Source organism: Pectobacterium polonicum (assembly GCF_005497185.1).
Lineage (GTDB): Bacteria > Pseudomonadota > Gammaproteobacteria > Enterobacterales > Enterobacteriaceae > Pectobacterium > Pectobacterium polonicum.
Window position 1 is genome coordinate 173,015 of record NZ_RJTN01000003.1, and the last position, 115,343, is coordinate 288,357.

99 protein-coding genes, 1 riboswitch and 1 other annotated feature (2 of these 101 running past the window's edge) are annotated in these 115,343 nt (G+C 52.3%); of the genes, 46 read left to right on the top strand and 53 right to left on the bottom strand.

The window, feature by feature from the left end; genetic code table 11:
• Positions 1-1,228, bottom strand: partial view of an AMP-dependent synthetase/ligase gene (locus tag EDI29_RS05425; protein ID WP_137740061.1) — the 5' portion only. 578 nt of this gene lie to the left of the window's left edge; only the first 1,228 of its 1,806 coding nucleotides appear in the window; it begins with the start codon at positions 1,226-1,228; its stop codon lies off the left edge, out of view.
• A 409-nt stretch (positions 1,229-1,637) separates the two neighbouring features.
• Between EDI29_RS05425 and leuA the strand changes: the two genes are divergently transcribed.
• The 4 genes from leuA to leuD are packed head-to-tail and all read left to right on the top strand — an operon-like array spanning position 1,638 to position 6,346.
• The gene (leuA, locus tag EDI29_RS05430; protein ID WP_137740062.1) at positions 1,638-3,236 is read left to right on the top strand and encodes a 2-isopropylmalate synthase; all 1,599 of its coding nucleotides are present in this window, start codon (positions 1,638-1,640) and stop codon (positions 3,234-3,236) included.
• Positions 3,236-4,327: a 3-isopropylmalate dehydrogenase gene (gene leuB / locus EDI29_RS05435; protein ID WP_011095330.1), complete on the top strand. Its 1,092-nt coding sequence runs from the start codon at positions 3,236-3,238 to the stop codon at positions 4,325-4,327. The genes leuA and leuB overlap by 1 nt, the downstream gene beginning before the upstream one ends.
• A gap of 2 nt (positions 4,328-4,329) precedes the next feature.
• Positions 4,330-5,730, top strand: coding sequence for a 3-isopropylmalate dehydratase large subunit (gene leuC / locus EDI29_RS05440; protein WP_137740063.1), 1,401 nt, complete (start codon positions 4,330-4,332; stop codon positions 5,728-5,730).
• A 13-nt stretch (positions 5,731-5,743) separates the two neighbouring features.
• A complete protein-coding gene (leuD, locus tag EDI29_RS05445) occupies positions 5,744-6,346 on the top strand; it encodes a 3-isopropylmalate dehydratase small subunit (protein ID WP_137740064.1) in 603 nt (200 codons plus the stop codon).
• 70 nt (positions 6,347-6,416) lie between these two features.
• Here the strand turns inward: leuD and EDI29_RS05450 are convergent, their stop codons facing one another.
• From EDI29_RS05450 to EDI29_RS05465, 4 genes are all read right to left on the bottom strand, one after another.
• Entirely contained in the window at positions 6,417-6,728 is a 312-nt protein-coding gene (locus EDI29_RS05450) for an AzlD domain-containing protein (RefSeq protein ID WP_137740065.1), read from the bottom strand.
• Entirely contained in the window at positions 6,725-7,459 is a 735-nt protein-coding gene (locus tag EDI29_RS05455; protein ID WP_137740066.1) for an AzlC family ABC transporter permease, read from the bottom strand. The genes EDI29_RS05450 and EDI29_RS05455 overlap by 4 nt, the downstream gene beginning before the upstream one ends.
• A 106-nt stretch (positions 7,460-7,565) precedes the next feature.
• Entirely contained in the window at positions 7,566-8,402 is an 837-nt protein-coding gene (locus EDI29_RS05460; protein WP_137740067.1) for an AraC family transcriptional regulator, read from the bottom strand.
• A 202-nt stretch (positions 8,403-8,604) separates the two neighbouring features.
• Positions 8,605-10,224 carry a methyl-accepting chemotaxis protein gene (locus tag EDI29_RS05465; RefSeq protein ID WP_137740068.1) on the bottom strand — a complete coding sequence of 540 codons (1,620 nt, stop codon included), beginning with the start codon at positions 10,222-10,224 and terminating at the stop codon, positions 8,605-8,607.
• A 787-nt stretch (positions 10,225-11,011) separates the two neighbouring features.
• On the opposite strand from EDI29_RS05465, the gene EDI29_RS05470 reads away from it, so the two are divergent.
• Complete coding sequence (locus EDI29_RS05470) at positions 11,012-11,572, top strand: helix-turn-helix transcriptional regulator (RefSeq protein WP_137740069.1); 561 nt, start codon at positions 11,012-11,014, stop codon at positions 11,570-11,572.
• Positions 11,573-11,717: 145 nt separating this feature from the next.
• Here the strand turns inward: EDI29_RS05470 and sgrT are convergent, their stop codons facing one another.
• Positions 11,718-11,882 carry a glucose uptake inhibitor SgrT gene (gene sgrT / locus EDI29_RS05475; protein WP_137740070.1) on the bottom strand — a complete coding sequence of 55 codons (165 nt, stop codon included), beginning with the start codon at positions 11,880-11,882 and terminating at the stop codon, positions 11,718-11,720.
• A gap of 90 nt (positions 11,883-11,972) precedes the next feature.
• Here sgrT and sgrR point away from each other — a divergent pair, with 90 nt between their 5' ends.
• The 4 genes from sgrR to thiQ all read left to right on the top strand — a co-directional run bounded on the left by sgrR (position 11,973) and on the right by thiQ (position 17,103).
• Positions 11,973-13,631, top strand: a complete 1,659-nt coding sequence (sgrR, locus tag EDI29_RS05480; protein ID WP_137740071.1) for an HTH-type transcriptional regulator SgrR — start codon at positions 11,973-11,975, stop codon at positions 13,629-13,631.
• Positions 13,632-13,668: 37 nt separating this feature from the next.
• Positions 13,669-13,765: riboswitch (TPP riboswitch) on the top strand.
• 80 nt (positions 13,766-13,845) lie between these two features.
• Positions 13,846-14,829, top strand: coding sequence for a thiamine ABC transporter substrate binding subunit (gene thiB / locus EDI29_RS05485; protein WP_137740179.1), 984 nt, complete (start codon positions 13,846-13,848; stop codon positions 14,827-14,829).
• Positions 14,805-16,412 carry a thiamine/thiamine pyrophosphate ABC transporter permease ThiP gene (thiP, locus tag EDI29_RS05490; protein ID WP_137740072.1) on the top strand — a complete coding sequence of 536 codons (1,608 nt, stop codon included), beginning with the start codon at positions 14,805-14,807 and terminating at the stop codon, positions 16,410-16,412. Before thiB ends, thiP begins: the two co-directional genes overlap by 25 nt.
• Entirely contained in the window at positions 16,399-17,103 is a 705-nt protein-coding gene (gene thiQ, locus EDI29_RS05495; RefSeq protein ID WP_137740073.1) for a thiamine ABC transporter ATP-binding protein ThiQ, read from the top strand. Before thiP ends, thiQ begins: the two co-directional genes overlap by 14 nt.
• 10 nt (positions 17,104-17,113) lie before the next feature.
• Here the strand turns inward: thiQ and EDI29_RS05500 are convergent, their stop codons facing one another.
• Positions 17,114-18,736, bottom strand: coding sequence for a family 43 glycosylhydrolase (locus EDI29_RS05500; RefSeq protein WP_137740074.1), 1,623 nt, complete (start codon positions 18,734-18,736; stop codon positions 17,114-17,116).
• Between the two features lie 268 nt (positions 18,737-19,004).
• Between EDI29_RS05500 and EDI29_RS23190 the strand changes: the two genes are divergently transcribed.
• The 3 genes from EDI29_RS23190 (at position 19,005) to ilvN (ending at position 21,186) form a co-directional block, all read left to right on the top strand.
• A complete protein-coding gene (locus EDI29_RS23190; protein WP_015731251.1) occupies positions 19,005-19,112 on the top strand; it encodes an ilvB operon leader peptide IvbL in 108 nt (35 codons plus the stop codon).
• Between the two features lie 110 nt (positions 19,113-19,222).
• The gene (gene ilvB, locus EDI29_RS05510) at positions 19,223-20,887 is read left to right on the top strand and encodes an acetolactate synthase large subunit (protein ID WP_167494482.1); all 1,665 of its coding nucleotides are present in this window, start codon (positions 19,223-19,225) and stop codon (positions 20,885-20,887) included.
• Between the two features lie 5 nt (positions 20,888-20,892).
• A complete protein-coding gene (gene ilvN / locus EDI29_RS05515) occupies positions 20,893-21,186 on the top strand; it encodes an acetolactate synthase small subunit (protein WP_137740076.1) in 294 nt (97 codons plus the stop codon).
• A 35-nt stretch (positions 21,187-21,221) separates the two neighbouring features.
• Here the strand turns inward: ilvN and EDI29_RS05520 are convergent, their stop codons facing one another.
• Positions 21,222-21,992: a DedA family protein gene (locus EDI29_RS05520; RefSeq protein ID WP_137740077.1), complete on the bottom strand. Its 771-nt coding sequence runs from the start codon at positions 21,990-21,992 to the stop codon at positions 21,222-21,224.
• A 147-nt stretch (positions 21,993-22,139) separates the two neighbouring features.
• Here EDI29_RS05520 and EDI29_RS05525 point away from each other — a divergent pair, with 147 nt between their 5' ends.
• From EDI29_RS05525 to rluA, 4 genes are all read left to right on the top strand, one after another.
• Positions 22,140-23,720, top strand: coding sequence for a sensor domain-containing diguanylate cyclase (locus EDI29_RS05525; RefSeq protein WP_137740078.1), 1,581 nt, complete (start codon positions 22,140-22,142; stop codon positions 23,718-23,720).
• 119 nt (positions 23,721-23,839) lie between these two features.
• Complete coding sequence (locus tag EDI29_RS05530) at positions 23,840-26,206, top strand: DNA polymerase II (RefSeq protein WP_137740079.1); 2,367 nt, start codon at positions 23,840-23,842, stop codon at positions 26,204-26,206.
• Between the two features lie 161 nt (positions 26,207-26,367).
• Positions 26,368-29,271: an RNA polymerase-associated protein RapA gene (rapA, locus tag EDI29_RS05535; protein ID WP_137740080.1), complete on the top strand. Its 2,904-nt coding sequence runs from the start codon at positions 26,368-26,370 to the stop codon at positions 29,269-29,271.
• Positions 29,272-29,440: 169 nt separating this feature from the next.
• Complete coding sequence (gene rluA, locus EDI29_RS05540; RefSeq protein ID WP_137740081.1) at positions 29,441-30,094, top strand: bifunctional tRNA pseudouridine(32) synthase/23S rRNA pseudouridine(746) synthase RluA; 654 nt, start codon at positions 29,441-29,443, stop codon at positions 30,092-30,094.
• A 114-nt stretch (positions 30,095-30,208) separates the two neighbouring features.
• Here the strand turns inward: rluA and djlA are convergent, their stop codons facing one another.
• Positions 30,209-31,090 carry a co-chaperone DjlA gene (djlA, locus tag EDI29_RS05545; protein WP_137740082.1) on the bottom strand — a complete coding sequence of 294 codons (882 nt, stop codon included), beginning with the start codon at positions 31,088-31,090 and terminating at the stop codon, positions 30,209-30,211.
• 186 nt (positions 31,091-31,276) lie between these two features.
• Between djlA and lptD the strand changes: the two genes are divergently transcribed.
• From lptD to apaH, 6 genes are all read left to right on the top strand, one after another.
• Positions 31,277-33,646 (top strand): LPS assembly protein LptD, encoded by a 2,370-nt coding sequence (gene lptD / locus EDI29_RS05550; RefSeq protein WP_137740083.1) that lies wholly within the window; start codon positions 31,277-31,279, stop codon positions 33,644-33,646.
• A gap of 89 nt (positions 33,647-33,735) precedes the next feature.
• Positions 33,736-35,031 carry a peptidylprolyl isomerase SurA gene (surA, locus tag EDI29_RS05555; RefSeq protein WP_137740084.1) on the top strand — a complete coding sequence of 432 codons (1,296 nt, stop codon included), beginning with the start codon at positions 33,736-33,738 and terminating at the stop codon, positions 35,029-35,031.
• Positions 35,031-36,032, top strand: a complete 1,002-nt coding sequence (gene pdxA, locus EDI29_RS05560) for a 4-hydroxythreonine-4-phosphate dehydrogenase PdxA (RefSeq protein ID WP_137740085.1) — start codon at positions 35,031-35,033, stop codon at positions 36,030-36,032. Before surA ends, pdxA begins: the two co-directional genes overlap by 1 nt.
• Positions 36,025-36,843 (top strand): 16S rRNA (adenine(1518)-N(6)/adenine(1519)-N(6))-dimethyltransferase RsmA, encoded by an 819-nt coding sequence (gene rsmA, locus EDI29_RS05565; protein ID WP_137740086.1) that lies wholly within the window; start codon positions 36,025-36,027, stop codon positions 36,841-36,843. Before pdxA ends, rsmA begins: the two co-directional genes overlap by 8 nt.
• Before the next feature lie 12 nt (positions 36,844-36,855).
• A complete protein-coding gene (apaG, locus tag EDI29_RS05570; protein ID WP_107169186.1) occupies positions 36,856-37,233 on the top strand; it encodes a Co2+/Mg2+ efflux protein ApaG in 378 nt (125 codons plus the stop codon).
• 2 nt (positions 37,234-37,235) lie between these two features.
• Positions 37,236-38,081, top strand: coding sequence for a bis(5'-nucleosyl)-tetraphosphatase (symmetrical) ApaH (apaH, locus tag EDI29_RS05575; protein ID WP_137740087.1), 846 nt, complete (start codon positions 37,236-37,238; stop codon positions 38,079-38,081).
• A 52-nt stretch (positions 38,082-38,133) separates the two neighbouring features.
• On the opposite strand, the gene EDI29_RS05580 is transcribed toward apaH, so the two are convergent.
• From EDI29_RS05580 to EDI29_RS05595, 4 genes are all read right to left on the bottom strand, one after another.
• A complete protein-coding gene (locus tag EDI29_RS05580) occupies positions 38,134-38,328 on the bottom strand; it encodes a hypothetical protein (RefSeq protein ID WP_137740088.1) in 195 nt (64 codons plus the stop codon).
• Positions 38,329-39,002: 674 nt separating this feature from the next.
• Positions 39,003-39,485: a type 3 dihydrofolate reductase gene (gene folA, locus EDI29_RS05585; protein ID WP_107169191.1), complete on the bottom strand. Its 483-nt coding sequence runs from the start codon at positions 39,483-39,485 to the stop codon at positions 39,003-39,005.
• Between the two features lie 110 nt (positions 39,486-39,595).
• Positions 39,596-40,066, bottom strand: a complete 471-nt coding sequence (locus EDI29_RS05590) for a threonine/serine exporter (RefSeq protein ID WP_048262415.1) — start codon at positions 40,064-40,066, stop codon at positions 39,596-39,598.
• On the bottom strand, positions 40,057-40,830 hold the full coding sequence (locus EDI29_RS05595; protein ID WP_137740180.1) for a threonine/serine exporter family protein: 774 nt from the start codon (positions 40,828-40,830) through the stop codon (positions 40,057-40,059). Before EDI29_RS05595 ends, EDI29_RS05590 begins: the two co-directional genes overlap by 10 nt.
• Positions 40,831-41,051: 221 nt before the next feature.
• On the opposite strand from EDI29_RS05595, the gene EDI29_RS05600 reads away from it, so the two are divergent.
• Positions 41,052-41,666, top strand: a complete 615-nt coding sequence (locus tag EDI29_RS05600; protein WP_137740089.1) for a LysE family translocator — start codon at positions 41,052-41,054, stop codon at positions 41,664-41,666.
• Positions 41,667-41,748: 82 nt separating this feature from the next.
• Here the strand turns inward: EDI29_RS05600 and EDI29_RS05605 are convergent, their stop codons facing one another.
• The 10 genes from EDI29_RS05605 to ribF form a co-directional block, all read right to left on the bottom strand.
• Positions 41,749-42,117 carry a VOC family protein gene (locus EDI29_RS05605; RefSeq protein ID WP_137740090.1) on the bottom strand — a complete coding sequence of 123 codons (369 nt, stop codon included), beginning with the start codon at positions 42,115-42,117 and terminating at the stop codon, positions 41,749-41,751.
• A gap of 97 nt (positions 42,118-42,214) precedes the next feature.
• Entirely contained in the window at positions 42,215-42,904 is a 690-nt protein-coding gene (locus EDI29_RS05610) for a helix-turn-helix transcriptional regulator (protein WP_137740091.1), read from the bottom strand.
• A gap of 161 nt (positions 42,905-43,065) precedes the next feature.
• On the bottom strand, positions 43,066-46,290 hold the full coding sequence (carB, locus tag EDI29_RS05615; protein ID WP_137740092.1) for a carbamoyl-phosphate synthase large subunit: 3,225 nt from the start codon (positions 46,288-46,290) through the stop codon (positions 43,066-43,068).
• Between the two features lie 14 nt (positions 46,291-46,304).
• Positions 46,305-47,453, bottom strand: a complete 1,149-nt coding sequence (carA, locus tag EDI29_RS05620) for a glutamine-hydrolyzing carbamoyl-phosphate synthase small subunit (protein WP_039324200.1) — start codon at positions 47,451-47,453, stop codon at positions 46,305-46,307.
• Between the two features lie 445 nt (positions 47,454-47,898).
• Positions 47,899-48,720: a 4-hydroxy-tetrahydrodipicolinate reductase gene (dapB, locus tag EDI29_RS05625; protein WP_137740093.1), complete on the bottom strand. Its 822-nt coding sequence runs from the start codon at positions 48,718-48,720 to the stop codon at positions 47,899-47,901.
• Between the two features lie 335 nt (positions 48,721-49,055).
• Positions 49,056-50,006: a 4-hydroxy-3-methylbut-2-enyl diphosphate reductase gene (gene ispH / locus EDI29_RS05630; protein WP_137740094.1), complete on the bottom strand. Its 951-nt coding sequence runs from the start codon at positions 50,004-50,006 to the stop codon at positions 49,056-49,058.
• A complete protein-coding gene (gene fkpB, locus EDI29_RS05635) occupies positions 49,987-50,460 on the bottom strand; it encodes an FKBP-type peptidyl-prolyl cis-trans isomerase (RefSeq protein ID WP_107169199.1) in 474 nt (157 codons plus the stop codon). The genes ispH and fkpB overlap by 20 nt, the downstream gene beginning before the upstream one ends.
• Complete coding sequence (lspA, locus tag EDI29_RS05640; RefSeq protein ID WP_107169200.1) at positions 50,460-50,975, bottom strand: signal peptidase II; 516 nt, start codon at positions 50,973-50,975, stop codon at positions 50,460-50,462. The genes fkpB and lspA overlap by 1 nt, the downstream gene beginning before the upstream one ends.
• Complete coding sequence (gene ileS / locus EDI29_RS05645) at positions 50,972-53,785, bottom strand: isoleucine--tRNA ligase (protein WP_137740095.1); 2,814 nt, start codon at positions 53,783-53,785, stop codon at positions 50,972-50,974. The genes lspA and ileS overlap by 4 nt, the downstream gene beginning before the upstream one ends.
• Before the next feature lie 31 nt (positions 53,786-53,816).
• Complete coding sequence (ribF, locus tag EDI29_RS05650) at positions 53,817-54,758, bottom strand: bifunctional riboflavin kinase/FAD synthetase (protein ID WP_137740096.1); 942 nt, start codon at positions 54,756-54,758, stop codon at positions 53,817-53,819.
• Between the two features lie 425 nt (positions 54,759-55,183).
• On the opposite strand from ribF, the gene rpsT reads away from it, so the two are divergent.
• Positions 55,184-55,447, top strand: coding sequence for a 30S ribosomal protein S20 (rpsT, locus tag EDI29_RS05655; RefSeq protein WP_005973217.1), 264 nt, complete (start codon positions 55,184-55,186; stop codon positions 55,445-55,447).
• A gap of 92 nt (positions 55,448-55,539) precedes the next feature.
• Here the strand turns inward: rpsT and nhaR are convergent, their stop codons facing one another.
• From nhaR to dnaK, 4 genes are all read right to left on the bottom strand, one after another.
• The gene (gene nhaR / locus EDI29_RS05660) at positions 55,540-56,445 is read right to left on the bottom strand and encodes a transcriptional activator NhaR (protein WP_107169203.1); all 906 of its coding nucleotides are present in this window, start codon (positions 56,443-56,445) and stop codon (positions 55,540-55,542) included.
• A gap of 32 nt (positions 56,446-56,477) precedes the next feature.
• Positions 56,478-57,674, bottom strand: a complete 1,197-nt coding sequence (gene nhaA / locus EDI29_RS05665) for a Na+/H+ antiporter NhaA (RefSeq protein WP_137740097.1) — start codon at positions 57,672-57,674, stop codon at positions 56,478-56,480.
• A gap of 290 nt (positions 57,675-57,964) precedes the next feature.
• Positions 57,965-59,101 carry a molecular chaperone DnaJ gene (gene dnaJ, locus EDI29_RS05670; RefSeq protein WP_014701502.1) on the bottom strand — a complete coding sequence of 379 codons (1,137 nt, stop codon included), beginning with the start codon at positions 59,099-59,101 and terminating at the stop codon, positions 57,965-57,967.
• Between the two features lie 108 nt (positions 59,102-59,209).
• The gene (dnaK, locus tag EDI29_RS05675) at positions 59,210-61,117 is read right to left on the bottom strand and encodes a molecular chaperone DnaK (protein WP_137740098.1); all 1,908 of its coding nucleotides are present in this window, start codon (positions 61,115-61,117) and stop codon (positions 59,210-59,212) included.
• A gap of 490 nt (positions 61,118-61,607) precedes the next feature.
• On the opposite strand from dnaK, the gene satP reads away from it, so the two are divergent.
• Positions 61,608-62,183, top strand: coding sequence for an acetate uptake transporter (gene satP / locus EDI29_RS05680; protein WP_005973207.1), 576 nt, complete (start codon positions 61,608-61,610; stop codon positions 62,181-62,183).
• A 114-nt stretch (positions 62,184-62,297) separates the two neighbouring features.
• Here satP and EDI29_RS05685 read toward each other — a convergent pair whose 3' ends face one another.
• Positions 62,298-63,635 (bottom strand): MFS transporter, encoded by a 1,338-nt coding sequence (locus EDI29_RS05685; RefSeq protein WP_137740099.1) that lies wholly within the window; start codon positions 63,633-63,635, stop codon positions 62,298-62,300.
• Between the two features lie 122 nt (positions 63,636-63,757).
• Complete coding sequence (gene mog / locus EDI29_RS05690) at positions 63,758-64,345, bottom strand: molybdopterin adenylyltransferase (protein ID WP_137740100.1); 588 nt, start codon at positions 64,343-64,345, stop codon at positions 63,758-63,760.
• A gap of 391 nt (positions 64,346-64,736) precedes the next feature.
• Between mog and EDI29_RS05695 the strand changes: the two genes are divergently transcribed.
• A complete protein-coding gene (locus EDI29_RS05695; protein WP_137740101.1) occupies positions 64,737-65,825 on the top strand; it encodes a GGDEF domain-containing protein in 1,089 nt (362 codons plus the stop codon).
• A gap of 77 nt (positions 65,826-65,902) precedes the next feature.
• Here the strand turns inward: EDI29_RS05695 and tal are convergent, their stop codons facing one another.
• Positions 65,903-66,856, bottom strand: coding sequence for a transaldolase (gene tal, locus EDI29_RS05700; protein ID WP_107169209.1), 954 nt, complete (start codon positions 66,854-66,856; stop codon positions 65,903-65,905).
• Between the two features lie 302 nt (positions 66,857-67,158).
• Here tal and yaaA point away from each other — a divergent pair, with 302 nt between their 5' ends.
• On the top strand, positions 67,159-67,932 hold the full coding sequence (gene yaaA / locus EDI29_RS05705) for a peroxide stress protein YaaA (protein ID WP_137740102.1): 774 nt from the start codon (positions 67,159-67,161) through the stop codon (positions 67,930-67,932).
• Between the two features lie 46 nt (positions 67,933-67,978).
• Here the strand turns inward: yaaA and thrC are convergent, their stop codons facing one another.
• From thrC to EDI29_RS05730, 5 genes are all read right to left on the bottom strand, one after another.
• On the bottom strand, positions 67,979-69,268 hold the full coding sequence (gene thrC / locus EDI29_RS05710; protein WP_010300498.1) for a threonine synthase: 1,290 nt from the start codon (positions 69,266-69,268) through the stop codon (positions 67,979-67,981).
• Positions 69,269-69,271: 3 nt separating this feature from the next.
• Positions 69,272-70,201 carry a homoserine kinase gene (gene thrB / locus EDI29_RS05715; RefSeq protein WP_137740103.1) on the bottom strand — a complete coding sequence of 310 codons (930 nt, stop codon included), beginning with the start codon at positions 70,199-70,201 and terminating at the stop codon, positions 69,272-69,274.
• Positions 70,202-70,203: 2 nt separating this feature from the next.
• Positions 70,204-72,663 (bottom strand): bifunctional aspartate kinase/homoserine dehydrogenase I, encoded by a 2,460-nt coding sequence (gene thrA, locus EDI29_RS05720; RefSeq protein ID WP_137740104.1) that lies wholly within the window; start codon positions 72,661-72,663, stop codon positions 70,204-70,206.
• Between the two features lie 91 nt (positions 72,664-72,754).
• Positions 72,755-72,870: a sequence feature (Thr leader region), on the bottom strand.
• Complete coding sequence (thrL, locus tag EDI29_RS23195) at positions 72,809-72,895, bottom strand: thr operon leader peptide (protein WP_071531141.1); 87 nt, start codon at positions 72,893-72,895, stop codon at positions 72,809-72,811. Its footprint overlaps the feature before it by 62 nt.
• 193 nt (positions 72,896-73,088) lie before the next feature.
• Positions 73,089-73,775, bottom strand: coding sequence for a tRNA/rRNA methyltransferase (locus EDI29_RS05730; RefSeq protein WP_137740105.1), 687 nt, complete (start codon positions 73,773-73,775; stop codon positions 73,089-73,091).
• A 755-nt stretch (positions 73,776-74,530) separates the two neighbouring features.
• Between EDI29_RS05730 and arcA the strand changes: the two genes are divergently transcribed.
• Entirely contained in the window at positions 74,531-75,247 is a 717-nt protein-coding gene (arcA, locus tag EDI29_RS05735; protein WP_137740106.1) for a two-component system response regulator ArcA, read from the top strand.
• Between the two features lie 55 nt (positions 75,248-75,302).
• Here the strand turns inward: arcA and creA are convergent, their stop codons facing one another.
• On the bottom strand, positions 75,303-75,785 hold the full coding sequence (creA, locus tag EDI29_RS05740; protein WP_137740107.1) for a protein CreA: 483 nt from the start codon (positions 75,783-75,785) through the stop codon (positions 75,303-75,305).
• A 205-nt stretch (positions 75,786-75,990) separates the two neighbouring features.
• On the opposite strand from creA, the gene robA reads away from it, so the two are divergent.
• Entirely contained in the window at positions 75,991-76,878 is an 888-nt protein-coding gene (gene robA / locus EDI29_RS05745; RefSeq protein ID WP_137740108.1) for an MDR efflux pump AcrAB transcriptional activator RobA, read from the top strand.
• Here robA and gpmB read toward each other — a convergent pair.
• The gene (gpmB, locus tag EDI29_RS05750) at positions 76,867-77,517 is read right to left on the bottom strand and encodes a 2,3-diphosphoglycerate-dependent phosphoglycerate mutase GpmB (protein ID WP_137740109.1); all 651 of its coding nucleotides are present in this window, start codon (positions 77,515-77,517) and stop codon (positions 76,867-76,869) included. The genes robA and gpmB overlap by 12 nt on opposite strands.
• A gap of 50 nt (positions 77,518-77,567) precedes the next feature.
• Here gpmB and yjjX point away from each other — a divergent pair, with 50 nt between their 5' ends.
• Positions 77,568-78,107 (top strand): inosine/xanthosine triphosphatase, encoded by a 540-nt coding sequence (gene yjjX, locus EDI29_RS05755; protein ID WP_137740110.1) that lies wholly within the window; start codon positions 77,568-77,570, stop codon positions 78,105-78,107.
• 3 nt (positions 78,108-78,110) lie between these two features.
• On the opposite strand, the gene trpR is transcribed toward yjjX, so the two are convergent.
• Both trpR and sltY read right to left on the bottom strand, forming a co-directional pair.
• Positions 78,111-78,458 (bottom strand): trp operon repressor, encoded by a 348-nt coding sequence (trpR, locus tag EDI29_RS05760; protein WP_137740111.1) that lies wholly within the window; start codon positions 78,456-78,458, stop codon positions 78,111-78,113.
• A 72-nt stretch (positions 78,459-78,530) separates the two neighbouring features.
• A complete protein-coding gene (gene sltY / locus EDI29_RS05765; RefSeq protein ID WP_137740112.1) occupies positions 78,531-80,465 on the bottom strand; it encodes a murein transglycosylase in 1,935 nt (644 codons plus the stop codon).
• A 540-nt stretch (positions 80,466-81,005) separates the two neighbouring features.
• Between sltY and ettA the strand changes: the two genes are divergently transcribed.
• Positions 81,006-82,673: an energy-dependent translational throttle protein EttA gene (gene ettA, locus EDI29_RS05770; protein ID WP_107169220.1), complete on the top strand. Its 1,668-nt coding sequence runs from the start codon at positions 81,006-81,008 to the stop codon at positions 82,671-82,673.
• 81 nt (positions 82,674-82,754) lie between these two features.
• Here ettA and EDI29_RS05775 read toward each other — a convergent pair whose 3' ends face one another.
• Together EDI29_RS05775 and EDI29_RS05780 are read right to left on the bottom strand one after the other, a co-directional pair.
• On the bottom strand, positions 82,755-84,458 hold the full coding sequence (locus tag EDI29_RS05775) for a methyl-accepting chemotaxis protein (protein ID WP_137740113.1): 1,704 nt from the start codon (positions 84,456-84,458) through the stop codon (positions 82,755-82,757).
• 255 nt (positions 84,459-84,713) lie between these two features.
• Positions 84,714-85,625: a LysR family transcriptional regulator gene (locus tag EDI29_RS05780; protein WP_137740181.1), complete on the bottom strand. Its 912-nt coding sequence runs from the start codon at positions 85,623-85,625 to the stop codon at positions 84,714-84,716.
• Between the two features lie 119 nt (positions 85,626-85,744).
• Between EDI29_RS05780 and EDI29_RS05785 the strand changes: the two genes are divergently transcribed.
• The gene (locus EDI29_RS05785) at positions 85,745-86,746 is read left to right on the top strand and encodes a zinc-binding alcohol dehydrogenase family protein (RefSeq protein WP_137740114.1); all 1,002 of its coding nucleotides are present in this window, start codon (positions 85,745-85,747) and stop codon (positions 86,744-86,746) included.
• 54 nt (positions 86,747-86,800) lie between these two features.
• On the opposite strand, the gene serA is transcribed toward EDI29_RS05785, so the two are convergent.
• Positions 86,801-88,033: a phosphoglycerate dehydrogenase gene (gene serA, locus EDI29_RS05790; protein ID WP_137740115.1), complete on the bottom strand. Its 1,233-nt coding sequence runs from the start codon at positions 88,031-88,033 to the stop codon at positions 86,801-86,803.
• 301 nt (positions 88,034-88,334) lie between these two features.
• Positions 88,335-88,994, bottom strand: coding sequence for a ribose-5-phosphate isomerase RpiA (gene rpiA, locus EDI29_RS05795; protein ID WP_039478976.1), 660 nt, complete (start codon positions 88,992-88,994; stop codon positions 88,335-88,337).
• A 239-nt stretch (positions 88,995-89,233) separates the two neighbouring features.
• Here rpiA and EDI29_RS05800 point away from each other — a divergent pair, with 239 nt between their 5' ends.
• Entirely contained in the window at positions 89,234-90,127 is an 894-nt protein-coding gene (locus EDI29_RS05800; RefSeq protein ID WP_010300546.1) for a LysR family transcriptional regulator ArgP, read from the top strand.
• A gap of 67 nt (positions 90,128-90,194) precedes the next feature.
• Here EDI29_RS05800 and EDI29_RS05805 read toward each other — a convergent pair whose 3' ends face one another.
• The 4 genes from EDI29_RS05805 to EDI29_RS05820 all read right to left on the bottom strand — a co-directional run bounded on the left by EDI29_RS05805 (position 90,195) and on the right by EDI29_RS05820 (position 93,047).
• Positions 90,195-90,920: an oxidative stress defense protein gene (locus tag EDI29_RS05805; protein ID WP_137740182.1), complete on the bottom strand. Its 726-nt coding sequence runs from the start codon at positions 90,918-90,920 to the stop codon at positions 90,195-90,197.
• Between the two features lie 205 nt (positions 90,921-91,125).
• The gene (gene argO, locus EDI29_RS05810; RefSeq protein ID WP_137740116.1) at positions 91,126-91,740 is read right to left on the bottom strand and encodes an arginine exporter ArgO; all 615 of its coding nucleotides are present in this window, start codon (positions 91,738-91,740) and stop codon (positions 91,126-91,128) included.
• A 121-nt stretch (positions 91,741-91,861) separates the two neighbouring features.
• The gene (locus tag EDI29_RS05815) at positions 91,862-92,680 is read right to left on the bottom strand and encodes an IclR family transcriptional regulator (protein ID WP_137740117.1); all 819 of its coding nucleotides are present in this window, start codon (positions 92,678-92,680) and stop codon (positions 91,862-91,864) included.
• The gene (locus tag EDI29_RS05820) at positions 92,661-93,047 is read right to left on the bottom strand and encodes a hypothetical protein (RefSeq protein ID WP_137740118.1); all 387 of its coding nucleotides are present in this window, start codon (positions 93,045-93,047) and stop codon (positions 92,661-92,663) included. The genes EDI29_RS05815 and EDI29_RS05820 overlap by 20 nt, the downstream gene beginning before the upstream one ends.
• Before the next feature lie 101 nt (positions 93,048-93,148).
• On the opposite strand from EDI29_RS05820, the gene EDI29_RS05825 reads away from it, so the two are divergent.
• The 11 genes from EDI29_RS05825 to araD all read left to right on the top strand — a co-directional run bounded on the left by EDI29_RS05825 (position 93,149) and on the right by araD (position 104,756).
• A complete protein-coding gene (locus tag EDI29_RS05825; protein ID WP_137740119.1) occupies positions 93,149-94,678 on the top strand; it encodes a sugar ABC transporter ATP-binding protein in 1,530 nt (509 codons plus the stop codon).
• 90 nt (positions 94,679-94,768) lie between these two features.
• Positions 94,769-95,899: an ABC transporter permease gene (locus EDI29_RS05830; RefSeq protein ID WP_107169227.1), complete on the top strand. Its 1,131-nt coding sequence runs from the start codon at positions 94,769-94,771 to the stop codon at positions 95,897-95,899.
• Positions 95,900-95,913: 14 nt separating this feature from the next.
• Positions 95,914-97,014: an ABC transporter substrate-binding protein gene (locus EDI29_RS05835; RefSeq protein ID WP_137740120.1), complete on the top strand. Its 1,101-nt coding sequence runs from the start codon at positions 95,914-95,916 to the stop codon at positions 97,012-97,014.
• A gap of 14 nt (positions 97,015-97,028) precedes the next feature.
• Positions 97,029-97,874, top strand: coding sequence for an SMP-30/gluconolactonase/LRE family protein (locus EDI29_RS05840; RefSeq protein WP_137740121.1), 846 nt, complete (start codon positions 97,029-97,031; stop codon positions 97,872-97,874).
• 257 nt (positions 97,875-98,131) lie between these two features.
• On the top strand, positions 98,132-99,130 hold the full coding sequence (gene yiaK / locus EDI29_RS05845; protein WP_137740122.1) for a 3-dehydro-L-gulonate 2-dehydrogenase: 999 nt from the start codon (positions 98,132-98,134) through the stop codon (positions 99,128-99,130).
• 14 nt (positions 99,131-99,144) lie between these two features.
• Positions 99,145-99,618, top strand: coding sequence for a NanQ anomerase/TabA/YiaL family protein (locus tag EDI29_RS05850; RefSeq protein ID WP_137740123.1), 474 nt, complete (start codon positions 99,145-99,147; stop codon positions 99,616-99,618).
• 121 nt (positions 99,619-99,739) lie between these two features.
• Positions 99,740-101,041, top strand: coding sequence for an MFS transporter (locus EDI29_RS05855; RefSeq protein WP_137740124.1), 1,302 nt, complete (start codon positions 99,740-99,742; stop codon positions 101,039-101,041).
• Positions 101,038-102,546 (top strand): FGGY-family carbohydrate kinase, encoded by a 1,509-nt coding sequence (locus EDI29_RS05860; protein ID WP_137740125.1) that lies wholly within the window; start codon positions 101,038-101,040, stop codon positions 102,544-102,546. Before EDI29_RS05855 ends, EDI29_RS05860 begins: the two co-directional genes overlap by 4 nt.
• Positions 102,543-103,199: a 3-keto-L-gulonate-6-phosphate decarboxylase UlaD gene (ulaD, locus tag EDI29_RS05865; protein ID WP_137740126.1), complete on the top strand. Its 657-nt coding sequence runs from the start codon at positions 102,543-102,545 to the stop codon at positions 103,197-103,199. Before EDI29_RS05860 ends, ulaD begins: the two co-directional genes overlap by 4 nt.
• A gap of 1 nt (position 103,200) precedes the next feature.
• Positions 103,201-104,061, top strand: coding sequence for an L-ribulose-5-phosphate 3-epimerase (locus EDI29_RS05870; RefSeq protein WP_137740127.1), 861 nt, complete (start codon positions 103,201-103,203; stop codon positions 104,059-104,061).
• On the top strand, positions 104,055-104,756 hold the full coding sequence (gene araD, locus EDI29_RS05875; RefSeq protein WP_137740128.1) for an L-ribulose-5-phosphate 4-epimerase: 702 nt from the start codon (positions 104,055-104,057) through the stop codon (positions 104,754-104,756). The genes EDI29_RS05870 and araD overlap by 7 nt, the downstream gene beginning before the upstream one ends.
• 46 nt (positions 104,757-104,802) lie before the next feature.
• Here araD and mscS read toward each other — a convergent pair whose 3' ends face one another.
• The 5 genes from mscS to tkt form a co-directional block, all read right to left on the bottom strand.
• Positions 104,803-105,654 carry a small-conductance mechanosensitive channel MscS gene (gene mscS / locus EDI29_RS05880; protein ID WP_137740129.1) on the bottom strand — a complete coding sequence of 284 codons (852 nt, stop codon included), beginning with the start codon at positions 105,652-105,654 and terminating at the stop codon, positions 104,803-104,805.
• A gap of 126 nt (positions 105,655-105,780) precedes the next feature.
• On the bottom strand, positions 105,781-106,857 hold the full coding sequence (gene fbaA / locus EDI29_RS05885; protein ID WP_137740130.1) for a class II fructose-bisphosphate aldolase: 1,077 nt from the start codon (positions 106,855-106,857) through the stop codon (positions 105,781-105,783).
• Positions 106,858-106,994: 137 nt separating this feature from the next.
• Entirely contained in the window at positions 106,995-108,158 is a 1,164-nt protein-coding gene (gene pgk, locus EDI29_RS05890) for a phosphoglycerate kinase (RefSeq protein ID WP_107169239.1), read from the bottom strand.
• A gap of 72 nt (positions 108,159-108,230) precedes the next feature.
• Positions 108,231-109,247 carry an erythrose-4-phosphate dehydrogenase gene (epd, locus tag EDI29_RS05895; protein WP_137740183.1) on the bottom strand — a complete coding sequence of 339 codons (1,017 nt, stop codon included), beginning with the start codon at positions 109,245-109,247 and terminating at the stop codon, positions 108,231-108,233.
• A 314-nt stretch (positions 109,248-109,561) separates the two neighbouring features.
• The gene (gene tkt, locus EDI29_RS05900; protein ID WP_137740131.1) at positions 109,562-111,556 is read right to left on the bottom strand and encodes a transketolase; all 1,995 of its coding nucleotides are present in this window, start codon (positions 111,554-111,556) and stop codon (positions 109,562-109,564) included.
• A 410-nt stretch (positions 111,557-111,966) separates the two neighbouring features.
• Between tkt and loiP the strand changes: the two genes are divergently transcribed.
• Together loiP and EDI29_RS05910 are read left to right on the top strand one after the other, a co-directional pair.
• A complete protein-coding gene (loiP, locus tag EDI29_RS05905) occupies positions 111,967-112,719 on the top strand; it encodes a metalloprotease LoiP (protein WP_137740132.1) in 753 nt (250 codons plus the stop codon).
• A 674-nt stretch (positions 112,720-113,393) separates the two neighbouring features.
• Positions 113,394-113,939 carry a helix-turn-helix transcriptional regulator gene (locus EDI29_RS05910; RefSeq protein ID WP_107169243.1) on the top strand — a complete coding sequence of 182 codons (546 nt, stop codon included), beginning with the start codon at positions 113,394-113,396 and terminating at the stop codon, positions 113,937-113,939.
• 57 nt (positions 113,940-113,996) lie between these two features.
• Here EDI29_RS05910 and speA read toward each other — a convergent pair whose 3' ends face one another.
• Positions 113,997-115,343, bottom strand: the 3' portion of a protein-coding gene (gene speA, locus EDI29_RS05915; RefSeq protein WP_137740133.1) for a biosynthetic arginine decarboxylase. Its footprint extends 633 nt past the window's final position; 1,347 of the gene's 1,980 nt are visible here — the last part of the coding sequence; the start codon falls outside the window, past its right edge; its stop codon occupies positions 113,997-113,999.

Genomic DNA, 115,343 nt, shown 5'->3' on the forward strand with positions numbered 1-115,343 from the left:
CAATGCGGACCTCAATGCCCGGTAGCGGCGTGCCAATAGAGCCTAAGCGGAAGCGGTTCTCTTCCCAGCAGGAAACCGTCGCGCAGGTTTCAGTCATGCCGTAGCCATAGATGATGCGAATCCCGATCGACCTGAAAAACAGAATGATGTTGTCATCCAGTCGCGCGCCCGCAGCTGGCATAAAGCGAATCTCGCCCCCCAGCAGTTGGCGCAGTTTCCCTAACACCAGTCGGTCTGCATAGCGATGCATCACGTGGCGGAAAAGACCGCCCTTCTTCGCAGCCTGGCTCGCCAGAAAAGCGTGTTGCCCCTGCGCAATAGCCCAGTTAAATAGACGCTGGCGATACCACGGTGCCTGCGCCACTTTTTCATGGATCGCGCTGTAAACTTTCTCATAAAAACGCGGTACGGCGCACATCACGGTCGGCTTCACTGCCTGCATCGCGGCACGCACCAGATTGGTATCGCTGAGATACACGTTCTGCGCGCCACGGTGCATGATGACAAAACTCCATGCGCGCTCAAATACGTGAGAAAGCGGCAAGAAACAGAGCGATACGTCATTTTCTGACATATCCAGACGATCGTCGTGCAGCTTTAGCTGCATCGCCATGCTGGTGTAATCCAGCATGACGCCTTTCGGTTCACCCGTGGTGCCAGAGGTATAAATCAGCGTAAACAGATCGTTGAGATCGCGACTGTCGATGCGCTGTTGCCATTCCCCACGCCAGAAATCGTCTACCGCCTGCGCTTCAAACTCGCGCAGGGATTGCACAATGTCACTACCGCGCAGGTTAACCCCCTCATCCATCACGATAATATTGCGCAGCTGTGGACAGGTATCGCGCAGCGCCAGCAGCGCATCCAACTGTTCCTGACCGCCGACGAATATCGTGCGGATATCCGCATCATTGATAATGAACGCCGCTTGTGCCGCCGTATTCGTGGCATAAATTGGCACGCTGATCGCACGCAGATGCAACAGTGCCAGATCGGCCAGCGACCAGTTCATTGAATTATGAGAGAAAATCGCAACCCGTTCCTGAACATCCACGCCCTGCGCTAAAAGCGCGCTGGCAATGCGCTGAATGCGCTGTCCTGCCTGTGTCCAGGTAAGTTGCTGCTCGCCCGCAGGCGTCCACTCGCGCAACGCAATACGACCTGCGCAGTGATTGATCCGATCTTGAACCCGGTGCACCACATGGTATGGCTGTAAATGATTAGTCATCTGTAAAAGAATTTATAAGGGAAATGAATTCGACAGCATTTCAGCGTACAGCTGTACATTATTTGGCGTGCAGTCTACCGCCATTGTTCAAAACCGCAACGATCTTTCGTTCATTCGCCGCTGGCTATCGCTGGTTTACTTGACGCACGTCACATCAATCAAACGTTGACATAACCCTGATAATCGCGTACCAATATTGCAATACCGAATTTTGGATGACGAGACCCCATGTTCAATTTTACTTTCCTACTAGGCCTACTACTAAACGCATCCTTCTTGCGCGGTAGGTTTGTGGGCAGAGTTAAGAACTAAGTTTCTCGCCACACGATACAAAAACCCGCGCTGATGCGCGGGTTTTTTTTTACTCGCCGAGCGCCAAGTACAAGTAGACACGACAAGGAACTAAACGATGAGCGAGCAAGTCATTATTTTTGATACCACATTACGCGATGGTGAACAGGCTTTACAGGCGAGTTTGAGCGTAAAAGAAAAGCTGCAAATTGCCTTTGCCCTGGAGCGTATGGGCGTTGATGTTATGGAAGTCGGCTTTCCGGTGTCCTCTCCCGGCGACTTCGAATCCGTTCAGACCATTGCCCGCAACATCAAAAATAGTCGTGTGTGCGGCCTGACCCGCTGTGTTGAGAAAGACATCGATGTCGCCGCAGAAGCGCTGCGTGTCGCAGAAGCTTTCCGTATTCACACCTTTATCGCGACCTCACCGATGCACATCGCCACCAAGCTGCGCAGCACGCTGGATGAAGTGATCGAACGTGCGATTTACATGATCAAACGCGCACGTAACTACACAGATGACGTCGAATTCTCCTGCGAAGATGCCGGTCGCACGCCAATCCCAGACCTGTGTCGCGTGGTTGAAGCCGCCATCAACGCCGGTGCTCGCACCATCAATATCCCAGACACCGTCGGCTACACCATGCCGCATGAGTTCGGCAATATCATCGCCTCTCTGTACCAACATGTTCCCAATATCGATAAAGCCATCATTTCTGTTCACACTCACGACGATCTGGGTTTGGCTGTCGGCAATGCGATGGCAGCGGTTCACGCAGGCGCACGTCAGGTAGAAGGTACATTGAACGGTATCGGTGAGCGTGCGGGTAACTGTTCGCTGGAAGAAGTGATCATGGCGATCAAAACCCGCCATAATCTCCTGAATGTCCACACCAACATCAATCATCAGGAAATCTACCGCACCAGCCAACTGGTCAGCCAGATTTGCAACATGCCTATCCCTGCCAACAAAGCGGTCGTCGGTGCCAACGCCTTCGCCCACTCTTCAGGCATTCATCAGGATGGCGTGCTGAAAAATCGTGAAAACTACGAAATCATGACGCCGGAATCCATCGGCCTGAAAGAAGTGCAGTTGAACCTGACTTCCCGTTCTGGCCGCGCAGCGGTGAAACACCGCATGGAAGAGATGGGCTATCAGGACAGCGATTACAATCTGGACGATTTGTACTCCGCTTTCCTGAAACTGGCGGATAAAAAAGGTCAGGTGTTTGATTACGATCTGGAAGCGCTGGCCTTTATCAGCCGTCAGCAGGAAGAACCTGAATTCTACAGTTTGGACTATTTCAGCGTTCAGTCTGGCTCCAGCGTGATGGCAACCGCTTCAGTCAAGCTGACCTGTGGTGAAGAAACCCAGTCAGAAGCCGCAACGGGTAATGGTCCGGTAGATGCCGTGTATCAGGCGATCAACCGCATTACGGGTTATCAGGTTTCGCTGGTTAAATACCAACTGACGGCCAAAGGTCAGGGGCGTGATGCGCTGGGTCAGGTTGATATCGTCGCGGATTATCAGGGTCGTCGTTTCCACGGCGTCGGTCTGGCAACGGATATCGTTGAATCTTCCGCGCAGGCAATGGTAAATGTATTAAACAACATCAAACGTGCTCAACAGGTAGAAAAAGAAATTCAACGTCTGCAACAGCACAATAACCAACAACAAAACGATAGCAAACAACAAAACAGTCAGGAAACAGTGTGATGACAAAGAGCTACCATATCGCCGTTTTACCCGGAGACGGCATTGGCCCAGAAGTAATGGCACAGGCCCACAAAGTACTGGATGCGGTACGTCAGCGTTTTGGTATCCGTATTACCACCAGTGAATACGACGTTGGCGGTATCGCCATTGACCGTCAGGGCACACCGTTGCCGCAGGCGACCGTTGCGGGTTGTGAGCAGGCCGATGCGATTCTGTTTGGTTCCGTTGGTGGCCCGAAATGGGAACACCTGCCACCGGCAGAACAACCGGAGCGCGGTGCGTTATTGCCTCTGCGTAAGCACTTCAAACTGTTCAGTAACCTGCGTCCTGCACGCCTGTATCAAGGACTGGAAGCGTTTTGCCCGCTGCGTAGCGACATCGCCGCGAAAGGCTTTGATATCCTGTGCGTCCGCGAACTGACGGGGGGGATCTACTTTGGTCAGCCGAAAGGGCGTGAAGGTAGCGGTCAGTATGAGCGCGCTTTCGATACTGAGGTGTATCACCGTTTCGAGATTGAGCGCATCGCACATATCGCGTTTGAATCCGCACGTAAACGTCGCAGCATCGTCACTTCCATCGATAAAGCCAACGTACTGCAAAGCTCTATTCTGTGGCGCGAGATCGTCACGGAAGTCGCCAAAGCCTACCCGGATGTGAAGCTGTCGCATCTGTATATCGATAACGCGACAATGCAGTTAATTAAAGATCCGTCGCAGTTTGACGTGATGCTGTGCTCTAACCTGTTCGGTGACATTCTGTCCGACGAGTGCGCCATGATTACCGGTTCAATGGGCATGCTGCCTTCCGCAAGCCTGAACGAGCAAGGCTTCGGTCTGTACGAGCCTGCTGGCGGTTCAGCACCGGATATCGCAGGTAAAGACATTGCCAATCCGATCGCGCAGATTCTGTCGCTGGCGCTGCTGCTGCGTTACAGCCTGGGTGCGGATGATGCCGCAGAGGCGATCGAAAAAGCCGTCAATACTGCGCTGGCTGAGGGCTACCGCACCGCCGATCTGGCAAGTGCCAGCAACGCGATCGGTACCAGTGAAATGGGCGACGTTATTGCGCGTTTCGTGGCGCAAGGGGCATAACCATGGGTAAGACGTTATATCAAAAATTGTACGACGCTCACATCGTTCATGAAGCGCCGAACGAAACACCGCTGCTGTATATCGACAGACATCTGGTACACGAAGTGACGTCCCCACAGGCCTTCGACGGCCTGCGTGCGATGGGCCGTAAGGTTCGTCAGCCGGGGAAAACTTTCGCGACGATGGATCACAACGTGTCCACGCAGACCAAAGACATCAACGCCAGCGGTGAGATGGCTCGCATTCAGATGCAAGAGTTAATCAAAAACTGTGCGGAATTCGGCGTGCAGCTGTATGACCTGAACCACCCATATCAGGGTATCGTTCACGTTATCGGCCCAGAGCAAGGGATGACGCTGCCGGGTATGACCATCGTTTGTGGTGACTCACACACCGCAACGCACGGTGCCTTTGGTTCATTGGCCTTCGGTATCGGTACATCGGAAGTAGAACATGTGCTGGCGACGCAAACCCTGAAACAGGGTCGTGCCAAAACCATGAAGATTGAAGTCACCGGTGATGCTGCACACGGCATTACCGCGAAAGATATCGTGCTGGCGATTATCGGTAAAACCGGTAGCGCGGGCGGCACAGGTCATGTGGTTGAATTCTGCGGCAAAGCCATTCGGGCGCTGAGCATGGAAGGCCGTATGACACTGTGTAACATGGCCATTGAGATGGGGGCGAAGGCGGGTCTGGTTGCACCGGATGAAACCACCTTCAACTATCTGAAAGGTCGCCAATTTGCACCGAAAGACGCCAACTGGGACGCCGCCGTTGCCTACTGGAGCACATTGAAATCCGATGATGACGCGCAGTTCGATACGATCGTCACGCTGGACGCCGCGCAGATTGCACCGCAGGTCACCTGGGGCACCAACCCCGGTCAGGTTATCGCCGTCAATCAGGAAATCCCTAACCCTGATTCTTTCAGCGATCCAGTAGAGCGCGCCTCTGCCGCTAAAGCGCTGGCGTATATGGATCTGCAACCCGGTATTAAATTGACCGACGTGAAGATCGATAAAGTTTTCATTGGTTCCTGCACCAACTCGCGTATCGAAGATTTGCGCGCAGCGGCAGAAATCGCCAAAGGGCGTAAAGTCGCGGCTGGCGTTCAGGCTATCGTCGTACCCGGTTCCGGCCCGGTAAAAACCATGGCGGAACTGGAAGGGCTGGATAAAGTGTTCATCGAAGCCGGTTTTGAGTGGCGCTTACCGGGCTGTTCCATGTGTCTGGCGATGAACAATGACCGCCTGAACCCTGGCGAACGTTGTGCATCAACCAGCAACCGTAACTTTGAAGGCCGTCAGGGCCGCGCGGGTCGTACCCATTTGGTCAGCCCGGCAATGGCTGCGGCTGCGGCGGTAACGGGTCGCTTTGCCGACGTCCGCGAGTTGAATTAAGAGAGAAACCGACATGGCTAAATTTACTCAACACACAGGTCTGGTGGTTCCTCTGGATGCCGCTAACGTCGATACCGACGCCATCATCCCCAAACAGTTTCTGCAAAAGGTGACGCGTACCGGTTTTGGCCAACATCTGTTCCACGACTGGCGCTTTCTGGACGACGCAGGCCAACAACCCAACCCTGAGTTTGTGCTGAACAAGCCACAATACAAAGGGGCAAGCATCCTGCTGGCACGCGAAAACTTCGGCTGCGGCTCTTCCCGCGAGCACGCGCCGTGGGCGCTGACCGATTACGGCTTCAAAGTCGTTATCGCCCCAAGCTTTGCCGATATTTTCTACGGCAACTCGTTTAACAACCAACTGCTGCCGGTGAAGTTGAGCGATGAAGAAGTGGATGAGCTGTTCAAGCTGGTTGACGGGCAGGAAGGCATTACCTTCACGGTCGATCTGGAAAATCAGGTCGTTCAGGCGGGCAGCAAACGCTATCCGTTCGAAATCGACAGCTTCCGCCGTCACTGCATGATCAACGGATTAGACAGTATCGGCCTGACGCTGCAACACGAAGCGTCTATCACCGAGTATGAAAAGAATCAGCCAGCCTTTTTGAACTGATTAAAGATTACGGATAGTCCAAAGCCCGCGCTGTTATTCGCGGGCTTTTTCTTTTTAAGTATGACGGGTATTACAATAAGGCAGCAATGATATAGAACGCCAGCATACTCAAAAGCACCGCGGCCACAATATTTCTGATAAAGAATGAAATCACGATACTCACTATCGCGCCGAGAAAATACGGATTATCAGGAAATGTACGAATAACGCCGTGTTCCATTAAAATAATCGGCCCACAAATTGCCGTGAGTAAGCACGGTGCTGAATACTTTAACGCCCGATGCAGTAAAACCGGGATTTTTACCGGTACAGCGGGTTCGAGGAAAATATAGCGATTAAAAAACACGATCCCTGCCAGCACAAATATCAATAACCAACTCATTTTTCTTCCTTAAGCACGGACGCAATAAACACAGAGAAAAACATGCCGCCGACACCGGCAATCGCGATCGCACCTTCTATATTGAAATAGCTTAATAGCATCGACAACAGCAGGGAGAATAGGACACCAGAGAAGGTACTGATCTTTTTTATCATCGGCACAACGATGGTAATAAACGTGGCAACGATAGAATAATCAAGGTGATATTTATCCAAATCCGGCACAGATGACGCCATGACCACGCCAAGAATACTGAAGATATTCCAGAAAACATAAAAGGTGAATCCCGCACCGATTAAATAGCTGGTGCTAACGTTGTTCTTTCTATCTTTCTTTTCACTGAGTGCAAAAAGCTCGTCTGATAATAAAAATCCGATAGGAAGCCGTTGTCTTAACTTCAACGTTGAAACATATTCTCGTAGCGTCAGGCCATATATCAGGTGCTGTGCGGTGATAAAAAAAACGGAAATTAATAGTGTCGCGACATTCGCCCCAGACATAAGTAGCCCTAGCGAGACTAATTGTGCCGCCCCCGCAAAAATAATCGCGGACATCCCAATACTTTGCCCAACAGATAATCCCGATTGAATAGCCATCGAGCCAGCCAGAATCCCCCAGGGCACAACGGATAAACAGAGTGGAAGCATTTCAACCACGCCGGTCATAAAGTGCTTCCACGGGCTAATCGCATCTTTTGATGCAGATGATGAAGAGGCTACGGTGTTTTCCATATAACATTGCACTACCATAAATAAATCGATAGCGGAAAACTAACAAAACGTTTTTTAAGAGTATTGGATAAAGTTGCTTACCCTCAGAATAGAGGGACAAGTATATTTATGCGTTGCCTTTAGCAAACTCGCCCGGCGTCAATCCCAACGAGTTTTTGAAATGACGGTGGAAGTGACTCTGATCGGTAAAACCACACTGTACCGAAACATCAAGAATAGTATTGCCTTTACGCAATAGATCTTTCGCCTTACGCAAACGCGCTTGAATCAAATAAGCGTGGGGGGTGATACCGACAACGGCTTTGAACTGCCGTAAGAAGTGCCATACGCTAAGTTCAGCAAGCTCTGCCAATTCAACAAGAGCAAGTTCTCTCTCGGGATAGCTGTCCATAAAGGCTTTAACATTCAGTATATTTTGGGTCGCAACAGGTAGCGTCTGTGGCGTCAGGCGAGTCTTGCTATAGCGCATTGTCAGCCAGGTTAATGACGACAACAGCAGCGTTTCTTTCAATAGCAGATTGCCCGGCTGAGCAAGCATATTGAAGGTCATGAGCAGTTGTTCAGCCAATCCAGGATCGTGCACCACAGCATCAGGAAACCACGGAATGGAATCCTTGGTGCGTTGAAGATCCTGATTAATCGAGCGAAAAAGGTCAGGATGAGGATAAATAGCTCGATAGGCCCAGCCAGTCTCTACCTCAGAACTTCCTGTATGCACATCGTCTGCATTCACTAAAATGATGTCACCTTTGGGCGCAACGTGCTCAGCACCAGAACGATAAAAGCGTTGAGCCCCCTGCTCAATCACGCTGATGCAATAAGTATCATGCACATGACGAGGAAAGCGCTGCTGGTAGTACTGCGCCTGCAACATATCCAGACCACCGAGCGCCTCCAGGTGTCTGAAATGCGTCTGCTCCTGCGCAACCCGCTTTTTATGCACGCGTTAACCCTCTTGTCATTTGTACAAAATTGCTCAGGCAGAGAAGAAAAATAGGCGATCTTCATCATCCAGAAACGGTGTACCTGTTTCACCGATTCTATCAGAAACGGATTAACATCCCCATGCTGGAAAAAACAGCGAAAAAAAGCCAGCGACAACATCGCTGGCCCTCAATGAGACTTTCCTTTTTTACCGTCAGGGGCTACATCAGGTGAAAACGAGACACGCCAAGATTTAACCGCTCAGCCTGCTGCTCCAGAGATGCGGCTGATGAGGAAGCCTCCAACACCAGCGTCGCATTTTGTTGCGTGACCCGATCCATTTCTGATATCGCTAACGACACCTGATTGATACCGCTGCTCTGTTCATCGGAAGCCAGCGCGATCTCATTCATGATGCGGGTGACGTTATTAATTTCAGCGACAATCTCAGCCATCGCTTTACCCGCTTCAGATGCCAGCGTCGTCCCCTCTGTTACTCTGGTTTCGGATTCTTTAATCAACGCAGCAATTTCCGTTGCGGCGTTAGCCGAACGCTGTGCCAGACTACGCACTTCTCCTGCCACCACCGCGAATCCTTTGCCCTGCTCGCCTGCTCTGGCTGCTTCAACTGCCGCATTCAGCGCTAGAATATTAGTCTGGAATGCAATCCCATTAATGAGCGCGATAATCTCAGAAATTTTGTCTGAACTCTTGGCAATACCAGCCATAGAATCCACAACCTGTTCAACAATATTGCCACCATTTACGGCCTTGGAAGACGTCTCCGTCGCCACCTCACTGGCATGATGCGCATTATCGGTATTCTGCTTCACCGCTGCCGTGAGTTGCTCCATGCTGGCTGCCGTTTCCGCCAGTGCCGCAGCCTGCTGTTCGGTTCGAGCGGATAAGTCTGTGTTACCAACGGCGATTTTCGTCGAACTGCTGTGGATCGACTCCGCACTATCACGCACCGATCCAACCGTTTCGGAGAGCGAATCCTGCATTTGCTGGATATTGTCCCCCAAAATGCCGATTTCATTTCTTCCTACATCCACGCTCGTGCGCGTTAAATCCCCCTGCGCAATCGCCTGTATGCGCGACACCCAATACTGCACCGGGTTAATAATGACCCGACGAATTAATAAGAACGTCATGCCCGTTAATACGATGGCCAGAACAAATGCGCCCACCATGAGCGTATAGCCCTGCGTAGAATGTCTCTCGGCCGTCACATTAATATTTTTTGCCATCTCAACCCGATAAAGGTAAGACGCTTTCAGCGGGACGTCATACTCATCGTCCAACTTAGACAGGGTTGTCGACTCAAACGCATTGAGTTCGTCAACATTGCCCCGTTTCGCGATATCAAACATGGGCTTGATACCCCGCTCAACATAATCGCTATAACGCGCTTTCAATTCATTATCACGTGCTTGTTCAACGTCAGCGCGAACCGCTCTATTTTGATATCCGTTAAACATTTGCTGCGACATCATCAGCCGTTCTTCGGCCGCTTTCATACTAGCGTTGTAATTGTCCGTAAGGCCATTATGTAAGTGGTTCACGGCATGCAACAGATTCATACGTGCCGCCCGCATATGATTCGCGCTATCAACTAACTCCATCCGAACGTTCAATTCCAGCGTTGATTCATTTAATGACAATTCCGCTTGCTTCAAAAAATAGGATGACGTCGCCACAGCCAGGGCAAAGAGCAATAAAACACCAGAAAAAACAACAATGAAGAGAGGCGTTAGCTTAATGTTATGTACCCCAGGAGTGGACTGCCAGGATTCTGGCTTTTCGTAAAGCGCTATTGACTGATACGGTACATCGCTCATTTTTACATCCGTCGAGTTATTCAAAAAGTTGCTGTGAAGTAAATTTCAGATAAGCAAGAAAAAATAAAACGCCACTACATGTTACATATTAATTAAAGATTGTGACAATCTGCGTTAAATGCAAGAAAAAAAATAGTAACCTATGAAAAATAATTTTATCAATAAGATCACCATCACGAAAAAACGTCATTTTAACGATAATATCTTCAATTAAAAATCATTCATAACATGAATTATTACATAGAGTTAGTGAATAATCCGAATTAAGGTTTTTGCGTTACAACGTCTTATTCGTGTAGAAACACATTCACAGAATTGTTTAATTTTAATGACAATAGATTTCATCCTAACATTCAATATTGGGTATTAAATTATCGCCACGCGAATAACAACATGGTTTACCTGAATACCACTCTCGACAGGCATATTTTCCCTCTTCTCTTCTTTTAACCCACTTTTGCGAAGCCGCGCGCAGGCCGATCACGCCGTTTAAATGTTAGCTAAATAAGCAGGTATATTTCATTCTCGACTAGCGCTCATGTTGACATCCGTCAACGCATGAACATACCATGACCCTATATCGCGATGAAAAAACATCCAAATAAGCCTATTCAGGCAGCCATTGAAACAATAGAAGATATATACCCCAAATAATTCGAGTTGCAGGAAGGCGACAAGAGAAGGAATCCCGATGATCTTACTCAGGTAAGTGATTCGGGTGAGTGAACGCAGCCAACGCACCTGCTGCTTGAAGTATTACGGGTATATATGGCTTACCGAGGAATTTATGACAACACATCACTTTTCTCTCACGCTAGCGGGCGTTTCCGCAGATACGGCTGGGCTGGAAGATGCACTTTTTGCCAGCGGCTGCGACGACGCGCTAATTTGCTTCTATGGAAGCGCCGTCTATCTCGAATTTGATCGAGAAAGCCCGCGTTTTTCTACCGCAGTCATCAGCGCTATTCATGATATCGAGTCCGCAGGCATCCAGGCCAGAGTCCACTCCGTCGATGCCGCCTGGGTTGGGATCAGTGACATCGCGGCCTTGTCCGCGCTGTCTCGTCAGGCGATTGCGCTTCTCAAAGACGGAAAACGGGGTGCAGGTGATTTCCCCTCTCCGGTCCAGCGCTTACGCGGTACATCACCGCTGTGGGAATGGAGCGATGTTGCCGATTGGCTAGCCAAACAAAAAAAAATACCACAAGAATTAGCCGACAATGCTCAGGAACTTGCCACGATTAATCTAGCCTTGCAGATACGCAATGCCCGTCAGCAGGACGAATTAGCACGTTATTGCGCATTGCTCAGCGAAGGCGTGCCATTACGTGAACAAAGCATCACGTAAACAACGCCGCTGATACCTCCCTACCATGCAAACTACCCGCAGCAGCCAAAGCTAGCAGCAGGTAAACACCATAAAAAAAACCAGCGAGAGAACTCGCTGGTTGGTGAAACATCACCATTACTCAGAATACGTTTCCTCATACCACCTAGAGCCAATGACGGTATTCGTCGTCGGACATGTCTTTCAGGTGCCACTGCGTCGCCTGCTGTAATAACGCAACGCGCTGTTGGGTAGACATCCATCGCAACCACTTCGCTTTACACGTCGATAAGTAGGTTCGATAGAACTGGGACAAACGGGAACTTGTCATGATCCACCTCCTCTCTTTCCTTGTTGGAAAGTATCGACGTAATATAGGGAAAGATAAATTGATGACTTTAGTGCCGGGAGTTCCTCTTTTATGTCTTCCCCTCGATTGCAACAACAGTTCATCCGCCTGTGGCAACACTTTCAGGGGCAAACCACCGACACCACGCTGCAAGAGCTAACCGGGGTGTTGAACTGCTCACGCCGCCACATCCGTTCATTATTGAACGCCATGCAACAAGAAGGCTGGCTCATCTGGCAGGCAGAGGCCGGGCGAGGAAAGCGTTCGCAGCTCTCCTTTGTGTATACCGGATTAGCGCTACAGCAGCAGCGTGCCGAAGATTTACTGGAACAGGATCGTATTGAGCAGCTAGTGCAGTTGGTGGGTGACAAAGAAGCGGTGCGCCAGATGCTACTCGCCCACCTTGGGCGAAGTTTCCGGCAAGGGAAGCATATTCTGCGCATCCTCTATTACCGCCCGTTACGCAATTTATTGCCCAGCTCGGCACTACGACGCTCGGAAATGCACATTGCACGGCAAATATTCAGCGGACTGACCAATATAAATGAGGAAAATGGGGAACTAAAACCCGATCTGGCTCATCACTGGCAGAGCCTATCACCTCTGCACTGGCGCTTTTATCTGCGTCCGGCCATCCGCTTCCATCATGGTCGTGAACTCACGATGGATGACATCACCCTATCGCTATCGCGCCTCGCTCCGCTTCCGCTCTTCTCCCACATTGAAGCCGTGACCTCACCGATGCCGTTTGTGATTGATATCCGCTTGCGCACCCCAGATAAGTGGTTACCGTGGCTTTTGGCCAGCGTGCATGCCATGATCCTGCCGCAAGAGTGGCAAACGCTGCCGAATTTCGCCCAACACCCGATTGGCACTGGCCCTTACGCCGTGGTGCGCAATAACAGCAGCCAATTGAAGATCCGCGCTTTCGATGACTATTTTGGCTATCGGGCGCTGATTGATGAGGTCAACATCTGGGTCCTGCCGGACGAACCGGAAGAAATGCCCGTCTTCGTTCAGTTCCAGTCAGACAATTCTCGTCACGAACAGTTGGAAAGTAGAATGGAGGAAGGCGGTTATTTCCTGTTGTTCGACAAACGCTCGCCGCTGAACAAGCGCCCAGAGACTCAGCAATGGCTCAGGCAGGTATTTAATCCGATTTCGCTGCTCAACCACGCCAATATCAGCAACCAGCGCGACTGGTCGCCCGCCTATAGCCTGCTGCCGCGCTGGCATCATCATCATCCCGATACGCCACAGTCGATGCCAAAAGGGCTAACCGACGTCACGCTCACGTTCTATCAGGAGCACCCAGAGTACCGGATATTAAGCGAGATTATGCGCACGCTGCTGGCGCAACACGGCGTCACTCTACATGTTCAGACCATCAGCTACGAAGATTGGTATCAGGGCAATGCCGAAAGCGATATCTGGTTTGGTAGCCTGAATTGTTATCTGCCGCTCGAATTCTCTCTGTTTGCCATGCTCTATGAGCTGCCGCTGGTGCAACATTGCCTGAACGACGACCTGGATACCGACGCACAACAGTGGCGTAATCACACGCTCCCAATGGCAGAATGGAGTGAAAAACTCATCAAAAGCGGGCAACTGCATCCGTTATTGCATCACTGGCTGCAACTTCAAGGGCAACGCAGCATGCGCGGCGTCAGAATGAATATGCTGGGCTGGTTTGATTTTAAATCCGCCTGGTTTGCGCCGCCGGAACGCTGAGAGCCTTTCACTGCCCGACTTAACCCTTTACAATGAACCGTTCTCAACGGGGTGCGGAAAATTTTTCGCTGAGAAGATACCCGTCGAACCTGATCCGGTTAATACCGGCGAAGGGATTTGAGAGTGCGGCTTATTGCTGCCTCGAAGTCCTTTGCCACCCTATGATTCTCAGGAGTGCAAAGTGTTAAATCAATTATTACACCGTTCAGCCACCGTGCTGAAAACCAGTCTGCCTTGTCTGTTACTGCTCTCAGCATCCGCTTTCGCCAAGCCCGCACTTACCGTTTATACCTATGACTCATTCGCTTCCGAGTGGGGTCCAGGCCCCGTCATCAAGACCGCGTTTGAAAAAGAGTGCGAGTGCGAGCTGAATTTCGTCGCGTTGGAAGATGGCGCATCGCTGCTAAACCGCCTGCGAATGGAAGGAAAAAACAGTAAAGCGGACATCATTCTGGGGCTGGACAACAACCTGTTGCAGGCCGCGGAGCAAACTGGTCTGTTTGCGCCACACGGTCAGGACACCAGCACCGTCACGGTGCCGGGCGGTTGGAACAATAAAACGTTCGTTCCTTACGACTACGGCTATTTCGCCTTTGTGTATAACAAAGACACGCTGAAGAACCCGCCGAAAAGCCTGCATGAACTGGTGGACAGCAACGCGCCGTGGAAAGTGATCTATCAAGACCCGCGCACCAGCACACCGGGGCTGGGCCTGCTACTGTGGATGCAGAAAGTTTACGGCGACGATGCGCCGCAAGCCTGGCAGAAGCTGGCGAAAAAAACCGTTACCGTCACCAAAGGCTGGAGCGAAGCCTACGGTCTGTTCCTGAAAGGGGAAGCCGATCTGGTGTTGAGCTACACGACATCGCCGGCCTACCACATCATCGAAGAAAAGAAAGACAACTACGCAGCGGCGACCTTTAGCGAAGGACACTATCTACAAATTGAAATCGCCGGGCAGTTGGCTTCCAGCAAAAATCCAGAGCTGGCAAAACGCTTTATGCAGTTCATCCTGAGCCCAACCTTCCAACAGGCTATCCCGACGACGAACTGGATGTATCCGGCGGTGAAAACCGAACTGCCTGCGGGCTTCGCGACGCTCGCCGTGCCTGAGAAAGCCATGCAGTTCAGCGCACAAGATGTTGCCGACCAAAGGACGCAGTGGATTCAGGCATGGCAACGCGCCGTCAGCCACTGATTGGCGGACGTCTGTGGCCGGGGCTGCTGGCCACCACGCTGTTAATTTCCGTTGCCGTACTGGCTTTCGGCGCACTGTGGATACAGGCGCCCGAAAGCCAGTGGCGCACGCTATGGCATGACAGCTATCTCTGGCATGTCATTCGGTTTACCTTCTGGCAGGCCTTTCTCTCTGCGCTGTTTTCTACCGTTCCGGCGATTTTCCTTGCCAGAGCGCTGTATCGGCGGCGCTTTCCCGGTCACCGTTGGCTACTGCGCCTGTGTGCGATGACGCTGGTGCTGCCCGTATTGGTAGCCGTTTTTGGCCTGCTCAGCGTGTACGGTCGGCAAGGCTGGCTGGCCTCTGCGCTGGGCTGGTTTGACCTGAAATACACGTTTTCGCCCTATGGGTTGCAGGGAATCCTGCTGGCGCACGTCTTCTTCAATCTGCCGCTGGCGACCCGATTACTGTTGCAGTCGTTAGAAGGCATCGCTACCGAGCAGCGTCAGTTGGCCGCCAATTTGGGTATGAACAGTTGGCAGCATTTCCGCCTGCTGGAATGGCCCGCACTGCGCCGACAGATTTTACCCACTGGCGCACTGATTTTTATGCTCTGCTTCGCCAGCTTTGCTACGGTGCTGTCGCTGGGCGGTGGCCCGCAGGCGACGACCATTGAACTGGCCATCTATCAGGCATTAAGTTTTGATTACGATCCGGCACGCGCAGCGCTGCTGGCGTTAATTCAGATGATCTGCTGTCTCGGTTTGGTGCTGTTAAGTCAGCGGCTGGGACGCATTCTGCCTGTTGGCAGCACGCAGCAGCTTGCCTGGCGTAACCCGCAGGATAGCGCCTTAAGCCGCCTCACCGACGGCCTGCTGATCGGCGCGCTGTTGCTGTTGGTCGTCCCCCCTTTACTGGCCGTGGTAGTTGATGGCGTAAACCGATCGCTGGTTACCGTGTTGCAACAGCCTGTGCTCTGGCAAACGCTGTTTACCTCGCTGCGCATTGCCTTAGGCGCGGGACTCCTGTGTCTGGTGCTGACCATGATGTTGCTCTGGAGCAGCCGCGAGCTCAAGTTACGCCAGAAGCCACTGTACGGGCAGTTGATGAACCTGAGCGGCATGCTCATCCTCGCCATGCCCGGAATTGTACTGGCAACCGGTTTTTTCCTGCTGCTGAATAACAGCATCGGATTACCGCAATCCCCCTATGCGCTGGTGGTGTTCACTAACGCGCTGATGGCGATCCCGTATGCGATCAAAGTGCTGGAAAATCCGATGCTGGACGTTGCCGAGCGCTATAACCGACTCTGTACATCGCTGGATATTCACGGCTGGCAGCGGCTGAAGCTAATCGAGCTGGCCGCATTGAAACAGCCGCTGGCGCAGGCGCTGGCCTTTGCCTGCGTGCTGTCGATCGGTGACTTTGGCGTCATCGCGTTATTCGGCAATGAGCAATTCCGCACGCTGCCGTTCTATCTGTACCAGCAAATTGGTTCCTATCGCAGCGCCGACGGCGCAGTCACGGCACTGTTGTTGATGCTGCTGTGCTTTATGTTATTTACCCTGATTGAGAAACTGGCAGGCCGTCATGATCGCGCTTGAGAAATTGACCTACTTCTATCAGCATTTGCCTATGCGCTTTGATTTTCACGTCGAACCGGGCGAGCGCATCGCTATCCTCGGCCCCAGCGGCGCAGGGAAAAGTACGCTGCTGAATCTGGTTGCGGGCTTCCTGATGGCAGACAGCGGGGAATTACGACTTAACGGCACATCTCACCGCGAGACGCCTCCGGCTAAACGACCGGTTTCGATTCTATTTCAGGAAAACAACCTGTTTCCTCACCTGACGATTGGGCAGAACATCGCGCTGGGGTTGCACCCCGGTCTGCGGCTCAGTACCGCACAGCGTGAAACGCTACGGCAGATCGCCGATCGGGTTGGTCTGGCCGATCTTCTGGATCGTCTGCCCTCGCAGGTCTCCGGTGGGCAGCGTCAGCGCGCGGCATTGGCACGCTGTCTGGTGCGTCATCAGCCGATTCTGCTATTGGATGAACCGTTCTCAGCCCTCGATCCGGCGCTGCGTCAGGAGATGCTCGATCTGGTTGAAAGCGTGTGTCAGGAACGTCAGTTCACGCTGCTGATGGTGTCCCACAATCTGGATGACGCCATGCGGATCGCAAAGCGCACGGTGCTGATCGTGGACGGGCAGATTTATTATGATGGGCCGACTCAGGCACTACAGGATGGTAGCGCCGAAGCAGCCACCATCCTGGGCATTTCACGCCCGTCTTAAGAGCGGGGGATCAAGGCAAAGCCTGATAGCGCAGGTTACTAAATGTGACCTCGCCTTCCCCCGACGCATACAACGCTGGCCGCAAACTGAGAAAGTCATACGCGACGTTGTGATGATAACCGGATACTTCCATTTGCACCGGATACTTCTTCCATGGCTCCTGATCCGAGGTTCGCGTGTAAAACGTCACGATATGGCGATCGTTTTTCATCCGAATTTGCACCTCATTACCCGTGATATGCGGCAGTTTCTTCTCCGCCCTTTCCAGCCCGTAGCGGTGCATTACGGTGCCGTCCTGATTAAACGACAGCCCAACGTACAGCTTCGCGTTATAGAACAGCAGTAAACCAGCCTGCGATCCAGGGGCAAAGTTCGCCGTGACCTCAATTTGATAGGCCTGATCGCCGGGGATCATCGTCAGCGGTGCGCTGTCTTTCGGCGACGTTCCTTTTGCCTTCAGGTGCAGCTTGCCGTCTTTAAGCGTGACCCGCTTCAGCTCTTCTGCATTGGCGCGGTAGAAATGCCAGCGGGCTGGAAATTTCTCATCGGTAAAACTATCAGACCAGCCAATACCGTGCGGCACCGCCTCGCCCCCAGCCGGTTTACGAATCGGTTTGCCGGTATCGAATCCAGCGGACGTAAACCAGCCATCATCTCCCCAGACAATCGGCTCCAGCATCGCCTGCCGTCCCAGCGTCATAAAGCCGTTTTCATAACCGTGATACATCATGTACCAATTTTTATCTGGTCCTTCAATCAGCGTAGCGTGACCGCGCGACCACCACTTCTCAGAACGATCCTGCGTGCGGATAATCGGATTATGTGGTGAATTCTCCCATGGCCCGTTGATTGATTTCGATCGCGCAGCAATCACCATGTGTCCGGTTGGTGGCCCAGCCGTGCCGCCTTCCGCCAGCACCATGTAGAAATAGTCGCCGTGGCGCAGCATTTTCGGCCCTTCCTGCGAAAAACTTTCCACATCCCACTCTTCCGGGTACTGCCATCCCTGATAGACCACTTCCATGTCACCGACCGTCGACAGCCCGTCGTCCGTTAATTGCACGCGGTTGCCGCCAGACATAAAGATGTAGCGCTTGCCATCTTCTCCTACCACATGGCCGGGATCGCTAGCCGGATTTTTAAGGCCGGTATCTTTCGGCGGCGTCCAAGGGCCGCGAATATCATCAGCGGTAATCACATACAGCGTTTTCTTCTTCGTTCCTTTGGCATCGATAATCCGATTCGTGGTGAAGTAGACATAGTATTTGTCGTTGTATTTCACCAAATCCGGTGCCCAGATGGCATCGACGGGCGTTGTTATCGCCGGGCCAAGCGGCTCCCAGTTCACTAAATCGCGTGAATGCCAAATCAACAGCCCAGGGATATCGTCAAATGACGAGAACGTCATGTAGTAATCAGCGCCATCCTTGATAAGGGTGGGATCGGGGTGATCGCCCGCAATAATCGGATTGAGATAACAACCATTACCCAAATCCGCCTGACGCTGCTGTTCAATACCCCGCATCCATTCATTGGCAGGGCCAGCCTGACAGGCTATCGCCTGGCCAATACCCATTGCCATCAATAAGATACCACTCAATACGCTTTTCCCTACCACTCGGGACACGCCCATTTGTCACCACCCACTATCCCAATGATTATTTTATAATTTATAACATTGAAACCCTGTTCCAATTGTGAAAGTAATCACGCTTCTCTCGGTTTATACGGCGAAAAACCAAGCGGTAATAACCGCGTTAAATGTCAATAGATTGTGATCTTGTAGGCATATTCGGTTTTTATCCCTTGTGGGTATTGTGTCTTTTTATGCAGCTGTGCTTATATGAATTGGCAATTGATTCATTACTGATTCGAACACAAACAACGTAAATAGGATTCCCGTGACGCACTACTCTTCTTCCACTTCAGCACTACTAAGCACCGCGCATGTTGACGCGGTCGTCGTCGTGCGCGTGGTGGTCGTGGTCGTCGTCGGCAGCGCGCCGTAACGGGTTCCGAATCGAAGATTCTCAAACCCCGCCGGCGCCAGCCGAGCGGGGTTTCTTGTTTCTACCCTCCCCGCTCCGACACCGCACCGGCCCTGATGAAGGATGTAAACATGCGTTATACAGGCGCTCAGTTGATTGTTCGGCTGCTCGAACAGCAGGGCATCACCACCGTAGCGGGTATTCCAGGCGGCGCAGCTCTGCCGTTATATGATGCACTGGGTCAAAGTAAAACGATTCGCCACGTTCTGGCTCGCCACGAGCAAGGCGCGGGATTTATGGCACAAGGCATGGCGCGCGCCAGCGGGCGTGCTGCGGTTTGTATGGCTTCCAGCGGCCCAGGAGCAACCAACCTGCTCACCGCCATCGCCGATGCCAAACTGGATTCGATCCCGCTGGTGTGTATCACCGGTCAGGTGCCTTCCAGCATGATCGGTACCGATGCCTTTCAGGAAGTCGACACCTACGGCATCTCTATCCCCGTCACTAAGCATAATTATCTGGTGCGTGACATCACCGAACTGCCGCGCGTGATCCCAGAAGCGTTTCGCATCGCGCAGTCGGGCCGTCCCGGCCCCGTGTGGATCGATATTCCAAAAGATATTCAGAACGCAACCATTGAACTGAGCGAATTGCCGGGCGTCTTTCCTCTCGATACGCCCCCCGCTATCGCACAGCAGGACATCGAGCGAGCGGCAGCAATGATTAACGCGGCGCAACGTCCGGTTCTCTATCTGGGAGGTGGGATCATTAGCAGCGCTGCGCACGAGCAGGCGGTTCAACTGGCAGAACATTCCAGCCTGCCAACCACCATGACGCTGATGGCCCTGGGCTCAATGCCTGTCGACCACCCCCTGTCGTTGGGTATGCTCGGTATGCACGCCGCACGATCAACTAATCTGATCTTACAGCAGGCAGATTTGTTAATTGTGCTGGGGGCACGTTTTGACGATCGCGCGATTGGTAAAGCGGAACAGTTTTGCCCGAATGCCAGCATCATCCACATCGACATCGATCCGGCCGAGTTGGGTAAGATCCGCCAGCCACACGTGGCGATCAATGCCGATGTCGCGCAGGCGCTGGATCAGTTGCTGCCACATATTACGCCGCAGCAGCGTGACGTTTGGCGTGCAACCGTTAGCGGACTGCAACAGGAATTCCCGTTCAGCATGCCGAATGCTGACGATCCGTTAAGCCATTATGGTCTGGTTCAGGCTACGGCGCAGGCGCTGACGGATGATGCGATCATTACAACCGATGTCGGCCAGCATCAGATGTGGGTGGCGCAGTCTTATCCGCTGCGTCGTCCACGTCAGTGGCTGACATCCGGCGGATTTGGCACGATGGGCTTTGGCCTGCCTGCGGCGATTGGTGCCGCGCTGGCTGAACCGGAACGTACCGTGGTGTGTTTCTCAGGTGACGGCAGCCTGATGATGAATATTCAGGAAATGGCGACCGCAGCAGAAGAAGGACTTAACGTAAAAATTGTCCTGATGAACAACCAGTCACTGGGCCTGGTACATCAGCAGCAGGATATGTTTTTCCAGAAGCGCATCTTTGCCGCCGATTACCGTTACAGTACCAATTTCCTCGCGATTGCCGCAGGTTTCGGCTTTGCAACCTGCGATCTAAACGCAGCCGCCGATCCACAGGCCGCTCTGCAAGAGGCGCTCAATCAGCCGGGTCCTGCACTGATCCACGTACTTATTGACGCCAATGAAAAAGTTTTACCTATCGTGCCACCGGGCGCCGCGAACATCGATATGATCGGAGATTAATGACTATGTCAACTCAGCCAACTTCAAATCAGGTCACGCTAGAACTCTCTGTGCGCAACCACCCCGGCGTGATGTCACACGTTTGCGGACTGTTTGCCCGCCGGGCATTTAACGTAGAAGGCATTCTGTGTATGCCGCTGGCAAGCGGTGAAGAAAGCCGAATCTGGCTACTGGTTAAAGATGACCAGCGGCTACAGCAAATGATCAGTCAGGTAGAAAAGCTGGAGGATGTCCTTCAGGTTCGTCGTCACGGTGAAGAAATGCGTATTTTTGAGCAGGTCGCCGAGTTCTACTGCTAAATGGCGTGGCCGGGTCTTTCCCGGCCTGCCCAATCTCACCCGTTCAACACCTGCCATAGCAGGTGCCGGTAAACCGGCATCAGCGGGTGCTGAATCAGCACGAACAACGATGCAGCCGCCGCTACAGATATCGCTGGAGCTATCCAACGCAGGCGTCTGAGCGGTATCTTTCTGCTAAACCAATCATGATGTTTACGCTTATCGCTGCGCCACCAGCGCCAGTTTAACCAGCCTGCGACCCATACCACGATGGCGGTTGCCAGTAATAACCACTTAAAGCCCGCGCTGTTCGTCCCTGCGGGAATATCAATCGCTACCCCAGCCAGAATACCGGGTAAGAAATAGGCCGGTGGCCACAGCAGGCAGCCAATGACATTCGGCACCGCGAATTTATAAGGCGGTAGCCCCAGCATCCCCGCCACCATCGGGATTAACGGCCGCGTAGGGCCGACAAAGCGCCCAATCAATATTGTCGGCATTGGGTGTTGATACAAAGCATATTCAGTTTTACTTAGTAACGCCTGATACTTTTTCAGGAAAGACCAGTTATGCAGCGGTGCCTTAAAACGTATGCCAATAAAATAGGAAATCCAGTCTCCTAGCAGGCAACCGATAATTCCAGCCGCCCACGCCGGGTACAGCCCCATTTGTCCACTGCCGATCAGCGCCCCCAGCGTGGCCATCATGACCGTGCCCGGCAACAGCAGCCCCACCAGAGCCAGAGATTCCAGAAAAGCAACCAGCATGACGGCGATCAGTGAATACGCGAGTGATTGGGTAACCAGATGATCCAGCCACGCTTCCATAAAACCTACCCGTACTTTATAAAAACAAAGATTGTCTGGATCATAGCAGAAGCCGTCAACTCCTGATTGCTGGTCAATTCTTTTGCACCGACAGGCAGCAACACTTATGATAGCGGTTATTTTTTGCCACTGTGCCGCTCTGCCACTATGTTTTTTAAACTACTCAATCATTTCGGGCTACGACGTCTTATCCTCTTACTGGCTGTGGCAAGCGCATTAGTGACGCTGGCAAACAGCTTTTACGCCAGCTATCGCGTCCAGCGAGAGCTTCTGATTGATAACACACTTGAAGCCAATCGCGTCTACGCCGCCAAACTTGCGGCAATGACCCATTCTTTCTTTAAAGAATCTCAGCAACAGTTAGCCTACAGCGCAAACATCGTCGCTTCCCAAATGGATGATAAGGTCAGTCTGCTAAAAGAAGCTGACCGCCTGCGGTTACAGACCAGCAACTTCAACTCTGTCGTCATTGCCGATGAAAAAGGTATCGTCAGAGCCACGTCACCCGATACGTTCCAATTAATCGGGAGAAATTTGACAACAGACGGCGCACTCGATGCCTTGAAAGAAAAACGGCCTCTCATCAGCCAGCCCTATATGTCTGCCGCCAATAACTTTATTGTGCTGATATCGTCGCCGATTTTTACACGGGATGGCCGTTACAAAGGGTTTATCGGTGGATCGATCTATCTTAAGCAGCCCAGCGTTCTTAATACGCTACTAGACAAACACTATTACCGCGACGGCTCTTATATTTATGTCACTGATAAAAACAGAAGGATGCTGTATCACCGCGATATGGAGCGTATTGGTAAAGTAGAAACCAACGATCTGAAGATCGATGCACAGCGCGAAGATAATGGTAGCCAGCATATGGTCAACTATCTGGGTGAAAAAATGTTAGCGGGTTACGCCGTGGAATCTACCTCACAATGGGAGATTGTGGCGCTTCGCCCAACGGACACCACGCTGAAACCACTGGATGGGCTGATGTTAAACGTGCTGCGTCATACGCTCCCGCTAGCGCTGCTCACGATCTTGGGCGTCTGGCTACTTGCCCGGCTCATCGCACAACCCCTTTGGCTGTTGGCTCGCAGTGCAAATAAGATGGATGCGACGGACGTTTCCGACGATATCAGAAATATCCACTCCTGGTATTTTGAAGCCTCTCAGCTCAAGCAGGCAATGTTGCTGGGTATCGATTTATTGCAGCGCAAAATTGGTAAGTTACGCTCCGAGGCACACTCAGACCCGATGACCGAACTGCTCAATCGCCGCGGGTTGGATAGCGTTCTCCGCTACTGGCAGATGGGGCAAAAAAGCTTTGCGGTCATCGCGCTGGATATCGATCGCTTTAAACGCATCAATGACACCTACGGCCACGACGTAGGGGATACCGTCATTCGCTATCTCTCACAGCTTATTCGCACTAGCTCACGCGATGCTGACATTCTGTGCCGCAGCGGCGGTGAGGAATTCCTGATACTGCTGCCCGAAACTAGCCAGAATGAGGCTCTCAGCATTGCTGAACGATTACGCCAACGCACGCAGGAATCCACGATACCTGTCGTGGGCAATATCACCATCTCATTAGGTGTTTCCCTGTGGGAACCGGGTGCCAGCGATATGTCGATCGAGCGAACTTTCAAACTCGCGGATGAGGCTCTGTATCAAGCCAAACAGGAAGGCCGCAACCGCGTGGCTTCTGCTTTACGCGACGAGCAGTAATTCTCGTTTTCCCTTCTTTATAACAGGTGGTGTCGCTAGACACTGGACATCACCTGTATAAATAACCATACTTATCTCGACCACCCTTCCTTATCCCGCTTGCTATAAAAGGCCGCTTAGTGACTCAGGTTCGTCAGGGGTTTCTACTAACCCGCCACTGGAACGATACGCCAGCAGGCACGCAGGTTGAATTTTGGCTGGCTACCGATGAAGGCCCGCTGCTCGCACGGTTGCCGGCACAAGAGGCGGTTGCCTTTATTCCCGCACAGCAGGAAACCCGCGCAAGAACACTTTTACAGCAGGAAAAACGCTGGCAGTTAAAGCCACTCGCGATGCAGGATTTCCACCATCAACCGTTGCTGGGCCTGTATTGTCCGCAATACCGTCAACTACTGCGGCTGGAAAAGTTACTGCGTGAAGGTGGCGTTCAGGTCTACGAAGCGGATATTCGCCCGACCGAACGTTTTCTAATGGAGCGCTTTATCACCGCGCCCGTGTGGTTTAGCGGTAACTCAACGTCAGGTAACCTGCTGACGGAAGCCCGTATGAAACCGAATCCCGATTACCGCCCGATGCTCAAACTGGTGTCGTTGGATATCGAAACCAACCGCCACGGCGAGCTTTACTGCATCGGGCTGGAAGGCTGCGGACAGCGTCAGGTTTACATGCTCGGGCCGCCGAACGGCACGCCTGCCGAACGCGATGATTTTAACCTTGAGTACGTTGCCAGCCGCCCGCTACTGTTGGAAAAGCTGAACACCTGGATGCAGCAACACGATCCCGATGCCGTCATCGGCTGGAATCTGGTGCAGTTTGACCTGCGTGTGTTGCAGAAACATGCTGAGCGCTACAACATTCCTCTCAAGCTGGGGCGTAATGGACAGGCGCTGGAATGGCGAGAACACGGCTTTAAACAGGGACATTTCTTTGCCAGCGCCACCGGCCGCCTGATTATTGACGGCATTGAAGCGCTCAAATCCGCGACGTGGAATTTTGCCTCGTTCAGTCTGGAGTTTGTCGCACAATCGCTGCTGGGAGAGGGCAAAGCCATCGACACCCCCTATCAGCGGATGGATGAAATTGACCGTCGCTTTGCCGAAGATAAGCCCGCACTCGCTCGCTATAATCTGCAAGACTGCGAACTCGTCACGCGTATTTTTGAAAAAACCGAACTCCTTCCCTTTTTACTGGAACGCGCCAGCGTCACCGGTCTGGCAGCAGACCGCAGCGGGGGTTCCGTCGCGGCCTTTTCCCACCTTTATCTACCGCGCATGCATCGCATGGGTTACGTCGCTCCCAATCTGGGCGAGGTCGCACTGGAAGCCAGCCCCGGTGGATTTGTAATGGATTCGCGTCCCGGTCTGTATGACTCAGTGCTCGTGCTGGATTACAAGAGCCTCTACCCTTCCATCATCCGTACTTTTCTGATCGACCCGGTCGGGCTGGCGGTGGGAACACAGAATCCAGACGCTCAGCACGCTGTCCCCGGCTTTCGCGGTGCGTGGTTTTCCCGCGACCAACACTGCTTACCGGCGATTGTCGAGCAAATTTGGCAAGGGCGTGAAGCGGCGAAACGCACCAATAATAAGCCGCTATCACAGGCGTTGAAGATTATCATGAATGCCTTTTACGGCGTGCTAGGTGCTACTGGCTGCCGCTTCTTTGACCCGCGCCTCGCCTCCTCTATCACGCTACGCGGTCATGAAATCATGCGTAAAACGCGCGAACTGATCGAAGAACAAGGCTATCAGGTGATTTATGGCGACACCGACTCCACGTTCGTTTGGCTTAAGCATGCGCACAGCGAAGAGGAAGCCGCAAAAATTGGCAACACGCTGGTACAGCACGTTAATCAGTGGTGGACACAGCACCTGCAAGACACCCAGCAGCTGACCAGCGCGCTGGAGCTAGAGTTTGAAACCCATTTTCGCCGCTTCCTGATGCCAACGATTCGCGGCGCAGAACAAGGTAGTAAAAAACGCTACGCCGGAATGATCGACACGCCACAAGGCGAAAAGATGGTGTTCAAAGGGCTGGAAACCGTGCGTACCGACTGGACGCCGCTGGCACAGCAATTTCAGCAGCAGCTTTATCTGCTGATCTTTCAGCAACAGCCTTATCAGGACTGGCTGCGGGACTATGTTGACCGTACTCTGAACGGGGATTTTGACGATCTGCTGATCTACCGTAAACGGCTGCGTCGCAAGCTCGACGATTACCAGCGCAACGTGCCACCACACGCCAGAGCCGCGAAAGTCGCCGATGACTATAACCGCCAGCAAGGGCGGCCGCAGCAATACCAAAACGGTGGCTGGATCAGCTATGTGATGACCGTCAATGGCCCTGAACCACTGGAAACCCGGCATTCACCGTTAGATTACCAGCATTATGTAGAACGCCAGCTCCAGCCCGTCGCAGACGCCATTCTTCCTTTCCTGCATGACGATTTTGCTACACTGGTGACAGGTCAGATGGGATTATTTTAAATAGAAGCGGTTAATTCACCGCGCAGCAAGTTTGAGAGGTGACGAACGCGCCGTCATCCATTACCATAACGCCCTTTCTGAATTTGCATCAGCAGCATTATTGGCACCCGATAATGTAATCAGACATTCCCCCGACACAAACGACATCGAGCTAAGAATTTATGCCTTTTACACTTGGTCAGCGCTGGATCAGCGATACAGAAAGCGAACTTGGACTGGGAACGGTTGTTGCCGTCGATACGCGTATGATAACGCTGCTTTTCCCTGCCAGCGGTGAAAACCGACTTTATTCCCGCAGCGACGCCCCCATCACCCGCGTGATGTTCAACCCCGGCGATACCGTGACCAGCCATGAAGGCTGGCAGCTCAAAGTTGATGACGTGCGGGAGGAAAAAGGGTTGCTGGTGTATTGCGGCCAACGCCTGGACGATGAAACGCAGGCAGAACTGCGTGAAGTTTTTCTGGACAGCAAGCTCACGTTCAACAAACCCCAAGATCGCCTATTCGCCGGGCAAATAGATCGTATGGATCGCTTTGCCCTGCGCTATCGCGCCCGCAAACATCAGAACGAGCAGGCGTTACAACAATGGGGCGGATTGCGCGGCATGCGTGCCAGCCTCATCCCCCATCAGCTTCATATCGCGCACGAAGTCGGCCAACGCCATGCGCCACGCGTTTTGCTGGCGGATGAAGTCGGCCTGGGAAAAACCATTGAAGCCGGTATGATTATCCACCAGCAGTTACTGGCGGGTCGTGCCAGCCGCGTACTGATTGTCGTACCGGAAACCCTGCAACACCAGTGGCTGGTCGAAATGCTGCGCCGCTTTAACCTGCTGTTCTCACTGTTTGACGACGAGCGCTATGCCGAAGCCAAACTGGACAGCAGCAATCCATTTGAAACCGAACAGCTGGTGATCTGCTCACTGGGATTTGTTCAGCGCAACGCCCAGCGTTTTGCGCAGCTCGTTAACGCCGACTGGGATCTCTTGGTGGTGGATGAAGCCCACCATCTGGTCTGGAGCGAAGAAAGCCCTAGCCCGGAATATCAGGCCGTTGAAACGCTGGCACGCGCCACCCCTGCCGTTCTGCTCTTAACCGCAACGCCGGAACAGCTTGGCCAGCAAAGCCACTTTGCACGTTTACGCCTGCTCGATCCCAACCGTTTCCATGACTATCAAGAATTCGTTGCCGAACAGCAGCAGTACCGTCCGGTTGCCGATGCCGTCACGCTACTATTAGCAGGCGAAAAAGCCCAAACGACTGAACTGAATGCGCTGAGCGATCTGCTCGGTGAACAGGACATCGAGCCGTTGCTGAAGGCCATCAACAGCGACAGCGATGACAATCAAAAGGCGCGTCAGGAACTGATCACCATGCTGATGGATCGCCACGGCACCAGCCGTGTGCTGTTCCGTAACACGCGTCAGGGCGTTAAAGGCTTCCCGCAGCGTATTCTGCATCAAATCCGTCTGCCGCTGCCGGCGCAGTACCAAACGGCGATTAAAGTGTCCGGCATCATGAACGCCAATAAGGCGCTGGAAGTGCGCGCCCGCGACATGCTGTATCCAGAACAAATTTATCAACAGCTCGAAGGGGACGACGCCACCTGGTGGAACTTCGACCCACGCGTGGAATGGTTGCTGAACTACCTGACGGCTAACCGCGATGAAAAAGTGCTGGTGATCTGTGCACAGGCCGCCACGGCGCTACAGTTAGAGCAAGTGCTGCGCACGCGCGAAGCCATTCGTGCCGCCGTCTTCCATGAAGGATTGTCGATTCTGGAACGTGACCGCGCCGCCGCCTATTTTGCTTCGGAAGAAGAAGGCGCACAGGTGCTGATCTGTTCAGAGATCGGCTCTGAAGGTCGTAACTTCCAGTTTGCCAGCCATTTAGTGATGTTCGATCTGCCGTTCAACCCTGACCTGCTGGAACAGCGTATTGGTCGTCTGGACCGAATCGGGCAGGCAAAAGAAATTCAGGTTTTGGTGCCGTATCTGGAAAACACCGCTCAAGCCTTGCTGGTCCGCTGGTATCACGAAGGGCTGGATGCATTTGAGCACACCTGTCCAACAGGCCGCACTATCTATGATGCCCACCATACGCAGTTGATTGAGCGACTGACGACCGTCGGCGAACAGCAAGGATTAGATGAATTTATCCATACCTGCCGCCAGCAACACGACAGCCTGAAGCAACAGCTTGAACAGGGGCGCGATCGCCTGCTAGAAATGCATTCTAACGGTGGCGAGCAGGCTCAGCGGTTAGCGCAGGCCATTGCCGAACAGGACAATGACGTCAATCTGGTGACATTCGCCCTGAACCTGTTTGATATTGTTGGCATCAATCAGGAAGATCGTAGCGATAACCTGATCATTCTGACGCCATCCGATCATATGCTGGTGCCGGATTTCCCAGGCTTGCCGCAGGACGGCTGTACGATCACCTTCGATCGCGATCAGGCACTCTCCCGAGAAGACGCGCAGTTTATCAGTTGGGAACACCCGCTTATCCGCAACGGGCTCGATCTGGTGCTATCCGGCGATACCGGAAGCTGTGCGGTTTCTTTGCTGAAAAATAAAGCGCTGCCGGTCGGCACGTTGCTGGCGGAGCTGGTTTACGTTGTAGAAGCACAGGCACCAAAACACCTGCAACTGACCCGCTTCCTGCCCCCCACGCCGGTTCGCCTGCTGATGGATCGTAAAGGCACCAATCTGGCGGCACAGGTTGAATTTGAGAGCTTCAACCGCCAGCTCAATGCGGTAAACCGCCATACGTCCAGCAAACTGGTGAATGCGGTACAATCCGATGTTCATGCGATGCTACAACAGGCGGAAGCGCTAGTGGAAACGCAGGCGCGCCAGCTTATCACTGAAGCGCAACAGCAGGCTGACCTGCAACTGCGCCGCGAGCTGGAACGTCTGGAAGCGCTGAAAGCCGTCAACCCGAACATTCGTGAAGATGAGCTGACTGCGCTGGAAAACCAGCGTGAGCAGGTGCTGAGCAATCTGCACGAGGCCAACTGGCGTCTGGATGCGATCCGTCTGGTCGTGGTAACGCATCAGTAAACGTTTCTGACAGCGGTATAGGCATAAACCTTATACCGCTGCGATAAAGACACGTTGTTTGCAAAATCGAGATACACGGGCCTACCACGGGGCGAGGTCTCCCTGCGGGAACCTCATCCCCGTGTTCTCCCTAATATCACACATTACATGTTGTCTGAAAGGTGCTCCGATGGAACCCTATAACCCGCCTACCGATCCCTGGTTACATATTCTGTATCAAGATCAGCACATCATGGTGGTGAATAAACCCAGCGGTCTGCTGTCGGTTCCCGGCCGCGCGCCAGAACACAAAGATAGCGTCATGAACCGCATTCAGGCGGACTACCCCGCAGCAGAATCCGTTCATCGTCTGGATATGGCAACCAGCGGCGTGATTGCCGTGGCACTCACGAAAGCCGCTGAACGCGAATTAAAGCGCCAGTTTCGCGAACGTGAGCCCAAGAAATCCTACCTTGCCCGCGTCTGGGGTCATATGGCACAGGATGAAGGCGTCATCGATCTGCCGCTGATCTGTGACTGGCCGAACCGCCCGAAACAGAAAGTTTGCTTTGAAACAGGAAAATCAGCGCAGACAGCGTATCAGGTACTCTCGCGTGACGATGATGGTACAACACGCGTCAAGCTCATGCCGATTACCGGCCGCTCTCATCAACTACGCGTCCACCTGCTCGCACTGGGTCACCCTATCCTCGGCGATGGCTTTTATGCACATCCCGATGCCAAAGCGATGGCTCCACGCCTTTTGCTGCACGCACAAGAGTTGGCGATCACACACCCAACGTTCAATACGCCGATGCACTTCCGTTGCGAAGCCGATTTTTGAGCCAAATATGCTGACGGCCCAAATATGCTGACGGAATTGTTAAATCGGTTTTTTTTAATCAGATATGATAGAGCAGTGAAACAGAGGAGAGATTAAAAAAGGGAAGGATACGGATTATTTTGCCTGATTCGCACTTTTCAACAGTTCATAGGCAGCCTGAATATCCTGCGCTTTGCGCTTGGCCATCTCCATCATCCTTGGTGAAAGCTTCTTCGCGACCAGCTTATCGGGATGATGTTCACTCATGAGTTTACGGTAGGCGCGTTTAATCGTAGCGGCATCATCGCTACTGCTCACCCCCAATGTACGACAGGCACTTTCAACCGTTGGCCCGCGCGGTGCCGAAGGCGGGCGTTGGCCACCATAAGAATGCCCGTTGGAGTTGGAATAACTGCTGTTGCGCCGTTGATGTGATTTACCATTCTGTCGTGACTGATTTTGCCGAGACTGCTGCCCTGTGGCGCTTTCCATATTCCGCAAAAAGAACTCAAACTGTTCACGCGTCACCCCCAGTTCATCAGCAATCACGTACAGCACACGACGCTCATTTGGGTGCAGAACCCCATCGACAAACGCGACCTGAAGCTGAATTTCCAGAAACATCTTAATTAAATCAAAACGCCCCAGACAGGCATCGCGCAGCTTGCGCAGTTTTATTCGCAGCGGGAAATGACCGGCCTTTCCCTCGCGGAAAGCTCGCTGGGCAGCCGCTCTGGCCTCACCAAATAGCTCAAGGCGATCCATCATTTTGGTCGCGATCTTGATGTCAGCTTCCGTCACCCGACCTTTAGATTTGGTCAGATGCCCCATGGCCTGAAAGGTGGTGAGAAAGAACAATGACTGACGGGTAGACTGGGCAGAGAAATAATCACGGCGACGCGATGCCCGGGCTCTGTCAATCCAGTGCCCCATCAGTAAGCCCATGATCATTCCCCAGATGCCAGCGCTTGAAACAATTCCCAGCGCCAACCCCAGCAACTTTCCCCAATACCGCATATACTCCTCAAATCCTCATGCCGTCAGCTAAAAATTGCTTTATCATACCTGTCATTTATCTTTGCACCTAACGGCGGTGCGTATATAGCGGTGGGGATTTAACACTGGCGCAACGCCAACGAGTGATATAGTCTCTGACCGTTTGCCGACATGATGCCCCTGATGACGGAACACCTGATAACACGTATGAAAAAAAGTTTCCCAACTCTGCTGGCCACTCTGGTTTGGTCCGCGCTTTACAGCCAGCACGCGCTGGCCGATCTCGCTGAACAGTGCATGCTGGGTGTACCCACGTACAACAGGCCGCTGGTAACAGGCGATCCTAATCAGCTGCCAGTTAATATTCAGGCCGACAAAACCGAAGCCAATTATCCCGACAATGCCAAATTCATCGGCAATGTTAACATCCAGCAGGGTAACAGCGTCATGACTGCAGAGCAGGTGGAGCTGAACCAACTGGACCCGGCAACGCAGGGCAGCACACCAACGCGCACCATTACCGCGACGGGGAATGTCCACTACGACGACAATCAGGTCATCCTAAAGGGCCCTAAAGCCTGGGCCAACTTGAACACCAAAGATACCGACGTCTATGAAGGCGACTATCAGATGGTAGGCCGTCAAGGGCGTGGTTCCGCCGACAAAATGAAAATGCGTGACAGCAATCGCTACACCATTCTGGAAAACGGCTCCTTCACATCCTGCCTGCCGGGAGATAATAGCTGGAGTGTCGTCGGTTCGGAAGTGATTCAAGACAGAGAAGAGCAGGTTGCTGAAATCTGGAACGCGCGTTTCAAGATCGGTGGCGTGCCTGTGTTCTACAGCCCGTATTTACAACTTCCTATCGGCGATAAACGACGTTCTGGCTTCCTGATCCCCAATGCGAAATATGGTAGTAGCAATGGCTTTGAACTGCTAACGCCCTATTACTGGAATATCGCCCCTAATTTTGACGCCACAATCACGCCACATCTGCAAACCAAACGCGGCATGCAGTGGCAGAACGAATTCCGCTATCTGACCACACCGGGTCTTGGCGTTGTTCAATTCGACTGGCTACCTAGCGATCGTGAATACGCCAAAACCTCACCGCAGGATGATAATGATACCCGCTGGCTGCTCCACTGGGGTCACAGCGGCGTGATGGATCAGGTGTGGCGTTTTAACGCGGACTACACAAAAGTCAGCGACGACCGCTACTTCACCGATCTGGATTCGCATTACGGTTCAACCACTGACGGCTACGTCACCCAAAAACTCAGTGCAGGTTATGCGAACCAAAATTGGAACACCACGCTGTCTACCAAACAGTTCCAGGTCTTTTCCAATGCGACCAGTCGTGATGTCTACCGCGCAGAACCACAGCTTGATATCAATTACTACCAGAATGATATCGGCCCGGTTGATATGCACCTTTATGGTCAGGCGGTAAAATTTACCAACGTTAACGACAACCGGCCGGAAGCGACGCGTCTGCACGTTGAGCCAACGCTAAATCTCCCGCTGGCAAACCGCTGGGCCAGCCTGAATACCGAAGCCAAGCTGTTAGCGACGCACTACCAGCAGGATAATCTGGATCGTTACCGCGCGTCCTCGACGCCAAATATTGACCAAAGTACAAAAGATGCGCTGAAAGATTCGGTAAATCGTGTCATGCCGCAATATAAAGTCGACGGCAAAATGGTCTTTGAGCGCGAAATGGACTGGTCGCAGGCTTACACCCAAACGCTGGAACCTCGCGCGCAATATCTGTACGTGCCTTACCGCGATCAGAGCAGCATCCATAGCTATGACTCCACGTTGATGCAGACCGACTATTCCGGCCTGTTCCGCGATCGCAGCTACAGCGGTCTGGATCGTATCGCCTCCGCGAATCAGCTTGTGACCGGTATCACCACGCGTATTTATGATGATGCGTTGGTTGAACGTTTTAACGCTTCTATTGGTCAAATCTATTACTTCGATCGTCCACGCACCGGTGACCGCAACACGTCACTCGACAAAAGTGATAACAACGGCAGTCAGGTGTGGGCAGGTGACTCCTTCCTGAAAATCGATGACAGCTGGGGGGTTCGCGGTGGTCTACAGTATGACAATCGTCTGAACGAAGTTGCGCTGGGCGACGCCGTGTTAGAATACCGTCGTGATGCAGAACGTCTGGTGCAGTTAAACTACCGTTACGCCAGCCCTGAATATATTCGCGACATGATCCCTAATGTCACGAATCCTGGCTTCCAGCAAGGTATCTCACAGGTTGGTGTCACCGCGAGCTGGCCGATCGTCGAACGTTGGGCTGTCGTGGGCGCTTATTATTACGACACCAAAGCCAATCAGCCAGCAAATCAGCTTATTGGCTTACAGTACAATACCTGCTGTTGGGCTGTGAGCGTCGGTTATGAGCGTAAAATTACCGACTGGAACAGCGCCAGCCGCAGCAGCGAATACGACAACAAAGTGTCATTTAATATCGAGTTACGTGGTTTAAGCAGTAATTACAGTCTGGGTTCAGACAAAATGCTGCGTTCAGGCATTTTGCCTTACCAGCGCGCATTCTGATGTCATGCAGAGTGTTAGTAGCAAACAGGCTGTCTCACTGAAACGTTGGAACTTTTAACCCGCCTTGCGGATGAAATAATGGGAAAGGTATGAAGAACTGGAGAACGCTTATTCTCGGATTGGCACTGAGTGCCTCTACCGCGTTCGCAGCACCACAGGTGGTTGATAAAGTCGCAGCAGTCGTCGATAACAGCGTCGTACTGGAAAGTGATGTAAACAGTCTTTTGCAATCGGTCAAACTGAACGCCCAGCAGGCCGGGCAACAGTTACCCGATGATGCCACGTTACGTCATCAGATTACCGACCGCCTGATCATGGATAACATCATCCTGCAAATGGCGCAAAAAATGGGTATTCAGGTGACGGATGAGCAGTTGGATCAGGCAATCACTAATATTGCCGCTCAGAACCGGATGTCTCTGGACCAGTTAAAGAGCCAGTTGGCTTATGAAGGTCTGAACTACAACACCTACCGTAACCAGATTCGTAAAGAGATGCTGATTTCGGAAGTGCGTAACAACGAAGTTCGCCGTCGCGTTACCGTCCTGCCACAGGAAGTCGATACGCTGGCGAAGCAAATTGCTAACCAGACCGGTGAGAATGACGAGCTGAATCTGAGCCACATCCTGATTCCATTACCGGAAAACCCGACTCAGCAGCAGGTTGATGAAGCGGAAAATCTGGCCACATCGCTGGTGAAGCAAATCGGTGAAGGGGCGGATTTCGGTAAGCTGGCTATCACCTATTCGTCTGACTCTCAGGCGCTGAAAGGCGGCCAGATGGGCTGGGGCAAGTTGCAGGAGATCCCAACGCTGTTTGCCGAACGCTTAACACAGGCGCAGAAAGGCCAAGTCGTCGGTCCGATCCGTTCTGGTGTGGGTTTCCACATTCTGAAGGTGAACGACATCCGCGGTGGTAACAAAAGTGTGTCGGTAACCGAAACCCATGCTCGCCATATTTTGATCAAACCTTCCGTCGTGATGACGGACAGCCAGGCGCAAGCCAAGCTGGCCGAGGTTACACAGCAGATCAAAAACGGCAGCACCGATTTCGCTGCACAGGCCAAACTGCTTTCTCAGGACCCAGGATCGGCGAATCAGGGCGGTGACCTTGGCTGGGCTTCTCCAGATATGTACGATCCGGCCTTCCGCGATGCATTGCTGAAACTGAAGAAAGGTGAAATCAGTCAGCCCGTTCACTCCTCTTTTGGCTGGCACCTGATTCAGTTGCTGGATACCCGTCAGGTGGACAAAACCGACGCGGCGCAAAAAGAGCAGGCGTACCGTATGATCTTTAATCGTAAATTCGCTGAAGAAGCGCAAACCTGGATGCAGGAACAGCGTGCAGCGGCCTATGTCAAAGTGATTAATGGTGCCACGAACTGATGCAGACTGAGAGCAATACGCCACGCGTTGTGATCACCCCCGGCGAACCCGCCGGGATTGGCCCCGATCTGGTGATTGCTCTGGCACAGCAGGCCTGGCCTGTAGAACTCGTTTGCTGTGCCGATCCTGAACTGTTATTCATGCGCGCATTGCAGTTGTCTATGCCGCTGACGCTGCGTGACTATCAACCCGGCCAGCCTGCACAGCCACAGCAGGCGGGTAGCCTCACCGTCCTGCCGATCGCCACACCAGCAACCGTCATTGCAGGCCAACTGAATGTTGCTAACAGCGCTTATGTCGTTGAGACGTTAGCCCGTGCGTGTGATGGTTGCCTGAACGGCGAATTCGCGGCGCTGATTACCGGCCCGGTGCATAAAGGCATTATCAACGATGCCGGTGTCCCCTTCAGTGGACACACTGAATTTTTCGCCGATCGCAGTAGCTGTGACCGCGTCGTCATGATGCTGGCGACGGAAGAATTGCGCGTCGCGTTAGCGACCACGCACTTACCGCTCGCTGCCGTTTCTGCGGCCATTACCCGTCAAAGTCTGCATGAAGTCATCACGATCTTACATCATGATTTGCAGACAAAATTCGGTATTACTCAACCGCAGATTTATGTCTGTGGGCTGAATCCTCATGCAGGTGAAGGCGGCCATATGGGTCGTGAAGAGCTGGATGTGATTAATCCCGCACTGGACGAGTTACGGCAACAGGGCATCACGCTGATTGGGCCATTGCCTGCCGATACGCTTTTCCAACCAAAGTATCTGCAACACGCCGACGCCGTTTTGGCGATGTATCACGATCAAGGGCTCCCGGTTCTGAAATATCAGGGTTTCGGGCGCGCTGTTAATATCACACTGGGGCTACCGTTTATCCGCACATCGGTCGATCACGGTACAGCGCTAGAGCTGGCCGCAACCGGTAGCGCTGAGCCTGGCAGCTTCATCACGGCATTAAATCTTGCCATTAAAATGATAAAGAATAGTAATGAATAATCGCGTACACCAAGGTCACTTCGCCCGTAAACGTTTTGGGCAAAACTTTTTAAACGATCATTTCGTGATCGATAGCATCGTTTCGGCGATTCATCCTCAGCCAGGTCAGGCCGTGGTAGAAATCGGTCCGGGGCTTGGCGCGTTGACGGCTCCGGTCGGCGACAGAATGGATCGTTTTACCGTGATAGAGCTGGACAGGGATCTGGCGGCTCGGTTGGAAAGGCATCCTACACTGAAGGATAAGCTGACAATTATTCAGCAAGACGCCATGACGATCGATTTCGCCGCGCTGGCTGAACAGGCTGGGCAGCCTCTGCGTGTTTTTGGCAACCTGCCGTATAATATTTCTACGCCGCTGATGTTCCATCTGTTCACCTATACTCAATCTATCCGCGACATGCACTTTATGTTGCAGAAAGAAGTGGTTAACCGTTTGGTGGCAGGGCCAAATAGTAAGGCGTTTGGACGCCTGAGCGTTATGGCACAGTATTATTGTCAGGTGATTCCGGTGCTTGAAGTGCCACCGGAAGCATTCACGCCTGCGCCTAAAGTCGATTCAGCTGTAGTGCGACTCGTGCCTCATGCCGTAATCCCTTATCCGGTTAGTGATATTCGCGTGCTGAGCCGCATCACGACGGAAGCGTTTAATCAGCGCCGCAAGACTCTACGTAACAGTCTCGGTAACCTGTTCACCCCAGAAACACTCACCGAACTGGGTATCAATGTGACCAGCCGTGCAGAGAATGTGACCGTCGAGCAATATTGCCGATTGGCGAACTGGTTAAGCGAGCATCCGGCAAAACAGGAATAACTGGAGTTCATCATGATTAATGCGCCCCGTGTTTGTGTACAAGTTCAGAGCTTCTACGTGGAATCACAATCGGAGCCTGATGAAGAACGTTTCGTGTTTGCTTACACGATTACGGTTCGCAATCTGGGGCGTCATGAAGTCCAGCTTTTAGGGCGTTATTGGCTGATCACCAACGGTAATGGCCGGCAGACTGAGGTTCAGGGTGAAGGCGTAGTCGGCGAACAGCCGATTATCCAGCCCGGTGGCGAGTTCCAATATACCAGTGGTGCCGTCATAGAAACGCCCCTCGGCACAATGGAAGGCCACTACCATATGATTGACCATCAGGGTAAGGCATTTCAGGTTCCAATCTCCGTCTTCCGTCTGGCTATCCCTTCACTGATACATTAATTATGTCTACCTATTTAGTTGGCGATGTTCACGGCTGTGTAGTTGAACTCAAAGCGCTATTGGCGCAAGTTTCCTTTAATCCTGAGCAGGATACGCTCTGGCTAACCGGCGATTTAGTCGCACGCGGGCCGGATTCGCTTCAGGTTCTGCGCTTCGTTCGTTCTCTCGGTTCTTCTGTCCGCATGGTGCTTGGCAATCACGATCTGCACCTGCTGGCCGTTTATGCGGGTATCAGCCGCAACAAACCGAAAGATCGCCTCAACGATCTTCTCACCGCACCGGATGCAGATGAGCTAATCAACTGGCTACGCCGCCAGCCGATCTTACAGGTCGATGACGATCTGAAGTTGGTCATGGCGCACGCGGGTATCACACCACAGTGGGATCTGCCGACGGCACTCATGTGTGCGCGCGAAGTTGAATCGATCCTGAGCAGCGACAGTTACCCGCTTTTCCTTGATGCCATGTACGGCGATATGCCGAACCACTGGAGCCCAGAGCTCAGCGGTCTGGCACGTCTACGCTTTAGTACCAATGTTTTTACCCGCATGCGTTACTGTTTCTCTGGCGGACAGTTGGATATGCTCTGCAAAGAACCACCGGGTCAGGCACCTTCCCTGCTAAAACCATGGTTTGATCTACCCAGTCAAATCGCTGGGGAATACGCTATTGTGTTCGGCCATTGGGCATCACTGGAAGGGAAAGGCACGCCGGAAAACATTTATGCACTGGATACCGGGTGCTGTTGGGGGGGAGAAATGACGATGCTGCGTTGGGACGATAAGCGCTACTTTACACAACCGTCACTTTCATCAAATACCGAACTCTCTGGCGATATCACGCTCTGAAATGGGTGAATAATACACCGGTATCTCCATTCCATCGCTAGCCGTGCCATTGTCATAGAAAGGGGAAGGTCGTATCAGACTGCACCTGTTTGGATGGCGGCACGGCCAACGCCTCGGCGGGAATCGACCAGATACCGCCACCAAGAAACCCAGCCAGACCAACAACTTCTAGACCATCTGACGGTAATTCGCGGCGGCGTGGATCGCTCAAGCGATCAGTATTCAGATTGCTGCTTCTATTCGTCATGCGTACTGTCTCCTACCTATTAAGCATCGTGTTCTATTATCCACCAACGGAGCGGTATAGAACGTTATCCACCCTGATACTATCGATGCCAGATGACGCAAATATGAACCTACCTCATCTCACTGCTCATTTGGTTTATCCCCGCTCGCGCGGGGAACAGAGAAATCAGCAATCTCACTGAATATCAGATTGCGGTTTATCCCCGCTCGCGCGGGGAACAGACTAAAAGTAGAGACTTGTTTTATAACATTTTTTTATCAGATAAAAAATCTACCGATTTTTCCATGCGGTGAAGTAATGCTAACTTATTGATTTTAAATAGATGAAAAAGATGCTAACTGTAATGCACCCAGCGCCACCAGTATGTGGACATTTTCTCTCCAGTTTTTGTACATCAAAACAAGATTCTATATTCCACTTCAGTTATTCTGAGGTTTCAGTTTTAATTCTTTAATTTCAGTGTGATAGCTCAGAGAAAGAGCGATGAAGCAACGCAAAAATGTCGCAGGAGAATTTTTGACTTTTTTGAAAGACGGCATAGAGGAACACGCATCGAGTGGTTAACACAATCAGTTGCTCACAAAACTATGCCTGTCTTTTTGACTCACCCACAACCGGATATTTCTCAGCAGCTACCAGAGCACATTGAGAAGGATGTGGGTGATGTTATACCCTTAGCGGCGTTCCAGAATTTCAAAGCAGTAACTGTGTGAGTTACGCTCGTCAGCATCATGGAATTCGCTGAAAACAGACTGCCATTCATCCGGCTCATAGTCAGGGAAATGCGTGTCACCTTCCACTTCAGCATCAATGTGCGTCAGATAGAGGCGGTTAGCCTGCGCCAGCATTTGCTGATAAATACTGCCGCCGCCAATCACCATCACTTCCTCAACCTCACCCGCCGCCGCCAGCGCAGCATCTAACGAGGAGACCCAGGTCACACGCTCGTCATCACCCGGATGATTACTGACAACAATATTCAGTCTGCCGGGCAGCGGCTGACCGATAGAGCGGAAGGTATTACGCCCCATAATAATCGGCTTATTAAGCGTATTACGCTTAAACCATGCCAGATCGGCTGGCAAATGCCACGGCATCGCGTTTTCCATGCCAATCACGCGATCCACTGCCAGTGCAGCAATCAAACTAATAACCATGGTGAAAAAACCCTGTAGGTCAGAAAATTGCTGACACTATACGGAAAGCCCCTTCACTCGTCGACATGGAGACGAGACCGAAACGTAATATAAGAGAGCTCCGACGCTATTTATACTCCTGGCCGTTTGCGGTAGAGCCAGATTCCCGGTAAAGACAGGCCGATAGAGAGCGCACCAACAATAAAACTGGCCTTTAGGAAATTGGTCATCATGACGCTCATCAGCGCTTCGCTGTAGCCGAGATGCGAAATTTCTACCACCGAAATCATCGCCGTGTAGGCAGAGATGCCGGGAAACATCGGAATGACGGCTGCCACAGTGAAGACTTTCGGATGCGCCAGCAGCCAGCGTGACCAGCGAATGCCGGTGATGCCAATCAGGATTGCCGCCAGAAACGATGCCCATTCGATATTCATACCAAAATGTATCGCCAAAAACCGTACGCCATGCCCGACGCCACCCAACAGCGCACAGTAAGGCAGCACTTTCAGCGGTACGTTGAAGACCATCGCAAACCCCAACGCAGGGACTGCCGCCAGCACCATATCCTGCAACAGTGCCCACAGTAAACTTAAGCCCATCCGCGTAACCCCCACAGCGACATCGCCATCACCACACCAATACAGGTTGCCAGCGTCAGTAAACTCGCGACCGTCCAGCGTGCCAGACCGGTATTCACGTGCCCTTTAAACATATCTGCCACAGCATTAATCAACGGAAAGCCGGGAACCAGCAGCAGCACGCTCGCCGCCATCGCCACCGTTGAGGTCTGAGAAAAAGCAGGTAAGCGCATCAATAGCCCAGATGCCGACGTGGCAACAAACGCCGTAATACAGAAATTGATTAGCGGATTCAAGTGTCGTCCGGTAAAAACCTGACGGACATACATCGCCAGACCGCTGGCAATCAGCGTGACAATAAAAGCATCCCACCCGCCGCCATTCAAACGGCTGAAACAGCCGCAGGAGAGTGCCACAACGGAAACCATCAGCCAGCGCGGATAGCGCAGCGGCTTAATATTTCCCAGACGCTTCTCCACGCCCGCCACATCCAGCAGTTTATGCTCAGCCATGATCACCGCATGCTGTACCTCAATGACGACGTGCATATTAATGCCGCGATCCACATTTTTCCGCGTTGACGTCAGGCAATGCCCCTGCATGATGGTGGTCAAGACAATCGAATTTGCCGAGATTGAACTCTCAACGCTATCGGCACCCAGTGCCATACCCAATCTTGAAGACAGCTGCTCAACGACCATACTTTCTGCGCCATGCTGTAACAGCAGCAGCGCACACTGGATGCACAGTCGGGTTATTTCCCGCTGCTGCGGCGCTTCACCCATCCGTTTTTCGCCACTTACTTGTTTTGCACTAATAAATGGTTCACGGTTCTCACGTTCACTGACCATGTTGTTCTCTCAACCCGCCCCTGAAATTAACCACAAAAAATGAAAGGGTAATTGTTAACATATCGCCGCTGAATAACCAATAAGTGTGATGCGAATTCATTATTCTGGCGCTATCATTTCAAACGTTCTTACTCTTTTCACTCGCTGGAATGACCATGTTAGAAACATCGCTGTTTGTCGCGACCATCGCCACGTTAGGGATGATCTCCCCCGGTCCCGACTTTTTCCTCGTCATCAGGAATGCCGCGCGCTACCCACGCGTCGCCGCGCTGATGACCGCGTTTGGCGTAATCTGCGGCGTGGCAACTCACATGGCATATTGCGTCGCCGGGCTTGCCGTCGTCATCACCACCACGCCGTGGCTGTTTAATGTACTGAAATATGCGGGCGCCGCCTATCTGATCTGGATCGGTATTCAGGCATTATTATCGCGTGGCGGCAGCAAGATGGACGTTTCACATCAGGGGCAGCAAAACGTCAGCCTGAAGAAAGCGTTCCTGCAAGGTTATCTCTGCAACCTGCTTAACCCGAAAGCCACACTGTTCTTTCTGGCGATGTTTACACAGGTACTGAACATTCACTCCGGCATCGGTGAAAAGCTGTGGTATGCCATGATTATCTGGGGGCTATCTGTCGTCTGGTGGCCGCTATTGGTGGTACTTTTCCAAAGCGAACCGGTACGGCGCGGGTTAGCTAAAGTACAAAAACTGGTAGATAAGCTGCTGGGAACGGTGTTGATCGCACTGGGTATCAAAGTGGCGCTGGGGTGATATTGCCGCCTGCCGCTGTCTGGATTGATATACCCCCTCCGATTTTCACCGAAGGGGGTTATGGCCTTATCCTGAAGTTAGCTTAGTAGCTGGCATAGTAAACACGTAACCGATGTTGATCGGGATCGAGTGCCACAAACGTCAAACCGAAATCCATCTGGGTGATGTCCTGAGCGATAGTGATATCCCGTGTCTTCCAGCTTTCATACATCGCATTCAAGGCAGCCTCACTCTCGACACGGATGGCTAATTCGCTACCACCACCTGCTAATTGGGCTACCGGTTTAACCTCATGCTTAGACCACAACCCCAATAACAACCCAGAGTCAAAGGCAAACATGGCAAAGTTTTCCGACTTCTCGATAGGCTGAAAATCAAACAGTTCACGATAGAAACGTTCACTGGCAACGGCATCTTCCACATATAAAATAATAAAATTTGGTGCGTTCATCAGAGATTCCCTGTAATCAGGTGGGATATAAGCAGAAAGTTTCTGCTTGCCTGAATGCATCGTAGTACGCCCTGATGTCAATTTTTGTCAGTAGCCATTACTGCTGAGGAATGTCCTCTTTTTCATGCCACTCTTTTAATAACTGCTGGCGACGACGGGGATAACGCTGCTCCAAAACCGTCAGGCTACGAATGCGTTCAGCCCTGAAATGACGAAACTGCTGACGAAGCTCGCACCAGGCAGCAATCACGTGCGTTTGATCGAAGAATCCCAATGCGAACGGCCAGATAATGCGGTGAGATTCATCGCCCTGAAGGTCGCAATAAGCGATCTCCGTGCGGCGCTCAGCCCGAATAGCATGGCGCAGGACTGATAAGTCGATAACCACAGGGGGAGTAAATTCTGCCTTGCCAATCAATAGCCCTGAAGAATCAAGTGAGTCGCGCAAGTCTGGTGGTAATACCGCCGCAATTTTCATCAACGCATTACGGGCCGCGCGCCCTAAACGTTCGTCAGTTCTTCTTGCTACCCAGCGCGAGCCCAATACCAATGCTTCAATTTCCTCTTCTGAAAACATCAGCGGGGGTAACATAAATCCTGGCCGCAAGACATATCCTAACCCTGCTTCCCCCTCAATATGCGCGCCCTGCGATTGTAACGTGGCAATATCCCGGTAGAGGGTTCTTTGGCTCACCCCTAATTTTTCCGCAAGATACGCTCCCGTTACGGGAAAGCGGTGATGACGTAAGATCTGTAAAAGATCGAGCAAACGTTGCGTTCTGGACATGATCTTACCTTGGCTTAAGACGTAGGAAGTCGCTTCAATATTGGTCTGAAAGCATATTGATCGAAAAGAGGATTTCAGGCGAAGTAAAAATACAAAAAAGCCAGCGCTGTTGCCAACGCTGGCTTTTTCTTATCGGCTTACTGCCTACCGAAGTAGAGCTATCAGCCTTTAATCATCGCATGCATTTCCTGTACGGAAGTCACCTTCTCCGTCGGATCTGCCGTCAACGACATTGCCGTGGCGAAACCACCGTTCAGCGTCGTGTCGTAGTGCACCTTATATTGCAGTGCGCTGCGGCGAATCAGCTTGGAGTCTTCAATCGCCTGACGTCCTGCGGTGGTGTTGACGATGTAGGTGTACTCGCCGTTCTTGATGCGGTCCTGAATGTGCGGACGACCTTCGTGCACCTTGTTCACCAGACGTGGATTAATACCCGCTTCGCCCAGTTCAATCGCCGTGCCGTGCGTCGCATCCAGCTCAAAACCGTGCTTCAGCAGCTTGGCCGCCAGATCCACTACGCGGGCTTTATCGCCTTCACGTACCGACAACAGCGCACGTCCGGTTTTCTTCATGTGCGAATTGCTGCCCAGCATCGCCTTGGCAAACGCTTCAGCAAACGTGCGGCCAACGCCCATCACTTCACCGGTCGAACGCATTTCTGGCCCCAGAATCGGGTCAACGCCAGGGAATTTGTTGAACGGCAGCACCACTTCTTTCACCGAGTAGTAAGGCGGGATAATTTCTTTGGTGACGCCCTGCTCAGCCAGCGTTTTGCCAGCCATCACGCGTGCCGCGACTTTCGCCAGCGGAACGCCCGTCGCTTTCGAGACAAACGGTACGGTACGCGCTGCACGTGGGTTCACTTCAATCAGATAAACTTCGTTATCCTTCACCGCGAACTGCACGTTCATCAGACCGCGAACACAGAGTTCAAACGCCAGTTTTTCAACCTGCTGACGCATCACGTCCTGAATCTCTTTGCTCAGCGTATAAGCTGGCAGTGAACAAGCCGAGTCGCCGGAGTGAACCCCTGCCTGCTCGATGTGCTCCATAATGCCGCCAATCAGTACGCGCTCACCGTCACAAATCGCATCGACGTCGACTTCGATGGCATCGTCAAGGAAGCGGTCTAACAGCACCGGCGCATCGTTAGATACGCTAACGGCGTTTTGGAAATAGCGACGCAGGTCAATTTCGTCGTACACGATTTCCATCGCACGGCCGCCCAGAACATAAGAAGGACGAACAACCAGCGGGTAGCCGATGCCACGCGCTTTTTCTACCGCTTGCTCAATGGTTGCTACCGTGGCGTTCGCAGGCTGTTTCAGCCCCAGACGATTCACGGCCTGTTGGAAACGTTCACGGTCTTCTGCACGGTCAATCGCGTCCGGGCTGGTACCGATAACCGGCACACCCGCCGCCTCCAGCGCACGTGCCAGCTTCAGCGGCGTCTGGCCACCGTACTGCACGATCACGCCTTTTGGCTTCTCGATACGGACGATTTCCAGCACATCTTCAAACGTTACCGGCTCGAAGTACAAGCGGTCAGACGTATCGTAGTCTGTTGAAACGGTTTCCGGGTTACAGTTGACCATGATGGTTTCATAGCCATCTTCACGCAGCGCCAGAGAAGCGTGGACACAGCAGTAGTCAAATTCGATCCCTTGACCAATACGGTTCGGCCCGCCGCCCAGTACCATGATTTTGTCACGATCCTGAGTCGGGTTGGCTTCACACTCTTCTTCGTACGTGGAGTACATATAAGCCGTATCGGTGGCGAATTCTGCCGCACAGGTATCGACACGCTTATAGACCGGATGCAGGTCGAACTTATCGCGCAGTTTGCGAATTTCGCTTTCCGCCACGCCAGCCAGTTTCGCCAGACGCGCATCGGCAAAGCCTTTACGCTTCAGCGTACGCAGGAAATCGGCATCCAGCGCGGTAGCGCCTTTTTCAGCAACCTGCTCTTCCAAACGCACCAGCTCTTCAATCTGCACCAGGAACCAGCGATCGACGTTGGTCAGGTTAAACACGCCGTCGACGGACATCCCCGCACGGAAGGCATCGGCGATGTACCAAATGCGCTCGGCACCCGCATCTTTCAGCTCGCGGCGGATTTTGGTCAGCGCTTCTGGGTCGTCCAGATCCACTTTCGGATCGAAGCCCGTTGCGCCCACTTCCAGACCGCGCAGCGCTTTCTGTAAGGATTCCTGCTGCGTACGGCCAATTGCCATCACTTCGCCCACAGATTTCATCTGCGTGGTCAGACGGTCGTTGGCACCAGCGAATTTCTCGAAGTTGAAACGCGGAATCTTGGTAACAACGTAGTCGATAGCCGGTTCGAAGGACGCTGGCGTACGGCCACCAGTGATGTCGTTCATCAGCTCATCAAGCGTGTAACCTACAGCCAACTTAGCCGCGATTTTCGCAATCGGGAAGCCTGTCGCTTTAGACGCCAGCGCGGAAGAACGTGATACACGCGGGTTCATTTCGATAACAATCAGACGGCCCGTTTTCGGGTTTACCGAGAACTGAACGTTAGAACCGCCCGTTTCTACGCCGATTTCACGCAGTACCGCCATCGAGGCGTTACGCATGATTTGATATTCTTTATCGGTCAGCGTTTGCGCTGGCGCAACGGTGATGGAGTCACCGGTGTGGATACCCATCGCATCAAAGTTTTCGATTGAGCAGACGATGATGCAGTTGTCGTTCTTATCACGCACCACTTCCATCTCATACTCTTTCCAACCGATCAGCGATTCATCGATCAACAGCTCTTTGGTTGGCGAAAGATCCAGCCCGCGTTCACAGATCTCTTCGAACTCTTCACGGTTATAAGCGATACCGCCACCGGTGCCACCCATCGTAAAGGAAGGACGGATAATGCACGGGAAGCCAACGTCAGCCGCAACCGCTAGCGCTTCTTCCATATTGTGTGCAATACCAGAACGTGCGGTATCCAGACCGATCTTCTTCATCGCGACGTCGAAACGGCGGCGATCTTCTGCTTTATCAATCGCATCTGCCGTTGCACCAATCATGGTGACGCCGAATTCGGCCAGCACGCCTTGACGTTCCAGCTCCAGCGCACAGTTCAGCGCAGTCTGGCCGCCCATCGTCGGCAGCACCGCATCTGGACGCTCTTTTTCAATAATTTTACGCACCACTTCCCAGTGAATCGGCTCGATATAGGTTGCGTCGGCCATTTCCGGGTCGGTCATAATGGTTGCCGGGTTGGAGTTCACCAAAATAACGCGGTAACCCTCTTCACGCAGCGCTTTACACGCCTGTGCACCCGAGTAGTCAAACTCACACGCCTGGCCGATAACAATCGGGCCTGCGCCCAGAATCAGGATGCTTTTAATATCTGTACGTTTTGGCATTTTCTCGCTCCTGATTATTTAGCTGAAGAACGGTAAGTCTGAATCAAGTCAATAAAGTGGTCGAACAGCGGCGCGGCATCATGCGGGCCAGGGCTGGCTTCTGGATGCCCCTGGAAGCTAAACGCCGGTTTGTCAGTACGGTGAATCCCCTGAACCGTGTGGTCAAACAAGGATTTATGCGTGACGCGCAGCGTGTCAGGCAGGTTATCTTCATCGACCGCAAAGCCGTGGTTCTGCGCGGTGATCATCACACAGTTGTTATCCAGATCTTTTACCGGATGGTTACCGCCGTGGTGACCCAGCTTCATTTTGATGGTCTTGGCACCGCTCGCCAATGCCAGCAGTTGGTGACCCAAGCAGATACCGAATACCGGAATATCCGTTTCCAGGAAGGTTTTGATCGCGCGAATCGCGTAGTCACACGGTTCCGGGTCGCCCGGGCCGTTAGAGAGGAAAATACCGTCTGGATTCAGCTTCAGTACGTCCTCAGCAGGCGTCTGAGCCGGAACCACCGTCAGGCGGCAGCCGCGATCCACCAGCATACGCAGAATGTTGCGTTTCACACCGTAGTCATAAGCCACCACGTGGTAAGGCAGTTCGCTTTCGTTTTTCGCCGCTGGCAATTCGCCTTCCAGCGTCCAGCTTCCCTGCAACCAGCTGTAGCTTTCTGCCGTCGTCACTTCTTTTGCCAGATCCATCCCCTTCAGCCCTGGGAAGGCTTTCGCTTTCTCCAGTGCGACAGCAGCATCCGGCGCATCACCCGCGATGATGCAGCCATTCTGTGCGCCTTTTTCACGCAGCAGACGGGTCAGTTTACGGGTGTCGATGTCGGCGATGGCAACGATGTTGTTGCGTTTGAGGTATTCAGACAGGCTTTCTTCACTACGGTAGTTGCTGGCAATCAGAGGTAAATCGCGAATAACCAGACCTTGAGCCTGTACAGAGGGGGATTCTTCATCGTTGGCATTAGCGCCAACATTACCGATGTGGGGATAAGTGAGAGTGACAATCTGGCGGGAATAGGAAGGATCAGTAAGGATTTCTTGATAACCGGTCATCGACGTATTGAAGACCACTTCCCCCACTGCCGATCCTTCTGCCCCAATGGCCCGACCGTGGAATTGGGTTCCGTCTTCCAGAACCAATAGCGCTGACTTAATCAAAACACCCTCCAAGGAATAAACAATCACGTTATTTGCATATTAATTCAGATTCGAGCCACTAAATCAATGCAAAAACTACCTGTAAGGCCAATTTTTGGCAAATTGGGCGCATTTTAATGATGGTCTTCCCGATTGTCTACCCAAACCGCTTTTTTTCTCTTATTTTTATGCTTTACGAAATAAATAACCGCCCACTGACGTAAAAAGCCGTATCAACTTAGACAAGTAAACGGTTGCGAGACAATTTTGTTAAAATAAGGGTAACAAATCACCAGTAAAGGACATTTAGGCTGTGAGGAAGGTAAACCATCACGAAAAAAGAGAATAAAACACAAATAAAAGCCAGCGATAACAACAAAAACAAACCAAAAATATGAAAATAAAGGTGAGAACTAAAAACCCCACCTTTTTCAGAAAGATATATTTTTATAAAAAAAATAAAGTACTACAAATCATCCAGAGAAAGCACATCTCTCATATCAAAAACACCAGATTCCTTCGCACTAATCCAAATAGCCGCTCTTACAGCACCATTAGCAAACGTCATACGGCTGGAAGCCTTGTGGGTAATCTCAACGCGCTCACCAATATCAGCAAACATCGCCGTATGCTCACCGACAATGTCACCCGCCCGCACGGTAGCAAAACCAATACTTTTCGGATCTCGTTCTCCCGTATAGCCTTCACGCGCGTAAACGGCGCAGGACTTCAGATCGCGCCCCAGCGCATCAGCAATCGCTTCGCCCATCGCCAGCGCGGTGCCAGACGGCGCATCCACTTTGTGGCGGTGATGTGCTTCAATGATTTCGATATCAGTATAGTCGCCCATGACCTTGGCGGCTTTTTCCAGCAGTTTCAGCATGACATTGACGCCAACGCTGAAGTTCGCCGCAAACACAATCCCGATATCCTGCGCAGCCTGCTTAATCGCCGCCTTGCCTGCGTCATCAAAGCCGGTAGTCCCAATAATCATGCCTTTACGGTGCTGACGACAAAATGCCAGATGCGCGAGCGTACCTTCCGGTCGGGTGAAATCGATCAAAATATCGAAATCATTCTGCACGGCATCCAGGTTTTCATTCACGGTGATACCGCTTTTCCCCAGCCCAGCGAGTTCACCAGCATCGCTTCCTATCAGGGACGAGCCAGAACGTTCGAGTGCCGCGCCCAGTACCACACCGTCCATTTGCTCAACAGCCTGAATCAGCTGACGCCCCATACGGCCGCCCGCACCGACCACCGCAATACGGATGGATGAATCTTTCATAATGTCTCTCTCTTTTTGATCCTGACGACATAAAAATAACATCAGGTTAACGGGCGCTGCGCACTATCGCCAGCGGATTTACCGCCAGATTAGAAAATACTGTTTGAAGCCGCAGAAAATCAGCAAAACTGTCTCGCTACAGCCAGCAGAATCGCGTCTGAAAGCAATGAAAAGCCTTAGGGCGTGTGAAGACAAGCAGAAACGCTCGGAAATAAACCATACGGGATAACGCATAAAAATTCATTTTTATGCATTAACATTTTCATGAATGAATACAAGGAGAGATAGAGACGGGAATAGCAGCGATAGAGCCGAAGCCCTATCGCAGAAACAGACTAATCGATCTGTTTAACTTCAACGCGCAGCTCTTTCGGTACTTCAAAGACGATGTTTTCCTCACGCCCTTGCATTTCAACCGCCACTTTGCCGCCTAATTCTTTCAGGCGCTGAATCACCTGTTGAACCAAAATATCCGGTGCCGATGCCCCTGCGGTGACGCCAACCTGCGCAACGCCCGTTACCCATGATTCCTGGATATCCTCGGCAGCATCAATCAGATAAGCCGCTTTCCCGGCTCTTTGTGCCAATTCAGCAAGGCGGTTGGAGTTTGAGGAGTTTTTAGACCCCACAACAAACACGACATCAGCCTTATCCGACAAATGACGAACTGCTTCCTGACGATTAGTCGTTGCATAGCAGATGTCATCTTTACGCGGGCCAACAATCTTTGGGAAACGCTCGCGCAACGCATCAATCACCGCATAGGTATCATCAACAGAAAGCGTGGTTTGCGTCATAAAGCACAGATTAGTTTCATCTTTTACCCGTAACTGCCAGACATCCTCGGGGGACTCTACCAGATACATGCCGCCATCCGCATTGCTGTACTGCCCCATCGTTCCCTCAACCTCGGGGTGCCCAGCATGCCCGATAAGAATGGCTTCTACGCCTTTCTTACTGGCTCTGGCAACTTCCATATGCACCTTGGTTACCAAAGGACAGGTCGCATCGAATACCGTCAGGTCGCGGTTTTTGGCTTCATTACGTACCGCTTGTGAAACGCCATGCGCAGAGAAAATCAGAATCGCACCGTCCGGTACATCTTCGATCTGCTCAATAAAAATCGCGCCGCGTTCGCGTAAGCCATTGACCACATAGCGATTATGAACCACTTCATGACGAACGTAGATCGGCGTACCAAAAAGCTCCAGCGCACGTTCCACTATGCTGATAGCACGATCGACACCGGCACAGAAGCCACGTGGATTAGCCAGCAGAATCTGCATGTGATGCCTCCTGTTGTACGGGATCGATGTCCAGCACTTCAAGATCGAAGGTAATCGCCTGACCAGATAAAGGATGGTTGAAATCCACCGTGACTGACTCTTCAGTCACATCACGGATAATTCCCGGCATATCATTCCCAGCCACGCCGCTGAACAGCATGATGGTGCCAACATCCGGCACGCCGGTCTGGGCAAAATCACGACGTAAGAAGAACTGGATCAGGTTCGGATTGGTCGGCCCAAAGGCCGACTCCGGCGGCAGCGTAAACTTGCGTTTATCCCCACGCTTCAACCCCAACAGATGTTGTTCCAGCGCGTCAGACAGGCTACCGTCACCAAGACGAAACAGCGCAGGCTTGCCGCGCTCACGCGTGGATTCAGCCGCAGAGCCATCCTCCAGCGTCAGAATAAAATGCACCAGCAGCGCGCTGCTGTGCTGCACAGTCTCAGACATCAGTGACCCTTTTGCTTAACGGTATCAGTATCATCATGCGTACTGAAAAACCCTTCCAGCACGATGAGCGCCGCACCAATACAGATAGCGGTATCGGCCAAATTAAACGTGGCGAAGTGCCAGTCACCGACATAGAAGTCGATGAAATCGACGACAAATCCGTGCCATGTCCGGTCAAACAGATTGCCCAATGCACCGCCGATAATCAGCGAATAGGCGATGTTATTTAGCTTCTGCTTGACGTTGCCACGATACATCATCACCAATAGTGCAACTACAATCGCAATCGCAATACCGGCAAAGAACCAGCGTTGCCAGCCGCCTTTATCCGCCAAGAAGCTGAATGCTGCGCCATAGTTACGGGCGTAATGCAGATTCAGAGAAGGCATCACTGGTACCGTATCTCCCAGCGCAAAGTGGGCAAGAATCCACTGCTTGCTGCCAAGGTCGATAACTAAAACCAGTAGCGCCAGCCAGAGCCAGCGCAATCCGCTCGAACAGATTTTATTCATCAGACAAATTTACGCTCTTCGCCATTACCGCCCACGTTAGTCGCACAGCGACCACACACTTCAGGATGCTCGGCATTGCTACCGATATCCGTCTCGTAATGCCAGCAGCGTGGACACTTGTGTCCTTCTGCCTCACTTAAGGCAATTTTCAGTCCGGTGAGTTCCGTTGCCTGTGCGCTATCCGGCGCATTTTCATAACGTTCTACCCGCGCTTTTGACGTCAACAGCGCAAAGTGCAGTTCCTGCTGTAGCTGGTTCAGCTTGTCTGCCAGATCAGCGTCGGCGTACAACGTGACGGAAGCTTCCAGCGAGCCACCGATGCGCTTATCATTACGCGCCTGCTCAATGACTTTGTTCACTTCGCTACGTACTTTCAGGATATCCGCCCAGAACGCATCGTTCATCGTTTCAGAGACATCCAGCGCAAACAGACCGTCATACCACTCTTCGGTAAACACGTACTGCGCCCGTTCGCCCGGCAGGTAGCTCCAGATTTCATCCGCCGTGAAGGACATAATCGGCGCCATCCAGCGTACCAACGCTTCTGAGATATGGTATAGCGCAGTCTGGCAGCTACGACGCGCAACACTGTCGCTTTTTGCCGTGTACTGACGATCTTTAATGATGTCCAGATAGAACGAGCCCATTTCGATCGAGCAGAACTGCATCAGGCGCTGTACCACACGGTGGAAATCGTAGCTTTCATAGGCTTCGAGGATCTCGTCCTGCGCCGCTTTCGCACAGCCAACCGCCCAGCGATCCAGCACCACCATCTCTTCCGGTTTTACAATGTCTTTCTGCGGATCAAACCCATTCAGGTTCGCCAGCAAGAAACGCGCGGTGTTACGAATACGGCGGTAGGCATCGGCGGAACGTTTCAGGATCTCATCGGATACGGCGATTTCACCAGAGTAATCCGTTGAGCCGATCCACAGGCGCAGAATGTCAGCGCCCAGCTTGTTCGTCACGTCCTGCGGGCTAACGGTATTCCCGATCGACTTGGACATTTTACGACCCTGACCATCAACGGTGAAACCGTGGGTCAACACCTGACGGTAAGGCGCTTTACCTTTAATCGCGGTGGAAATCATCAGAGAGGACATGAACCAGCCACGATGCTGGTCAGAGCCTTCCAGATACATATCTGCTGCGTGACCGCCGAATTCAGGGCGAGCCTCCACCACGGACGCGTGCGTTGATCCAGAATCGAACCAGACGTCCAGCGTGTCTGGCACTTTGACGTAGTTATCCGCGTCTGCGCCCAGCACATCGGCCGGATCGAGATCCCACCATGCCTGAATGCCGTCGGCTTCAACACGTTTCGCGACCGCTTCAATCAGCTCAGCGGTACGTGGATGCAGTGCTTCCGTCTCTTTGTGAACGAACAGCGACATTGGCACGCCCCAGGTACGCTGACGGGAAATACACCAGTCAGGACGGTTGGCGACCATCGATTCAATACGCGCCTGACCCCAATCTGGAATCCACTGCACACCTTTGATTTCAGACAGCGATTGTTTACGCAGGCCTTTCTGATCCATGCTGACAAACCATTGTGGCGTGGCACGGAAAATGATCGGCGATTTATGACGCCAGCAGCACGGGTAGCTGTGCTGTAATTTCTCTACGTGCAGCAACATGCCTTTTTCACGCAGGATTTCAACAATCAGATCGTTGGCCTTGAAAACGAATTTGCCATCCAGTTCAGGATAGGTGCCACTCAGGTAGCAGCCGTTTGGCCCCACCGGGTTGGCGATTTCCAGATTGTATTTCTGGCTGATCACATAGTCGTCAGGGCCGTGACCACCGGCGGTGTGTACTGCACCCGTACCCGCATCCAGCGTCACGTGGTCGCCCAGAATTGCTGGTACATCGAAGCCCAGGAATGGGTGTTTGAAACGCAGCAGCTCAAGATCCGCGCCTTTGCAGTCACCCAGCACTATCCACTGAGTCACGCCCACGCGTTTCATGACGCTTTCAACCAGATCTGCCGCCAGAATCAGTACCTGGCCGTCAATCTGAACCAGTTGATAATCGAACTCTGCGTTCAGCGAGATCGCACGGTTTGCTGGTAACGTCCACGGCGTCGTCGTCCAGATCACCAGCGAAACAGGGCCGTCTACGCTACTCACGCCAAACTTGGCTAATACCGCCGCCACATCAGTCGCGTTAAACGCCACATCAATGGACGGGGAGGTTTTGTCGTAATACTCAACCTCGGCTTCTGCCAGTGAAGAGCCACAGTCTACGCACCAGTGAACCGGCTTAGCCCCTTTGTGCAGGTGACCATTTTCAATGATACGACCGAGCGCACGAATGATATTCGCTTCGGTTTTGAAATCCATCGTCAAATAAGGGCGATCCCAGTCGCCCAGTACGCCGAGACGAATAAAGTCGGCTTTCTGACCAGCAACCTGCTCTGCCGCATATTTACGGCACTCAGCGCGGAATTCTGCCGCGCTGACTTTCTCGCCCGGCTTACCGATCAGCTGTTCTACTTTCAGTTCAATCGGCAGGCCGTGGCAGTCCCAGCCCGGCACATAAGGGGAATCGTAGCCAGACAGACCTTTCGATTTAACAATAATATCTTTCAGAATCTTGTTAACTGAGTGACCAATGTGAATGCTGCCGTTCGCGTACGGAGGGCCATCGTGCAAAATGAAGGTTTTCTTTCCCTTTTTCGCATTACGAATAATCCCGTACAGATCCTGCTCATACCAACGTTTCAGCATGTCAGGTTCGCGCTTGGCCAGATCGCCACGCATCGGGAACCCTGTTTCCGGCAAGTTCAGGGTAGTCTTATAGTCACTCATTAGATTCTCGATTTCGTTTCGGCTAGAAAAATTAAACCGGTGTCTTTAACCCGAAAAACGTCCGGGCGGTCACCACATCATCGGCGATTTGCTGTTTTAACGCATCGAGCGAAGCAAAACGCTGTTCATTACGGATCTTTTTACGCAGTACGACTTCAATATGACGACCATAGAGGTTCATCGTCACATCCAGCAAATGCACTTCAAGTTGCTGGCGTTTATCACCATTTACGGTCGGACGTGTACCAATATTGGCGACGCCCGGCAGAGGTTCTTCGCCCAGACCATAAACGCTGACGGCATACACCCCGCTGACGGGGGAAACCTGACGTTTCAACGGCAGGTTGGCAGTCGGGAATCCAATCGTTCTTCCCAGCGCTTTGCCATGTTCTACACGTCCGGAAATACAGTAAGGGTGGCCCAACAGGCTTTCTGCCAGTTCAAGCTCATCACGGCTAAGCGCTTCACGTACCGCGGTGCTGCTGACACGTTTACCACCATTGCAGAACGAATTGGTGCTGATGACATCAAACCCCGACTCACGCCCAGCCTTCTGTAATAACAGGAAATCACCCTGACGACCAGCCCCGAAGCGGAAGTCATCGCCCACCACCAGAAACTTCACGCCGAGTTTCTTCACCAGCAGCGAAGAGACGAATGTCTGAGCATCATTGGCGGCAAAACACGCATCGAATTTGACGCACAGCAGATAGTCCACGCCAGCCTGCGCCAGGTATTTTACCTTGTCACGCAGACGCGTCAGGCGTGCGGGTGCTTTTTCCGTAGCAAAGAGTTCCAGCGGCTGCGGTTCAAAAATCATGACCATCACTGGCAGCCCACGCGCGCGACCTTCCTGCTTCAGTCGTTCGAGCAGCATTTGGTGTCCGAGGTGCACGCCGTCAAAATTACCAATAGTGAGCACACAGCCGTAATGGTGTGCCCGAAGATTGTGTATACCGCGAATTAGCTGCATGGCTGGCCCAGAACAAAGGGTTAAAATTATGGAAATCGGCGGATTATACCTTGTACAGCGAGTAAGGTTAACCCGCGATTCGCGCCTTTTGCAGCCACCCTATAAATCGTGCCAGTATTTGTACGTTTTTTAGCTGAATCATCGATGAATGAGGCTCATATGCAGAATATCCAAGTAGCGGATGTCCCATCCAATCCGGCTTTACCGATAGCAGACAGGGCTTTATCAAATTCAAGATGAAATTATGATGCGAAAGGCTGTATTCCACCGCGTGAAGCTGCTAAAATCCTGCGCCATCACAACGTAACAAGTGTCGACGTACAAACGACGCTTATTTGCACAAATCCATTGACAAACGAAGGCTAAACGAGCATATTCCACGGCCTTTGAATTGTCCTCGATTGAATATATTTGGGAGTTGGACCTTGGCTAATATCAAATCAGCTAAGAAACGCGCCGTACAATCTGAGAAGCGCCGTAAGCATAACGCAAGCCGTCGCTCAATGATGCGTACTTTCATCAAGAAAGTATACGCGGCGATCGCTACTGGCGATAAAGAAGTGGCACAGAAAGCGTTTAATGACATGCAACCGATTGTGGATCGTCAGGCTGGTAAAGGTCTGATTCACAAGAACAAAGCTGCACGTCATAAATCCAATCTGGTTGCGCGCATCAACGCCATGCAATAATCACGCATCTGCGTGTAGTTGCTAAAAAAAAACCGGCTTAGGCCGGTTTTTTTGTCTCTGTTGTTTTACGACAAGTGCTATGCATCGTCCCGTTATAGACTTGCTGTTCTATCGCGGAAAAGCGCGGTGAAATCAGCGTTACAGACACGCTGTACCGCGGGGTGCTGAATCATTCTGGCCGCAAAAATCGCATAATACTCGTCCTGGATGTTCTCGATCCTACCAATCTCGACGATATCCCCCTGCTGGTAGATTTCATTAGCATACAGCGACGGCGCAACGAAAATCGCATCGTTATTAATACCAAACGCCGTCATCAGCGCCGCATCATCAAACTCACCCAAAATATCCGCCTGAATATTCTGCGCCGTAAACCAATTCAATAGCTTCCGTCCCAGCATGGTTCTACGCCCTGGAATCAATAATTTACGTTGTTCAAGACAGGCTGGGAAAGCGTGTTCAGGCTGTGGGCGCTTACAATAAAAGCTCACGCCACATTCACCTAGCTTGAGTGAAAACAGCCCTTCCTGCTGCGTCGAATCCACCGGACAATCCGACAGAATCATGTCCAACTTATGCTGACTCAACTGCTCCAACAACATCTCATGCGTCGACTCAAAACAGCGCAAATGAATATGTTCCTGTTCCGTCACCACCGTTTCCAGCACTCTGCTTACCAGCCGTTTGGACAACGCATCTGCCACGCCAACGTCGAATAGCAGGTTCGATTCTTTGCGGTAGTTCACAATATCCAACATTTCCTGGCTGAGCTGGAACATGCTATCCGCATAGCGAAAAACCAGTTGCCCCAGCTCCGTCGGTTCCAGCCCTCTCCCTTTGCGCTTGAAAAGTTTGCCCTGTAAACGCTCTTCCAGACATTTAATTTGCCCGGTAATGGTCTGCGGGGTTAAAAACAGCGTTTCTGCCGCACCGGCAACGGAGCCAGACTTATAAACCTGCCAGAAATAATAGAGATGGTTAAAATTCAAATGAGACACACCCTCCTCCTCTTCGCGCCTCTAGCATCGCATCAACCCTTACACGGCTGAACCACCTTGTCCAGCCCTGGCAACACCACGCGTAATGCCAGATAACCAAGCAACGCTGCCAGTCCTGACGCCAGCAAGATCCCCAGCTTGGCGTAGGTAATCAACTCCTCATCACCGCCAGAGAATGCCAGCAGCGTAATAAATATCGACATAGTAAAGCCGATGCCACACAGCATAGAGACCGCCACAATCTGGTTAAAGTGCACACCAACAGGCAGACGCGCATAGCCCAGCCGGATGGTTAGCCAACTGAACAAGGTAATGCCCAGCGGTTTACCGATCAGCAGCCCGGCAGCAATACCGAGGCTCAACGGGGAAAACAGTTTTTCCAGCACAATCCCCTGTAGCACAATGCCTGCGTTAGCGAAGGCAAACAGTGGAATAATCAGAAACGCGACCCACGTTTGTAAGCCATGCTCCAGCGTGATTGCCGGAGAAGGCTGCTCGCCTGACGTCCGCAAAGGAATAAAGAACCCGACGATCACCCCAGCCAGCGTCGCATGAACGCCACATTTCAAAATGCAGACCCACAGAACGATCCCCACCAATAAATAGGCGGACGTTTTCCTAACCTGCTGCTGGTTCATATAGGCCAGCACAGCAATCGCCAATACCGCGCCCCCCAGCGCAGGCCAGAAGATCTGCTGCGTATAAAACAGGGCAATAATCAGGATCGCCCCCAGATCGTCAATGATCGCCAGCGCCAGCAGGAAGACTTTTAACCCTGCGGGAACGCGTTTGCCCAATAGCGTCAGTACCCCAATGGCGAACGCGATATCTGTCGCAGCGGGTATCGCCCAGCCAGCACGCGTCACCTCATCATTCGCATTAAAAAGCAGAAAGAGCAAAGCGGGAAAAACCATTCCACCTACCGCAGCAGCCAATGGCAACATTGCCTGCTGACGACTGGCTAATGTGCCTTCGACTAACTCGCGTTTTACTTCCAGACCGATCAGCAGGAAAAAAATCGCCATCAAGCCATCATTAATCCACAGCAGCAGGTTCTTATTGATTTCCAGTGCGCCAAACCGCATTTCCACTGGCATCATCAGGAATTGTTGATAGCCAGCAGCAGTCACAGACCAATTGGCAAACGCGATCGCCAACACCGTTGCCATCATTAGCATCACGCCAGCTGCCGCATCCAATCGAATAAAGCGGCGAATCATTGTTATCATTGACTTAATCTCCCATCAGGCACGAACGTCAATACCCAGCATTCGCTTTCTTGCTGGCAAGATTACGCAATCCAATCACTCGTTAAAAGTAGATTAAAACTGGCTTAAAGATCGAAAAAATCGACCTATTGAATTGAGGATATGGATACTTAGAAAGAGGCGTAAAAAACGTCAGGAGCGTTTTTCAACGTTGTGCAGCAATGGCAGCAGGGTGACGGATGAGGATACCGTCATAAAAAACCGGCAGGTTTACCCCACCGGTCTTTCTGTTACGCGTTAACGACAAACTATTAACGGGTCAAGTCGTCGAAAAATTTCTTCACGCCATCGAAAAAGTTTTTCGAGCGTGGGCTGTTTCTTTCGCCAGACGGGCCACCGAAGCTCTCATCGAGTTCTTGCAGCAGTTGTCTCTGGCGCTCGTTCAGATTAACCGGCGTTTCCACCACCACGCGGCACAGCAGATCTCCCTGTGCACCGCCGCGAACCGATTTCACACCTTTGCCGCGCATACGGAACAGTTTTCCGGTTTGCGTTTCCGCAGGTACTTTCAGCTTCACGCGGCCATCCAGCGTCGGCACTTCAATCTCGCCGCCTAATGCTGCCATCGCAAAGTTGATCGGCACTTCGCAGTACAGATTGTTTTCTTCACGCTGGAAGATCGGGTGCGCTTTAACCTGCACCTGAACATACAAATCACCTGACGGTGCGCCGTGCTCGCCTGCTTCACCCTCGCCAGACAAGCGGATACGATCGCCTGTGTCCACACCCGCCGGAATTTTCACCGACAGCGTTTTGCTCTTCTCTACGCGACCATGACCGTGACATTTGACGCACGGATCTTTAATGATCTTACCGCGACCATGACAGTGCGGACACGCCTGCTGCACGGTAAAGAACCCCTGGCGCATCTGTACCTGACCGTTACCATGACAGGTTGGACAGGTGACCGGCGAGCTACCCGGCTTCGCACCGTTGCCGTGGCACACATCACACTCTTCCAGCGCCGGAATACGGATCTCTTTGGTGACGCCACGTACCGCTTCTTCCAGCGTCAACTCCATGTTGTAGCGTAAATCGGAGCCACGGCTGGCGCGCTGACGACGGCCACCGCCAAAGATGTCCCCGAATACGTCGCCAAAAATATCACCAAAATCAGCACCGCCGCCGCCAAAACCACCGCCGCCTCCGCCCATACCGCCTTGCTCAAACGCCGCGTGACCATACTGATCGTAGGCTGCGCGTTTTTGCGAATCGATAAGGATCTCGTAGGCTTCTTTGATCTCTTTAAACTTGGCTTCTGCCTCGCTATCACCAGGATTACGATCCGGGTGGTACTTCATCGCCAGACGCTTGTACGCTTTCTTTATTTCACGCTCATCCGCGCTTTTAGCAACGCCCAGGCTTTCGTAATAATCTTGCTTCGCCATTTCTTTTCCTGCCCCTCAACATGCGTGCACGGGCGCAGAGTTTCCTCGACGCCCGTGCTGATTGCCAGCAATAGCCTTGTGGCTGCTACTGCGCCCGCTCAAGGGCGATTACTTTTTGTCTTTTACTTCTTCAAACTCAGCATCAACGACATCGTCGTCGCGACGAGCGGAGGCATCATCAGCGCCACCTTCAGCACCAGGCTGTGGCTGAGACGCTTCCAGCAGCTTGCCGGAAACCTGAACCAGCGCCTGAATTTTCGCTTCGATTTCTGCTTTATCTTCGCCTTTCAGCGCGCTTTCCAGCGCTTTCAGTGCGTCGTCAATGGCAGTTTTGTCATCAGCGGCCAGTTTATCGCCCACTTCTTCCAGCTGCTTACGCGTGCTGTGCAGCAGGTGATCGCCCTGGTTACGTGCCTGAACCAGCTCTTCAAACTTACGGTCAGCTTCAGCGTTGGCTTCTGCATCGCGTACCATTTTCTGAATTTCTTCTTCATTCAGACCAGAAGATGCCTTGATGGTGATTTTCTGCTCACGACCGCTGTTTTTGTCTTTTGCGGAAACGTGCAGGATACCGTCAGCATCGATGTCAAAAGTGACTTCGATCTGCGGCATACCGCGCGGTGCAGCCTGAATACCATCCAGGTTAAATTGACCCAAGGATTTATTGTCATGCGCGCGCTTACGCTCACCCTGCAGAACGTGAATCGTTACCGCAGACTGGTTGTCTTCCGCCGTAGAGAACACCTGACTGTGTTTCGTCGGGATCGTGGTGTTCTTAGCGATCAGCGCGGTCATCACGCCGCCCATGGTTTCGATACCCAGAGACAGCGGGCTTACGTCCAGCAGCAGAACGTCTTTCACGTCACCAGACAACACACCGCCTTGAACCGCAGCACCGATGGCAACCGCTTCGTCCGGGTTCACATCTTTACGTGGCTCTTTACCGAAGAAGTCAGCGACTTTCTTCTGTACCAGAGGCATACGCGTCTGACCGCCAACCAGAATCACGTCCTGAATTTCAGAAACGGACAGGCCAGCATCCTGCAATGCCACTTTCAGCGGTTCCAGAGAACGGTTCACCAGTTCTTCGACCAGAGATTCCAGTTTCGCACGCGTCACTTTGATGTTCAGGTGCTTAGGACCGGTAGCGTCAGCCGTGATGTACGGCAGATTAACGTCGGTCTGCTGTGCAGAAGACAGCTCGATCTTGGCTTTTTCTGCCGCTTCTTTCAGACGCTGCATTGCCAGCGGATCGTTACGCAGGTCGAAACCTTGCTCTTTCTTAAATTCGTCAACCAGATAGTTGATCATGCGGCTATCGAAGTCTTCACCACCCAGGTGGGTATCACCGTTGGTTGCCAGCACTTCAAACGTTTTTTCGCCATCAACTTCATCAATTTCGATGATAGAAATATCGAACGTACCGCCGCCCAGGTCATAAACCGCGATAGTGCGGTTACCGACTTCTTTATCCAAGCCGTATGCCAGCGCTGCGGCTGTCGGTTCGTTGATGATACGTTTGACTTCAAGACCCGCGATACGGCCAGCATCTTTCGTTGCCTGACGCTGTGCATCGTTGAAGTAGGCGGGCACGGTGATGACCGCTTCGGAGATGGTCTCTCCCAGATAGTCTTCCGCCGTTTTCTTCATTTTTTTCAGCACTTCAGCTGAAATCTGCGGCGGAGCCATTTTCTGATCTTTCACTTCCAGCCATGCATCGCCATTATCCGCCGCGATAATTTTATACGGCATGATGTTGGCATCGCGCTGAACTTCTTCGTCTTTAAAACGACGGCCAATCAGACGCTTGATGGCAAACAGTGTATTTTTTGGGTTGGTCACTGCCTGACGTTTAGCCGGTTGGCCAACCAAAGTTTCACCGTCTTGCGTATAAGCAATGATTGAAGGCGTGGTGCGATCGCCTTCGCTATTTTCCAGTACTTTTACCTGCGTACCGTCAATAATCGCGACACAAGAGTTGGTTGTACCCAGGTCGATACCAATAATCTTACCCATCTAAACATCTCCACTAAAAAGTCATATTCGGTGTGGTGGTTAAACCTACTACCTACTGTGCGGGCGAAATGTCGTTTTTCAACAAGATTTCTCGTTTTCTAGCGACACACCCTCGTTTTTCATCAGCAGCACACGTTTCATTTTCATGCTAACTACCGATGTAACGGCCCGACACACGCCTTTGCGGCAGGTCAAACTGTTTCGGTTGGAAATAAGATGGGGCCAACATTTCTATCATCAAGGGGGGAAGATGAAAAAAAATGGCCTTTATCCCTCTTACGATCAAACTATTCTGCCTTCCCGATGTTGTGTCCATTCCAAACGCCCGATATGATGCCGCGCTCGCCGCAAAAATGGGGACATATCCCTACACAATGGCGGGCAATAACACCTAAACGACACCTATCCCAACGTGATTGGCGCATTCGCTAACCTTAATGCCGCGCCCGACGCGAAGGGACTATTAATAATCTGTTATTGCAGAGGATTTATGAGCACGAACACGTTGGCAAATCCTGGTCCATTAGGACTGATGGGCTTCGGGATGACCACTATTCTGTTGAACCTGCACAACGCAGGCTTTTTCCCACTTTCTTCCATCATTCTCAGCATGGGTATCTTCTACGGCGGTATTGCCCAAATTCTGGCTGGCCTGTTGGAATATAAAAAAGGGAATACGTTTGGCGTGACGGCGTTTACGTCTTATGGCGCATTCTGGCTGACGCTGGTTGCCATTCTTGTACTGCCGAAAATGGGTCTGGCGGAAGCCAGCGACGCTCAGTTCCTTGGCGTATTCCTTGGCCTGTGGGGCGTCTTCACACTGTTTATGTTCTTCGGCACCTTCGGTACCAACCGCGCACTGCAATTTGTCTTCGGCAGCCTGACCGTGCTGTTTGCTCTGCTGGCTGTGGGTAACTTTACCGGCAACCACGCCCTGCTGACCTTCGCGGGTTACGAAGGCATCATCTGTGGCGCAAGCGCCATTTATCTGGCAATGGCTGAAGTGCTGAACGAGAAATTTGGTCGCACCGTGCTGCCGATTGGTGCTCGTGGCGCGTCCCACTAAGTTCTGGCGCAATAGAGATAGACGCCGGTCTAGAGATAGTAGCCCGCGTTAAATAGCAACGAGCCCTGCCAACCTGGCAGGGCTCGTTTGTTTTTTTACAAAGATAACCTGTGCTTAAATTTCAACAGGCGACCGATCGCCCGCGTCGCTATCTGCCGAAGAACGCGAATCAGCATCCAAATCGCGCTGCAAATAAACGCCCAACAGTAATCCCACCGCAGCCAGCGTCAAGACATAGAATGCCGGTGCCATCGGCGTCGCCTTCATGATCAGCGTGACAAAGACGGGCGTCAGGCCACCGAAAATGGCATAGGACACGTTGTAGGAAAAAGAAAGCCCAGAGAACCGCACCGCCGCCGGAAATGCCCGCACCATGACATAAGGCACGCCGCCCACCACGCCCACGCTGAGCCCCACAATCGCATAGCTGACAAAGAGTAGCGTCGTGCTGCTTGCTGCCGAGCTATAAAAGAACCAGCTACATGCGGCCAACGACAGGCTACCCACAATAAACAGCTTGCTGGCACCAAAACGATCCACCAGCAGCCCAGCACTGACACAACCGACCATCAGCGCGATCGTTGCCAGACAGTTTGCCTGCAATGCCAGCGCAGCCGATATACCGTGGACTTTTTGCAGATAGGTCGGTGCCATCAGAATAACAACGACGATGCACGCAGACAGCAGCCAGGTCAGCAACATTGACACCACAACCGCGCGTTTATGATTTAAGACAACCGATTTCAGCGGCAGCTCTTCCGCCAGCTTTTTCTGCGCCTGCATTTCCATAAAAATGGGCGTTTCTTGTAACCAGCGGCGCAGATACATCGCCACAAGGCCAAATACCCCGCCGATGAAGAACGGCAGACGCCAGCCGCCGCCCGACATCTGCTCTGGCGTCAGCACCGTATTCAACAGCGTCGCGATCAGCGAACCCAGCAAAATCCCCATCGTCAGCCCGGCGGTCAACGTACCACAGGCAAATCCAATGCGGGCGCGAGGCACATGCTCTGCAACGAAGACCCATGCGCCGGGAACTTCCCCACCAATTGCTGCGCCTTGCAGTACACGCATAAAAAGCAGTAAAAGCGGAGCCGCCATACCGATGGCTTCATAGGTCGGTAGCAGACCCATTGCCAACGTGGGTAACGCCATCAGTAATATGCTCAGGCTGAACATTTTCTTGCGTCCACTCTTATCGCCAAAGTGGGCCATGATGATGCCCCCCAGCGGGCGAGCCAGATAGCCAGCAGCAAAGATACCGAACGTCTGTACCTGGCGCAGCCATTCTGGAATATCTGGCGGGAAGAAGAGATCGCCAATCACGGCAGCAAAGAAGACGAAAATAATAAAATCATAAAACTCTAGCGCGCCACCCAGCGCAGCCAGAGACAGCGTTTTATAGTCCTGTCGGTTCAGCCGACGAGGATGGGCGTGTTGATTCTGAGTCATAAATTACCGTGCATTGCCAGAGTGAAAAAAACATCACCGCAGTGTGTAAAGTAGAAATTACTATAGCGGCAAAATTTTTATACACCAGCAAAGCTGAATCTTATGTTTCAAATCGCCTAACTTCAGTCTTTTATTTCGCGCACCGCATTTTTAGGGCGAAAAGCTGCTACCACATCCACATTGGTTTCAATATAGGGACCTTCCAGCAGTTGGATACAATACGGTACGCTGGCAAAAATACCGGCCACAATCACCTTACCATCGGCATCTTTTAAACCTTCCAGCGTTTCCTTAATCGCTTTAGGTTGCCCTGGCAAATTGAGAATCAGCGCCTGTTTACGTAGCACCCCTACCTGACGAGAGAGGATTGCGGTAGGCACGAAACGCAGGCTGATCTGCCGCATTTGCTCGCCAAACCCTGGCATTTCTCGATCGGCAACGGCCAGCGTGGCATCCGGCGTAACATCACGACGCGCCGGCCCCGTTCCCCCGGTCGTCAGTACCAGATGGCAGCCGCGTTCATCAACCAGCTCACATAGCGTTTGTTCAATCATCGACTGTTCATCCGGCACTAGCCGAGTTTCCACGTCAAAAGGCGTCGCCAGAGCACTGCGGAGCCAGGATTCCAGTTCTGGGATACCTTTATCCTGATAAATTCCGCTGGAAGCACGATCGGATACGGAGACTAAACCAATACGCAGTACGTTCATAAGCACCTCAATTTAAACAAAAAATAAATTTTATCAGGATAGTGAACGCTTTTATCAAAGAATTAGCGCTTATAAAAAAATTCATACCACATCCGTTATTTCACACCCTGAGTGATACACCATTTGATAATGGTTATTAATTGCCGTCTCAAAAAAAACAAATAAAATCACTTAACTTAATAATACCGTGAAGAAATTAAAATTTTAAAATAGCAGACGAATAAAAAAAATCGCTTACCCATTAAGAGCCAATGAAATAGGCCGATATATTAAAGAGAAAAAGGATGATATCCGCCACGACAGACCATCACGAAAAATCAAATAATATGATAAAATTAAAGCACTTCTTTAGTATCACAATAAGTAAAAAAGCCTTATCAAGGAAGTCGCCATGAATGACCTTAAGTATAAGATACTTAAACTTTTTGCCCATCCGACATACGCATTTTTCCTATTCGGGGCGATTTCTTTTATCTTCACCATCGTTATTATGCATGAAGCCAATAAATCGACCTGGAAAGCAGAACGAACCAATCTCGATACCGCAATCAAAACCTACGGTTCCTACAGCAACAGAGGTGAAGTAACAGAAAGCGATATGACCCGGCAATCCGGCACTTATTTGTCATCAAGAACCAGAACATTAGCCTTTAACACTCGAAATTCACGTAGCGAATGCATAAATAAGCTTTCTTCTTCCGATCTCACTTTCAACGATATGGCCGTGATCCGAACCTGCCAAAACAAATTGCCCTCTATTGGTGACTATGCAGGTAAAGACACGCTGACGATTATTTTCCCTATTCTGTCACCGACCGATGAACTTCTGGGCATTTGGATAAGGACAACATCGGAAACACCACAGCCATCATTTATCCAGACGCTATCTTCCCTGTCATCAATCCTCATTATTGTTGGTAGCGTACTGCTTTTCGCTATTCTAGGCAGCCTGCTGTCACTTCTGGCGAAAAAATACCTGATAGAACTGCCGATTATCGCACGGTATGACGATCTGACTGGTTATTTACGGCGGGATGCGTTCTTTCTAGCCACGAATAAAGCCTTCAGTATCGCCAATCTGACCAAGCGACCCGTTAGTGTCATGCTGATCGATATCGACCATTTTAAACTGGTGAATGACAGCTTCGGTCATAGCGTCGGCGATGATGCATTGAGATTCGTTGCCGACACCTTCAAGAAATCATTTCGCCGTGAAGATATTTTTGGCCGAATTGGCGGCGATGAATTCGCTATTGTTTTACCGAATACCGGATTAGACGATGCTTACACGATCGTCGATCGAGCCAGAGAGCGAATTAGCGACACGCCTTGTGATACAGCCTCAGGAAAAATCAGGCTAACGGTGAGCATCGGACTGGTTGAATACCATACCGCAGGGGAAGATTTAAGCGAGGTCATGAAGCGCGCCGATGATAATCTTTATATCGCGAAGAAAACGCGTAACGTCACGGCGAGATAGGTTTCTCCCCACAGCAACGCCAAACCACAGACAAAAAAATAGCCGGGATTTCCCGGCTATTTTTATTCGCACAATGCTTACAGTAAATCTGCAATCATTTTTTCCAGTTTTTCCTGGTCGATCGCAAACTTACGAATACCGTCGGCCAGTTTATCAATCGCCATTGGGTCTTGGTTGTGCTGCCAGTAGAACTCAGCTTCTGTCATTTTCGCAGGGCGAACTTTCACCTCACCGACATAAGACAGCTTACGAACCACTTCACCTTCGCTTTCTGACAGTTCCTTCAGCAGGGCTGGTGCAATCGTCAGGCGGTCACACCCGGCCAGTTCCAGAATCTCACCGACGTTACGGAAGCTCGCGCCCATCACGACGGTTTCATAGCCGTGCTCTTTGTAGTAGTCGTAGATTTCGCTAACGGAAACCACGCCCGGATCTTCATGCGGCGCGAAGTCTTTCTTATCGCCATTGGCTTTGTACCAGTCAAGAATACGGCCAACGAACGGGGAAATCAGGAACACACCCGCTTCAGCACAAGCGCGTGCCTGTGCAAAGGAGAACAGCAGCGTCAGGTTACAGTTGATGCCTTCTTTTTCCAGTTGCTCCGCCGCGCGGATACCCTGCCAGGTTGAGGCCAGTTTAATCAGGATACGCTCGTTGCTGATGCCTGCGTCGTTGTACAGCTTGATCAGGTGTTTTGCCTTCGCCACGCTGGCTTCGGTGTCATAAGACAAACGCGCATCCACTTCGGTGGAGATGCGGCCGGGGATCAATTTTAAAATTTCGAGACCGATATTGACCGCCAGTTTATCCGTGGCATCCACGACCTGCTGTTTACGATCGCTGCTCTGCTCGCGCGCCCAGGCAATAGCCTCGTCGATGAGCTTACGGTATTCAGGAATTTGCGCCGCATTCAAAATCAGTGAAGGGTTGGTGGTCGCGTCTTGCGGTTGGTACAGTTTCATTGCCGCAATATCACCGGTATCAGCTACAACTGTGGTCAATTGGCGTAGGGAAGTCAGTTTATCCGTCATGTTGGCATGTCTCGTTGTTTATACGTGGTGCTCGTGAATGAAAATAGCTCGTATATGAATCGACTTGTTATGTAATCAGGTGGCCATCTGTTTTGCGCCGAAATCTGATAATAACACGCGCGTTTTACCGTGCAAGCCGACTGTTAATCCTCTCCACACTGCCCGCCTCTTACCACGCTGAAATCAGCGTGCCGGAAAAATGAAGCGTCTTAAAAGATGAAGCTATTGTAGCCATCGCCGTTTTCTTATCAGGTTCTTGCTATAGTAGACGCATCAAAAATCAGACCGACAGGACATGGCGCATGCTTATTACTATTTCACCCGCAAAAACGCTCGACTACACCAGTCCGTTGGCAACAACGCGTTACACCCAACCGGAACTCCTGAACTATTCCAGCCAGTTAATTAACGTGTGTAAAAAGCTGACGCCAGCGCAGATCGCCTCACTGATGAGCATCAGCGATAAATTGGCAGACCTGAACGCGGGCCGCTTTAACGAGTGGCAGCCGGATTTCACGCCGGAGAATGCGCGCCAGGCGCTGCTGGCGTTTAAAGGCGACGTCTATACCGGATTGGCCGCAGAAGATTTCAGCGAAGATGACTTTGATTTCGCCCAGCAGCATCTGCGTATGCTGTCGGGTCTATACGGCGTGTTGCGCCCACTGGATTTGATGCAGCCGTATCGGCTGGAAATGGGCACCAAGCTGGAAAACAACGTCGGTAAAGACCTCTACAGTTTCTGGGGCGACACCATTACTGAAAAGCTGAATCAGGCGTTGCGCGATCAAGGCGATGATGTGCTGGTTAATCTGGCATCGGACGAATATTTCAAAGCTGTTAAACCGAAAAAGCTCAATGCTCGTTTGATCAAGCCCGTCTTCCTGGATGAGAAAAACGGTAAGTTCAAGGTAATCAGTTTCTACGCCAAGAAAGCACGCGGTCTGATGAGTCGTTTCATTATTCAAAACCGCCTGACGCAGCCGGAGCAGTTGAAAGCATTTAATCTGGAAGGTTACTTCTTCGAGGCAGCGGACTCGTCGAGTGACGAGCTGGTGTTTAAGCGTCACGAACAGTAAACAAGAGAAGGGAAACAGGGCGGAGTATTCCGCCCTTTCAATCGATTTATTCCGGCAGCGACATCAGGAATTCACGCAGCTTCGCGAAATCATCCGGGAAGTTGTGCGACAGCAGATCCAGATCGGCACGCTCAGCCAGTGCTTCCGGCAGATCCAGTTCTTTGCCCAGAATGTCTTCCACGCTTTCCTTGAATTTCGCCGGGTGCGCCGTCCCCAGGAACAGACCGAACTCACCCGCTTGCAGTTGATCGCGCAGCAGACGGTAAGCAATCGCAGCATGCGGCTCAGAGAGATAGCCTAACGCATCCAGCTCATGCATGGTTTCTTTCGTGGTCTCATCGCTCACTGCGCCAAAGCCCAGCGTTTTCAACTGCCAGTTCTTACGGCGGAACAGCTCTTCCACGCGCGGCCAGTTGTTCGGCTGGCTGACGTCCATCGCGTTGGATAGCGTTGCCACCGTTTTATGCGGTTCCCAGTTACCATTGCTCAGGAAGCGTGGCACGGTGTCATTGGCGTTAGTCGCCGCGATGAAGCGCTTAATCGGCAGACCCAGCGATTTTGCCAGCAGACCGGCGGTCAGATCGCCAAAGTTACCACTCGGTACAGAAACCACCAGTTGGTTACGGGCTTCCTGCGGCAGTTGTGCAACGGCTTCAAAGTAGTAGCAAATTTGCGCTAGCAGGCGGCTGATGTTGATGGAGTTCGCTGAGTTCAGGCCAATCGCCTTTTTCAGTTCTTCATCATCAAACGCCTTTTTCACCAACGCCTGACAGGCATCGAAATCGCTATCGATAGCGATGGTGTGAATGTTGCCACCCAGCGTACAGAACAGTTTTTCCTGCAACGGACTGATCTTGCCCTGCGGATACAAAATCACGACACGGACATTTTCCAGACCGTAAAAGGCGTGCGCCACAGCGGCACCGGTGTCGCCAGAGGTCGCCGTCAGAATGGTAATTTTCTCGTCGCCAGACACTTCCGTCAGCATTTGCGCCATAAAGCGGCCGCCGAAGTCTTTAAAGGCCAGCGTCGGGCCGTGGAACAGCTCCAGCGCAGCGATATCTTCCGCAACTGGCGCCACAGGAGCCGGGAATGCAAAGGCCGCTTTTACACGCTCAAACACCGTTTCGGTCGCAATTTCATCACCGATATAGGCAGACAGAATGCGGCTGCTGCGGGTCACAAAATCCAGATCCAACAGAGCATCGATTTCAGTGCGCTCAAATTCCGGCAGTTCCAGCGGGAAGAACAGCCCTTGCTGGCTACCCAGCCCTTGCTTGATAGCCTGAGCAAAACTGACCTGCTCGTTATGATCTTTAAGGTTGTACAGTTTCATGCGTTATCCCAGTTGTCGTGCGCCAGTCGTATCAAGACGGCAAATATGAACAAAACCTTCATCGTTCTGCAAATAGTTATCCCGCAGCCAGTCGGCCAGACGCTGTGCGCTCGCCATATCGTTGCAGACGGAGAATAACGTTGGGCCAGAACCGGAAATACCGCAGGCCAGCGCCCCGATATCTTCAGCCGCCTGGCGTGCAGCGGCAAATCCAGGCAGCAGTTTCGTCCGATAAGGTTCCGCGATGACATCCTTCATCAGCTTCGCCGCCAGTTCGGCCTGTCCAGTATGGCAAGCGTGGATAAAACCGGCCAGATAACGACCGTGGCTGATGCAATCCTGACGACGATATTGCGCAGGCAGAATCGCGCGCGCTTCAGCAGTGGAGACTTTAATCCCCGGATACGCCATGACCCACAGCCAGTCATCGAACGACGGCACAGGCTGGCTGATGATGCCGTTTTCTTCCAGCATCAGTTGGACACCGCCGAGAAAACACGGGGCAACGTTATCGTAGTGGACGCTGCCGGAAATGCGCCCTTCCAGCTCACCCATCAGCGTCAGCAGACGGTTATCGTCCAGCGGTTTACCGCAAAATTCGTTCATCGCCATCAGCCCAGCGACGACAGAACAGGCGCTGGAACCGAGCCCTGAACCAATCGGCATGTTCTTTTCGAGCGTCATCGCCACCGGCACGGTTTTGCCAATTTCCTGACAGAACAGTTCCCAACATTGATACACAATGTTTTCTTTCGGGTTGTCCGGCAGCTTGCTAACAAAACGCCCTTCATTACGCAGGCTGAACAGGTCTGCGGCCTCAACAGAGACGCAATCCCCCAGCAGTGAACCGTCTACCGGCGAGACGGCCGCACCCAGTACATCAAACCCGACGCTGACGTTACCGATTGATGCAGGTGCATATACCTTAACCATAATTATGCTCCCAACTTCCATGACAAGGTGCGCAGCAGATCGGCGAACACACCAGCAGCGGTAACATCGTTACCCGCGCCATAACCGCGCAACACGAGCGGCAGTGGCTGATAATAACGGCTGTAGAATGCCAGCGCATTCTCGCCATCTTTGACTTTAAACAGCGGATCGTTGCCGCCAACGGCACTGATCTTGACCTTACAGCGGCCTTCTTCAATCACGCCGATATAGCGCAACACTTTACCTTCATCGCGCGCTTGTGCAACACGGCTGGCAAACTCATCGTCTGCCGTCGGCAGGCGCTGCATAAAGCTGGCGACATCGCCGGACGCATCAAAGCTGGCAGGCAGAACGGATTCCACCTCAATATCGCCCAGCTCCAGCTGATAACCCGCTTCACGAGCTAGAATCAGCAGCTTACGTGCCACATCCATACCGGACAGATCGTCACGCGGATCGGGTTCGGTATAGCCTTTTTCTTTCGCCTGCGTGGTCGCTTCAGACAGCGACATGCCTTCATCGAGTTTACCGAAAATAAAGGATAGCGAGCCAGAGAGAATTCCGGTAAAGCGAATCAGTTCATCACCCGCATTCAACAGATTTTGCAGGTTCTCAATCACCGGCAGGCCTGCTCCGACGTTAGTGTCATACAGGAAACGACGGCGGGATTTCGCCGCGGCGCTACGCAGTTGGTGATAATAATGCATCGACCCGGTGTTGGCTTTCTTGTTTGGCGTCACCACGTGGAAACCGTCGGCCAGGAAATCCACGTACTGATCGGCCACGGCCTGATTCGACGTACAGTCAACGATCACCGGGTTCAGCAGATGGTACTCTTTAACCAGACGGATCAGACGGCCCAGATTAAACGGCTCGCGGGCTTTACCCAGCTCTTCGTGCCAGTTGTCCATCGAAATGCCGTTAATATTGGTCAGCATCGCTTTGGAGTTGGCGATGCCACACACGCGCAGGTCGATATGCTTGTCTTTCAGCCACGGCTGCTGGCGGTGGATCTGCTCCAGCAGTGCACCACCCACGCCGCCAACGCCGATAACAAACACGTCGATCACCTGATCGGTGTTAAACAGCATCTGGTGGGCAACACGTACGCCAGTGGTGGCGACGTCGTTGTTCACGACAACGGAGATGGAGCGCTCAGACGAGCCCTGTGCGATAGCCACGATATTGATATTTGCCGTCGCCAGCGCCGAGAACAGGCGGGCAGACAGGCCACGCAGCGTGCGCATACCATCGCCCACCACAGAGATGATCGCCAGACGCTCCATCACATCTAGCGGCTCCAGCACGCCTTCTTTCAGTTCCAGATAGAATTCGTCTTCCAGCGTTTTTCTGGCGCGCGCCAGCTCGTTTTGCGATACGCAGAAGCTGATGCTGTACTCGGAAGATGACTGCGTAATCAGAACAACAGAGATTCCCGCGCGCGACATCGCGGCAAACACGCGCGCTGCCATGCCGACCATGCCTTTCATGCCAGGGCCGGATACGTTAACCATCGCCATGTTGTTCAGGTTGGTAATGCCTTTCACTGGATACTGGGTATCCGTGCTGTCCATGCCGATGAGCGTGCCGGGAGCCTGAGGATTTTCGGTGTTTTTGATAAGGCAGGGAATCTGAAACTGAGCGATGGGAGCGATGGTGCGAGGGTGGAGGACTTTGGCGCCGAAATAGGACAGCTCCATCGCCTCCTGATAGGACATCGATTTCAATAATCGAGCGTCCGGCACCTGACGCGGATCGCAAGTATAAACGCCGTCCACGTCAGTCCAAATCTCACAACAGTCGGCACGCAAACACGCAGCCAGCACCGCAGCAGAATAATCAGAACCATTACGGCCCAGCACCACCAGTTCGCCTTTGTCGTTACCAGCAGTAAAGCCCGCCATCAGGATCACATGATCTTTCGGGATGGCGCTTTCAGCAATGCGGCGAGTCGATTCAGTGATATCCACGGTGGATTCAAGATAGTGTCCCTGCGCCAGCAGTTTCTCGACCGGATTGATGACGGAAACGCCGTAGCCGCGCGCCTGAAAGACCGCTTCCATGATGGCGATGGACAGTTTTTCTCCCCGGCAGATAATCGCAGCATTCACACTATCAGGGCACTGACCCAGCAGCGCGATGCCGTGCAGAACGTGTTTCAGCTGTGCAAACTCCTGATCCACGAATGCCTTCAGGCGGGCGTGGTCAAAGCCGGGTTGGGATGCGGCAAGACCCTGCAGCAGAGAAGAAAAGATCGTTTCGGCGTCATTTAAATGCGGCAGGATATCTTGTCCGGCGACGGTTTTCTCAATCATGGCAACCAGATGGTTGGTAATTTTCGCCGGCGCGGATAATACGGTAGCCACCTGTCCCTGGCGCGCGTTGTTTTCGATAATGTCAGCAACGCGGGCAAAGCGCTCCGCATTCGCTACTGAAGTCCCGCCAAATTTCAACACTCGCATTTTTATCTGTTCTCCTGAATTTCTGCCAACCAAACGCCGAAAGCGTTTTTTATATGCCGCTTACAAACGGCGTTGAGGGATAACCTGCCATAAAAAAAAAGCCCGCACTGTTCGGTGCGGGCTTTTTCTGGAATCTTGGTATGCGTCAGCCCGCACCGTTACTGGTTGTATCGGTGATGGTAATAATCGTGGTGATCAGGCTGATAGTGCGCATGCTAAAATCGAATCTCATTAAAAGTAGAGTTATCTGCCCTATTAGTTAGGCCAATCGCCCTTTGAAGTCAACGGATTTCTTTTTTTTCTTCTCGTCGAATGAAAAACGCCTACCGCTAAACCCACTACTGAAACAGAAATACGCCAGACAAACCATTGCCAAAATACACGTTTCAATATGTTCGACTGCCAAGAAAGTCATCCTTGCTATCTTATTTCGGCAACCTTTTTTCAATATCGTGTAGCAACCGATGGAGCATCGCCGTATCGCGCTGCTCTAAACGCCCCAATCGCTGATGCAGCCAGTCCCGCAGTTTTTCATCGTCCTCAACCGCCAAATTGACCAGTAACCGATCCAGACGATCGTGCAACGCCGACAATTGGCCCGCCGCCGCGGGCTGCACGGCATCCGGTTTGACCTGCATGAGCGCGGCCAACTGGTAACAAAACACCATCACTGCCTGACCAAGATTCAGCGAGGGATAATCCGCTTTCATAGGCACGCCAGTTAACACATCCGCCAATTCCAGCTCTTCATTCGTTAGGCCCGTATCTTCCCGGCCGAACACCAACGCCGCAGACGTCATCCATTGGATCTTCTCCTGCAATAGGTCTGTCAGTTCGGCTGGCGTGCAGTAATAGCGAAATTTAGCCCGGCTGCGCGCAGTGGTCGCAACCGTAAAATCAACATCTGCCAGTGCATCAGCCAGCGTGGAAAAGACCTCTACGTTATCCAGAATATCTCCCGAACCATGTGCCACCCAGCGTGCGGCAGGCTCTTGGTGTGCCGTACTGCCGACAATACGTAAACTGCTAAATCCCATCGTCTTCATCGCACGGGCTGCCGCCCCTACGTTCTCTGCCCGAGCGGGCTCAACCAAAATAATATGAAACTGCATAGACTCCCCAGTATGGGTTAGTACGCTCTGACACTATTTGCGCCAGCAGGTCAATAACACGGTCCTGTAATCGATAGCATCATCGGTAACGATTGATTGATCACCGCTCCTCGATAACGATCTATCACTCGCTACAGGTAGAAAATTAACAATAAACCAACAGAGTTTCTGGCATCAACTCAGCCTGTGGCAGACGCATCGGGATGTCCAAAAAATGGGCGGGAATAAAAACCCTAAGAAAAACAGGGTAAATTATTTTATTTCAATAAGTTATAAAAACACCAACGACTGTGTAGCGTCAATTATGATTATTGGCATTTACTATGCTAAATCGTTCATAAAAAGTGCTAAATTGTGACATAAACGGGCAATCCTATAAGTGTTTATCACAAAATAGTTAACGTGCTAAAATGAAATTTGATATATGTCAACAGAACCGTAGATTTATCAGCAGGCAAAATCAGCGCTTACTGTTATGTTGCTGTTAATAAGGTTAAACTGTGCGCCACTTTGAGCGCAGTTAAATTAGCGCCACACTCACCCGCTAGCAGTACCTCTAAACGGGTAGAGAATGAACACCAGTAACGCATTTACGTACTTGAGTCTGATGTTGAGCGAGAGCGTAGTTTACCTCGATAAGCTCCAGGGAAATACCCGGAATAACTGGCGTTGTAGCCAGCGGGCCAGCAGGGTATGACAGCGACTTCTGTACTTCCGATTTCTATAATTTAAGTTGGCAATTTTAGGTAGCAAACATGCAGACGCCGCACATTCTTATTGTTGAAGACGAGTTGGTAACCCGTAACACCCTCAAAAGTATTTTTGAGGCAGAAGGGTACGTTGTCCACGAAGCCACCGATGGCGCAGAAATGCACCATATTTTGTCCGAAAATGACATCAATCTGGTGATCATGGACATCAACCTGCCAGGGAAAAACGGCCTATTGCTGGCACGTGAGCTGCGTGAGCAAGCTACCGTTGCCCTGATGTTCCTCACCGGTCGTGACAATGAAGTCGATAAGATTCTCGGTCTGGAAATCGGTGCGGATGATTACATCACCAAACCATTCAACCCACGTGAATTGACGATCCGCGCACGTAACCTGCTGTCACGTACCATGAATTTGGGCGGTGGCACTGAAGAACGTCGTCTGGTGGAAAGCTACCGTTTCAACGGCTGGGAACTGGATATCAATAGCCGTTCTCTGATCAGCCCGGCTGGCGAGCAATACAAGCTGCCGCGCAGTGAATTCCGCGCCATGCTGCACTTCTGCGAAAACCCAGGCAAGATTCAGTCTCGCGCAGAACTGCTGAAGAAAATGACCGGTCGCGAGCTTAAACCGCATGACCGTACCGTTGACGTCACCATCCGCCGCATCCGCAAGCACTTTGAATCAACCGCAGATACGCCAGAAATCATCGCGACGATCCACGGCGAAGGTTACCGCTTCTGCGGCGATCTGGATAATTAATCCTACTCAGCCGGAGCAGGCTTCTGTTCCGGCTGTTTTTCCTCTTTACCACACCTTATTCACTCTTTCCCCACGGCATCACCGGCACCGCGCTCAACGCATTTTTCGGCGAACCATCAACCAGTCGATCAGAGTAAGCAAGATAGATCAAAGAATTGCGTTTTTGATCGTAGAACCGAACAACCTGCAATTTTTTGAAAACCAACGACGTTCGTTTTTGGAATACGACGGACCCACGGTTACCGCCGTTTTTGATTTTATCGGACAGATCAATCGGCCCAACCTGCTGGCAGGAAATTGCCGCATCCGACGTGTCTTCTGCCAGCCCTAACCCCCCCTTGATTCCGCCTGTTTTGGCTCGGCTAATGTAGCAGGTCACGTTTGATACATCAGGATCGTCAAACGCTTCCACCACGATCTTATGATCCGGCCCGAGTAGTTTAAAGACCGTATCGACCGATCCCACTTCTTCCGCATTGGCTACGCTAACGGCAGATAGCGCCAGCAGCCCCGCTCCCATAATTCGCTTTATGTTCATATTTCAGACTCTGTGATAATTCATAACAAACGATTAATAACCACAATAAAAAAGAGGATTTACAAAATAAACCGCTATGATCATCCTCCTTATCCAAATTACCTGCGGGATATTTTCAAAAATCTTCAGCAGTACCAACGTGAAAATATTGCTATGATGCGGGATCTCAATACGCTCGCGCTCAATGTGTTTGATGAGGAAGATTATGGATCAAGCCGGTATCATACGTGACCTACTTAACTGGCTGGAAAGCCATCTCGACCAACCATTATCACTCGATAATGTGGCGGCGAAAGCAGGTTATTCCAAGTGGCATCTGCAAAGAATGTTCAAAGACGTAACAGGTAATGCCATTGGTTCCTATATCCGGGCGCGTAGATTGACCAAAGCGGCGGTTGCACTCTGTCTGACCAGCCGCCCTATCCTTGATATTGCCCTGCAATACCGCTTTGATTCACAACAGACTTTTACTCGCGCGTTCAAAAAGCAGTTTGCCCAAACGCCAGCGTCTTACCGTCGTTCCGATAACTGGAATACTTTTGGCATTCGTCCGCCGATCCGGCTCGGTGAATTTACCCTACCACAGCCGCAATTTGTCGCCCTCCCGGAAACGCAACTTCTTGGGCTCACGCAAACTTATACCTGTCGCCTTGAACAGATCTGTAATTTCCGCACAGAAATTCGTGTTCACTATTGGCGTCAATTTTTAGGCGAAACCTGTTCTGTCCCGCCAGTGCTTTACGGGCTGCACCATTCGCGCCCAAGCAAAGAGAAAGACGACGAACACGAGGTGCTTTACACCACCGCACTGGAGCCGCAATATCTGCCTGACGATGTTCACACGGGCGACCCCATTACGCTGCCAGGCGGCGACTATGCGATGTTTGTATTTGAAGGGCCGAAAGATGGGCTACAGGATTTTATTATCACACTGTATGACACCTGTCTGCCGACCTTTCAACTCACGCGCCGCAAGGGGTTCGATGCAGAACGTTTCCATCCAGACGGCACGGCACGTGACGAGGTGCCCGCTATCATCCGCTGCGAGTACCTCATTCCCATCCAGCACGCAGAACCCATCTCAGCGCTGTAGCTCATCCAGTGCCGGAATATCCAGGTGAGAAATATCTCCGGCCGTTTCTACCACCCAACCCGGTGCCAGCCACGGGCTTTGCTGATAATCAATGCGTGACAAGGAACAGTTGCGCAGACGCAGACGGCGCTCAGCCGACGCGGGTAGCCCAAGTACCGTACTCAGCAGGCACCCTAACGCCATCCCGTGGCTAACCAATAACGGGCGGCTTCCTGCTGGCAACGCCAGGCAGCGTTCCAGAACGCCATGCATGCGTAATGCCACATCAACCATCGATTCACCTTCTGGGATGCGGCCATTGGGCGTACCATCCACCAGCCCTTTACGCCATCCTTCCTCCTCAGCGGTCAGCGAATCCAGATCGCGAGCTTCTAATACGCCCATGTTCAATTCACGTAACCCTGGCTCCAGGATTATCTGGCAATTACCACTAGATTTAGCGATGATTTCTGTGGTCTGACGCGTTCTTCCGAGATCGCTGGTAAAAATATGCGTAATCCCTAGCGTTCTGATTCGTTCAGCAACCTGTTGTGCCTGTTGCTCACCTCTTGGCGTCAGTGCACTGTCCGATTGACCCTGAATACGTCGAGCCACATTCCATTCTGTTTCGCCGTGGCGAACAAGATATACCTGTAACATGGTTATTTTCCGTTATACTGCGTCAAATTAACTAAAGGTACGAAACTGTTATGTATCACGTTGTCGCTGCAACTACCAACCCGGCAAAAATTAAGGCTATTAGTCTGGCATTCACCGATGTCTTTGGTGCAGAACATTGCCGCATCGAAGGCGTTGACGTCGATAGCGGCGTCCCACGCCAGCCTCTCGGCTCTATTGAAACCCGTACAGGCGCCAGAAACCGCGTTATGATGGCACGTCAGGTACGGCCAGAAGCCGATTTTTGGGTCGGTGTAGAAGCAGGCATTGAAGAAAGTATGACTTTCGCCTGGATGGTGATCGAAAATGCTCACCTGCGTGGCGAATCACGTTCTGCAAGCCTGGTCCTTCCAGAAAGTATATTACATGGTATCCGTGAAGGGCGGGAATTAGGTGATGAAATGGAACGTTTGACGGGCGTTCAGAACATTAAACATAAAGGCGGCGCCATCGGCGTCTTCACCGACGGCAAATTGTCACGCACTAGCGTGTACCATCAAGCGCTGCTGCTGGCGCTGGTGCCATTCCATAATCCAATCTATCAGATTCCCGTTCAGGCAGCGAAACCGTAACGGTTACGCGTCTTCACCCAACGGTTTATCTGCCGACAGCAACTGCGCTTCCAGCCAGCTTTTTAACGCGGGGGGCGCGGCTTTCAGACTATTTGAACCGCGCGTAATCGTAGCAATTCCCGCTCCTAACTCGCTTTTCAGTTCACGCTGGCTCATTTCACCCCGCATTAACTCTTGCACAATTCGCACCCGCGTTCCCAACGCTGTACGCTCATCTGGCGTCAACAGCAGTTGCAGCAGCGGCAGTTGGAGATCTTTCTCAATTGACTGCTGTAATAGCGCGACAAAGCGTAACCAATGCTCATTGTCTTGTTCAGAAAGTGCCGGGTCGATTAGCGATAACGGAGTCATAATTGGCTGCCATACTATTTAACTAGTACGGCAGCATAACACAATTCCGGGTAACGATCGCAACGCCGCGTCTCAGTAACGCCGCTGCCATTCTCCATCGGTCAGCACATTGGCTGGCTGATTGAGGAAATAACGATAGAAGACGTCATAGGCCAGCACATTTTTCACGTAACCGCGTGTTTCCGAGAACGGGATGCTTTCGATAAACGCAACGGGGTCGATACGCCCCGCGCTGTTCTTCAGCCACGTATTCACGCGCGACGGCCCAGCATTGTAAGCCGCAGAAGACAGAATGCGGTTACGGCCAAATGTCTGGTACACATACTCCAGGTAGCTCGTTCCCAACAGAATGTTCGTCTCAGGATCAAGCAGTTGGCTGCTGTTCGTGTAGAACGTGATATTGCTCATTTTAGCGGTATGCTGCGCTGTCGCGGGCATCAGCTGCATCAGGCCCGATGCACCAACCGGGGAACGTGCTTTCGGGTTCCAAGCGCTCTCCTGACGAGCGATCGCCATCGCATAGCTCTGGCTGATCCCTTTGCCCTGCGTTTCACGGCGGAATTCATCATTCCAGGCCAGCGGGAAGCGCTCTTCAAGGTGATCCCATAATTTTGCAACAATCGTCGCCTGTACGCTTAAATCCGCCCAGCGCTGTTCAAACGCATAGCGAGCCAGTGCTTCCTGCTGCGGTTTACTACGGTTCGCCACCAGCCCGACCCACTCGCTACGCGCCAGATTATCCATCTGCCAGAACATCAATTCCCGCACGCGGGTGATTTCGGGTAATTGGGACAAAGAAGGGTCCGGCTTCACTGCCGTCATGATGGTAATAGGATAGCGCTCGTTCAGTTTCTGCGCCGCCGCCATTGGGTAGAACCCACGCTCCTGCATCAGGCTGCGTAATAACGTCTCGCCTTCCTGACGTTTGCCCTGATCCAACAGCACGACGGCACGCCAGTAGCGCCATTCGTCTTTCTGCAACGCCTCCGCCGGTAAACGCGCCATCCAGCTCGTCAAGCCCTGACGATCGCCTGCACCCAACGCCATACGCACGCGACGTTCCAGCAAGGTGGTCGATGTGCTGCGCCGCACCACGCTATCCCGCCACTGCGCCTGCTCTGGTGTGGCATCATTACCCATCAAACGCCAGGCGATGGTTTCTTCCATATCCTGACGTTCTGCGGCGCTCATCTTTTGCAAACGGGCAATAATCGGCAGCATCGAACGGGCATTGTCCGTATCCTGACGCGCCGTACGCGTAAAGGCCGACAGCGTGACTTTACGGGTGAAATCCGTTGGCCCGACGGTGCGAGCAAAGCTCTCCAGCGAATTTGGGTCATTCTGGAGTTTCAGCAGCGCATCGCCCATCGTTTTATAATCGTCGGGCAATTGCTTAATGAGATAGCTCACCAGACTACCGCTGCCTTCATCCATGGCAAGACGCGCACGTTCCAACGTCGTCAGCGGCGTTTGTTCACCCGCTTGCTGCCAGACGGAGAAGAGTTTATCGCACACGGTAGGGAGCGAACGCCCGGTTAGCCAGATATCACGCGTGGCTTCCCACACGCCTTGACGCTGGCCGGTTGCCCATTGGGCGTAATAAAAGTTACAGCGGGCGCTGACCGGCTTCGGCGGCTGCGGGCTAAATGCCAGCAGCCCGATCCAGTCCTGACGGCGTGCCAGTTCATTCACAAAGCTGGTGGTGAGATTACGGGCAGGCGGCAGCGTCGGGTGCGTTGCCATAAACTGCCTCACCTGCGTTGCGCTGATCTGGCTCAGATCCTGCGTAAGCGAGCGATATTCAAGATAAGGATAAAGCGGGTAGCTGCGCAGCGTCGGCATCAGTTGCGCTACCGTGTCCATTTGGTTGCTGTCCCATGCCTGCTTAACCTGCTGATAACGCTGACGCTGTTCGTCCAGAGAATCCGCCAGCACATGACCGGAAGCTCCAGCCAGACATATCGCCGCAACGGCGTACCACCAATGACCTGCTTTTATCACCTGCATTAACCTCATCCGTTATCGAACTTGCTATCGGCACCCTTCATCGTATCGATCCCCCTATCCTATACCCAAAATAATTCGAGTGGCGTTAAGGCGGCAACCGCATGACAAATTCGTCGGGAACGAATTTGACCAGCCAACGACTGGCCTTCGGTGAGAGACAGGATGTCTCTCATTTCATCCCCAGGAGCTTACTCAGGTAAGTGACTGGGGTGAGTAAGCGCAGCCAACGCACAAGCGACTTGAAGTATGACGGATATATCGGGCAGATCCAGTGTGGCACATCATGCCAGACAACGATATGCCGATCCGCAAACCGATTCTGAAATTCACCGGACGGGTCTAGGTCTCAGATCGACAATGGCAAATCGCCGGATAGCTGGGATCGCGGGCTGAAACCCGCTACACTCAACGGTTAGGATAATCGAGCGTTGCCGAGGTGTTTTCTCAGCGGCGCTATTCGTATTCAGTAGCACAGTGCTACACATCGTCACCCACTTAAGGTGACAAATCATAGAGATAAGAGAGAGGCGAAGTCGCAACGTGGCTCAATATGTTTATACCATGCATCGCGTCGGTAAGGTCGTTCCGCCGAAGCGTCACATTCTGAAAAACATCTCCCTCAGTTTTTTCCCCGGAGCCAAGATCGGCGTACTGGGTCTGAACGGAGCCGGTAAATCAACGCTGTTGCGTATTATGGCTGGCATTGATACGGATATCGAGGGTGAAGCTCGCCCACAACCAGGAATCAAAATCGGCTATTTGCCGCAGGAACCGCAGTTAAACACGGAACACACCGTACGTGAATCCGTAGAAGAAGCAGTGTCTGAAGTCGTGACCGCACTGAAACGTCTTGATGAAGTCTACGCGCTGTATGCGGACCCAGATGCAGACTTCGATAAACTGGCCGCCGAGCAAGGTCGGTTGGAAGAAGTCATTCAGGCGCACGACGGTCACAACCTGAATAACCAGTTAGAACGCGCGGCAGATGCCCTGCGTCTGCCGGAGTGGGATGCGAAAATCGCCAATCTGTCCGGGGGTGAACGCCGCCGCGTTGCGCTGTGTCGTCTGCTGCTGGAAAAACCAGACATGCTGCTGCTCGACGAACCGACCAACCACCTGGATGCTGAGTCAGTCGCCTGGCTGGAACGCTTCCTACACGATTTCGAGGGCACCGTGGTGGCGATTACCCACGACCGTTACTTCCTCGATAACGTCGCAGGCTGGATTCTGGAGCTGGACCGCGGTGAAGGTATTCCGTGGGAAGGTAACTACTCTTCGTGGCTGGAGCAGAAAGATCAGCGTCTGGCACAGGAAGCCTCTCAGGAAGCGGCACGCCGTAAATCCATTGAGAAAGAGCTGGAGTGGGTGCGTCAAGGCGCTAAAGGCCGTCAGTCGAAAGGTAAGGCGCGTCTGGCACGCTTTGAAGAGCTGAACAACACGGAATACCAGAAACGTAACGAAACCAACGAACTGTTTATTCCACCTGGTGCTCGCCTCGGCGATAAAGTGGTGGAAGTCACCAACCTGAGTAAGTCTTACGGCGAGCGTCAACTCATCGACGGGCTTTCTTTCTCCGTACCGAAAGGCGCGATTGTCGGCATTATCGGCCCGAACGGTGCGGGTAAATCAACGCTGTTCCGCATGATGTCCGGTCAGGAACAGCCAGATAGTGGCGCGATTGAACTGGGTGAAACCGTCAAACTGGCGTCAGTCGACCAGTTCCGTGATGCGATGGACAACAGCAAAACCGTCTGGGAAGAAGTATCCGGCGGGCAGGACATCATGCGTATCGGCAACACTGAAATGCCGAGCCGCGCTTACGTTGGCCGTTTCAACTTCAAAGGGGTCGATCAGGGCAAACGCGTTGGTGAGCTATCCGGCGGTGAGCGCGGTCGTCTGCATCTGGCGAAGCTGCTACAGGTAGGCGGCAACGTGCTGCTGCTCGATGAACCTACCAACGACCTGGATATCGAAACCCTGCGCGCGCTGGAAAACGCCCTGCTGGAATTCCCTGGCTGCGCCATGGTGATCTCGCATGACCGTTGGTTCCTCGACCGTATCGCAACGCACATTCTGGATTATCAGGATGAAGGTAAAGTGGAATTCTTCGAAGGTAACTTTACCGAATACGAAGAATACAAGAAGCGTACGCTGGGTGCAGAAGCGTTGGAACCTCACCGCATCAAGTACAAGAAGATTGCTAAATAAGCCATCACCAGACGTCATAAACAAGTGGCCCGCATCGCGGGCCACTTTTCTTTCTGATGGTGTGTTATTTACTGGAAGCGATCAGAACGTTTCCCAGTTTTGATTATCGCTGCCTTTACTGCCGGGACTGGCGATGGCCACTGCTGGCGCTAAACGCGGTTGCGCAGCGGCTTTCGGCAATGACGATCTCCGTTGCTGAACCACGCCAGCCAGCTTGAATACCGCGACAGCCTGCGTCAAACGCGCCGCCTGCTCTTCAAGTGAAACCGCTGCCGCCGAGGCTTCTTGCACCAGCGCCGCATTCTGCTGCGTCGCGCTATCCATTTCGGACACGGCCTGACTCACCTGCCCGATACCACGACTCTGCTCATCAGAAGCGGAGGCAATTTCCCCCATGATGTCAGTGACGCTGACAACCGCACGGACAATCTCACCCATCGTTGTCCCCGCCTGCGCCACCAGCCCAGAGCCGGTATCGACCAACCTGCCAGATTCGCCAATCAGCGTTTCGATTTCCTTCGCTGCCTGCGCACTACGCTGCGCCAGATTGCGAACTTCACCCGCTACCACGGCAAAGCCACGCCCTTGTTCACCCGCCCGCGCCGCTTCTACTGCGGCGTTCAACGCCAGAATATTGGTCTGGAAGGCGATGCTGTTAATAACGGAAGTGATCTCGGAAATGCGTTTTGAACTGGTGGAAATATCCTGCATGGTATCCACCACGCCTTGCACAATCTGTCCGCCTTTCTCTGCTTTTTCAGACGCGTTCTTCGCCAATTGGCTAGCATGGTGAGCGTTGTCAGAGTTTTGTTTCACCGTTGCGGTCAGCTGTTCCATGCTCGCTGCGGTTTCCTCGAGCGCGGCTGCCTGCTGCTCGGTACGCGAAGAGAGATCGACGTTACCCGCCGTAATCTCTGACGATCCTTGATAGATCGAATCTGCACCTTCACGAACGATCGTGACCGTATCGGTCAGCTCCGCCTGCATGTTCTGGATATTCGTTCCCAGAATGCCAATTTCATTGCGCCCCATCACCATCGGCGGCTGCGTCAGATCGCCCGCGGCAATCTTCTGGATACGCTCAACCAGTCGGTTGATAGGCGCGAGGATCACATTGCGCACCATGATGTACGCCATAATCGCCATAATGATGGATAAGGCAAACGAGCCCGCCATCATCCAGTTACCCAGTTTCGCGTTCTCCGCTGCGCGATCATTGATATCTTGCGCGGCTTTCGTAAGTTCAGTCACTTTCTTACGCACCGGAACGCTAAACGCTTCATCTAATGTGCGTGCCACCGTGCTTTCCAACGACACCAGATCTTCGAATTCACCATCATTCGTGGCTTTCTGCATCACCGCAATCGCGTTATCACGGTAGTTGGCGTAAGACTTGAGGATCTCCTCATCCAGGGCCTTTTCACTCTCCAGTCTGTCTGGACGCGCAAGATATTCATCAAGACGTTTCTGTGAAGCTCTGACTCGACCAGCAGCCTGCTCTGAAGCAGCTTTAAATACCTCGTGATCGCTAATACGGTTTGCCGCACCCGCCTGAATGAGCAGCAATCTGGCAACACGTAATTGATCGAGGCTGCTGCTGATACCTGCACGGATGTCAGACAGATCATTAGCCTTATCCAGTGAATCATTGCTCTGCTTTAAGAAATAACTCGCGGTGCCAATAGAAAGCGCAAAAAGGATCAGGATAATTGAAAAAAGAGTAATAAATAGCGAGACGAGACGTATATTGTTGATGTAACTCAACTTCTCTTTTTGAACAGACATCGATTGCATTGTCATTTTCACCATCACTGGTCTACATTATCTCTGCCATCATGGCTGCGACAGAGCTCGGATATTACCGTGACAACAACGCCACGCAGGAAATAAATACCTTTCATAAAAAAGTAAAAAGGAACCACATTGTGTTATCGGCACTTCCACGCTAAAACGTACCTAAAATAAGTTGATAGAAATCACGTTTCAATAAAAATTGAAACATAGCCATAAAAATGAAACAAAAACCGTTTTCTCTGCCTATCACGGCGACGTTTTCAACGCGATTGAGTAATCATCCAACGCACGATGTTGCAAAACAAAGTCGATAAAACACGCTAGCGCGGGCGAGTTCAGCTTGCGACTGGGGTACACCAGATAAAGCTCATTGGCTTCCGCCTGCCAATCCGGTAGAACCTTAACCAACTTTCCAGACACCGCTTTATCCTGGCAGAGAAAATCCGGCAACAGCGTAATCCCCGCCCCCGCAATCGCGCACTCACGGGCGTAAAGCAGGTTGTCTGTAATGTGTGCGTCAGGTAATAGCCAACGATAAAGTTCTGAACCGCGGTGAAGGAGCCACTCTGTCCAGGCATGATGCGCAATACAGCGATGTTGCTGGAGCTGTTGCGGATGAAGCAATGCCGGATGCCGTGCAAGATAGTCAGGCGATGCCAGCAAATATCGCGGAATCTGCCCGAGTGAACGCCCAATGAGTGATGAATCGTGCGGTTTGCCAGTACGAAAAGCGACGTCAAAGCCCTCCTGCACCAGATCGATCACTGCATCTGAAATCAGAACATCCAGCGATACCGCGGGAAAACGCTGCTGAAACTCGGCGGTGAGTCGCGCCAGCAGTGTGGAACCTAACCCCGCAGGGCTGGTAATACGTAGGCGCCCACTAGGGTTATCACGCAGGCGCTGTACGGCAAGATCGGCACGCTCACTGGCTTGCAGCATCTCCTGACAGTGAATCAGGTAGCGCTCGCCTGCAAACGTCAGGTTGAGCTGGCGCGTCGTTCGGTTCAGCAACCGCAGGCCGATCTGCTGTTCGAGCTGGCTAATACGCAGACTCAGGCTGGATTTTGCTAGCCCGGCTTTACGCGCCGCCTGTGTAAAGCTGCCACACTCAGCCACCAGCGCAAACAGTGCCATATCCTGCAATTGTTTAAACATCATTGTTCATCTCAGTCGAACACTTCATTATTTATTGTCCATCTTATCAGCCCTATCTCCGTGTTCTACACTTTGTCCTATTCACAAGACCCTATTCTGAAAATAATGAGGAAGACACCATGACCGCTCATGCGATAGCCGTTGATCCACAACAGCCAGAAAACTTCATCGCCATCACACAGGACATCCCAACCCCGGGCGAATACGATCTGCTGATCGGCGTAAAAGCCATTTCCGTCAACCCGGTTGATACCAAGGTTCATGCCGGATTGCGTCAGAATGGGTTACAACAACCCAGAATTCTCGGCTGGGATGCCAGCGGCATCGTGCTGAAAGCGGGCAGCGCGGTTAGTCACTTTCAGGTCGGTGATGAAGTCTGGTACGCGGGCGACATCACCCGTCCTGGCAGCAACACCACCCATCAGTTGATTGATTCACGTATCGTGGCACGTAAGCCCGTATCTCTGGCCTGGGCAGCCGCTGCCGCCATGCCGCTCACGGCATTAACGGCATGGGAAGGATTGTTTGAGCATCTGAAAATACAGCAGGCTGACAGCAAGAAAACGCTGCTGATTATCGGCGGCGCGGGCGGAGTCGGTTCTCTCGCGATTTCTCTGGCGGCGTTACGCAGCTCGGTAAACATTATCGCCACCGCATCACAGCCTGACTCGGCGGAATGGTGCCGCCAGCGCGGCGCGCACAAGGTCGTCGATTACCGTAATCTGGTGGATGAATTAGCAAAAGAAGGTATCAAGCAGGTTGATTATATCTTCTGCCTGAACGATACCGACGGCCATTGGGATGCCATCAGCAAACTGATCGCGCCAATGGGACACATCTGCACCATCGTGGAAAACAAAAATCCGCTCGACCAAACGCAGCTAAAACTCAAAAGCGCGGCACTGCATTGGGAACTCATGTTTACCCGCAGCATGTTCACCACCCCGGATATCGCGGAACAGGGGAACATTTTGCACGAAGTCGCACAGCTGGTTGATGCAGGGAAACTTCAGGGAACCGCCAGCGAAACGCTGCAAGGGTTAACGGTAGATACGCTGAAGCAGGCACACGCTAAAGTGCTGGAAGGGCATATGCGCGGCAAGATCGTTATCGCGCTGTAATAACGCAATCAGCCCCTTTCGGGGCTGATTAATAACGCACTACTCAATCACACATCAGAACAGCAGACGGGCACGAATGGTGCCAGGAATTGCCTTCATCAGTTGCAGTGCCGTTTGCGCACCGTCGGTTTCGACGTCAATCACCACATAACCAATTTCAGGCGTCGTTTGCAGATACTGTGCGGCAATGTTAATGCCCTGCTCAGCAAAGATCTGGTTAATTTTGGTAATCATACCAGGACGGTTTTCATGGATGTGCAGCAGGCGGCTGGCGCGTGCACCATGAACTGGCAGCGACACCTCTGGGAAATTCACCGCAGACAGCGTAGAACCGTTGTCTGAGTATTTCGCCAGTTTTCCGGCAACTTCATCACCGATATTTTCCTGTGCTTCCTGCGTGGAGCCACCGATATGCGGCGTTAGCAGCACGTTATCAAACTCACACAGCGGTGACAGGAACGGATCGCTGTTGGTTGCTGGTTCTTGTGGGAATACGTCAATCGCCGCACCGGACAGATGCTTGCTGCTCAGCGCGTCGCACAATGCTGGAATATCAACCACCGTACCGCGGGCAGCATTAATCAGGATTGAACCCGGCTTCATCAGCGCCAGCTCTTCCGCGCCCATCATGTTCTGCGTGCTATCATTTTCCGGCACATGCAGACTCACCACGTCGCTCATATTCAGCAGGTCGGACAGGTGGCGCACCTGCTGAGCATTGCCCAGCGGCAGTTTACTTTCGATATCATAGAAGTAAACGTGCATACCCAGGCTTTCAGCCAGAATCCCCAACTGGGTACCGATATGACCGTAACCGATGATCCCGAGTTTTTTGCCGCGCGCTTCAAACGATCCCACAGCCAGTTTGTGCCAAATACCACGGTGCGCTTTCGCGTTGGCTGCCGGGATACCGCGCAGCATCAGCAGCATTTCGCCGATCACCATTTCTGCCACGGATCGGGTATTGGAAAAAGGTGCGTTAAATACCGGGATACCGCGTTTGGTCGCGGCCGACAGCTCAACCTGATTCGTCCCAATACAGAAACACCCTACCGCGATCAGTTTTTCCGCAGCAGCAAAAATCTCTTCTGTCAGATGGGTACGCGAGCGGATACCAACAAAATGCGCATCGCGAATGGAGGCTTTCAGCGCCTCAGGATCTAGCGCGCCTTTATGGAACTCGATGTTGGTGTAACCGGCTGCACGCAGGTTATCCAACGCGCTCTGGTGGACGCCTTCCACTAACAGAAACTTAATCTTGTCTTTTTCCAGTGATACCTTTGCCATTTCCCGACCTTATTTTCAGACTTCAAATGTGACAGAGTGCTAAATAACCTCTGCCAACATAACAAAAATTACGCAGTCAGCAATACAAACGATTGCGTTGCCCGAATCGCGCCACAGAGAAGCGCGCCTGATTTATGGCAAAAAATATTGCCAAAGAGATACATCGCCATATCGGCGATAAATAAAATAAGAAAATGTGATATTAAGTACCAAAAATGAGCCGTTAACTAAATAGATTTTTTTAGCTAAAAAATTTCTGACGTGGAACGTGAGCGTTCATCACGTCAGAACGATCGCCAACTCATTTAACGACAGTTTTTACACCCTCGGCGGTGCCGACTAACGCAACATCTGCGCCACGATTAGCAAATAGCCCAACGGTCACGACGCCTGCGATACCATTGATGTGGTTTTCTACCGCAACGGCATCCATGATATTCAGGTTGTGTACATCCAGAATGACGTTACCGTTATCCGTCACCACACCCTGACGATAGATTGGCTGCCCGCCTAGCTTCGCCAGTTCACGCGCCACGTAAGATCGCGCCATCGGAATGACTTCAACGGGCAACGGAAACTTGCCCAGCACATCAACCTGCTTGGATGCATCAACAATGCAGATGAACTGACGCGACAGGGCAGAAATGATTTTCTCACGGGTCAGCGCTGCCCCACCGCCTTTGATCATCTGCATATGCCCGTTGATCTCATCCGCGCCATCGACATAAACATCGAGCGAATCCACATCATTGGCATCAAAAACAGGAATGCCCAGACTTTTCAGCTTTTCCGTTGAGGCATCCGAGCTGGAAACCGCGCCTTTGATTTGATGTTTTATCGAACCCAGCGCATCAATAAAGTGTGCTGCCGTCGATCCGGTTCCTACTCCCACAATGGTGTCAGGGCGGACATAGTCGAGCGCCGCCCATCCCACTGCTTTTTTCAGTTCATCTTGCGTCATAATCTGCTTCTGGCCTGTAGAATCAATATACGAAAACGTGTGCGTATTATAGAACATGCGCGTTGGGGAAAGCGTGCAAATTCATCACCCCATTGCTGCATTATTTCACACGCACCGCGCCACACGCAGCGTGCTGAATCGAGATTGCACACGACAGCCAAAATAAGATTTCTGCATGGCAAATCAACAAAATGTGGCATAGTGAAAAAAACGGACTCATTCAGAGGATTTTGAATTTCATGAAACGCCCGGACTATCGAACGCTTCAGGCTCTGGATGCCGTCATCCGCGAGCGTGGTTTTGAACGCGCTGCCCAAAAGTTGTGTATTACCCAATCTGCCGTTTCGCAACGCATTAAACAGCTGGAAAATCTGTTCGGCCAGCCGCTGTTGGTCAGAACCATTCCTCCTCGCCCAACGGAACAAGGGCAGAAACTGCTGGCTCTGCTGCATCAGGTAGAACTGTTGGAAGAAGAGTGGCTGGGCAATGAAACCAACAGCGATATCCCGCTGCTGCTGTCGCTGGCGGTGAACGCCGACAGTCTGGCAACCTGGCTGTTACCGGCGTTACAGCCGGTGCTGGTCGATTCACCGATTCGCCTCAACTTGCAGGTAGAAGATGAAACGCGCACTCAGGAAAGGCTGCGCCGGGGTGAAGTAGTAGGTGCTGTGAGTATCCAATCTCAGCCGCTGCCAAGCTGTCTGGTGGATAAACTGGGCGCGCTGGATTATCTGTTTGTCGCATCACCCACCTTCGCCGCCCGCTATTTTCCGAATGGCGTCACGCGTTCGGCGCTGCTGCGCGCGCCTGCGGTCGCCTTCGACCATCTGGATGACATGCATCAGGCTTTTTTGCAGCAGAACTTTGATTTATCGCCGGGCAGCGTTCCCTGCCATATCGTGAACTCGTCGGAAGCCTTTGTTCAATTAGCGCGACAGGGTACGACCTGCTGCATGATCCCGCATCTGCAAATCGAGAGAGAACTGGCCAATAACGAGCTAATCGACCTGACGCCGGGGCTATTTCAACGTCGGATGCTCTATTGGCATCGCTTCGCACCAGAAAGCCGGATGATGAGAAAAGTGACGGACGCCCTACTTTCGCACGGCCATCAGGTTCTGCGGCAGTCATAACGTAGTGAAACGAAAACAGGCCTGTCTGAGCAGGCCTGTTGGTATCACCACTGCGTTCACGCAGTCATTACGGCGCGCGCTGTAGTTCAAACACGACATCCACCTGATCGTCAAAGTGAATGGTTTGCTGTTCATACGTTTGTGCCGCTTCGGTTTGCGTCGCCGCATCTGCCGTTTTAAACATCCGTGCCATTGGCATCGGCTGGTAGTTGGCAACATGGTAGCGAACGCTGTAGATCGGCCCCAGCTTGGCGTTGAAGCCCTGCGCCAGCGCGGCCGCCTGGCTCGTCGCCTGCTCAATCGCTTTCTTACGCGCTTCATCACGATAGGTTTCTGGGTTAGCCACGCCTAATTCTACCGTGCGAATCTCATTCAGGCCCGATTTCAACGCACCATCCAGCAGTTCGTTCAGTTTATCTAACTGACGCAATGTCACTTCCACCTGACGTACGGCACGGTAGCCTTTCAGCACCGAGCCCCCCGTTTTCAGATAGTCATATTCCGGCTGCGTGCGCAAATTGGCGGCACTAATGTCTTTTTTCTCAATCCCGTTCTTACCGAGAAAATCAAAATACTGTGCAACGCGGGCATCGACCTGCTTTTTCGCTTCCGCCGCATCTTTCGATGACACGCTCACTTCAATCGCCAAGCGCGCAATATCCGGCGTCGCGTCTACGCTGGATGTCCCCGACGTCACGATATGCGGGCCATCCGGCAATTCCGCAGCCTGTGCGACCATCGACGCGCCACCCAATCCTACTGCGGCGGCCAGCGCCAGTGCCTTTAGCTTCATCATACCTCGCTTCACACTCTCTCCTTACTTATGTTTCGTCACGCGCGTGTCCCGGCAGATTTTTCCTGCGTCGGCACAGCACGTTCCAGAATGAAAGATACAAGAAGAGTATCTTTTACCAGACAACATAACGTATTACTGACTCCACACAATATAGGTGAATTTCTGAAACGTAGCGTAAGGTGATGTCATTTATTTCTAGCCACTATTGCCAACCGTGACGCGCCAACTGCAAGGCAATCCCCCACATCACCACGCCAACAAAAACGTTGATGACCCGCTGCACCCTCGGCGTATTCAGCCACGGTGCCAACCAGGCTGCCAATAACGCCAGCGCGAAAAACCAGGTAAAGGAAGCCGTTATCGTCCCCAGCGCAAACCAGCCTCGATCGTCCTGCGTAAACTGGCTCCCCAGGCTTCCCAACACCACAAAGGTATCGAGATAGACATGGGGGTTAAGCCAGGTCACGGCCAGCATAGTGGCAATAATCCGCCAACGACTCTGTTTCATCACCTCGGCGCTGACCAGTGCGATATTCTTGCTGAAAGCCGTTTTCATCGCTCCCCAACCGAACCAGAGTAGAAACGCAACACCGCCCCAGGTCACCGCCCCCAATAACAGCGAAGACTGGCTGAGCAACGCGCTACCGCCAAAAATACCGGCGGTAATCAACACCACATCGCTCAAGGCACATAACAGCGCGACCATCAGGTGATACTGACGGCGAATTCCCTGGTTCATCACAAATGCATTCTGTGGCCCCAGCGGCAGGATCATCGCCGCGCCTAATAGAACGCCTTGTAGAAAGACAGCAAACATGATTTCCCTCGTAGATAAAGCGCCAATAGCGGCGCATGCGCGATTTCACACGCGCATCATACGAAGGGATAATCATTAGATGAAATTGATGTTTCTAATCAGGCATTAGCCAAGCTAATATTCAATCGGGCGTGACAAATCCCAGCTCCAGAGAAATACGCTGCGCGGTCGCGATAACCGGCTTAATCAGCGATTTCATACCGATTTGCTGTAACTTGGCTGTTGGGAGCGATACCGAGACGGCATAAGGAACACGCTGCTGAATATCAAACACCGGCGCGGCAATACACGATACGCCAAGTTCATTTTCCTCACGATCCATCGCCAGCCCTTTCTGACGAATATCTTCCAGCTCTTCATACATCTTCGGCAGCGCGGTGATGGTATTACGCGTGAGAGGCTGGATAGTATTTTGATGAGTTTGCCAATAGTACGCAGGGTAGTCGCTTTTACCATACGCCATAAAGATTTTGCCCATGGCGGAGCAATAAAGCGGCATGTGCTGACCGATATAAGCGCGGGTACGCATCATGCCCGTCGTCGGCTCCAATTTGTAGATCAGAATGACATGATCGTCTTCACGGCTGGAGAAGTTTACCGTTTCCCCCACTTCCAGGTTTAATTGCACCAGATGGGGCGATGCGACGTGGATAATATTCAGCGAAGACAGTGCCTTCTGCCCAATAGAGATAAATTTGGTCGTCAGACGATAGCTGCCGGGTGAAGGTGCCTGCGTGACATAGCCACTGGTGTGCAGCCCCTGTAGCAGCCGGTGCACGGTGCTTTTGTTCATACCCGCCAGTTCAGACAGATGGGCGAGTGGGCAACCGTTAGGGAAATTACTCAGAATTTCAATTAATTGCAAACCACGAAATAGACTCTGGCTCCCCAGCGGTTTCTCTTTTTGATCGTCTTTCTCATTAACAGCTTTCGGGCTCATAACTGATCTCCAGAATCAGGGGCTGGGCAGTGCTTGCGCAGAAATTGCTGCAACGCAGTGTGTCGCCGCCATCCATTTCTCTTAAGAATAGCGATGTTACCGCAAGGGCAGCATGAGGTGAAGTGGAACGCCGTTTCATTGTCGGCATGACATCCCGAATACGCAACCTTCCCCCTGTCCATGAAGTGAGCAGTACGTCACAAATACGCAACAACAAAAATAACCTTTTGTTTTTTAATGAAATTAAAAAACCCTTTGCCTTTGCTTTAGCGCAATCTTCGGTATATTGTTTTTGAAATTGAATTTCGCATATTGAAATATGCGGTTTATTAAAACATCTAATCATTGCTAGTTTCGTTCCTGCCACACCACATTCAGGACGCTATTGCCGTCCTGAATTAATGGGAACAGGTTGCTTACCGATTTTGCACCGCATCGCAGCGTGTGCTGAACACAAGGGCGCATCACATGAATCAAATCAATGCGGATCAACCCATACTTGCGCTTAGCCATATCACTAAACGCTTTGGCGGCAACATTGCGGTTAATGATGTCAGTCTTCAGGTCATGCCTGGCGAGGTACTCGCGCTGCTGGGCGAAAATGGCGCGGGGAAATCGACAATGATTAAAGTCCTCGCGGGCGTCTACCCCCGCGATGGCGGTGATATTCAATTCCGTGGAACCAGCATAGCGTCAGCCGCAGCGATAAAAAGTGATGGCCTCCAGCCTATTGCGTTTATTCATCAGGATCTGGGGCTGATCGAGTGGATGACGGTGGCGGAAAACATGGCACTGGTCATGGGGTTTCCACGCCGTTTTGGATTAATTGACTGGCGGGCGATCCGTAAGCGTGCCAGCCAGGCATTACAGGATGTGGGGATCGCACTCGATCCCGATGCCCGCGTATTTGAACTCTCCCGTACGGAAAAATCACTCCTCGCCATCGCACGAGCCGTCGCCGTTAATGCCGAGCTGCTGGTGCTGGATGAACCCACGGCTTCGCTTCCAGCAAACGATGTCCGCCATCTTTTTTCCGTCATTAACCGACTGCGTGCGAAAAAGGTTGGCATGATTTACGTCACTCACCGACTGGATGAAGTGATCGACATCGCCGATCGCGTCTGCGTTATGCGCGATGGTCGCTATATCGCTGGCGGAAAAACGGCGGATTATTCGCTGCGCGATCTGGTGCAATTGATTGTCGGCGAAGCGATGCCCGGCGATCAGCGTGAACCTTTACCAGCCGCTTCCTCTCCCGTTCTCCAGGTAAAAAATGTCACCGTAGGCGATATCGGCCCGGTCAGCTTTAGCCTGCAACCGGGAGAAATGCTCGCGCTGGCCGGTCTGCGCGGCGCGGGTCAGGAAGAAATCGGTCGTTTGCTGTTCGGACTACGTCAATGCGACAGCGGAGAAATTCAGTTTCGTGATGCACCTTACCACGCCAGTTCACCGCAACAGGCGATGGCTCACGGCATCTCGCTGGTCGCAGGCGATCGCACCAATGAAAGTCTGGTGATGTCGATGAGCGTGCGCGAGAACCTGTTTATCAACCCCTGCGCCAGCGGACACAAGCTCTTTTCGCGCTACAGCCGTCGTGAAGAGATAGGGGCAAGCTGGTGGAAAGTGCAGTTGTTCGATGTCCGCCCTAAAAACGTCAATATCGACATCAGTGCGCTATCCGGTGGCAACCAACAGAAAGTGGTGATGGCACGCTGGATGCACCTCGGCGCACCGCTGCTGATCCTCGAAGATCCCACTGCGGGCGTTGATGTCGGTGCACGTGCCGAAATTTACCATCTATTAAATAAGTCACTGGCCGAGGGCGTCGCCGTGCTGGTGATCTCCAATGATTTCGAGGAAATCGCCCACATTTGCAACCGTGCACTGGTTTTCAATCGAGGCAGTGTCGTCGGCGAACTCAAGAATCAGCAGGTCTCTTTCGCCAACTTATTAGAACTGGCGTCTGCCAGCGCGGGAGAAACCACGGCTTCGGCCTGAATGACACGTTATTGCGCAGGCGAACTGAATCAACAGTAAAAAATTCAGACGCTCACACAGCCTCACCTGTTCGAAGGAAGGAAGAAAATAATGTCTAATAAAACATCAGTAAAATCAACGGCGCTAGAGCAACGCGTGAGTCTGGCACAGGATGGTGCAGGCCCCTGGCTGATGCAAATTCTGACCCGCTATGGCCTGCTGCTGCTGTGCATCGCGCTGGTTATTCTATTTTCACTCGCCACGCCATCGTTCGCTTCCATGTTGACGCTACAGGCAATCCTCTCCAGCAAAGCCAAAATCGCCCTGCTGGCACTGGCCGCGACCATTCCCATGATCGTCGGAAAAATCGATCTCAACGTCGGTTTCGGCATCGTGCTCTGGCACATTCTGGCGATTACGCTTCAGGTGGAATACGGCTTCTCATGGCAGATGGCCGTGCTGACAGTGCTGGTCATTTCCGCGCTATACGGCTTGCTCAACGGCATTCTGGTGGCATTGGCCGATATCGATAGCTTCGTCGCCACGCTGGGTTCCGGCACCGTACTGTACGCCGTAGCCCTGTGGCACTCGGGCGGCCGCCAGATCGTCGGCGATCTGCCTGATGCCTTCATTGCTCTGCACCATACCGAGATCGGCGGAATCCCTATCGTGGCCTTCTATGTCCTGCTTGTCGCCATTGTCTTATGGCTCGTCACTGAGCATACGCCGCTTGGTCGCTGCATGTATGCCGTAGGCGGCAACCCAGCAGCAGCACGGCTCAATGGGATTTCCGTTAATCGTTTTACTATCGGTGCCTTCATCGTATCAAGCGTATTGACGGGTTTTAGCGGCGTATTAATCGCCGCAGAACAAGGCGTCGGGCAGGCCAGCGTCGGTATGGATTATCTCTTGCCCGCGCTGGTTGGTGCATTCCTTGGCAGTACCACGCTTCGCCCCGGCCGCGTTAACGTCTGGGGAACGGTAATCGGTATCGCCATTCTTGCGATTGGCATCGCCGGTATCCAGCAATTTGGCGGCGAATTCTGGGTTGAGCCGTTGTTTAACGGGGCCACACTGCTGCTTTCCATCACGCTGGCAGGCTATGCCCAGCGCCGCCGCTTACTGAATCAAAAAGCCGTACAACGCCGTCAGGCTGACACACCCGAGCGCCACCACCAGGAGTCTTCTCATCAGAAAAACACGCCACCAGAAAACAATAACCATAACGTGACACATCCCTAACAGGAGCACACCCTATGAAACGTTTATTGCTGTTATCAGGACTGACCACCGTGTTATTAAGCAGCCAGTCAACGTGGGCTGACAGCTATCTCGATCAGGCAACAGCGGCCGTTGCAAAAGCGACCGCCAGCAGCACGCAGTGGGATGGCCCGACTCAGGGGCCGCAATTGCAGCCGAATAAGAAGATTATTTTTATTGCTTCCGACATGAAAAATGGCGGCGTTCAAGGCGTGCAGCAGGGGCTAAGCGAAGCAGCCAAAGCCGCAGGCTGGAAGCTGGAAACGCTGGACGGCGGCGGATCGGTCAAAGATCAGTTGGCCTCGCTCAATCAGGCGATCGCTCAGAAGCCAGATGGCATTGTGATTGGCGGTTGGAACCCGAACGTTGCAAAAATCCCGCTGAAGAAAGCCATTCAGCAAGGCATTGTTCTGACAGCATGGCACGCCGTGCCCGAACCGGGTCCGCTGCCTAAATACGATATTTTCTACAATGTGACATCCGATTCAAATGATGTCGCCCGTATCGCTGCACAATACGCCGTCGTTAAATCAGGTGGAAAAGCCAATGTCTTAATCTTTACCGATTCCCTTTATCAAATCGCTCTTGATAAAGCCAACGTCATGAAAGACGAGATCGGTAAATGCAGCGGCTGCAAAGTCGTGGAATTCATCGATACACCGCTCGCCGATACCGCAAACCGCATGCCTGCCATGACGTTTAGTCTGTTGCAGAAATACGGCGACAGCTTCCAGTATTCGCTGGCAATTAACGACCTGTATTTTGATTTCATGGCACCGTCGTTAAAAACAGCTGGGAAAGGCGGTAAAAATGCACCGTACAACATTTCGGCGGGCGATGGTTCCATTTCTGCCTATCAGCGTATTCGTTCCGGCGATAGCCAATCAGCCACCGTGCCTGAACCCCTGAAGCTGCACGGCTGGCAGTTGCTGGATGAGTTTAACCGCGCCTTTGCCAAACAACCGCCTTCTGGCTATGTCACCCCGGCACATTTGGTGACCGCCGAAAACGTCGCGAACGATGGCGGTAATAATAACCTGTATGACCCGCAAAATGATTATCAGGGCCATTACCGGGCAATCTGGGGTGTGAAATAAGTGGAGAGCCCAGCATGACACAACAACTTGAGCGTCTGTGTTCTCCCGCCATCTGGGCCGAAGGCCCGGTATGGTTGCCGCAGCAGGATGCCGTGGTCTTTAGCGATGTTAAAGGAAACCGGATGTTTATCTGGTCGCGTAATGGCGACGTCACGCTCTGGCGCTCTCCATCCCACTACGCCAACGGCAATGCACTTGATGCACAAGGACGCGTCGTGAGCTGCGAGCATGGTCGACGTGGTATCAGCCGTCGTGAGCACAACGGCGATATTCACGTTCTGGTTGACCGTATTGACGGGAAACGCTTCAACTCGCCAAACGATGTGGCGATCCGTAGCGACGGCACGATCTGGTTTACCGATCCGCCTTATGGCATTACCAGCGATGACGAAGGCTACAAATCAGAAAGTCAGGTCATTGGCTGCTATGTCTACTGCTTCGATCCGCGCGATGGCTCACTCAGCATCGCAGCCAGCGATCTCCAGCGCCCAAACGGGCTGGCCTTTTCGCCAGATGAAAAATATTTATATGTTGCAGACATGTCGATTATTGATTTCCCAACGCTGGGTCGTCGCGATCTGCGAATGTATCCGGTTGAGGGAAAGCATCTGGGAGCGGGACAGTTTTTTGCCCGCGTCGAGCCGGGCATTCCCGATGGCTTCTGTGTTGATCGCACTGGCAATCTGTTTTGCAGTTGCGCTGACGGCATTCTGGTTTTTAGTCCTGAAGGTCATCAGATCGGCAAAATTGATGTACCGGAATGCGTGTCCAACTGCACCATCGGCGGGCCAGAAGGGAATGAACTGTACATCACGGCAACAACGTCGCTTTACCGTATCGGGATAGAGTCGTACCGGTAAAACCGCGCGTATGGGGTAGCGAACAGGGTGAGGCTCTCACCCTGCTTTTTCACGTCTGTATTCCGCGAACCGCCCAAAATGCGGCACCGATCACAAAGTCACCACATTAAAATAACCACCTGTTTTTAAATGAAAATTTAACACACTCTCGTTTTGACTTCATGCAAGCACAGGTATAGCATTTATTTGAAATGCAATTTCGCATAATGAAATATGACGAATAAAAAGCAATCTAATTATCGTCATGGAGACGCGTTATGAGAGTGAGTTACAACGACCTTAAGCAACAGTTCAAACGTGTTTTACTGGCGCGCAATGTCGCGGAAGAAACCGCCGATGCCTGCGCGACGCTGTTCGCCGATACGTCAGCCGACGGCGTTTATTCTCACGGTGTAAACCGTTTCCCACGCTTTATTCAGCAGTTGGACGCTGGCGATATCGTACCCGATGCCGAACCCAGCAAACTGCTCTCACTCGGTGCTATCGAACAGTGGGATGCCCATCAGGGCATTGGTAACCTGACGGCTCGCCGCATGATGGATCGCGCTATGCAGTTGGCCGATGCGCACGGTATCGGTCTGGTGGCGCTGCGCAATGCTAACCATTGGATGCGCGGCGGAGGCTATGGCTGGCAGGCCGCCGAGAAAGGCTATATCGGTATTTGCTGGACTAACTCGATCGCCGTTATGCCACCGTGGGGAGCAAAAACCTGCCGCATCGGTACTAATCCGCTGATCGTCGCCGTCCCCGGCAACCCAATCACCATGGTGGATATGTCGATGTCGATGTTTTCCTATGGTGCGCTGGAGATAAACCGATTGGCAGGTAAGACCTTGCCCGTTGATGGTGGGTTTGACAACGACGGTAATTTGACCCGCGATCCGGCCATTATCGAGGAAAATCGACGCATCCTCCCGGCGGGCTACTGGAAAGGATCGGCACTGTCTATTGTGCTGGACATGATCGCCACCTTACTGTCCGGCGGTGCCTCCGTCGCAGAAGTCACAGAAGATCATCGCGACGAATACGGTGTATCGCAGGTCTTCATTGCCATTGAGATCGATAGGTTGATCGACGGCAAAACCCGCGATGAAAAACTGAAACGCATAATGGATTACATCACCAGCGCCGAGCGTACCCAACCTGATGTCGCCATCCGTTTGCCGGGCCATAAGTTTCCGCGTATTCGCGAAGAAAACTTGCGCAACGGCATCCCGGTTGATGAGCGGGTGTGGGCACGAATTCAGGCGCTTTAACAAGGAGACGTCCCATGATCTTCGGTCATATCGACAATACCGTTTTTGGTCAGCACCCTGCGCCCGTCGCCCGTGCGCTGGCCTACCTGCAAAAAACCGACTTCAGCGCCTTATCAGCTGGCCGCTACCTTGATGAAGAGACAGGCTATACCGTTCAGGTACTGGATCTACACACGCAGGCTAAAAGTGACTTACGTCCCGAAGTCCATCGTCACAATATTGATGTGCAATTTTTAGTCAGCGGAACCGAACAGATCGGCGTGGTAACGGATAACGGCCGTAATCCGGTACATCAGGAATGGAACGAAGCACGCGACATCTTGTTCTATCAGGATGTTGATGACGAATCCTGGCTGACCCTGCATTCCGGCAACTTTGCCGTGTTCTTTCCTCAGGATGTGCACCGTCCAGCCTGCATTCACGAACAGCCCTGCGCAATCCGCAAAGTGGTGGTGAAGATACCGATGGCACACTTTCACGCACCCTAATCGTTTCTGATTTTGCCATGTAACGCGACACATGCCTGCGGGCATGTGCGGGGATCGCTACGCGCGAAAAAGCCCAAAGTGAAGCACGCCATGCACGTAACATATTGAAGGGTAAAGTGATATGAATACAGCCACAGTTTCATCTAGCCAGCCCACAGCGGCAAACATTCCTCGATTACGCTGGTTGCGGATCGTTCCCCCCATTTTGATTACCTGCATTATTTCCTATATGGATCGCGTCAACATTGCCTTCGCGATGCCGGGCGGTATGGATGACGAATTGGGTATTACGGCATCGATGGCCGGACTCGCTGGCGGGATCTTCTTCATCGGCTATCTGTTTTTACAAGTGCCGGGCGGCAAACTCGCCGTACACGGCAACGGTAAAAAGTTTATCGGCTGGTCACTGCTGGCCTGGGCCGTCATTTCAGTGTTAACCGGTCTGGTGACCAATCAGTATCAGTTGCTGTTTTTACGCTTTGCGCTGGGGGTCTCTGAAGGCGGTATGCTCCCGGTGGTGCTCACGATGATCAGCAACTGGTTCCCGGATAAAGAGCGTGGCCGCGCCAACGCGATTGTCATCATGTTTGTGCCTATCGCCGGCATTTTGACCGCCCCGCTTTCTGGCTGGGTCATCACCACCTGGGACTGGCGCATGCTGTTTCTGGTTGAAGGAGGGTTCTCGCTGGTGGTTATGCTGCTGTGGTGGTTTACCATCAGCAACCGCCCGCAGGAAGCGAAATGGATTTCACAGGCAGAAAAAGAGTATTTGATCAACACGTTGCAGGAAGAACAAGCGGCTCTGCAAGGCAAAACCGTCCGTAATGCCTCTCTAAGCCGGGTGCTGCGCGAAAAGTTGATGTGGCAGTTAATTTTGGTGAATTTCTTTTACCAGACAGGCATTTACGGTTACACCCTGTGGTTGCCCACCATCCTGAAAGGGCTGACTAACGGCAATATGGAACAAGTCGGTATGCTGGCTATTTTGCCTTATATCGGTGCAATCATCGGCATGTTCACCATCTCCTATCTATCCGATAACTCAGGAAAACGTAAGGTCTTCGTCGCACTACCGCTCGCCTGTTTTGCCATCTGCATGGCGCTGTCCGTCTTGCTCAAAAGCCATATCTGGTGGTCCTATGCCGCGCTAGTCGGCTGCGGCGTCTTCATTCAGGCGGCTGCGGGCGTGTTCTGGACCATTCCTCCCAAGCTGTTTGATGCCGAAGTCGCTGGCGGTGCGCGCGGTGTCATTAACGCGCTCGGTAATCTCGGTGGCTTCTGCGGCCCTTATATGGTCGGCGTCCTGATTTCAGCCTTTAACAAAGACGTTGGGGTCTACAGTTTGGCTATCTCGCTGGCGATTGCCGCCGTACTGGCCATGATGCTGCCACCGCGCTGCGATGAGTCCACGGAGGCAGCATGACGGACTATTTTCTGGGGCTCGACTGCGGCGGCACCTTTATCAAAGCCGGGATCTATGACGTCACAGGAACAGAATACGGCATCGCCCGCCGCAATCTGCCCATTACCACACCGCAGCCCGGTTGGGCTGAGCGCGACATGCACACCCTGTGGCAGACCGCTGCTGAGGTTATTCGCGAACTGCTGGGCAGAGCGGCAATCCCCGCTAGCGCCATTTCCGGCGTAGGGATCTCTGCCCAAGGCAAAGGGTTATTCTTGCTGGATAAGCATGACAAGCCGCTAGGTAATGCGATGCTGTCATCCGATCAGCGCGCACGTGAACAGGTTCTGGCGTGGCAGCAGGCAGGGATACCACAAGCGCTTTATCCTCAGACCCGCCAGACGCTGTGGACAGGCCATCCGGTTTCGCTACTGCGGTGGCTTAAAGACCACCAGCCAACGCGCTATGCACAAATCGGTACGCTGTTCATGGCACATGACTATCTGCGTTTCTGCCTGACCGGAGAACGGGCTTGTGAAGAAACCAATATCTCCGAATCCAATCTCTACAACATGGACACGGGTCGCTACGATCCAGCACTGGCAGAACAGCTCGGGATTGCAGAAATCATCGATGCTTTACCGCCGCTTATCGGTTCTGCTGATATCGCAGGCCGAATTACCCCAGAAGCGGCACAGCTCACCGGGCTGCGGGCTGGCACCCCCGTCGTCGGCGGATTATTCGATGTGGTTTCTACCGCCCTGTGCGCAGGCCTTCAGGACGAAACCCGACTCAATGCGGTGATGGGAACATGGTCTGTCACCAGCGGCATCACCGACACGCTCGCCGATGGCTATGACCATCCTTTTGTGTATGGCCGCCATGCGGAAGCAGGCCGTTATATCGTGCATGAAGCCAGCCCCACGTCTGCCGCCAATCTGGAATGGTTCTGCCAACAATGGGGGCTGAGTGACGATTTAGGGGTCGATTATGCTCAGCTCAACCGCTGGGTTTCGGATCTGCCTAAAGCAGGCAGCCCCCTACTGTTTGTCCCGTTTTTGTATGGCTCCAACGCCGGATTAGGGCTCAGCGCCAGCTTCTACGGCCTGCAAGCATTCCACCAGCGAGAACACCTCGTTCAAGCCATTTACGAAGGCGTGGTGTTCTGCCACATGGCGCATCTGAATCGTATGCGTCAGCGCTTCCCTCACGTGGACGCGTTGCGCATCACCGGCGGCCCTGCCAAGTCTGCCCCTTGGATGCAGATGTTCGCGGACGTCAGCGGCCTGCCTGTCGAACTCCCGCGGGTAGAAGAAACCGGCTGTCTGGGTGCGGCGATGGCGGCGATGGTCGGTAGCGGTGCCTTTAGCGATTTCACCACCGCCCAGCGGGCGCTCTCACCACGAATTACACGCCTTACCCCAGATGAACACGTTCACGCAGCCTACGACAAAAAATACCAACACTATCAGGCGCTCGTCGATGCGTTAAAAGCGCTGCAACCCGCCGGTAAGGAGAAACCATGACAACGCAACCCCGCCTGCAACTGGCGCTCGACCACACCCGACTGGATGCCGCCCTCACTACCGTGGAATTACTCCACCCTTATGTTGACATCATCGAGGCGGGCACCATTTTGTGCATCAGCGCAGGTATTCAGGCCGTCAGCCAACTGCGCGAGCGCTGCCCTCACCATGTGCTGGTGGCCGATTTGAAAGTCGCTGACGCGGGCGCAACGCTGGCGGATCAAGCCTTTTCTCACGGCGCTAACTGGATGACAGTGATCTGCGCCGCACCGCTGCCCACCATGGCTAGCGCGCTGGAAGTGGCAGAGCGTCATCGGGGGGAGATCCAGATTGAGCTATTCGGTCGCTGGACGCTGGAAGATGCCAAAGCGTGGCGCGCGCTGGGCATCAAACAGGCGATTTACCACCGTGGCCGCGATGCGCAGGCCAGCGGCCAAACCTGGGGCCAGCAGGATTTGGACACGATGAAAGCCCTCTCTGACCTCGGTATCGAACTGTCTATTACCGGAGGGATTACCCCTGCGGATCTGCCGCTATTCCGCAATATCGCCGTCACTGCATTCATTGCCGGACGAGCGCTGGCGGAGGCACCTGACCCCGTAAATTCGGCTCGCCAATTCCGCGCCGCCATTGACACCATCTGGAGGCCTTAATATGCGCCAACACCCATTAGGTATTTATGAAAAAGCCCTGCCGAAACACCTGACCTGGCCAGAGCGTCTGGCGCTGGCAAAAGCCTGTGGTTTTGACTTTGTTGAAATGTCGGTAGACGAAAGCGATGAACGTCTGGCTCGCCTGCTGTGGAGTAAGGAGCAGCGGCTTTCGTTGGTCAACGCCATGCTAGAAACCGGCATTCGCATCCCTTCAATGTGCTTATCCGGGCATCGGCGTTTTCCGTTCGGTAGCCATGATGAGGCACTACGCCAGCGAGCCTTTACGATCATGGAGCAGGCTATTCAACTGGCTAACGACGTGGGCATCCGCACGATTCAGTTAGCTGGATATGACGTCTATTACGAGCAGCAGGATGAAGGCACGCTCGCCCGCTTTACCGAAGGTATGCAATGGGCGGTTGAACGCGCCGCCGCCGCGCAGGTGATGCTGTCTGTGGAGATCATGGATACCGTCTTTATGAACTCGATCAGTAAGTGGAAAGCCTGGGACACCTGCCTGGCTTCACCGTGGTTTACCGTCTACCCGGACGTCGGCAATCTCAGCGCCTGGGGCAACAATGTTACGCAAGAATTACAGCTGGGTATCGATCGCATTGCTGCTATCCATCTGAAAGACACCTTAGCCGTTACCGCAACCTCGCCTGGACAGTTCCGCGACGTGCCATTCGGCGAAGGCTGTGTGGATTTCGTTTCCGTTTTTAGCACGCTGAAAGCCCTCAATTATCGCGGTGCTTTCCTGATTGAAATGTGGACGGAAAAAGCTGATGAGCCCGTCGCCGAGATCGTCCAGGCGCGCCGCTGGATCGAGCAGAAAATGCAACAAGGGGGAATGCCATGCTAACGTTACAACAGCTCAAACAACAGGTTCTGGAAGCGAATCTGGATTTACCACGTCACAATCTGGTGACTTTCACCTGGGGTAACGTCAGCGTCGTGGATCGCGACCGCGGTCTGGTGGTCATCAAACCGTCAGGCGTGGAGTACGAACATATGGTCGTAGATGATATGGTCGTGGTCGATCTGGCCTCTGGGCAGACCCTCGAAGGTAACAAAAAGCCTTCCTCGGATACGGCGACACATTTGGCGCTATACCGTGCTTTTACCGAGATCGGTGGTATCGTCCATACGCACTCGCGCCACGCCACCATCTGGGCACAGGCGGGGCTGGATCTGCCCGCCTGGGGCACCACGCATGCAGATTATTTCTACGGCACAATCCCCTGCACGCGATTGATGACACAGGACGAAATTGCACAACACTATGAGCAGGAAACGGGCAACGTCATTATAGAAACGTTCCGCCAGCGCGGTATCAGCCCGACAGACATTCCAGCCGTGTTGGTCAATGCCCACGGCCCATTCGCCTGGGGCAAAGACGCGCATAATGCGGTACATAATGCCGTGGTGCTAGAAGAGATAGCCTATATGGGGATTTTTTCACGCCAGTTGACGCCGGGTATTACCGCTATGCAGCAAGTTCTGCTAGATAAACACTACCTGCGTAAGCATGGGAAAGACGCCTATTACGGACAGTAGAAGCGGGGATCAATCAGGGGCCATTCGGCCCCTGTGGTACAGCATATTATTCAGCGCGTTCCTGAACCTTATGCAGGTGTACATCCATTTGCGGATAAGGAATGCCAATACGATGTTCGTCTAGTACGCGCTTAAAGCTTTCCAACAGATCCCAGTACACCGCCTGCGCATTGCCGTTGGTCGTCCATACCCACACCACAAAATTCAGCGACGATGCTGCCATTTCATTCAGGCGGATCGTGACGCCTTTGTCATGCTGAATACGATCGTCTGCGGCAACAATATCGCCCAATAGCTTTTTCACTACATCAATGTCAGCATCATAGGCCACACCGACAATAATTTCGGTACGGCGATCGGGTTCACGTGAGCTGTTGATGATATTACCCGCAATGATCTTGCCATTCGGCACCACGATAATTTTACCGTCAGAGGTACGCAGCGTCGTCGAGAAGATCTGCACCTGCGTAACCGAGCCAGATACGCCGCCCAAATCGACCCATTCTCCGGTACGGAAAGGCCGGAAGATCACTAACAACACACCCGCAGCAAAGTTGGCTAACGAGCCCTGTAATGCCAAACCGACAGCCAAGCCCGCCGCACCCAACACGGCAATCACCGATGCAGTCTGTACACCAACCCGGCTCAATACCGCAATCAGCGTAAACGCGATAATGCCATAGCGCACCAGCGCAGACAGGAAATCAGCCACGGTTGAATCGATAGAGCGGCTAATCATCAGTTTATTGAGGGTGCCGGAGACGATCCGCGCAATCACCAAACCAACAATAAGGATCACTAATGCGGCGACAATATTTACGGCATACTGCAAAAACAAGTTCTGATGTGCCACCAACCAGTTCCCTGCCTGATCCAATCCCGTATTAAGTTCTTCCATTTAAACGCTCCTGTTTTCTTAATCACCGGGAAAGCATAACGTTGATAGCAGAAACCGCAACATCGGCCCCAAAAATTAAGACTCCCTTAGGAGTCTTAATATCAAACCATACTTACATCGTCTTACTTACAGCACATCAACAGCATTAAGCTCTTTGAAGGCCTGTTCCAGACGCGTAACCATGCTCGCCTGAGCGGAACGCAGCCACACACGTGGATCATAGTATTTCTTGTTTGGCTGATCGTCGCCTTTCGGGTTGCCCAATTGGCCTTGCAGGTAAGCTTCGTTTTCTTTGTAGTACTTCAGGATACCTTCCCACGTTGCCCACTGGGTGTCGGTATCGATGTTCATTTTCACTACGCCATAGCTAACGGAGTCTTTGATTTCCTGAGCGCTGGAACCAGAACCGCCGTGGAACACGAAGTCCAGGCTGTTGTGCGGCAGGTTATGTTTCTTGGAAACATATTCCTGAGAATCGCGCAGGATGGTCGGGGTCAACTTCACGTTACCCGGTTTGTATACGCCGTGCACGTTACCGAAAGAGGCAGCGATAGTGAAACGCGGGCTGATCGCGTTCAGTTTGGTGTACGCGTAATCAACATCTTCCGGCTGGGTGTACAGAGCAGAAGCGTCCATGTGGCTGTTATCCACACCATCTTCTTCACCACCGGTGCAACCCAGTTCGATTTCCAGAGTCATGTCGATTTTGGCCATACGCGCCAAATATTTAGAGCAGATTTCGATGTTCTCTTCCAGAGACTCTTCAGACAGGTCAATCATGTGAGAAGAGAACAGCGGTTTGCCGGTAGCAGCGAAGTGTTTTTCACCCGCATCCAGCAGGCCATCGATCCATGGCAGCAGTTTTTTCGCACAGTGGTCAGTGTGCAGAATGACCGGAATACCATAATGTTCAGCCATTTGGTGCACATGATGAGCGCCAGAGATCGCACCCAAAATCGCCGCCTTCTGACCTTCTGCTTTCAGGCCTTTACCCGCGGTGAACGCTGCACCGCCGTTAGAGAACTGAACGATGACCGGCGCGCGCACTTTAGCTGCGGCTTCCAGCACAGCATTGATTGAGTCGGTACCGACACAGTTCACTGCTGGCAAAGCGAATTGGTTTTCTTTTGCTACTGCAAAAACTTTCTGAACGTCATCACCTGTGATGACACCGGGTTTTACGAAATCAAAAATTTTAGACATGTTACGTGTCCCGTTTCGTTGGCCGTGGAGGGGTTAGAGAAATCGATGTTCAATCGACAGGTCGCCCCGACATGCTGTTGCAATAACCCCATGTCGAGACAACCCTAGGAAAGGGAAAAAGCAGCCCTTACCTTAAATTACTGCTTAGCGCGTTCTTCCAGCATAACGACTGCTGGCAGTTTTTTCCCTTCAACGAACTCCAGGAATGCACCGCCACCGGTAGAAATGTAGGAGATTTTATCTGCAATACCAAACAGATCGATCGCAGCCAGCGTATCGCCGCCGCCTGCAATAGAGAACGCATCGCTCTCTGCGATAGCACGTGCGATGGTCTCGGTTCCTTTACGGAAATTCGGGAATTCGAAGACGCCAACCGGGCCATTCCACAGGATGGTCTTGGCATTTTTCAGAATCTCAGCCAGACGCTCTGCGGAAACATCACCCAGATCCAGAATCTGTTCTTCGTCTTTGATTGCTGTAACAGACTTCAGCGTTGCCGTTGCCGTTTCAGAGAATTCTGATGCCACGCGCACATCGCTCGGTACAGGAATATCGCAGGTTTCCAGCAGTTTCTTCGCTTCAGAAATCAGATCGGCTTCATACAGGGATTTACCCACGTTGTGGCCTTGTGCGGCAACGAAGGTATTGGCGATACCACCACCGACGATCAGCTGATCGGCGATTTTAGACAGCGAATCCAGCACGGTCAGTTTGGTGGAAACTTTAGAGCCACCCACGATAGCGACCATCGGGCGTGCAGGTTCGCTCAGTGCTTTACCCAGCGCTTCCAGTTCACCAGACAGCAGCGGGCCTGCACAGGCGATAGACGCAAATTTACCCACGCCGTGGGTTGAAGCCTGCGCACGGTGTGCAGTACCGAAGGCGTCCATTACGAACACATCGCACAGCGCCGCGTATTTCTTGGACAGGACTTCGTCGTCTTTCTTCTCGCCTTTGTTAAAGCGGACGTTTTCCAGTACAACCAGCTCGCCTTCAGCAACATCAACACCATCAAGGTAGTCTTTCGCCAGACGTACAGGAGAAGACAGTTTCTCTTTCAGGTAGTCAACGACAGGCAGCAGAGAAAACTCTTCGTTGTACTCGCCTTCGGTCGGGCGTCCCAGGTGGGACGTGACCATAACGCGAGCGCCTTGTTTCAGCGCGATTTCGATGGTCGGCAGAGAGGCACGGATGCGCGCATCAGACGTCACTTTCCCTTCTTTTACTGGTACGTTCAGATCCGCACGAATAAGAACACGTTTACCAGCCAGATCCAGATCGGTCATCTTAATTACAGACATGGTGAATCCTCTTGTTGATTCTCTTTTAAAGTTGCTTGAGCGAGATAGCGACCCCTGATCGCCATCGTCGTACTAGAAACCGCAGGCTGCCATCGCCCGTGTTGTATCCAACATCCGGTTGGCAAAGCCCCATTCGTTATCGCACCAGACTAATGTTTTAATCAGGTGCTGACCACTGACCCGTGTCTGCGTGCCATCGACAATGGCACTGTGCGGATCGTGGTTAAAATCAGCCGACACCAGCGGCAATTCAGTATAATCAACTATACCACGAAACGACTCATGCGCTGATTTTTGCAATAGTGCATTAATTTCATTCACGTTTACGGCTTTCCTGACGCTAACGCTCAGGTCAATTGCCGTAACGTTAATCGTCGGCACTCGCACCGAGATCGCTTCAAAGCGATCGACAAACTGCGGAAAAATACGGGTGATCCCCGCCGACAGTTTGGTATCTACCGGAATGATCGACTGGCTGGCAGCGCGCGTACGCCGCAGATCGTGATGATAAGCATCGATCACCGGTTGATCGTTCATCGATGAATGAATCGTCGTCACCGTACCATTCTCGATGCCGAAGGCATCATCTAACAGCTTGATCACCGGAATAATGCAGTTGGTCGTGCAGGACGCATTCGAAACAATGCGATGCCCGCTTTCCAACTGATGGTGATTGACGCCGAACACCACCGTGGCATCCAAATCCGTCGTTCCCGGGTGAGAAAACAGCACTTTCTTTGCGCCCGCCGCCAGATGAGCTTCCCCATCTTCCCGGCTACCGTAGACACCGCTGCAATCCAGTACGATATCTACACCAAGTTCTCGCCAGGGCAATGGCTGAATCTTTGCCTGATGCAACAGACGAATACAATCATCACCGACATAAAGCTGGTCGCATTCCTGACGAACATCCCATGAAAAACGGCCGTGACTGGAGTCGTACTTGAGCAAATGCGCCATGCCTTCCGCGCTCGCCAACTCGTTAATCGCCACCACGGTAATCTCGGCTCGGCGGCCCGATTCATACAACGCACGTAAAACACTGCGGCCGATGCGGCCAAAACCGTTTATCGCAATACGGATCGTCATGGCGTTCTTTGTGGTTCCTTGTGTCATTGCAGGTATGCCCAGCGCATAGAATATACCCTTCTTAGACACCAGAGAACCCCTAGCGGAACGCCGTCAGCACAACAACTGAAACGCTTCAGCTAGCATAAACGAATTAATGCATAAAAGAAATATTCTCGTTTGGCACACACCAGAAGAGTGACCTACGTCATAAAACTAAAAAAACGGGAGTTGGGGAGATGGCAAAATATGCGGAGCGATGGAGCAAATTAAAGACGAAAAAAAGCCGCCAGCGTTAGCTGACGGCTTCTTATATCAGGATTAACGTAGTGTGATTACTTCAGCAGCGCCTGCGCTTTTTCGACCACGTTATCAACGGTAAAGCCGAATTCTTCGAACAGCAATTCAGCCGGCGCTGATTCGCCGAAGCTCGTCATACCAACAATCGCACCGTTCAGGCCGACGTACTTGAACCAGTAGTCCGCAATACCGGCTTCAATCGCCACGCGCGCCGCTACCGCTTTCGGCAGCACCGCTTCACGGTAGGCGGCATCCTGCTTATCGAACGCATCCGTTGACGGCATCGACACTACGCGCACCTTGCGGCCTGCGGCAGTCAGTTTGTCATACGCCCCCACGGCCAGCTCCACTTCAGAGCCGGTGGCAATCAGGATCAGCTCCGGCTGCCCGTCGCTGTCTTTCAGCACGTAACCGCCTTTCGCTACGTTCGCCAGTTGCTCAGCGGTACGGGGTTGCTGCGTCAGGTTCTGACGTGACAGGATCAGCGACGTCGGGCCGTCCTGACGCTCGATGGCGTATTTCCACGCTACCGCCGTTTCCACCTGATCCGCCGGACGCCAGTTGCTCATGTTTGGCGTTACGCGCAGGCTCGCCAGCTGTTCAACCGGCTGGTGCGTCGGGCCGTCTTCGCCCAGACCGATAGAGTCGTGGGTGTAGACGTAGATGCTGCGGATTTTCATCAGTGCAGCCATACGCACCGCATTACGGGCGTATTCCACAAACATCAGGAAGGTCGCGGTGTACGGCACAAAGCCACCGTGCAGCGCAATCCCGTTGGCTATCGCCGTCATACCGAATTCGCGCACGCCGTAGTGGATATAGTTGCCTGCGTGGTCTTTATCCAGCGACACCGAACCAGACCAGATGGTCAGGTTGCTCGGTGCCAGGTCGGCAGAGCCGCCCAGGAATTCCGGCAGCAGTTTGCCGTAGGCTTCCAGCGCGTTCTGTGAGGCTTTGCGGCTGGCAATTTTCGCCGGATTCGCTTGCAGGTCTTCGATAAATTTCTGTGCCTCTGCCTGCCAGTTGGCGGGCAGTTCACCGCCAGTGCGGCGTTTGAATTCGGCAGCCAGTTCCGGGTACGCGCTGGCATAGGCAGCAAATGCCTCGTCCCAGGCCGCTTCCTTACGCTGACCAGCCAGTTTGGCATCCCAGGCGGCATAAATGTCAGCCGGGATATCAAACGGCGCGTGCGCCCAGCCCAGCTGTTCGCGGGAAGCCGCAACTTCTGCCTCGCCCAATGGCGCACCGTGCGAGTCGTGCGTACCCGCCTTGTTCGGAGAACCAAAACCAATCACGGTTTTGCACATCAGCAGTGACGGTTTATCAGTGACAAGCTGGGCTTCGCCGATGGCGCGTTTGATAGCGTCCGCATCGTGACCGTCCACGCCGCGCACCACATGCCAGCCGTAGGCTTCAAAGCGGGCGGCGGTATCGTCGGTAAACCAGCCTTCAACATGGCCGTCAATGGAAATGCCGTTGTCATCATAAAACGCAGTCAGTTTGCCGAGCTTCATGGTGCCTGCCAGCGAACAGACTTCGTGGGAAATCCCTTCCATCATGCAGCCGTCACCGAGGAAGGTGTAGGTGTGGTGGTTAACAATCTCGTGGCCCGGACGGTTGAACTGCGCCGCCAGCGTGCGCTCGGCAATCGCCATGCCCACTGCATTGGCGATACCCTGCCCCAGCGGGCCGGTGGTAGTTTCAACGCCGGCGGTGTAGCCGTATTCAGGGTGACCCGGCGTTTTGGAATGCAGCTGGCGGAAGTTTTTCAGTTCTTCAATCGGCAGGTCGTAGCCGGAGAGGTGCAGCAGGCTGTAAATCAGCATGGACGCGTGACCGTTAGACAGTACGAAGCGGTCACGGTTGGCCCAGTTAGGGTTAGCCGGATTATGGTTAAGATAGTCGCGCCACAGCACTTCGGCGATATCGGCCATGCCCATCGGTGCACCCGGGTGACCGGATTTGGCTTTCTGCACCCCATCCATGCTCAGCGCACGGATAGCATTGGCAAGTTCTTTACGAGAGGACATGCTTGACTCCAGATCGGATTGAACGAATACCTTCCTGAATAACTCATATTAATCAATGTGTTAAACAGAAATGACAAAATAAATATGATTACAAATGTACATGAAAAATGCAGCGAATGCACATGGAACCGTGAGTAAAAAACAGGGATTTATCAGCTAACGAATCAATCGCGGTTCTTTTGCCAATTGTGCAGTTGATTACAGCACCATACGCCCTGTTTTCCAGTGGCTTCACCTTTATCTATCGTGTCTTTTTGGCACACGCTGGAAACGAAATTCATCGTCGATGAGATATCGGAAAGCAGACAAATCAGATTTTCCGATCTATTTATCAATGTCATTTTCGGGTAACTTATAGCCGCTTTTTTGGGTATTAAAAAATAAACATTAATCGTATGGAGATGATTTTTATGGCTATTCGTTCTTCTGTACTGGCGCTGTGTGTCGCAACCTTGCTGACCGGCTGCCAGAACTTAAACACCAGTACCTTAATGCAGTCCGGCGCACAGGCTTTCCAGGCGGCAACGCTCAGTGATGCTGATGTTAAATCACTCAGCAATCAGTCCTGTGAGCAAATGGATAAAGAAGCAAAAATTGCCCCTGCCGACAGCAAATACACACAGCGCCTGAATAAAATTGCAGATGCACTGGGTCATGACATCAACGGTACACCAGCCAACTATAAGGTTTATCTGACAAAAGACGTTAACGCCTGGGCAATGGCTAACGGTTGCATCCGCGTATACAGCGGCTTGATGGACATGATGAATGACAACGAAGTGGAAGGCGTTCTCGGCCACGAAATGGGTCACGTCGCGCTGGGTCACTCTCGTAAAGCGATGCAGGTTGCCTACGCAACGACTGCCGCACGTACTGCGGTTGCCTCTGCTGGCGGCGTAGCGGCATCATTGTCACAATCCCAACTCGCCGATCTGGGAGAAGAACTGGTTAATTCCCAATTCTCTCAAGCTCAGGAAAGCCAGGCTGATGACTATTCCTTTGATTTACTGAAGAAACGCGGCATCAAACGAGAAGGTCTGGCAACCAGCTTTGAGAAACTCGCTAAACTGGATGCCGGTCGTGAGAGCAGCATGTTTGATTCCCATCCTTCTTCTGAAGGACGCGCCAAACACATTCGTGAGCGTATCGCTACCGAGAAGTAATCACACACGCTGATTACCCGCAAAAAATATGCACCCGGGCAATTGAAAAAATCTCAATTGCCCGTTAGTCATCCGACCACTATCATCCCCGCCGTATTACCTGTAAGCTGTTGGATAACAGCAACCTCTAATTGTTTCGATCCTCATTATGATAGGATTTAAGAATTAATAAATATAAATAGATAGCTATTTACAATCATATTACTGTTCCGTTCTCTTTTTAAGAAACGATGCTCGACAGATTTCCAGATGCTGGAAAGCAAAAGAAAGCGAGTGAAGCAACATACGGATAAGCAGTCGCCACGATTAACGCAGAGACTCGCGTCGCAATAGCAGGAGGGATGGGATAACCCTATGTATTTAAAGATAGAAATAAACCAGTAAATCAAGCATACTATGTTACACCGATAAGAATTTTTCCAGTTTGATCATAGAGATAGATGATAAAATCAGTTGTTGCTTCCACTGATTTATCTAGAGGCTCTACCTTTTAGCGATGCAAGACACTTCAGGCTCGCGATTTCTTAATAACTGGATAACGTCAGCAACGATTATTGGTTTGTGGCCACTTTCAGACAATAAACTCATATGTGTTAAAAATCATGGATGTGAGAATTTTCAGTAAATGCAATTTTACCACGGTAGGATTACGGGAAATCCTATCGAGTATTCCTATGCTCTCGATAAAACCTGTCAACAGGTTTACGCTACAACAAGGAAAGAAAAAGTGTATTTTCATCATTGATGGTAGCAGCGAAGGCTTTGAAGAATACTATGAGTCGATAAGAACCCACTTTTATAATATGGCGTCATCGTTCATTATCATCAATAATTCCCCCAATCACCCCCCCGTGTGTATTGACGAAAAAACGATTCTTATTTCCAAGTCGGCACACATCAATTCTTTTTATAAATTGCTCGACTTCGTTCACCATCACGATCGCCGTCTATTCAGCCCCGTCAGGCTATCGAAATCTGAATATGCTGTGTTTCAGTATTGGAGTGCGGGTTACTCAGCAGAAACGATTGCCGATCTTATCGGGTTAAATAAAAAATCAGTACTGAACAGCAAATCAAGATTACTGAATAAATATGGCGTTCAGGATAAAAACTCTCTATTGCTTATTGCTAAAATTATCTTCAAAGACAGTGTCATTGAAGAATTTGATTCCCTTCCCAAACCAGCAACCGATATCAATATGGGTCATTCGCTTATCTGATCGCAGGCGAAAAAAAGGGATGCTCACTCGCATCCCTTTTCACTCAATCCATCACACTTATTCATCTTCCAAATAAGTATAGCCATACAGTCCGGTTTCAAATTCTTCCATGAACTGCGCCTGAAGTTCAGCATCAAGGTCGGTTTCTTTAACCTGATCGCGGAAACGGGTCATCAGCACTTTAGGGTCAAGCTGCACATATTCCAGCATATCGGCGACCGTATTCCCTTCGTCAGACTCTTCAATCTCAACGGTGCCATCCTGGAAGACAAACACGTCGACCGTCGACGTATCGCCAAACAGATTATGCATGTTGCCCAGAATTTCCTGATAGGCACCCACCATAAAGAAGCCCAGCAACGGCGGATTTTCTGGATCGTAAGGCGGCATTGGCATCGTTGTCGCGATTCCATCGCCATCGACATAATGATCGATCGTACCATCCGAGTCACAGGTGATATCCAGCAGGACAGCACGACGCTCAGGCGGCTTATCCAACCCTTCCAGCGGCAGTACCGGGAACAGTTGATCGATACCCCATGCATCCGGCATAGATTGGAACAACGAGAAGTTGACATACAATTTGTCAGCCATGCGTTCCTGTAATTCATCGATCACCGGCCGATGCGCACGGTTACTCGGGTCTAACTGTTCCTGAATCATCTGGCAGATGCTCAAATACAGCTGCTCTGCTTTTGCACGCTGCGTCAGGTCCAACATGCCGTGCGTGTACTGGGTATGCACATCATGCAAGTCCATTTGGCTGTCATGTAACCACTCACGCAGCGAACGGCGTTTACCCGGCTGCTTGATTTCTTTCCAGGTTGACCACAGGCTCTCCAACGCACGCGGCGCGTCTTCTTCCGGCTCGGTAGGTTCGCTGAATTCGTTACGCTCAACCCCGATAATATTGGAAACCAACACGGTATGGTGCGCGGTGACCGCACGGCCAGACTCGGTGATGACCGTCGGATGTGGCAACCCGTGTTCGTTACAGGCATCGCCGATGCCCCAGATCACGTTGTTGGCGTACTCATTCAGACCATAGTTGACTGAACAGTCGGACTGGGAACGGGTTCCTTCATAATCAACGCCCAAGCCGCCACCAACATCAAAGCACTGGATATTTACACCCAGTTTATGCAACTCAACATAGAAGCGCGCAGACTCACGCACGCCCGTCGCGATATCACGGATATTTGCCAGTTGCGATCCCAAATGGAAATGCAGTAATTGCAGGCTATCCAACTTCCCAGCCTCGCGCAGCATCTCAACCAGTTGCAGCACCTGAACCGCAGCCAGACCAAATTTGGATTTTTCGCCGCCGCTGGATTGCCATTTACCCGACCCCTGAGAGGCGAGACGCGCGCGAACGCCGAGGCGCGGCACCACATTCAAACGCTC

Bases quoted from the DNA above. Each gene is read 5' to 3' on its own strand.
- EDI29_RS05455 (WP_137740066.1), bottom strand. From the start codon at position 7,459: ATGGAAAACACCGTAGCCTCTTCATCATCTGCATCAAAAGATGCGATT.
- EDI29_RS05855 (WP_137740124.1), top strand. From the start codon at position 99,740: ATGAATACAGCCACAGTTTCATCTAGCCAGCCCACAGCGGCAAACATT.
- apaG (WP_107169186.1), top strand. From the start codon at position 36,856: ATGATTAATGCGCCCCGTGTTTGTGTACAAGTTCAGAGCTTCTACGTG.
- thrA (WP_137740104.1), bottom strand. From the start codon at position 72,663: ATGCGAGTGTTGAAATTTGGCGGGACTTCAGTAGCGAATGCGGAGCGC.
- surA (WP_137740084.1), top strand. From the start codon at position 33,736: ATGAAGAACTGGAGAACGCTTATTCTCGGATTGGCACTGAGTGCCTCT.
- EDI29_RS05800 (WP_010300546.1), top strand. From the start codon at position 89,234: ATGAAACGCCCGGACTATCGAACGCTTCAGGCTCTGGATGCCGTCATC.
- argO (WP_137740116.1), bottom strand. From the start codon at position 91,740: ATGTTTGCTGTCTTTCTACAAGGCGTTCTATTAGGCGCGGCGATGATC.
- EDI29_RS05780 (WP_137740181.1), bottom strand. From the start codon at position 85,625: ATGTTTAAACAATTGCAGGATATGGCACTGTTTGCGCTGGTGGCTGAG.
- satP (WP_005973207.1), top strand. From the start codon at position 61,608: ATGAGCACGAACACGTTGGCAAATCCTGGTCCATTAGGACTGATGGGC.
- mog (WP_137740100.1), bottom strand. From the start codon at position 64,345: ATGAACGTACTGCGTATTGGTTTAGTCTCCGTATCCGATCGTGCTTCC.
- EDI29_RS05830 (WP_107169227.1), top strand. From the start codon at position 94,769: ATGTCTAATAAAACATCAGTAAAATCAACGGCGCTAGAGCAACGCGTG.
- djlA (WP_137740082.1), bottom strand. From the start codon at position 31,090: ATGCGGTATTGGGGAAAGTTGCTGGGGTTGGCGCTGGGAATTGTTTCA.
- ileS (WP_137740095.1), bottom strand. From the start codon at position 53,785: ATGAGTGACTATAAGACTACCCTGAACTTGCCGGAAACAGGGTTCCCG.
- gpmB (WP_137740109.1), bottom strand. From the start codon at position 77,517: ATGTTACAGGTATATCTTGTTCGCCACGGCGAAACAGAATGGAATGTG.
- rapA (WP_137740080.1), top strand. From the start codon at position 26,368: ATGCCTTTTACACTTGGTCAGCGCTGGATCAGCGATACAGAAAGCGAA.
- EDI29_RS05500 (WP_137740074.1), bottom strand. From the start codon at position 18,736: ATGGGCGTGTCCCGAGTGGTAGGGAAAAGCGTATTGAGTGGTATCTTA.
- rpiA (WP_039478976.1), bottom strand. From the start codon at position 88,994: ATGACGCAAGATGAACTGAAAAAAGCAGTGGGATGGGCGGCGCTCGAC.
- rluA (WP_137740081.1), top strand. From the start codon at position 29,441: ATGGAACCCTATAACCCGCCTACCGATCCCTGGTTACATATTCTGTAT.
- sgrT (WP_137740070.1), bottom strand. From the start codon at position 11,882: ATGACAAGTTCCCGTTTGTCCCAGTTCTATCGAACCTACTTATCGACG.
- ispH (WP_137740094.1), bottom strand. From the start codon at position 50,006: ATGCAGATTCTGCTGGCTAATCCACGTGGCTTCTGTGCCGGTGTCGAT.
- leuB (WP_011095330.1), top strand. From the start codon at position 3,236: ATGACAAAGAGCTACCATATCGCCGTTTTACCCGGAGACGGCATTGGC.
- EDI29_RS05840 (WP_137740121.1), top strand. From the start codon at position 97,029: ATGACACAACAACTTGAGCGTCTGTGTTCTCCCGCCATCTGGGCCGAA.
- EDI29_RS05835 (WP_137740120.1), top strand. From the start codon at position 95,914: ATGAAACGTTTATTGCTGTTATCAGGACTGACCACCGTGTTATTAAGC.
- EDI29_RS05850 (WP_137740123.1), top strand. From the start codon at position 99,145: ATGATCTTCGGTCATATCGACAATACCGTTTTTGGTCAGCACCCTGCG.
- EDI29_RS05825 (WP_137740119.1), top strand. From the start codon at position 93,149: ATGAATCAAATCAATGCGGATCAACCCATACTTGCGCTTAGCCATATC.
- rsmA (WP_137740086.1), top strand. From the start codon at position 36,025: ATGAATAATCGCGTACACCAAGGTCACTTCGCCCGTAAACGTTTTGGG.
- EDI29_RS05860 (WP_137740125.1), top strand. From the start codon at position 101,038: ATGACGGACTATTTTCTGGGGCTCGACTGCGGCGGCACCTTTATCAAA.
- EDI29_RS05870 (WP_137740127.1), top strand. From the start codon at position 103,201: ATGCGCCAACACCCATTAGGTATTTATGAAAAAGCCCTGCCGAAACAC.
- creA (WP_137740107.1), bottom strand. From the start codon at position 75,785: ATGAACATAAAGCGAATTATGGGAGCGGGGCTGCTGGCGCTATCTGCC.
- EDI29_RS05775 (WP_137740113.1), bottom strand. From the start codon at position 84,458: ATGTCTGTTCAAAAAGAGAAGTTGAGTTACATCAACAATATACGTCTC.
- ulaD (WP_137740126.1), top strand. From the start codon at position 102,543: ATGACAACGCAACCCCGCCTGCAACTGGCGCTCGACCACACCCGACTG.
- epd (WP_137740183.1), bottom strand. From the start codon at position 109,247: ATGACGATCCGTATTGCGATAAACGGTTTTGGCCGCATCGGCCGCAGT.
- EDI29_RS05470 (WP_137740069.1), top strand. From the start codon at position 11,012: ATGACAACACATCACTTTTCTCTCACGCTAGCGGGCGTTTCCGCAGAT.
- leuA (WP_137740062.1), top strand. From the start codon at position 1,638: ATGAGCGAGCAAGTCATTATTTTTGATACCACATTACGCGATGGTGAA.
- EDI29_RS05695 (WP_137740101.1), top strand. From the start codon at position 64,737: ATGAATGACCTTAAGTATAAGATACTTAAACTTTTTGCCCATCCGACA.
- EDI29_RS05610 (WP_137740091.1), bottom strand. From the start codon at position 42,904: ATGTCCAGAACGCAACGTTTGCTCGATCTTTTACAGATCTTACGTCAT.
- fkpB (WP_107169199.1), bottom strand. From the start codon at position 50,460: ATGTCTGAGACTGTGCAGCACAGCAGCGCGCTGCTGGTGCATTTTATT.
- EDI29_RS05525 (WP_137740078.1), top strand. From the start codon at position 22,140: ATGTTTTTTAAACTACTCAATCATTTCGGGCTACGACGTCTTATCCTC.
- folA (WP_107169191.1), bottom strand. From the start codon at position 39,485: ATGGTTATTAGTTTGATTGCTGCACTGGCAGTGGATCGCGTGATTGGC.
- sgrR (WP_137740071.1), top strand. From the start codon at position 11,973: ATGTCTTCCCCTCGATTGCAACAACAGTTCATCCGCCTGTGGCAACAC.
- tkt (WP_137740131.1), bottom strand. From the start codon at position 111,556: ATGTCCTCTCGTAAAGAACTTGCCAATGCTATCCGTGCGCTGAGCATG.
- EDI29_RS05600 (WP_137740089.1), top strand. From the start codon at position 41,052: ATGTTAGAAACATCGCTGTTTGTCGCGACCATCGCCACGTTAGGGATG.
- pgk (WP_107169239.1), bottom strand. From the start codon at position 108,158: ATGTCTGTAATTAAGATGACCGATCTGGATCTGGCTGGTAAACGTGTT.
- thrB (WP_137740103.1), bottom strand. From the start codon at position 70,201: ATGGTTAAGGTATATGCACCTGCATCAATCGGTAACGTCAGCGTCGGG.
- EDI29_RS05580 (WP_137740088.1), bottom strand. From the start codon at position 38,328: ATGACGAATAGAAGCAGCAATCTGAATACTGATCGCTTGAGCGATCCA.
- EDI29_RS05805 (WP_137740182.1), bottom strand. From the start codon at position 90,920: ATGAAGCTAAAGGCACTGGCGCTGGCCGCCGCAGTAGGATTGGGTGGC.
- yjjX (WP_137740110.1), top strand. From the start codon at position 77,568: ATGTATCACGTTGTCGCTGCAACTACCAACCCGGCAAAAATTAAGGCT.
- EDI29_RS05590 (WP_048262415.1), bottom strand. From the start codon at position 40,066: ATGGGCTTAAGTTTACTGTGGGCACTGTTGCAGGATATGGTGCTGGCG.
- fbaA (WP_137740130.1), bottom strand. From the start codon at position 106,857: ATGTCTAAAATTTTTGATTTCGTAAAACCCGGTGTCATCACAGGTGAT.
- apaH (WP_137740087.1), top strand. From the start codon at position 37,236: ATGTCTACCTATTTAGTTGGCGATGTTCACGGCTGTGTAGTTGAACTC.
- leuC (WP_137740063.1), top strand. From the start codon at position 4,330: ATGGGTAAGACGTTATATCAAAAATTGTACGACGCTCACATCGTTCAT.
- carB (WP_137740092.1), bottom strand. From the start codon at position 46,290: ATGCCAAAACGTACAGATATTAAAAGCATCCTGATTCTGGGCGCAGGC.
- arcA (WP_137740106.1), top strand. From the start codon at position 74,531: ATGCAGACGCCGCACATTCTTATTGTTGAAGACGAGTTGGTAACCCGT.
- EDI29_RS05520 (WP_137740077.1), bottom strand. From the start codon at position 21,992: ATGGAAGCGTGGCTGGATCATCTGGTTACCCAATCACTCGCGTATTCA.
- araD (WP_137740128.1), top strand. From the start codon at position 104,055: ATGCTAACGTTACAACAGCTCAAACAACAGGTTCTGGAAGCGAATCTG.
- EDI29_RS05785 (WP_137740114.1), top strand. From the start codon at position 85,745: ATGACCGCTCATGCGATAGCCGTTGATCCACAACAGCCAGAAAACTTC.
- ilvB (WP_167494482.1), top strand. From the start codon at position 19,223: ATGCGTTATACAGGCGCTCAGTTGATTGTTCGGCTGCTCGAACAGCAG.
- leuD (WP_137740064.1), top strand. From the start codon at position 5,744: ATGGCTAAATTTACTCAACACACAGGTCTGGTGGTTCCTCTGGATGCC.
- serA (WP_137740115.1), bottom strand. From the start codon at position 88,033: ATGGCAAAGGTATCACTGGAAAAAGACAAGATTAAGTTTCTGTTAGTG.
- dnaJ (WP_014701502.1), bottom strand. From the start codon at position 59,101: ATGGCGAAGCAAGATTATTACGAAAGCCTGGGCGTTGCTAAAAGCGCG.
- thiQ (WP_137740073.1), top strand. From the start codon at position 16,399: ATGATCGCGCTTGAGAAATTGACCTACTTCTATCAGCATTTGCCTATG.
- dnaK (WP_137740098.1), bottom strand. From the start codon at position 61,117: ATGGGTAAGATTATTGGTATCGACCTGGGTACAACCAACTCTTGTGTC.
- EDI29_RS05605 (WP_137740090.1), bottom strand. From the start codon at position 42,117: ATGAACGCACCAAATTTTATTATTTTATATGTGGAAGATGCCGTTGCC.
- thiP (WP_137740072.1), top strand. From the start codon at position 14,805: ATGGCAACGCGCCGTCAGCCACTGATTGGCGGACGTCTGTGGCCGGGG.
- EDI29_RS05595 (WP_137740180.1), bottom strand. From the start codon at position 40,830: ATGGGTGAAGCGCCGCAGCAGCGGGAAATAACCCGACTGTGCATCCAG.
- mscS (WP_137740129.1), bottom strand. From the start codon at position 105,654: ATGGAAGAACTTAATACGGGATTGGATCAGGCAGGGAACTGGTTGGTG.
- thrL (WP_071531141.1), bottom strand. From the start codon at position 72,895: ATGAGATTCGATTTTAGCATGCGCACTATCAGCCTGATCACCACGATT.
- ribF (WP_137740096.1), bottom strand. From the start codon at position 54,758: ATGCAGCTAATTCGCGGTATACACAATCTTCGGGCACACCATTACGGC.
- lptD (WP_137740083.1), top strand. From the start codon at position 31,277: ATGAAAAAAAGTTTCCCAACTCTGCTGGCCACTCTGGTTTGGTCCGCG.
- thrC (WP_010300498.1), bottom strand. From the start codon at position 69,268: ATGAAACTGTACAACCTTAAAGATCATAACGAGCAGGTCAGTTTTGCT.
- nhaA (WP_137740097.1), bottom strand. From the start codon at position 57,674: ATGATAACAATGATTCGCCGCTTTATTCGATTGGATGCGGCAGCTGGC.
- EDI29_RS05685 (WP_137740099.1), bottom strand. From the start codon at position 63,635: ATGACTCAGAATCAACACGCCCATCCTCGTCGGCTGAACCGACAGGAC.
- EDI29_RS05815 (WP_137740117.1), bottom strand. From the start codon at position 92,680: ATGAGCCCGAAAGCTGTTAATGAGAAAGACGATCAAAAAGAGAAACCG.
- EDI29_RS05465 (WP_137740068.1), bottom strand. From the start codon at position 10,224: ATGAGCGATGTACCGTATCAGTCAATAGCGCTTTACGAAAAGCCAGAA.
- trpR (WP_137740111.1), bottom strand. From the start codon at position 78,458: ATGACTCCGTTATCGCTAATCGACCCGGCACTTTCTGAACAAGACAAT.
- dapB (WP_137740093.1), bottom strand. From the start codon at position 48,720: ATGAAAGATTCATCCATCCGTATTGCGGTGGTCGGTGCGGGCGGCCGT.
- tal (WP_107169209.1), bottom strand. From the start codon at position 66,856: ATGACGGATAAACTGACTTCCCTACGCCAATTGACCACAGTTGTAGCT.
- EDI29_RS05910 (WP_107169243.1), top strand. From the start codon at position 113,394: ATGCTCTCGATAAAACCTGTCAACAGGTTTACGCTACAACAAGGAAAG.
- yaaA (WP_137740102.1), top strand. From the start codon at position 67,159: ATGCTTATTACTATTTCACCCGCAAAAACGCTCGACTACACCAGTCCG.
- pdxA (WP_137740085.1), top strand. From the start codon at position 35,031: ATGCAGACTGAGAGCAATACGCCACGCGTTGTGATCACCCCCGGCGAA.
- EDI29_RS05730 (WP_137740105.1), bottom strand. From the start codon at position 73,775: ATGCAGTTTCATATTATTTTGGTTGAGCCCGCTCGGGCAGAGAACGTA.
- EDI29_RS05450 (WP_137740065.1), bottom strand. From the start codon at position 6,728: ATGAGTTGGTTATTGATATTTGTGCTGGCAGGGATCGTGTTTTTTAAT.
- robA (WP_137740108.1), top strand. From the start codon at position 75,991: ATGGATCAAGCCGGTATCATACGTGACCTACTTAACTGGCTGGAAAGC.
- sltY (WP_137740112.1), bottom strand. From the start codon at position 80,465: ATGCAGGTGATAAAAGCAGGTCATTGGTGGTACGCCGTTGCGGCGATA.
- loiP (WP_137740132.1), top strand. From the start codon at position 111,967: ATGGCTATTCGTTCTTCTGTACTGGCGCTGTGTGTCGCAACCTTGCTG.
- ilvN (WP_137740076.1), top strand. From the start codon at position 20,893: ATGTCAACTCAGCCAACTTCAAATCAGGTCACGCTAGAACTCTCTGTG.
- yiaK (WP_137740122.1), top strand. From the start codon at position 98,132: ATGAGAGTGAGTTACAACGACCTTAAGCAACAGTTCAAACGTGTTTTA.